This is a genomic window from Reyranella soli, from assembly GCF_007992495.1.
In the GTDB taxonomy this organism is placed as follows: Bacteria; Pseudomonadota; Alphaproteobacteria; order Reyranellales; family Reyranellaceae; genus Reyranella; species Reyranella soli.
In genome coordinates, this window is sequence record NZ_BKAJ01000075.1 from 1 (window position 1) to 82,476 (window position 82,476).

Here is an 82,476-nt window from a genome sequence, read left to right on the forward strand (position 1 = left end):
CCGGCCCCTGGGCCTGGGCCTGCGAGGCCAGGAGCAGGGCGGCGCTGAGCGCGGCAGCGATGGTCAGTGTGGATTTCATGATGACGTCTCCTGAAGTGAGTGTCCCTTTCGGGTGCAGGCACACTGCCGGGAGACCGCCCAGGACTGAAATATCGACTGCCTATTGGATCGATGCGCCGTTTCTATGCTCGTGACGTGTTCAGGCGCTCGTCGTGAACAGCTCGGCCAGCGTCCTCACCGCCTGCTCGGCCTCGGCCCGGTCGGGCGCCTCGTTGGTGTCCCCGTAGCCCTGCCGCTCACCACCGGCGAATGACTGCACGACCAGCCCGTCACGCCGCGGCACGGTCAGCACATGGCGGTAGACCAGGCCATAGCGCACCTCGGGCTGCGGGATCAGCCGCGCGATCTGCCCGCGCACCGGCACCAGGGTTTCGTCCTTCCACAGCGCCCGCGCGCCGTAGCCCGTGCAGTTGATCACCACTCTCTTGCCCAGGGCGGCGATCTGCGAGGGTGATCGGAAGTCGGCCCGCCGGAACTGGCCGCCGGCGATGAAGAAGTCGTTCATCAAGGTGTGGCCATAGTCGGCGATGTTGAACACCATGATCTCGCCGCGCGCGACCGACGTCCCCTTGAACGGCGTCGCATCGGCCGGCACGGAGCGCCATCGCGGTGTCAGGTCGCGGATCGAACGCGCGTAGCTGGCGAACGCCAGCGCCGGTTCGATCGCATTGCTGCTGGCTGCGTCAGTGCTCTGGGTGATGCGCGGTGTGCCGCCGGAAACGGCGTACTGGTCGATCCATTCCACCGGCGTGCCCGGCAGGCCGAGATAGTCGCGATGCCTCTTGAAGGAGGCGCGCGCCATCTCTTCCCACACGGCGGCGAAGCCGGGTGCTGCGGCATTGACCAGGGCAATGCGCGAATCGGGCGTCCATTCGCCGGTCGCCCGAGCCGACGTCGTCTCCGGCAATTGATCGCGGGCGTAGATGGTGACGCGCGCACCGGCGCGCTGCGCCAGGGTCGCCGAGGTGAGTCCGAGCGCGCCGCAGCCGATCACCGCCACCTCTGTGGGGCTCGCCTGCATGGCGAGCTGCACCGCCCGCGTGCTCGATCCCCAGGACAGCGACCAGCCGCTCCCGCCATGGCCGTAATTGTGCACCACCAGCACGTCGCCCAGCCGCTCGGTCTCCACGCGCGGCCCGGCTGGACGGAAGGGACGCAGGCAGACGGCGATATCGAAGATGCGGTCGGTGCGCGCACGGATGGGCGCCAGTGCTGGCGCGGGCTCGAAGGACGTTGTCGAGCAGCCTGCCAGCGCAGCGGCCAACGACGTCTGCATCAATCCACGGCGGCCTACGCGCCATCTATCGTCCAACGCTGTACCTCCACTCCGCTCGACCTGCCCGAGATTGGCCTGCACCGGAATGCAGTTCAAATACGATTCAAGCCAGGTTGGCTTGCTCGATCAGCCACTTGTGCGCGTTGACCGTCGCCTGCCGGGCGCCCTTGCGAAGAGGGACCAGCCAGTAGGAGGTCGACGGCGACTTCGCCTCGCGCAACGGGGCGACGAGCCTGCCCGCGCGCACATGCTCCTCGGTGAGAACGCTGCTTTCGAGGATGACGCCGACGCCTTTCACTGCCGCTTCGATCGCGACATAGGACGGATCGAGCTGAAGCGGGCGCACGTCGGACATGTCGTAGGCGACTCCCCGTTGACCGAACCACGACTCCCACGACAGGGCATTCTCCCGGCTCTGGATCAGCGGCTGGGCCAGGAGCTGGGTCGCGGTAAGAGATCTTCGGCCCCGGATGCGCTTGGGTGCGCAATAGGGCTGTATGATCTCCTTCAACAGCGGCCTGGCTTGTCCTTTCCATCGTGCGGCGTCGCCATAGCGGATCGTGATGTCGAAGTCCTCGGCATTGCCGTCTGCGGTCCGTACCGCGAATACGCGCAAGTCGACGCCGGGATGTGCCTCGATGAACGCCGGCAGCCGCGGCGTCAGCCAGTGCGTTGCAAGCGACGGCGGCGTCATGATGCGGACGATGTTGGTCGACGGCGTGCTCCAACCGGGAGCCGCCACGTCGGCCGTTGCGCGGCGCATCCGCTCGAACAGCTTGTCCAGGACTTCGGCATACCTGGCGGCGTCCGGCGTGAGCCTGATGCCGCGGCTCACGCGCCTGAAGAGCTCGACGCCGAGCTCCTCTTCCAGCGCCCGGATCTGGTGGCTGACCGCCGAGGGCGACAGGTTGAGCTCGTTTGCCGCCGCCTTGAAGCTGCCAAGGCGGGCGACTGCCGCGAAGACGGCAATACCTCGGAGCGGCAATCTCGACCGCGTCATCCGGCCCTCACGAGTGAATGCTGGCCTAAGATGCAAAAATTTCACCTGACTGACAAATTCTTTGCGGTCGACCGGCCGGTCGCCCTGAAAGAAGCTTGCCACTGTCATCAACAGAGGTGTGCCGTGGCCGATATCAACGATGCGGGCAGCAGTTTCCAGTCACGCGCCGATCGGCATCTCCTTCGCTTTGGCTGCGACTTCGCGCGCTTCGTGCCGGTTCGGGCGAGCGGCTGCTATCTCTACGACGCGAGCGGCGCGCGGATGCTCGACTTCACGTCCGGCCAGATGAGCGCCATTCTCGGCCACTCCCATCCGGAAATCGTCGCCACCATCCGGCATGCATCCGGAACTCTCGACCATCTTTATTCCGCGATGATCTCCGAGCCCGTCGTCGGGTTGGCGACGGAACTCGCCAAGCAGGCGCCGGACCTGTCGAAAGTCATGCTGCTGTCGACCGGCGGGGAGGCCAACGAAGCGGCCATCAAGCTCGCCAAGACCGTCACGGGAAAATGGGAGATCGTGACGTTCACGCGCTCCTACCACGGCGTGACGGCGGGATCAGCGGCCGCCACGTTCAAGGTCGGCCGAACCGGGGTCGGGCCGATGGCGCCAGGGTACTTCGCCATTCCCGCGCCCAACGCCTACCGGCCGCGCTTCGCCGGCGTCGACTGGCGGCGCGAGCTCGACGACGCTTTCGACCAGGTCGACGCACAGTGCACCGGCAACCTGGCGGCCTTCATCGCCGAGCCGATCCTGAGCAGCGGCGGCGTCATCGATCTTCCCCTGGGCTACCTCGCCGCCCTCAAGGCGCACTGCGAGGCGCGCGGGATGCTGCTCATCCTCGACGAGGCGCAGACCGGACTTGGCCGCACGGGCACGATGTTCGCCTTCCAGAGGGACGGCGTCTCGCCGGACATCCTTACCCTCTCGAAGACCCTCGGCGCGGGCATGGCGCTGTCGGCCGTCATGACGACCGAGAAAGTCTCGGCCGTCGCCGACGACCGCAAGTTCTTCTTCTACACCACGCATGTGAACGATCCCCTTCCTGCCGCGGTCGGCCTGAAAGTGCTCGAGATCGTGCAGCGCGACAGGCTGGCCGAGCGCGCCGTCGTGGCCGGCGAGCGTCTTGCGGCAGGGCTGCTGCGCCTCAAGCAGCGTCACGCCAGCATCGGCGACGTCCGCGGCCGCGGCCTGCTGCGCGGCATCGAATTCACCAATGTCGGTTCGCGCGATGCGACCAGCATCTCCAATGCGGTCACGGAGGCGGCGATGGACATTGGCCTCGCCGCCAATCTCGTGCGGTCGGGCACATCCGGCGGGACCATGCGGATTGCGCCGCCGCTCACCGTGACCGACGGCGAGCTCGACGAAGGCCTCGATCTTCTCGACCGCGCCATCGGCAGCGTCGTCGGCGCCTGAAGACGATGGACGCGGACTACAGGCGAACGCTCGACCGCGCCGTCCGCCATCTCTGCAACGGTGCCGACGCGGTATGCGACGGCATGAAGGCCGGCGATCGCATCCCGCGCCTCAACTACATGACCGGCGGATACACCTGGGACGGCGACTACGTCTGGAACAGCTGGGCGGACTTCCAATGGGTCGGATTCCTGGCCGGCCGCCTCTGGCTGCTGCATCTGCTGACGCGTGAACAGCGCTACGCCGACGCCGCCCTGCAGCTCTGCCGGCGGATCGGTCCCGATCTCGCGCAGCATCCGACGGTGTTCTCGTCGACCGGCATCGACATGTACTACGCCCTGACGCTGGGCCATCAGATCACCGGGGACAGCGACCTGAAGAACTGGGCGTTGGCCGGTGGCGACAACTTCGCCAACATTTTCGATCGCAAGGCCCGCGCGTTCCTTCAGATCGCCGGGGCCGACCGCATCGTCATTGACACGGGCCTCAACCTTCCGTCGATGCTGTGGGCTTCCCAATGGGAGCCCGAGCGCGCCACCCTCGCCTATCGCCATCTCGATACGGTGCTGGAGATCGGGCTGATCCGCCCGGACGGCTCGAGCTGCCACGCGGCAGCGCTCGATCCCGAGACCCGTGCCGTGACCGGGCTGTTCAGCCTGCAGGGCTGGTCCAACGACAGCGTTTGGGCGCGCGGGCAAGCCTGGGCCATGTTGGGGTATGCCCACGCTTACGAGGCCAGCCGAAAGCCGCACTATCTGGAGGCGGCTCGTTCGGCGGCGGACTGGTACGTCGCCCACGCGCCGAAAGGGTGGGTTCCACGTTACGACTACGACGATCCCGACCGCGACAAGCTTCCCTACGATTCCTGCGCCGCCTGCATTGCCACCGCCGTCCTGATGCGCCTGGTGCGCTGGCTGCCCGACCGGGCGCAGCAGTACCGGGATGTCGCGCGCCAAACCCTCAAGGCACTCCTTGCCGACTTCCTGACACCGGGCGGCGTCGTGCTGCACGGCACGTGGGGCCGCATGAGACATGTCGAAGCCGGCAAGCCGCGGCTCGGCAGGTTTCCGCAGGAGGACGTGATGCCGTACGGCAACTACTGGATCGCCGAGTGCCTCTATCGCGAGCTATCGACGGACTGGTCGGCTCTCTCACTCGATGGGAAAGCCTGACGCTGGTTTTCCACGCCCGCTTCCATCAAGATTTCAGGATGCGTCGCTCTGACAAGCGCCTTGGGCCGACTTCAGCGTCCAGACTAATGCAAGGCTGGGCAACCGGGGATCCGCGCAAGCTACGGCTGCTACCGAAGCGCAAGCCGCTTCAGGCTGCCCACCAAGGCGATGAAGCTGTCGAAGCCATCTGCGACGTGATCCGCCGCATCCCTCGGGGCTGGGTGGCGACCTATGGCCAGGTCGCCACGATGGCCGGCATGCCGAGGCGTGCCCGCCTTGTCGGTCGCGTGCTTCAGCGCCTCGACCCGGCGATCAAGATCCCATGGCACCGTGTCGTCAACGCCAAAGGCGAGGTGTCCTACAGCCTGTCCCGCAACGGCGGCGACACCCTCCAGCGGCGCTTGCTGGAAAAGGAAGGGCTCAAATTCGACGCCAACGACCGCCTGGACTTGGATCGATGCCGGTGGCTCGACTAGTCTGGCCGAATGAAAAGAGCAGGTCTTGTGTTGCTGTCGATGGTCCTCGCGGGACAGGCGCACGGTCAGGCGGCCGGCACGCCGGCGCCGGCTTCGTTGACCTGCGGTGCCTTGAAGGGCGAGTCCTCGCGCACGGCCTCGACGTCACAGTGGACGATCTCCGGGCCTTCAGGGAAGACCACGGAGACCGGCGCCCTGCGCAGCGGGCCACGCTTCGAATGCATCGACGGCGCGATCCTGGTGATGGAGTTCACCTCGTCGGCAGGTCACTCCGTCTTCGAGGCTTATTTTCCGGATGGCAGCAACATCACCTATGGACGCCAGCAGATCGACCGGCGCGGCGGCCGCATCGTCCTGCCCATCCAGGCCAAGGCGCGAATCGCGGCGCCCTATCGAGCCGCCTTCGACTATCACTGCAAGCTCAATATGCCGGCAGATCCCATTCAGCCGGCCGCTCGCGCCGACTGCATCTTCTAATAGAGGACCGACGGCATGTAGGCGCCTTCGGGCTCGTTGTAGAGACCGGTGGTCATCAACGTCATCTGGTACACCAGCTTCAGGCCCATCCCCAGGCACCAGCTGAAGACCTCGTGATTGCGTGTCGGCACGAGGAAGCCGGGTCCGCCAAATTCAGGTGACGCGGCAATCAAGGCCATGAGGCCCCGGTTGGTTTCCGCGACGCTATGGCCAACGAAGGCGACGGCTGTCGTGTAGCCGACGACCTGCCCGAGATGCTCGACGACAGATGCCGTCCCTTCGGCGATCGCGTCGCGCAATTCGGCGTTGCGATCGAAACCATGAACCTGGCGGCAAAGCCGGTTGCAGGCGGCCACATCGCCTGCGGTCGCGCGACGCACCTCATAGCCCGCGAACTTCCGCCCGACCGGCTTGCCCTGAAGGATCGACACGGGCTCGCGGGTATGGAAGCCGAGCTTGGTATAAAGACAAAGGGAGCGGTTATGGAAGCCAGCCTGCAGCAGGCGCACGCCTGCTGCCCGCCGCTCAGCCGCACGATCGAGGACATCCTGCATCAGGCGTCCACCGACCCCATGGTTCTGCCCCGTCGGATCGACGGTAATCGGCCCGACGCCCGCGATACATGCCCGCTCGTCAAGAAAGTTGCTGCCGACGATACGTCCATCCGCCTCGGCAACGACGGAATAGAATCCCGGATGCGAAAGCAGCATCGACATCAGCCCGCTCGCCGCATCAGGCGACGGGAAGTCGGGTGGGAAGTGGTGCGCCGTGCAGACCGACTTGAAGGCCTCGTAGCAGATGGCGCCGCAGGGGGCGGCATCTGCCGGAGTTCCTCGGCGAAGAACGATGCTCATGCGAACCAATCCAGGCCCACTCGGACGTCACACCACCCGGAAGTTCTTGAACTGCCAAGGATCGTTGGTGTCGAGATCCTCGGGGAACAGCCCGCCGCGGTCCTTGAGCGGCGTCCAGTCGCTGTACTTGCCGACCACGGGTCCGAGATAGGGCATGCAGATCTCGAGATTGCGGTCGAAATCCATCTCGTCTGCCTCGACGATGCCGCGCTCGGGGTTCTCGAGCGCCCAGATGATGCCCGACAGCACCGGCGCGCAGACCTGGATCGAGGTCGCGTTGTTGTAGGGCGTGAGCTCGCGCGCCTCGTGGATGTCGAGCTGCGAGCCATACCAGTAGGCGCCCTTGGCATGGCCCATCAGCAGCACGCCGAGCTCGTCGCGGCCCTCGGTGATCTCGTCGACGATCAGGCGCTGGGTCTTCTGCTGGTGCAGATTCTTGCCCGCGCATTCGTGCATGGACATGATCGCCTGGTCGCACGGGTGATACGCGTAGTGCACGGTCGGCCGGTAGGTCGCGTTCTCACCCTGGCGCAGCGTGAAATAGTCCGCCATCGAGATCGATTCGTTGTGGGTGATGATGAAACCGTGGAACGGTCCCTCGAGCGGCGTCCAGGTGCGCACACGGGTGATCAGCCCCGGCCGGTTCAGGTAGATCGCCGCACCGCAGCCGAACTCGTGGCGTGCGCCGTCCGCCGGCAGGCCCTTCTCGTGCGTGCCCCAACCCATCTCGGCGGGCTGGCTGCCCTCCGACACGAAGCCGTCGATCGACCAGGTGTTGACGAACTCGCCGACCTTCTTGGGCTTCTTGGAGACCTGGGTATCGCGCTCGGCGATGTGGATCACCCTCACGCCGAGGTCGCGTGCCAGCTCGGCCCAGCCCTCGCGGGTGGTCGGCTTCACCGCGCCCATGCCGGTGTCCTTGGCGATGTTGACCAGCGCCTTCTTGACGAAGTGCGAGACCAGGCCCGGGTTGGCGCCATGGGCGATCACCGCCGTCGGCCCGCCGCGGTACTTGGGCGCGAGCTTCAGCATGTTCTCGCGCAGCGCGTAGTTGGAGCGCAGCGAGACCGACAGGTTGGGATCGGTATAGCCGCCGGGCCACGGCTCGATGCAGGTGTCGATGTAGAGCGCGCCCTTCTCCTGGCAGAACTCGACCAGGGCCGTCGAGGCGACCTCGACCGACAGGTTGACCACGAAGTCGCCCTTGCCCACGCGCCTGTCGAGGGTCTGGCGCAGGTTGTCCTGGGTGATGCGCTTCCGGATGAAGGTGACGCCGAACTTCTTCAGCTCCTTCAGGCCGCCGCGGTCCTCGGCCGAGATGACCGTGATCTGCTCCGGCTTGATGTCGATGTGCCGGAAGATCAGCGGCATCACGCCCTGGCCGATCGAGCCGAAGCCGATCATGACCATGCGGCCGGAGAACGAGACGTACTTCTTAGAGAGCTTCTTCTTGCCCTTGCGCGCGACTTTCTTCGCCATTTCAGCGTCCCTGTCTGGCCTTCTGGCCTTGTCCAAGAGTGGTCGATAAACGTCAACGGGGCCTTTCTCAAGGCCCCGTTAAAGTCGTTCTGTTACAGAACGTAGGGCTAGATGCAGATCGCCTTGAGCGGCGCGAAGCCGTTGAAGGCGACCGACGAGTACGTGGTCGTATAGGCGCCGGTGGCCAGGATCTCGACCTTGTCGCCAGGCTTCAGCGACAGCGGCAACTTGTACTCGGTCTTTTCATAGAGGATGTCGGCCGAGTCGCAGGTCGGGCCGGCCAGCACCACCGGTCCCACGCGCGTGCCGTCACGGCCGGTGCGCAGGCGGTACTTGATGCTCTCGCCCATGGTCTCGGCCAGGCCCGAGAACTTGCCGATGTCGAGATAGACCCAGCGCTTGCGGTCGTTGGCCGCCTTGCGCGAGACCAGCACCACTTCGCTCTGGATCACGCCCGCGTCGCCCACCATGGAGCGGCCCGGCTCGATGATCACCTCGGGCATGCGGTTGCCGAAGTGACGCACCAGCGCGCGGGTCACCGCCTCGCAGTAGGCCTCGATCGGGTTGACCTCGGCGCGATAGCGCGCCGGGAAGCCGCCGCCCAGGTTGACCATGCGCAGGTCGACGCCCTCTTCGGCGAGGGCGAAGAACATCTGCGAGACCTGGGCCAGCGCCTTGTCCCACTGCTCGAGGTCGGTCTGCTGGCTGCCGACATGGAAGGAGATGCCATAGGGGTCGAGGCCCCAGTCCTTGGCCTTGCGCAGCAGGTCCTTGGCCATCTCCGGCGCACAGCCGAACTTCTTGCTGAGCGGCCACTCGGCGCCACCGCAATCGACCAGCACGCGGCAGAACACGCGCGCGCCCGGCGCGACGCGGACGAGCTTCTGCAACTCGGCCTCGCTGTCGAAGGCGAACAGGCGCACGCCCTGCTGGTAGGCCCAGGCGATGTCCTTCTCCTTCTTGATGGTGTTGCCGAAGGAGACGCGGTCCATCGACACGCCGGTCGCCTGCACGAGCTCGATCTCGCCGCGGCTCGCGGTGTCGAACTTGGAGCCGAGGTTGGACAGGCGCGACAGGATCTGCGCAGCCGGGTTGGCCTTCACGGCGTAGAAGATGTGAGCCGCAGGCAGCAGCTCACGCATGCGCCGGAAGTTGTTCTCGACCACGTCGAGGTCGACCACCAAGCACGGCGTCTCGGGCTGCTGCTCTCGGAGATAACGAAAAATACGCTCGGTCATCGCTGGGGGGTTCCCCGTCAATTCAGGTCAAAGCTGGGTTCGGTGGAGAGTCGAACGGGACGTACGGCGCCAAACAGGCGGCGTGCGTCAGCCGATACTCGACGGGGTCTCGGTCCGCTGCTGGAGCGGAAGATCGAACGAAGCAGCCCAGTCGGAGATCACCGGGCAAATGACGGAATAGCGGGGAGCACGCCCCGCGCGGTAAGCAAACATATCAGAAGCTCCTTCCCGGACCCGGCTCGAAGCCGGCGCTGCCAAAAAGAACACTTTCCGTCGTTGCGTAACCACTATGGGCCAGCGGCACGTGCGTTGGGCGTCTTGAATCCGTAAATACAACTAATCGACGCGGTTACAAGAAGATTCTGCCCCCGCTGGCAAATTTTTGTGTGTCTTGTGTTGGGAAGACCACACGAGGACTCGCATCAGGTGCGCGGCAACGTCGAGCGCGGCAGACGGATCCACGCGGCGAGCACGGTGAAGGGCACGAGCAAGGCGGCCGAGAGGATCAGCGCGGCCTGCGTGCCGATCAGCGTGGCGATCTTGCCCCACATGAGAGAGCCCACGACCATCGAGCCGAAAAACACCATCTGGTGTACCGCCATGCCTCGCGCCCGCATGAAGTTGGGCAGGATCATCTGCACTGAGGTTCCGTTGTTGGCGATGACGGTGATCCAGCAGGCGCCCGAGAGCGCCACGCAGGCGCCGACGACGTAGGGCGTCATGACCAGTGCAGCGACCAATGTGGCGGCGGCGTGCACGCCCATTGCCCAGATGTTGGCACGATCGGGCCCGAGCAGGCGGTTGATCAGCGGCATCGCCATGGCGGCCGCCACGGCGCCGACGCCGAACACGCCGTAGAGGATGCCGAAGGCGAACTCGTCGAGGCCGAGCTCGAAGCGGCCGATCACCGGCAGCAGCGTGCCGATGGCGATGCCGGGCGTGAAGAAGCAGAGGCCACGGGCGAAAACGGCCTTGAGCTCGCCCGAGTTGCGCACGAAGGCGATGCCCGAGCGGGCGGCCTCCACGAAGCCCTCGCGACGCTGGCTGGCCCGCGCCTCGGCCGAGCGCTTCCAGCTCGACATGGCGAAGATGACGCCGATGTAGGTGGTGGCGTTGATGGCGAAAAGAAGGAAGACGCCGACCAGGCTCAGCAGGATCTGGCCGATCACCGGGCCGACGGTGCGGGCGAGGTTGAAGCCCGCGCTGTTGAGCGCGATGGCCGGCCGCAGCATCGGCCCCGACACGATCTCGGGCACCACGGCGTGCCACGCCGGGGCGTTCATGGCGTTGCCGAGCCCCATGCAGAAGACGAGACCGAGCAGGGTCCAGTGGTCGAGCAGGCCCAGGAAGGCCAGGACGGCCAGCGCCGCCGCCACGCCCATCATCCAGAACTGGCAGACGATGATGTAGAGCCGGCGGTCGAAGCGGTCGGCCAGCACGCCGGCCGGAAAGCAGAACAGGAACATCGGCAGCATGTTGGCGGACGCCAGCAGGGCCACGAAGATCGGCTCCGGCGTCAGGCTGGTCATTTCCCAGGCGGCGCCCGTGGTCGCCATCCAGCCGCCGGTGTTCGACAGGAGATTGGCAGTCCACAGGGCGAGGAAGGCGCGGTTGGCGAGCGGCGCGAACGCCGTGGGATGGCTCACAAGAGCTTCTCGTAGATCCGATGCGTCTTGTAGTGCACCCCGCCGACCGAGCGGATGATGTTGTTGGTCGCCTTGTTGTCCTCGAGTATCCAGCCCAGCTCGGCGCTGGTCTTGCCTATCCGCTTGCCGTTGGCCCTGAGGTGGTCGATCGCCATCATGGCGAGCCCCGCCCCCATCAGCGGATGATTGCGGAACTTCTTCTTCACACCCATCAGCGGCACGCGCGTGCTGCCGACGCCGGCGATCTTGAGCCGCCACAGGAGCTTCACGAGGTTGATCGGGTTCAGGCTGCCGTTGAACTCCGCGATCGCCTCGTTGAGGTTGGTCAGGGCCACGATGAAGGCCACCGCCTCGTCGTCGACCTCCACGAACACCGCGAGATCAGGGACGATGACCGGGCCGAACGCCTTTGAGGCGTGGTCGATCTCGGCCTGGGTGAAGGGCACGAAGCCCCAGTTGTCGCTCCAGGCGTCGTTGAAGATGCCGACCAGCGTCCTGACCTCGGCATCGAACATCTTCATGTTGGCGGTGCGCACCTTGACCCGGCCGGCCATGCCGGCGCGCGCCATCAGCTTGGCGCCGATCGTCTCGGGCGCGTTCTGGACGTCGTAGTCGTAGGAGAACAGATCCTTGATCTTGGCGTAGCCTTGGGCTTCGACGCGCGCGCCGGCGTACGGCGGGTCGTAGGGCACCAGCAGGACCGGGCGGCTGTCGAAGCCCCAGACCAGCAGCCCGACCTCCTCGTTGACCGAGAGGCTGAACGGCCCGGTCGCGCGCTTCAGCCCCTTGCCGCGCAGCCAGTTCTCGGCTGCCGCGAACAGGGCGGCGAAGATCGCGGGATCGTCCTCGGCGGCGAGGCAGCCGAAGTGGCCGGTGTCGTCGGCGTAGCGCTCGAGATAGGCGCGGTCGATCTGGGCGGCGATGCGGCCGACGACGCGGCGGCCGCGGCGGGCCAGGAAGAACTGCACCTCGACGTGGCCGAACAGCGGGTTCTTGCCAGGCGTGAAGGCCTCGCGCCGCTCGGAGTCGAGATGCGGGATGTAGCCCTTGTGGCCGGCATAGAGGCGCTTGGGCAGGTCGATGAAGGCTTTGAGGTCGGATTTGCCGGCGACCGGCGTCACGACGATATCGGAAGAGACCATTGCTGCTCAGGCTACCATGGCCAGCGGCTGCCCACTGTGGAATGACAGCTTTCCGTCAGCTTCACAGCCCGTGCCGTCCTTGCTGAGGGCGCGCAACTCGACATCGAGCTGCCAGCCTGCCGCTTCACGCTCGATGCGAATGAGGTGATAGCGCGCGCGGCCGTATTTGCTGTCGGGCGCCGCCGAGGCCGAGGTGACGCCGATCACAGGGATCGGCCCCGCCGGCCCTACGATCCGTGCGACTTCGCTGCGATGATTGTGACCGTGCAGGACGAGCTCGCAGCCGACGCGGCGGATCATCGCCTGGAAGGCGGCGGCGTCGGTCAGGCGCTTGAAGCGGCTCTCGGTGGTGAGCGGCGGATGGTGGATCAGCACGACGCGGCACAGGCCCTCGCGACCGAGGTCGGCCAGCAGTTTCTCCGTCTTGGTGATCTGCGCCCCGCCCAGCGTGCCGGTGGCGAAGAAGGGAGGCTTGGGCACCCCGCTCGACAGGCCGACCAGCGCCACCCCCTCGCTGCCGTGGCCGCGTCGGCGCACGGTCGGGAAGATGTCGAAGGCGGTCGCCGGCGGCTGGCCGTCGCCCGCCATGTAGGCGCCCCACAGGCCGAGGCTCTTGGGCCAGGCGGTGGCGACATAGACGTCGTGGTTGCCGGGGATGACGGTGACGTCCTGCGGCCCGCCGAGCTCCTTCAGCCAATCGGCGGCGCGGCTGAACTCGCTGGGCAGCGAGATGTTTACAAGATCGCCGGTCAGCGCGATGTGGTCGGGCTTCTGCCGCTTGATGTCGGCGACGATGCCGGCTAGCGCCTGCGGTACATGGAGACGCGCGCGACGGCGCCACCAGTTCACGTAGCCCGTCGCCCGCTTGCCCAAGAGCTCGACGGCGCGCGCGGGCGGCATCGGCAGATGCGGATCGGAGAGATGCGCCAGCGTGAACACGATCGTACCGTGACTGGCGCAATGACCTAGCGCGCGCCGGCGGCGCGCAGCTGCTTGTCGGGGAGGACGCCGAACTGGCGGCCGATGCCGGTCATCACCTCGACCATGTGGTCGAGCTGCTCCTTGGTGTGCACGGCGCAGAGCGAGCAGCGCAGCAGCGACACGCCGTTGGGCGTGGCCGGCGGCACGGCGACGTTCACATAGATGCCGGCATCGAGCATGGCGCGCCAGAAGCCGATGGCGGTCATGCGGTCGGGCAGGTGCACGCCCACGACGGGGCCATGCTCGGGGCCAAGCGTGAAGCCCTGCGCCTTCAGCCCGTCATAGAGGGTGGCGACGTTGTCCCAGAGCTGGGTACGCAGCTCGGGCCTGGCCTTCACCACGCGCAGCGCCTGGCGCACGGAGGCCACGATCGAAGGCGGCAGCGAGGCCGTGAACATGTAGGCCCGCACGGTGACGCGCAGGATGTCGAAGTCGGGATCGTCGGAGACGCAGTAGCCGCCGATCGCGCCCAGGGTCTTGGAGAAGGTACCGACGATGAAGTGGCAGTCGTCGATCACACCCGCCACCTCGCAGAGGCCGCGACCATGATCGCCCAGCGCGCCTAGCGAATGAGCCTCGTCGATCAGCACGTAGGCGCCATACTTCTTGCAGACATTGACGAAGTCGCCGAGCGGCGCCCTGTCGCCCAACATGGAATAGATGCCTTCGAGCACGACCACGCGGTTGCCGGGCTTGTCGCCCAGCCGGCGCAGGCGGGCCTCCAGGCTCGACGGGTCGTTGTGCTTGAAGCGCACGACCTCGGCCTGGGTCATCTTGCAGGCATCGTAGATCGAGGCGTGGCTGTCGGCGTCGATCAGCAGGAAGTCGTCCGGCCCGGCCAGAGTCGAGATCACGCCGAGATTGGCCTGGTAGCCGGTCGTGAAGACCATGCAGTGCTTCTTGCCGTAGAACTCGGCGATCTCGCGCTCGAGGGCCACGTGCTCGGTGTAGCTGCCGTTGGCGATGCGCGAGCCGGTCGTGCCGGTACCCTCGGCTTCGATCGCCTCGATGGCGGCGTCCATGCACGAGCGATCGAAGGTCAGGCCGAAGTAGTTGTTGGTGCCGACCAGCAGGGTCTCGCGGCCGTTGATGATCGCCTTGGTCGGCGACAGCACCCGCTCCATGCGGATCTGGAACGGGTCGTAGCCGGTCGTGCGGACGTCGCGATACGCGTCGAGCAGGCCGGCGTGGCGGTCGAAAAGGCCCATGCTATCCAGGCCTCCCTGTAGTTGAGATTACGCGCCTAAATCCTACGATTGGGCCCGCAGGTCCCGGATCGTGTCGGCGAGCTGGTCGACCGTATGGATCTCGGCGACGACGCTCATCGGAATCGAGACGTCGAAGCGGTCCTCCAGCTCCATGACCATGTCCATGATCGCGAGCGAATCGATGGTGAGGTCCTTGGCGATCACGGTGTCGCCGGCGATCGGCTTCTCACCGGTCTGGTAGGGTTCGAGATGGACGCAGATCTCCCGAATCACCTCGGCGCGCGAAACGCCGCGCGTCAGGGTAAGGGTATCGGCGATGCCGTCGTTTTCGACGGTCAGTTCGTGGGCGGTGCGCAAAAGCGGCTCCAAAGGTCTCGGGGAAAGACAACGCATGAGTGCCAGAAAGGGCGATTCCTTGTGAAATGACAATTTGTTACGCCGTATTTCACAAGCTCTAGAGCCATCCCTGCCGCCGGTACCACAAGATCGTCTCGCGAAAGCCCCCTGCCAGGTCATGCCCGGGATGGAACCCCAGGACCCCGGCCAGGCGCCGGTCGTGCACCGTCCAATCGGCGTGGAAGATTTCCTTCACCTTGTCGGGGGTCAGGATCTGCACGGAGCCGCCCAGCGAATTGTTCAGGGCGTTCACCCGCGCCAGCAGCGCCATCACCGGCCGTGGAATGGCAAGCGACAGAGCCCGTCGCCCGACCGCCTCGCCCGCCAGCCGCGCCATGTCGCGATAGGAGTAGCCGCCCTCCTTGCCGTCATCGATTTCGTAGATCGAGGGCGGCGGCGGCTGGTTGAGGGCGAGCGCCAGCGCTTCGGCGAGGTCGGCGACGTGGATCAGCGACAGCCGGGCATCGGCCCCCTTGGGCCGCGGCGCCAATCCGCCGGCCACGCTGCGGAAGTAGGCCAGGGTCTCGCGGTCGCCGGGTCCGTAGACCGCCGGTGCACGCACCGTGAGCCAAGGTCCCGATCGGCCGGCAACGACCTCCTCCGCCGCGCGCTTGCTGGCGGCGTAGGGTGAGAGCTGCGGCTCGCGCGCCGCCAGCGATGACAGAAGAAGGAATCGGGCGTCGGGCGCCAGCGCCGACAGCAGCGCCGTGCCGTCGCGGTTCACAGTCAGGAAGTCGGCGGGCCGCCGCGCCTTTATAAGGCCGGCGGCGTGGACGACGGCGTCGGCACCCGCGACCAGCCGCTTCAGCGCAGCCTCGTCTGAAAGATCACCCAGGACCATGTCGGCGGCGATGCCCTCGAGCGACGGCAAGGGCGACCAGCGGCGCACCAGCAACCGGAGACGAAAACCGCGACGGGCAAGAGCGGCAACGAGATGAGGGCCGACGAAACCGGTAACCCCGGTAACTGCGACCAGTGTTGTCACGCCGCGGCGGTCTTGTCCGCGCCAGTAGAGGGCGCGTAGAGGCCGGCCAGGTAGTTGGCCTTGGCGCGCGCGCGAGACAGCTTGCCCGACGAGGTGGTCGGCAGGCCCATGGTCGGCGGCACCAGCACGACGTCGCAATCGACCGCAATCGCCTCGCGCACCGCCTGCGCCACGTCGCTGGCCAGCGTCTTGCGGCCTTCCTCGCCGGAGACGCGCGCCAGCACGGCGACAACGACGCGCTCGCCCCCTCCCTCGCCATCACCGCCGTCGACCGAGAAGGCCACCGAATCACCGTTCTTCACGACGCGGCGTGTCTCGATCGCCCATTCGATGTCCTGCGGCCAGATGTTGCGGCCGTTGACGATGATCAGGTCCTTGGCGCGGCCGGTAACGACGACTTCGCCGGCGAGCGTGTAGCCAAGGTCGCCGGTGTCGAGCCAACCGTCCAAAAGCACCTCTTGCGAGGCCTCGGGCTCGCCGAAGTAGCCCGGCATGATGCTGGGCCCGGCGACGAAAATCCGCCCGACCTCGCGGTCGCCCAACACCTTGCCGGCTTCGTCGCGCACCTCCAGGCGATGGCCCGGCAGCACCTTGCCGCACAGCACGAAGCGGCGCGTGCGGCGGCCGTCGTCGGTCGCCATCGTGTCGGTGCGCACGCCGGCGCCGTGCGGGCTGAAGGTGATGGCGAGGCACACCTCGGCCATGCCGTAGCTCGGGATGAAGGCCTTGCGGTTGAAGCCGTTCTTGTCGAAGGCCTCGGCGAAGCGGTCGAGCACGTCGGGGCGGATCATGTCGCCGCCGATGCCGGCATGGCGCCACGACGAGAGATCGAGATCCGCCGGCACCTGGCTGGCGGCACGGCGCGTGGCGAGGTCGTAGCCGAAGCTCGGGCTGTAGGCGATGGTGCCGCGATTCCGGGAGATCAGGTTCAGCCACTGCATCGGCCGGCGCGCGAAGTCGCGCGGCGTCAGATAGTCGAGCGAGATCTGGGTGCTGAGCGGCGCCATCAGGAAGCCGATCAGGCCCATGTCGTGATAGAGCGGCAGCCAGCTCACAGCGCGATCACCCGGCACGACTCCCAATCCGGCCGGCCCGGTGATGCCGCCGAGGTTGGCCATCAGCGCCGCCTGGGTGATCTGAACGCCATGCGGATGGCGCGTGCTGCCCGAGGAGAACTGGATGTAGCAAAGGTCGGACGGACCGAGCGGCCGAAGATCGACCGGCTTCTCCGGCAGCGCATCGATGACCGACATCCCGCCATGGAGCCGCACGGCCGGGAACTCAGCGGACGCATCGGCCAGGAACCCCGCGAGGTCCTCGATGCCGACGGCCGCCACCGCACCCGAGGCCGCGAGCTGGCGGCGCAGCTGGTCGAGGTAGGCATCCTTGCCGCCGATGCCGACCGGGACCGAGACGGGCACCGGCAGCAGCCCGGCATACTGGGCGCCAAAGAAGGCATCGAAGAAGCCCGGCCAGGTGTCCGCCGTAATAAGTATGCGCTCGCCGCGCGCGAACCCGGCGCCGATCAGACGGCGGGCGGTGACGTGGGCGCGGTCACGGATCTCGCGCCAGCTCGAGGCCGAGAGAATCTCGCCCCGGACACTATAAAAGGTGACCCCGGTCTCGCCCTGGGCCGCATAGTCGAGCATCTCCGGCACCGAGCCGAAGCCGGCGCGGCGCAAGACAAGCTGGGAATTGCGGGTGGGCAGAGGGTTCATGGAGAGGCGGGGTCTCCTAGCAGAGGGGTGGGGCACCCTCAAGACACGTACCGCAACCTGTGGGCCAAGTTGACACACCCCGACCCGGATAAGATAGTGCCCGACCCCGCTCAACCCCGGTAAATCCGTCCCGGAGCCGAGGTCGATGAGCGGGCTATTTATTTCATGGAGAAGCTCGTGATTACGGCTGTGATGCCGACGTACGGTCGCAAGGACGTCGTGTTCGAACGCGGAGAGGGCAACTATCTCTACGCGACGGACGGCCGACGTTACTTGGACTTTACCTCGGGTATCGCCGTGAACGCGCTGGGCCACTGCCACCCTGCCCTGGTCAAGGCTCTGACCGAGCAGGGCCAGAAGCTGTGGCACACCTCCAACCTGTTCCGCATCGGCAATGGCGAGAAGCTGGCCAAGCGGCTCACCGAGGTGTCGTTCGCCGACACGATGTTCTTCTGCAACTCGGGCGCGGAGGCGATCGAGGGCGGCATCAAGCTGATACGCAAGTACCAGTTCATGAACGGCCAGCCCAAGCGCTACAAGATCATCTGCTTCCAGGCGGCGTTCCACGGCCGCCTCCTGAACGCGCTCGCCGCCACCGGCAACGAGAAGTACCTCGAAGGCTTCGGCCCGCCGGCGCCCGGCTACAAGCATGCGCCGCTCAACAACACCAACGTCGTGCGCGACATGGTCGATGACGAGACCGCCGGCATCCTGGTCGAACCGATCCAGGGTGAAGGCGGCATCCGCGCCACGACCACGCAGTTCCTCAAGGATCTGCGCGCGATCTGCGACGAGTTCGGCCTGCTCTTGTTCTACGACGAGATCCACACGGGTTTCGGCCGTACCGGCAAGATGTGGGGCTATGACTGGTCGGGCGTGAAGCCCGATGTCGCGGCGATCGCCAAGGGCATGGGTGGCGGCTTCCCGATCGGCGCCTTCATGGCAACCGAGAAGGCGGCGGTCGGCATGGTGCCGGGCACGCACGGCTCGACCTACGGCGGCAATCCGCTGGCGACGGGCGTGGCCAACGCCGTGCTCGACGAGCTGCTCAAGCCCGGTTTCATCGATGCCGTGCGTGAGAAAGGCGAGTACCTCAAGGGCCAGCTCGAAGGCCTCGTGAAGAAGCATCCCAAGGTCTATGTCGAGCAGCGCGGCATGGGCTTCCTGCAGGGCATCCAGTGCACCCCGGCCGTGCCGGCGGGCGACATGGTGAACCGCCTGCAGTCGCTCGGAATGCTGGTGCCGCCGGCGGGTGAGAACGTGGTCCGCATCTTCCCCGCCCTGATCGCCGACAAGGCGGCGATCGACGAGGGCATCGACATCCTGAGCAAGGCCGCGCAGTCGTTTGAGGCCGCCAAGGCCGCAGAGTAGGCCATGGCAGCTCCCAAACATTTCCTCGACCTCGACCAGGTCGATCCGAAGACGCTTCGCCAGATCCTCGATCACGGCAAGGCGATGAAAAAGGCGCGCTCCAACGGCGGCCACGACAAGCCGTTGGGCGGCAAGACGCTCGCCATGATCTTCGAGAAGCCCTCGACACGCACCCGCGTGTCGTTCGAGGTCGGCATGCGCGAGCTCGGCGGCCAGACGATCATGCTGGGCCGCGGCGACACGCAGCTCGGCCGTGGCGAGACCATCGCCGACACCGCGCGCGTGCTCTCCCGCTACGTCGACATCATCATGATGCGCACCACCGTCGAGGAGAAACTCCTCGAGATGGCGAAGTACGCGACCGTGCCGGTGATCAACGGCCTCACCGACAAGACGCATCCTTGCCAGCTCATGGCCGACGTCATGACCTTCGAGGAGCATCGCGGCAACATCCAGGGCAAGGCGATCGCCTGGTCGGGTGACGGCAACAACATGGCGACGAGCTGGATCCATGCCGCCGTGCAGTTCGACTTCGAGCTGCGCGTCGCCTGCCCGCCCGAGCTCAAGCCGCCGGCCGACGTGCTGGCGTGGGCCGAGCAGTCGAAGGGCCAGATCACCATCGGCCACGACCCTGAGGCGATCGTGCGCGGCGCGGACTGCGTCGTCACCGACACCTGGGTGTCGATGGGCGATGAGGATCCCGACAGCCCGGGCGCGGCGCGACGACACAACCTGCTGCGCGGCTACCAGGTCGACAAGCACCTGATGGCGCAGGCCAAGAAGGACGCCATCTTCATGCACTGCCTGCCGGCGCATCGCGGCGAGGAGGTCACGGTCGACGTGATCGACGGGCCGCAGTCGGTGGTGTTCGACGAGGCGGAGAACCGCCTGCACGCGCAGAAATCCATCCTCGCCTGGTGTCTTTCCTGATGGCCTCGTCGGAAGACCCTTCCTCTTCCGACGAACGGCCCGCGCAAGATGGGGCCCTGCCCTTCCAGCTCGATGCGCTGGGCGTGCGCGGCCGGCTGGTTCGGCTCGGACCGTCATTGGACGCAGTGATCGAGCGCCACGGCTATCCCTTGGCCGTGGCGCGGCCGCTCGCCGAGGCGATGGTGCTGTGCGCGGCGCTGGCGACGTCGCTGAAATACGACGGCATCTTCACCTTGCAGATCTCGGGCGACGGACCGATCCGGCTCCTCGTCACCGACCTCACCACCGATGGCGCGCTGCGCGGCTATGCGCAGTTCGATTCCTGGAAGCTCGCCGTGGCCTTGGGCGCCGGCCCCAATGGCATACCGCAGGGGGGCGACGCGCCCGAGGGCTATGTGCCGAAACTGTTCGGGCGCGGGCGGCTCGCCTTCACCGTCGACCAGGGGCAGCATACCCAGCGCTACCAGGGCGTGGTGCCGCTCGAGGGCGCGACCCTGGCCGACTGCGCCCACACCTATTTCCGCCAGTCCGAGCAGTTGCCGACCGGCATCAAGATCGAGGCGCGGCGCACGACGGACAACGGCACGCACCACTGGCGCGCCGCGGCGCTGATGGTGCAGCAGATGCCGGAGTTCGACGCCGGCCGCATCGACGTCGACCGCGAGCAGCGCGAGGATGATTGGCGCAAGGCGGTGATCCTGATGGCCTCGGCGACCGAGGCCGAAATGCTCGATCCGAAGCTGCCGGCGATGACCCTGCTGCACCGGCTGTTCCACGCCGAGCAGCCGCGCCTGTTTGCCCGCCGGCCGTTCGTCGCGCGCTGCCGCTGCAGCCGCGAGCGCATCGACCGCGTGCTGCGCTCGATCAGGCGCGAGGAGCTCGACGACCTGCGCGACAAGAGCGGCCGCGTCGCCGTGAAGTGCGAGTTCTGCTCGACCGAATACACCTACGACGACCGCGATCTCGACCGGATCTACGCCTCCGCTGCCTGAAGAGGGCCGGCGTGAGGCGCTGCCCGGCGAGGGATTTCCGCATTTCCCGCATTTTGCGCTACCCCCTCCACGCCTCGCCGCGGACGATGATCCGTCGCCGACCAGGTGAATATCATTGGTGCCGTGAGGCGGTGACGCCGCGTGCATTCGTATTGGGAGCCTTTGTGGCGTCTCAGTGCTGGGCAATCGCAGCGCTGCGAGCGTTGCCGACACTATGTGGGTGGCGCCAATGACTGTCAATAACTAAAGTGCTTTTCAAACACCTAAGTTTTGATCGAATATTACATTATTGCGCGCCATATGGGCGCAGTATCCAATGCTGGCATTGCCAGCAACTCACTGCGACCGCGGCAGACTGGTCTATTCGACGGTGATACCCGCCGTGCCGATCACCTTCTGCCACTTGGCGTGGTCGCGTTTGATGAATGCGGCGAATTCCGCCGGCGTATCGGTGACGATCACGGCGCCGATGTCCAACATGCTCTTCACGAAGGCGGGATCGCTCGAGACTTTGCGAATGTCGTCTGCGATTCGCGCGACGATGACGTCGGGTGTGCCGGCCGGCGCCACTATGCCTTCCCATGAGGTCACCTCGAACTCGGGCAACCCCTTCGACAAGGCCGGCAGCTCGGGCGCGGCAGGCGTGGGCTCGGCGCTCACCACCCCCAAGGCGCGGAGCTTGCCTGCCTGAACGGCGCTCCAGATCGAGGGCATGGTGTCGAAGCTCATATCGACATGACCGCCCAGCAGCGCCGCCACTGCCGGCGCGCTGCCCGTGAAGGGCACGTGCAGGATGTCGGTGCCGGTGGCGATCCTGAACAGTTCGCCGGCGAGATGAAGCGGACTGCCATAGCCCGAACTCGCAAACGTATACTTGCCCAGGTTGGCCTTCAGGAGCGTCACCAGCTCGGCGAAATTTGCCGCCGGCAGGTCGGCCCGAACGACTAGAACGTTCGGGAAGGTGGCGACCAGCGATACCGGCGCGATGCTCTCGACCGGGTCGAACGGAAGCTTGGGCTTCAGCACCTTGAGGATCGACGTGTTGGTGCCGACGCCCGCCATCAGCGTGTAGCCATCCTTCGGCGCACGGGCGAGCTCGGCGGCGGCGATCGCGCCACTGGCGCCCGGCTTGTTGTCGACCACGACCGGCTGCTTCCATTGCTCGCTGAGCCGCGCCGCCAGGGCACGCGCCACGACGTCGACGGCGCCGCCGGCAGGGAACGGCACCAGCAGCCGAACGATCTTGTCGGGATACGACGCTGCGCCGTCGTTGGCCGAGGCCGGCTGCAGCACGGAAAGCAGGAGACCGAACACGGCGACCAGCCCGGACAGCTTTCTCATGGCCTTCGTCCTCATGCCGCCGTCGCGACAGCGCGATGGTTCGGCAGCAATGTCCGCCAGTGCGCACCTTGCGGCGCCGGCGCATCGATCGACGAGATCAGGCTTGTGTCGACATGCGCCCCGACCGGCGGCTCGCCGCGCTCGATGCGCGCCGCCGAGTCGAGCAACCGGCGGCGCAGCCGGGCGACAGCCAGGTCGGAGGCGATCAGATGCTCCTTCGTGCGATCCTGGATCGGCCCCATCGACGTGGCGATCACCGTGTCCTCGAAGGCGATGCCGTTCAGGCCGGACCAGTTGCGGTCCATGATGTCGCGACGCTGGCGATTGTAGTTGGCGCGCGTCAGCAGCAGTCGTTGCTGCTCCTGCGAGTAGACTTCGGGATCATCGAAGCCGGTTTCCCGCAGCCGGCTCTCCCGGCTGATCGGCGCGCCGCCGTAGCGCACCGTGTAAGTCGCCGTATGCTCGTCGTCGATCGGGATCTCGAAGGCGATGGTGTGGTTGCTGGCGCCCTGCAATGCGCCGCCCGGAATGATGCGGCCGCTTGGCATGATGAATGGGACGATGCGCACGTTGGACGGCTGGCCGGGACCGCCCTGGCGAAAGGCGGCGTAGTGATACCCGAACTCGGTATCCTCGACCTCGAGCACCGGACCGGTATCCTCGAAGGCGCCGACCTTCACCTCTGACGGGCCGTTCCAGCCCGGCCGCGCGGCATTCGAATGCAGGATGCCGACATGCGAGCTGTCGAGGCCACCCTCCAGCGACTGCACCCAGTTGTAGTTGCCATCGACGCGCAGCAGCACACGCTGGTTCTCGGGCAGGTTCATGAAGGCGAAATGCGGCGCCGGCGGCTGATGTTCCTTCGGGCCAAGATAGGTCCAGACGATGCCGCCCGCCTCGACGACCGGAAAGGACGGCGCCCGCACATTGGGCGGCCGCCTGTTCGCCGGAATGTTCATGACCTCGAGCAGCGCGCCGTCATTGCCGAACTTCCAGCCGTGATAGATGCAGCGGATGCCGCAGTCCTCGACGCGGCCCAGGCTGAGCGATGCGCCGCGATGCGGGCAGAGCTCGTCGAGGACGCCGACCCGGCCCTCGCCATTGCGGAAGACGACGAAGTTCTCGCCCAGCAGCCGCTCGAAACGCGGCGCCCCGCCCGGCACCGGCACGCGGTCGGAAGTGCAGATCGGCAGCCAGAAACGCCGGAACACCGCCCCCATGGGGGTTCCAGGCCCACATCCGGCAGAGGCGGTCGTTGTCCGCTCGGCTCATCATGGCACTTGCTCCCTCAGCAAATACGTCTTACCGGGAAGACGAATGGCCTATTCGTCTTCCCGGTAAGGCGTATTGTCAATCCTTTTGTGTCGCGTATAGTCCGACCACGTCCGAGAGCCCGAGCGTCAGCGTCCATGGCAAGAACAGGCAAGACCATCACCAGCAGCCCCGCGCAGGACATCGCTGCCAGCTGGGCACGCGAACGGCCGGACCTCGACCCGCTCGACTACCTTCTGCCGATCTACCTGATCCGCATCGGCCGCATCGTCGATCGCGTGGGCGACCGGAAATGGCAGCGGCTGTTCGGCTTGAGCGCCTCGGAGATCCGCATGCTGTTCGCCCTACGCCGGTCCGGCGGCGACTATGCGCTGCGACCGACCGATCTCTTCCGGGCGCTGCTGATAACGTCGGGAGCGATCACCAAGAAAGTCGACCACCTGGCGGCTGCCGGCCTCGTCAAGCGTCGGCCCGACCCCGCGGACAAGGGCGGCTTCCTCATACACCTCACGGCGAAGGGAAAGCAGGTCGCCGATCGGGCACTCGAGAGTCTGGCGGACGATTCGATCCTGGCGAAAAGCCAGACCTCGCTGACCCGTCAGGAGCGCAAGCTGATGACCAAACTCTGCGCGCGGCTTCTGCTCGACTTCGAGGCGAACCCCGAAATGGACGGATCGTTCGAGTAGCCAACAAGCGGTTCTGGGCGCCGACTTGGCATAAGGCTTGCTGAAAGCGTTTTCAGACCTATAGTACGCCGTCTGAAAGCGTTTTCAGGCCGTGCTAATGCGGTGAACCTGGGGATCGCAATGCAACGTCGGCTGATCGCAATTGCTTTTGCTGCAACCTTGCTCGGTTTCTCTGCGGCGCAAGCCCAGCCGCTGAAGAAAGTCACGATCAGCGTTGGCACTTCGGTGCTCACGGTGGCCTATCCCATGGCCACCCTCCCGCTGAGCCTCGGCTACTGGAAGGACGAGGGTTATGACGTCGACGTCCAGCCCGTCGGTGCCTCGCTCCAGGCCGTCCAGCAAATGGTCAGCGGCAACTCAGATTTTGCGCAAATCGGCGCCGCAGCGGTCATTCAGTCGAACGTCATGAACAAACTGCCCGTCCGCATCGTGCTGGCAAACGGTGTCACGGACTGGTCCATCTCGGTTCTGTCGACATCGCCGATCAAGGGGCCTGAGGATCTGCGGGGCAAGACGATCGGCGTCTTCACGATCGCCACGAATGGCGTTCCCCTGCTCAAGAGCTACCTTCGCACCAAGGGGATGGATGTCGACCGCGATCGCATCAGCTTTCTGCCGCTGGGGATGGGAGCACCGCCGGTGGAAGCCCTGCGCACCGGCAAGGTCGATGCGCTCATCTATTGGGCAGGCGCCACCGCGGGCTTTCGCAATGCCGGCCTTGATCTGAGGGAGATCATTCCACCCGACTGGCGTTCGTACCCCGACTACTCGCTGACCACGATGCAGAAAACGATCGACAAGGCCTCCGACATGGTCGTGGCGATCGCGCGAGGCTCAGTGAAGGCGACCATCTACGCGATCGAGAATCCCGAGTGTGCCGTCCGGCTGCATTGGAAACGGTATCCCGATGCCAAGCCCAAGGGTGTCGACGAAGCGACCGCGCTGCGCTGGGACTTGAACGCCATCAGCCAGCAGCTGCTGACGTTGCAGGACGGATTCAAGCTCAACGGCGGCAAGCAGTGGGGCTATGCCCAAGCCGACAACTTCGCGCGCCTGCAGAGCTTCCTTCAGGAGGCCGATCTCATCAAGGGTGGCATGCCGGCCAACACCTTTCTCACGAACCTTCCAGGCTTCTACGACCGTGTGAATGACTTCGACGCTGCCAAGGTCCGCGAAGCCGCCCGCAAGTGTGAGACGAACTGATGCACGCGATCCAGCGTTCCGCTGTTGTGGCGCCGGTCGCGCGAGAAAAGAAGGCGCTCGTTACCATCTCAAGCCTCGAGAAGCGTTATCGCTCGCGCGATCGCGCCGACGTCCATGCGCTCTGCGACATCAACCTCGCGATCGAAGATGGGTCCTTCGTCACGATCGTGGGACCCAGCGGATGCGGCAAGAGCACACTCTTGCGCATCCTGGCCGGCATCCTCGCGCGTTCCTCCGGCAGCGTTCGCATGGGCCAGACCGAGATAGACGGCCCCAGTCGCCAGGTCGGGGTCGTCTTCCAGTCGCCCGTGCTCCTGCCGTGGCGAACCGTCGTCGACAACGTGATGGTGCCCTCAGAAGTTCAGCGCCTCGACCTCGGTGCCGCCCGCAAGCGCGCCCGCGAGCTGCTGGCGCTGGTTGGCCTGGCGGACTTCGAAGATCGCTATCCCGGCGAACTTTCCGGAGGCATGCAGCAGCGCGTCGGCATCTGCCGGGCCCTGGTTCACCAACCCTCGGTGCTCCTCATGGATGAGCCATTCGGCGCGCTCGATGCCATGACGCGCGAGACGATGAACGTCGAGTTGCTGCGCATTTGGCGCGAGCAGAACATCACGATCATCCTGGTGACCCACAGTATCCCCGAGGCCATCTTTCTGGCCGACCGTGTGGTGGTGATGACACCGCGGCCAGGCCGCGTTGCCGAGGTGGTCGACGTGCATCTGCCACGCCCGCGCACTCTCGCGATGTTCAATACGCCGGACTTCGGCCGATATGTGACGACGATCCGCAGACATTTTGGCAGCGTGGGGACCGAGTGATGAGCGTCCTTTCTTCTGTATCCGTAAGACGACCCAGTCGGCTGGATCGCGCCAAGGCCCAGGTCGGGTGGCTTTCCGCTCTCCTGCTCCTCGTCATCCTGGTCGTTTGGGAAGCGGCCGTCCGGATGCTTGATATTCCCGCCATCGTTCTGCCCACGCCAATTGCCGTCTTTGAGGCATTGGGCGAAGGATTGGGAACGGGAAGCTACCTGCCTCACATCGCCGTCACGTTCACGGAAATCATCTGCGGTTTCCTCGCGGGCGCGGGCCTCGGCATCGCGCTCGGGATCCTCATTGGCCAATCGCTGTTCCTGGAGCGCCTGCTCTATCCGTACGTTGTCGCCTTCCAGACGGTGCCAAAAGTCGCTATCGCGCCGATCATCGTCATCTGGTTCGGCTACGGCCTGTCTTCGAAGGTCATCATCACGGCGGCAATCGCATTCTTCCCCCTGCTCGCCAACACGATCGTCGGTTTGCGCTCGGCGCCGACGGAGCAGATAGACATGCTGCGCGCGCACACTGCGACTGAGTGGCAGATCTTTCGGATGTCGCGACTGCCCCAGGCTCTTCCCTTCATTTTCGTCGGTCTTGACGTGGCGATCGTGCTGTCGGTGATCGGCGCCATCGTCGGCGAGTTCGTTGGCGCGAAGGAAGGACTCGGCTTCCTGATCCTTCAGAAGAACTTCAACTTCGACATGGCAGGAGTTTTTGCGATTCTGCTGGTTCTTTCGCTGATTGGCGTCGGGCTGCACCTGCTGATGACGACCATCCAGCGCCGGGTGCTGTTCTGGGCGAACAGCAACCAGATACACGTAACCGGTCTCTAGTCAGAGCTCGTCTTCAGGGAGGACATTCCATGACCCAACACGTCCGCGTCGCCAGCCACGATGAAGTGCCGATCCTCGACCTGTCACCCTTGCGCACGGACGGCCAGATCGATCCGCTTGCCGCGGAGCTCGATCGTGCCTGCAGGGAGACAGGCTTCTTCTACATCGCCAATCACGGCGTCAGCGAGACCGCCCTGAACGCGGTCTTTGGCGCCACGCGACGTTACTTCGCCATGCCGGAGGAGATCAGGCGTGGCCACGCCATGCATCCGTTCTACCGCCGCGGCTTCATGGCTCAAGGCGTCACGCGTCAGCCCGGGTACGCCGCCGATCTGAAGGAGAGCTATGAGGTCGGCGTCGATCTTCCTGCCGACGATCCGGCAGTCCTTTCCGGCCTGCCGCTGCACGCGCCGAACCAGTGGCCGGCCGAGATGCCGTGGCTTCGCGAAGCAGCCGAGACCTACTTCGAGCAAGTGAAGTCCCTGGGCCTCGATCTGCTGCGCTTGATCGCCCGGGCGCTCGGGCTGCCGGATGGGTTCTTCATCCAGTACACCCGCAAGCCCATGCTGCAGATGCGTCTGTTCCACTATCCACCCCAGACGCCCGACACCTCACTGAACGCCCACGGTGCCGCTCCCCACACCGATTTCGGCATGATCACGATACTGGCGCAAGATCCGATCGGCGGTCTCGAACTGCGCAAGCGGGATGGCGAATGGATCGCGGCGCCATACATCGACGGAACGTTCGTGGTGAATATCGGCGACCTCTTCCAGCGATGGACCAATGACGTCTACGTCTCGAACTTTCATCGTGTGACGAATCGCACTGGGCGGGAACGCTACTCCATCCCGATGTTCTTCAACCTCGACTACGACGCCCCGGTCGTCTGCCTGCCGACGTGCTGCAGTGCCGAGTCGCCCCCAAAGCACGAGCCGATCAAATTCGGCGACTACATCGTCAGCCGGTTCAAGGCGGTGCAGAAGTTCGATCCCAACAGCCGAGTCGCCTGAGCCGGGTCTTCCAGAATGACCAAACCACGCACTCGAGCGCCCGAGCCTGACGCCGGCAGCCGGCCGGGCATCAACGACATCTCGCTTGTCGACGTCGCCAGGATGGCCGGCGTGTCGCCGGCGACGGTGTCGCGCGTCCTCAATCATCCGAAGCTGGTCCGCGAAAGCAAACGGCAGGCCGTGGAAGATGTGCTCGCCCGAGTTTCCTACATACGGAACAACGCCGCGCGCGCTCTGATCAGCCGCAAATCCCTGACGGTCGGGCTCATCGTTCCAACTCTTGCCAACCCGTTGTTCGCCTCGGGCATCGAGGCGATCGAGCAGACCCTGCAGGCAGCCGGCTACGGGCTCCTTGTGGCTTGTTCCTACCGCGATCTAGACCGTGAGTTCGAACAGACCAAGGTGATGCTGGAGCGTGGTGTGGATGGGATGATCCTGACCGGCCCCGTTCACAAGGAGGAACTGTTCCAGCTCACCCACTCGCGTGGAGTCGCCGTCAGCCTCCAGGACTGCAATGCCGATATCCTCGATCGCAGTGCCGTCGCCATGCGCGATGCCGATGCGATGGCGCTGGCAATCGACACTCTTGTGCAGCGCGGTCATCGCGACATCGCGATCCTGACCGGACCCACCGGCAACACGCCCCCTGTCGCGGACCGCCTGCGCGGGGCGCGGGAGCGGATGACGCACCATTTCGGGCAATGCGCCGACGACGACGTGGAAGAGACCGCCGACTACGACGCCGAAAGTGCCCGACTCGCGGTAAAGCGCCTGTTCGGTCGGAAACCCAGCTACACGGCGATCGCCTGCACGGGCGACATTCTGGCGCTCGGCGCCGTCATGGAGCTCCGCCGCCGAAATCTGTCGGTGCCCGACGACGTTTCCATCATCGGCTGCGGCGACCAGGTCATGACCCAGTACGTCGACCCGCCATTGACCACGGTCCATCTCCCCTTTCGTCAAATGGGCGAGAGAGCCGCCAGGCGCCTGCTCGATCAGCTGGCCGGCGCCCCGCCCTCCGGCCTCGAATACATGGACTTCCATCTGATCGAGCGCGTCTCCGTTCGGACGCTTTGATCGATGCCTCGAAAGGACAGTGACATGGATCGTATGGAAGACTTCATCCGCGGCATTCCCAAGACGGAGCTGCACATGCATCTCGAGGGCAGCCTCGAGCCCGAATTGCTGATGCGCCTTGGTGAACGCAACAAGTGCCAGCTTCGCTGGAAGACCGCGGAAGAGCTCAGGAATGCCTATGAATTTTCGGACCTGCAGTCGTTCCTCGATCTCTACTACGAGGGCTGCCAGGTCCTGGTCGAAGAAGCCGACTTCTACGAGCTCGCGCGCGCCTATCTCCGCAAGGCGCACGCCGAGAATGTCGTTCGTGCCGAAGTGTTTCTCGGCCCCCAGAGCTTCACGAGCAAGGGCGTGGATATCGCGTCAGTGCTCAACGGCACGCTCAAGGCAATCGACGATGCCGAGCAGGAAGATGGCATCAGTTGCGGGCTGATCGTTACGGCACAGCGTCATCGTACGGAGCAGGACGCGCTCGATCTTCTCGAACAGGTGCGTCCGTGGTTCAGCCGGATCCTGGGAATCGGAATGGGCGGCGCCGAGAAAGGCAATCCCCCGTCCAAGTTCCGGCACTTCTTCCGGGCCTGCCGGCGCGAGGGAATTCGGATCACGGCTCACGCGGGCGAAGAAGGTCCCGCTTCCTATGTTCGCGAAGCCGTCGAGCTGCTGGGTGTCGATCGCGTCGATCATGGCGTCTCATGCCTTGACGACCCGGCACTCGTGCGCGAGATGGCCGACATCAAGATCCCTTTGACGGTCTGTCCGATTTCCAATCTGCGCCTGAAGGGCGTCCCGTCGCTGGAGGCTCATCCGCTCAAGAAGCTCATGGATGCGGGCCTTCACGTCACGGTCAACTCTGACGACCCGTCCTACTTTCGCGGCTATGTCAGCGAAAACCTCGTCGAATGTCAGCGTGCGCTCGGCCTGACCGTCGAGGAGATCGTCTCGCTGGTGCGCAATGGCTTCACCGCCGCTTTCATCTCCCCGGCCGAGCGCGCGGCAGCGTTGGCAAGGGTCGACAAGTACGTGAGCGAGTTCAACTGGAGCCACTAGCCGGCCTCGGTGGCTTGGCACGATTTCATGGAGTGCCCGGCGTGGCCGGCCTCCGGAAGCGGGCTTGCTTTTAACGACCGATTGGTCCATATATCTAAAATGGCACGACAGAGCCTACTGCGGATGCCGCGCGGCCGCCCCCGTGAGTTCGACACGGACGCAGCCATAGAGCGTGCCATGGGTGTCTTCTGGTCGTCCGGCTACAACGGCACATCGCTGCCCGATCTGCTCGAGGCGACGAAACTCTCGCGCGGAAGCCTCTATGCAGCCTTTGGCGATAAGCATGGCCTCTTTTTGCGCGCCTTGGACCGTTATATCGACGATTCGTTGACGCGCCTCGATACCGAGCTCGATCCGCGAAAGAATGCCTTGGCGGGCATACGGGTCTGTCTTGCCGGGTATGTCGAGCGGGCGAGTGGGGTTGGCGCCAGGCGCGGATGCCTTGTGGTGGCAACTGCCATGGAACTGGCCGGCCATGACACCGAGGTCGAACAGCGTATCCGGCGCTTCTTCAAGGCGATGGAGACCCGGTTGACCTCGGCACTGACGCGCGCACGGGCCGAGGGCGAATTGGTCGATGGCGTCGAACCCGCGACCGTCGCCCGTTTGCTTGTCTGTCTGGTCGAAGGCATGCGCGTCGTCAGCAAGACAAGCTCGGACCGGAGCGCATCCCAAGCCGTCGTTCAGACCCTTATCGACCGCTTCGCCAAATAGACCATTTCATGTCCACATCGCCGCGTCGCACGTCGATATATAGACCGCCCGGTCGTAAAAGGAAATCAACGGCGGCCGCGTCACCTCGTTCGATCGATCAGGAAGTTCCGTAATGCGCCAAATCTCCCCGACCACCAGCCTATTCGAAGGTTTCTCGGTGCTGGACTGCACGACCTCACGCGTGCGCTTCGCCGGCGTGACAGGAGGAGATGGGCCGCCCGTGCTCTTGCTGCATGGCTATCCGCAAACTCATGCCACCTGGCACGCGGTCGCCCCAGCCTTGGCGGCGCGCTACTCCGTCGTCATTCCCGATCTGCCCGGCTATGGCAGAAGCCGCGTGCGTGATGCCGGGCCCTGGGACAAGCGGGCTGTCGCCGCCGAGCTTGTGGCCATGATGCAGGCCCTGGGACATGAACGCTTTGCCGTTGTCGGGCACGACCGTGGTGCCCGCGCCGGTTATCGGCTCGCTCTGGATCATCCGGACCGGGTGAGCGCCTATTGCTCTCTTGCCGTGGTGCCAACGCTCGACGTATGGCCCGCGGTGGACCGCGAATTCGCAAAATCGGCCTTCCACTGGTTTCTGTTCCTCCAGCCCAGTGATCTTCCCGAACGTCTGTTGGCAGCCGATCCCGATGCTTTCCTCGACACCACGCTGAACCACATGGCCGGCGGGATCGAGAAGCTCCATCCTGCCGCCGTGGCCGACTATCGCGACGCGTTCCGCAAGGACTCGGTGCGCGATGCGATTATCAAAGACTACCGAGCCGCCTATGGTCCAGACGCCGATCATGATGCGGCTGATCGCGCCAGCGGACGAAAGATCGGCTGCCCGCTTCTGGTACTTTGGCCCAAACAGCGGCTGGTTGCCGCTGGGATGGAATCCGGCACGCTGACCGCCACCGATGTGTGGCGTCGCTGGGCCGATGACGTGCGCGGCTTCGACATTTCCTGCGGCCATCTGGTGCCTGAACAAGCCCCTGGAGCCGTCATTGACGTGCTTGTCCCGTTTCTCGACGCGACGTCGAGAGGGGGAACCTGATGGCCCAACAGCCCGAATACGAATCGCTGCGGGCCGCTGATATTCGGTTTGCCTACCACCGTGCAGGCCATGGCGGATTCCCCATCGTCTTGCTCCATGGTTGGCCACAAACATCGCATGCGTGGCGTCGAGTGACGCCGCTTCTGAGCTCCCAATGCGATGTCGTGATTCCTGATTTGCCAGGCTTTGGCTACACGTCGAAACCAGACGGTGGCTTCGACAAGAAAACAATCTCTCGTCGCCTCCGGGATTTTGTCCGGGCGCTCGGCTTGTCGCGCATCGTCTTGGCCGGTCACGACCTCGGTGGGCACGTCGCCTATGCCTACGCAGCACAATGGCCAGAAGAGGTCAGCCACCTGATCTTCATCGAGAGCAGCCTTCCGGGCTTCGGCCAGGAAGAGTCAATGGATGTGTCGAAAGGGGGAAGCTGGCACTTCGGCTTCAATATGGCCGGCGACATCTCCGAAGAGCTGGTCCGCGGACGGGAGAAGCTGTTCGTCGACCATTTCATGCGGCGCGAGAAGGTCGGGCTCTTCGATCCGAATTCAGTGAGCGACGCCGACATTGAGCACTACGCCCGCGCGCTTCAGCGACCCGGCGCGTTGAGGTCCTCCTTCAGCTATTACCGCACGCTGCCCATCGACCGCAGCGATAATTCGGTCTGGGGACAGACACCCCTAACAATGCCCGTCCTGGCGATTGGGACTGAGTGGGGATACGGACCCGCTTCCGAACGCACGATTCGTCGGGTCGCGAAAGATGTCCAGGCGACGATCATCGAGCGCTGCGGACATTACCCGGCGGAGGAACGCCCGAGCGAGTTGGCTCGCGCGATCACTGACTTTCTGGCGATGACACCATCAGGCATTCACCGAAAGGACCGACAATGAGCTCCAAGCTGGACGACTTCCGTCACCAGATGCTGCGCGCCGGCGACGTCAAGATCCATGCTGTCGTCGGTGGCGACGGGCCGCCACTCGTTCTGCTGCATGGCTTTCCGCAAACCTGGTGGGAATGGCACAAGATCATGCCGGCGCTCGCCGAACGGCATACCGTGGTCGCCCTCGATTTGCGCGGAGCGGGTCATTCCGACTGCCCTCAGGGCGGCTACGACAAAGCAAGCCTTGCCGAAGACGTGCACGGCGCGATGGCAGCGCTGGGTTTCGAGCGTTACGCCGTGTGCGGCCACGATATCGGAGCGATGGTCGCCCTGGCCTTGGCCTTCACGCACCGCGAGGCCGTGACGCGCGTTGCGATCCTGGATGCGCCGATGCCGGGCTGGAGCCAGTGGGAGGCCAATTTCATCGACCCGATGGTCTGGCATTTCGCGTTCCACATGAAGCGCGATCTGCCGGAGCGCCTCATCCAAGGTCGCGAGTATGACTACGTCTCGGCTTTCTTCTTCGATCGCACGTTCAACCATGGCGCGTTCCCGATCGAAGAAGTGGAAGTCTATGCGCGCGCCTTCGCTCAACCCGGGAACACCCGCGGCGGACTCGAGTGGTATCGCGCCTTCCCGGTGGACCACACAAACGCTCTCGGCTGGAAGCGCGATCCCTTGACGATACCCGTCCTCGCGTTGGGAGGAGAACACAGATGGGGCGCGAGGATCGTCGCCATGCTGGAAGAATTCGCCACCAACGTCTCAGGTGGCAGCATTCCGGATTGCGGCCATTGGCTGGCAGAGGAGCGGCCGGCGGAGACGACTGAGGCCCTCCTCAAGTTTTTCGCGCCATAGTGCTATGGGGAGCAGGTCATGCCGCATGCTGCCGCAACGGCTCGATCAGCTCCGCCATCGTCTGCCACTCTTCGCAGCGATCAACCGCCGCTTCGATCGCATCCATCCCCGCCGGCGTCAGATGCCCCGCCGCCAGTTCGCGAAACTTCGCGCGAACCTGCGGCTCGGGATCCGGCTTCAGCGTGTCGCGCACGGAATTCTCCCGCGCTGCCGTGGCGCTGCGCCCGTCCTTCAGCGTCAGCGTGACACGGGCGGGCCGGAGCGTCGGCGTGCTGCGCGCCGTCATGGCCGGATCCGCCGCGATCCGCACCAGCGGTCGCAGCGTGGCGATGACCGGATCCTCGAGCGCGCTGTCGTCGATATCGGCAAAGCTGAGGCCGCCGCGCGTGATCAGGACCGCCGCCGCATGCGGCAGCGAATATTTCGACGCGAAGTAGTTGGTTGGCGCCGGATTGCGCATGACCGAGGCGAAGTCGAAGGTCTGCACGTCGACCAGCGCGACCTCCTCCGGCTTGGGCTTCAGCACGGCCAGCGTCTCGGCCAGGCTGTCCAGCGCGGCATGGATCGGATTGCAGCAGGCGTAGAAGCGGAAATAGTTCTCCAAAATCTCCCACCGCCGCCCCATGTCGTCGGGCAGCTTCGCGGAGTCGAAGCCCGCGCCCACCATGACGCCGAGCGCCTCCTCGATCGCACCCTCCTGCGCCGCGAAGCCGCTCGCCGCCATCTCCGGCGCCAGCGTTCCCGCCACGGCGCCCAGCCCCGCCGGCAGGTTGAGCGTGGTGCCGCCGGCGACGGTGTTGTTGTAGCTCGGCGTCATCAGCATGGTGGTGGCGACGCGCATCGCCAGGCTGACGCCCGCCCCGTCCAGCCCGTGGAGCCGTGCGCCGGCCGCCGCCGCGCCAAGCAGCGAGAGCTGTCCATTGGGATGCGAGAAAGCGCGCGGCGTGTAACCGCGGTTCAACCGCCCCGCCACTTCGTAGCCCAGGACGAAGGCGCCCAGCATGGCGCGCCCGCCCAGGCCGCGCTGCTCGGCGATCGCCAGCACGCCCGGCAGGATGTGCGGCGACGGCTGAAGGCCGCGCGAGCCCTCGCACAGTTCCACCGCCCGCGCGGCGATGCCGTTCAGCAGCGCGGCGGTGCGGGTGTCGGCCTGGGGCAATCCGGCTGCGAGGACCGTCGCGCCGCCACCCGCACCCGCCAGCAGCCGCTCGCTTAAGCCCATCACCTCGGGGCGCGCGGCGCCGGCCAACGTCACGCCGATCGTGTCCAGCAGGACGAGCTTGGCGCGGCGGTGTACCGCCTCCGGCATGTCGTCCCAGCCGGTGCGCGCGACGAACCGCGCGAGCTCTTCGATCTGTTCGCCCACGGTCAGGCCTTTCAGCTTGGTTTGAGATCAGCTCGGCTTGAGATTGAGGCGCGCGACGATCGGCGTCCACCGCGCGATCTCCGAGCGCAGCAGCGTCTCGGCCGCGGCGGGTGAAGCGTCGGGCCAGGTCTCGAAGCCCGCGGCCGCGAGACGCTCGCGCACGGCGGGATCGGCCACGGCGCGCGCCGCGGCGGCACGCAACGAAGCCAGCGCCGGCTCGGGCGTGCCGGGACGGACGAAGATCATCGTCCAGGCGGCATTGTCGTAGTCCGGGACGCCCGCCTCCTGCAGCCCCGGCAGTCCGGGCAACAGGGTGGAACCGCCGGCCATCGTCACCGCGAGCGCGCGCAGCTTGCCCTGGCGGACCAGCGGCATCAGCAGGCTCGGGCTGTCGATGCTGAAGTCGAGCCGCCCCTCGCCCAGATCCTGCGCCGAAGCGGCGGCGGCGCGGTAGGGAACGATGGTGAAGTCCACGCCGGCGCGCAGGCGAAACAGCTCGGCCGCCATGTAGTTGACCGCCCCCGGCGCGGCGGTGCCGCAATTGGCCGCCGTGCCGCGCTGGCGCAGCCAGGCGACGAACTCCGGCACGGTTTGCGCCGGCACCGAGGTGTGCACGGCAAGCACGAAGGGCTGACGCGAGACGAGCGCGACGGCCACGAAATCCGCCGCCGGGTCGTAGGCGAACTGCGGATAGATCAGCTTCATCAGCGCGTGGTTGTTGGTGGGGACGTAGATCGTCTGCCCATCCGGAGGCGTCTGCTGGAAGGCGTTGGCGCCCAGCGTGCTGCCAGCGCCCGCGATGTTCTCCGCGACGATTGGACGGCCCAGCAGCGGCGTCATCGCATCCGCCATGATGCGGGCCACGATGTCGGACGCGCCGGCGGCGGCGACGGGCACGATCATGCGGATCGGCCGGTCGCCGAACAGCGACTGCGCCCCCGCCGCGAATGGTGCAGCGAGGAGCGGTGCGGCAAGCAGGCGGCGACGGTACATGGTGCGGGTCCTGGCGGTTCAGCGACAAGACAATGCAAGCAAAAAGCCCACCGATCAAAGACTGAGCCTTTGATCCGGCGAGCTCCCGTTTGTTGCGCGGCCAGCAGCCACTGGCCACCCACGGCCATGCCGCGGTATGCCGATGTCATGAGCACGCCGACCGATGACCAGCTTGCCAGCCTCGGCGCTGCGTTCGACGCTTTCGCACGCCGGTACAAGCTGCCGGATGAGCTTGGCTCGGAAACGCAGCTGAATGAGCTCGACAAGCAGACACTCATTTACGTGGCGGATCACCCGGGATGCGGGCCCACCGACATCGCGCGCTTCCTGGCCGTGCCGAACACCACGATCTCCTCGGCGACCGACCGTCTCGCCAAGCGCGGCCTTCTGGAGCGGCACCGCCCAGAGGGAGATCGCCGGGCCGTGGCGCTGCAGCTGTCAGCGGACGGCAAGGCGCGCGCCGACGCCATTGTGGCGGCATATCGCGACATTTGCCGACGGATGCTCGAACCGCTCTCCCCTGCCGAGCGCAAGAATTTTATCCGCATGATCACGAAAATCGTACATCACGAGGATTGAATAGTACGAACTTCGTTTTAACTTCTGGATGAGCGCGGTTGACGCGTTTTTGGCCTGCTCTCGGAGGACGACGATGGCGATCAGGATCAACGGCACCGATGTTGCTGTGCCCGACGATGCGCGCGTTTCCCTGCTCGATCTGCTGCGCGAGCGGCTTCATCTGACGGGTAGCAAGGTCGGCTGCAATCAAGGCGCCTGCGGCGCATGCACCATCCTTGTCGACGGGGAGCGGGCGCTGTCCTGCCTGACGCTGGCCGTTCAGATGGACGGACGATCGGTGACGACCATCGAAGGATTGGGCAGTGCCGAAGACCCGCATGCGCTGCAAACCGCCTTCATCGAGCATGACGGCTTCCAGTGCGGTTACTGCACGCCGGGCCAAATCTGCGCCGCGGCGGCGATGCTGCGCGAGATCGAAGCGGGTGTGCCGAGCTACGTCACGCCCGACCTGACGGCGCCTGTCCTTGTTTCGCGAGAGGAGGTGCGCGAGCGGATGAGCGGCAATCTGTGCCGGTGCGGCGCGCACAACGGCATCGTCGATGCGATCCTTCAGGTCGCGGCGGAGCGCGCGGCATGAATCCGGTCAGTTACCAACGCGCTTCCTCGATCGATCAGGCGATCCAAATGGCGGCTGGCGGCCGGGGCCGCCTGCTCGGCGGCGGTACCAACCTCGTCGATCTGATGCGGAAGGGCGTGGAGCGGCCATCCAGTCTGGTGGACGTGACGACCTTGTCGGACGCGATCGAGGAGACGAGCGAGGGAGGCCTCCTGATCGGCGCGGCCGCACGCAACAGCGCCGTCGCCGCGCATCTGCAGATTCGCTCGCGCTACCCGATGCTGGCTCGGTCCATTCTGGCGGGCGCGTCGGCGCAGATCCGCAACATGGCGACCGTCGGCGGGAACCTGATGCAACGAACCCGCTGCCTCTACTTCCAGGATGTTGCTGGCGCCCGTTGCAACAGGCGCGCGCCGGGGAGCGGCTGCGACGCCGCAGGCGGGTTCAACCGCTATCACGCGATCATCGGCGCCTCGCCCGCTTGCATCGCCACGCACCCCTCGGACATGTGTGTGGCCCTGGCGGCGCTCGATGCCCGCATCCAGGTTGCCGGGACGCGCGGCGCGCGAACCATCCCCATCGTCGACTTCCACCGGCTGCCCGGCGAGCGGCCCGATCTGGAGACCGAGATCGAGCCTGGCGAGCTGATCGTCGCCGTCGAGATTCCGCCGCCCCGCTTCGCCCGATCGACATATCGGAAGGTGCGCGATCGGGCGAGCTATGCCTTTGCGCTGGTTTCGGTCGCGGCCGGGCTGACGGTGCGCGCAGGCAGGATCGAGGAGATCGGCATCGCGTTCGGCGGCGTTGCCCCGAAACCCTGGCGTGCGTTCAAGGCTGAGACGGCGCTGCGCGGCGGCCCGGCTACCTCGCAGGCATTCGAGGCTGCACTGGCGGACGAACTGGCCGACGCCACGCCGCTACCCGGCAATGCCTTCAAGATCGAGCTGGCGCAGCGCACGCTGAGCGCCGTCCTCACCGAATTGAGCGGGAGCGACCGATGAGCAGGATGCAGAATGCCGTCGTCGAATCGGTCAAGACCGTGCTGGGATGGGTTCCGGCGCAATGGCTGCCGGGCGGCACGCCCGATCCGTTGATACTGCGTCGTGCGGCGATCGGACGGCAGGCTTCCCGGTTGGACGGTCCCGAGAAGGTCAGGGGACAGGCGCGCTTCGCCGCTGAGGTTGCGATGGATCGGCTATGCTACGCCAGCCTGGTCCATAGCACCGTGACGCTCGGGCGGATCACGCGCCTCGATACCGCCAATGCGGAGGCGGCGCCGGGAGTGATCCTGGTGATGACGCACCGAAACATGCCCAGGATCGGAACCCTTGCGCTCATCGGCTTGACCGACCTGTCGGCCGTGGGCAACAGCAGCCTGCCCATCATGCAGGAACCGGCGGTGCGGTATAACGGCCAGGTGGTTGCGGCCGTTGTCGCCGAGACGCAGGAAGAGGCGGATCATGCCGCCTCGCTCATCGAGATCGACTATGCGGTCGATACCGCCAAGACCCGCTTCGACGACGCCAAGGACAAAGCGCGCACCCCGGCGTCGATCCTGATCGAGAAGAACCACGTCTCCGTCGGCAACGCCGAACGAGAGCTGGGGCGCGCGCCGCATCGCGTCGACAACATCTATCGGACGCCGGGCCACAACCACAACGCCATCGAGCTCCATGGCGTCACGGTCGCGTGGCAAGGCGGGTCGCTGGTGGTGCACGACGCAACACAGATGATCGCGCCAAGCGCCAACGCCCTCGCCAAGCTCTTCGGCCTCAAGAAGGAACAGGTTCGCGTCCTTTCACCATTCGTCGGCGGCGGATTCGGAGGCAAGGGCCTGTGGGACCATCAGGTCGTGGCAGTTGCCGCGGCCAGGCTCGTCGACCGTCCCGTGCGCCTGATGCTGAGCCGCGACAGCGTCTACCGCATGATAGGCGGGCGCAGCCCGACGGAGCAGCGTGTGGCGATCGGCGCGGACGCTGATGGCCAGTTCACCGCGCTGGTGCATACCGGTTACTCGATCATGCCGCCCTACGGCGCCTGTCCCGAGCAATATACGCTGGGCACACGCGCGCTCTATCGCTCGAAGAGCTTCGAGATCGTCCAGCGCCATGTCGATCTCGACGTCGTGCCGAACACCTTCATGCGCGCGCCCGGCGAGGCGATCGGCACTTTCGCGGTCGAATGCGCCATCGACGAGCTCGCCCATGCGATCGGTATCGATCCGATCGAGTTGCGCCGGCGCAATGAGCCCGACCGGCACCCGATCAGCGACGCTCCTTTCTCGCAGCGCGCGCTGACGCAGGCCTATGCAGACGGCGCGAAGCGCTTCGGCTGGGAGCGCCGCCTCGCAGAGCCGGGCGCACGGCACGACGGCGAGTGGCGCATCGGCATGGGCTGCGCGAGCGGCAGCTTCCCCTATGCCCGGATGCCGGGCGCCAATGTCCGCATCACGCTTCGTCGCGACGGCTCTGCGACCGTCTCGTGCTCGGCCCAGGAGATGGGCATGGGAACCGCGACGGTGCAGGTCCAGCACGCGGCGGATCGCCTGGGCCTGCCGGTCGAGGCGATCACGTTCGAGATGGGCGATTCCGCCTTGCCGGCCGGGCCGATGGCCGGCGGGTCGTCACAAACCGTGTCGGTCGCGGGAGCGATCATGGCGGCTACGGAAAAGCTGACAGGCGAACTACTGCGCCTCGCCGGCAACGACAGTCCGATCGCCGGCCTGCGCGCCGGCGACGTCCGTCTTGTCGATGGAGGCATCGCCGGCATCAACGATCCGTCGCGGCGTGAGAGCTACCGGTCGATCCTGGCGCGTGCGGCGCGTGACGAGGTCACGGTCAGCGCAGCGGGAAGCGCGCCGCTCGAGATGCTGAAATTCGCGATGCACAGCTCTTCGGCCATCTTCTGCGAGCTGCGCGTGAGCAAGGTGACGGGCGAGGTCCGCGTGGACCGGTTGCTGGGCTCCTTCGATTGCGGGACGATCCTCAATCCGAAGACTGCGGCCAGCCAGTTCAAGGGGGGGATGATCATGGGCCTGGGGCTGGCGCTCACCGAGGAGACGTTGTTCGATGAGCGAAGCGGGCGGATCATGAACGCGACGCTTGCCGACTATCACATTCCTTCCCATCTCGACGTGCCCGAGATAGACGTGATGTGGACCGGCATCGCCGATCCACGGTCGCCGTTGGGCGCGCGCGGGATCGGCGAGATCGGTATCACGGGCGTCGCGGCAGCCGTGGCCAACGCGGTCTTCAACGCAACCGGCAAGCGGATCCGCGACTTGCCCGTCACCTTGGACAAGCTGCTCTAGCGGATCGCGGTAAAGTCCTGCTCGACCGAGTACACCTACGAAGGATTATCCTGTGCAAGTTGCCATTCTTGGAGCGGGCGCGATCGCCTATGGAAACGCCGCCCTCCTGTGCCGTGATGGGCACGACGTCGCCCTGTGGTCCCCCTCCGGTCGGCGCACCGCGACGCTCGCCGCGGGAGCGCCGCTGGTTGCGACCGGTGCCGTCGTCGGCCGCTTTCAGCCGCGCGTAGCGGCAAGCTGCGCCGACGCGTTAGCGGGCGCAGAGGCTGTGGTGGTGGCGGTGCCGGGCTACGGACATCGTCCCGTGCTCGACGCCGCGGCGCCGTTCCTGCGCAGCGAGCAGGTGGTGGTGTTCAGCTCGCATATGTCGCTGGCGGCCCTCTATCTGGCGAGCCTGCTGCACAAGCGAGGCGTCGCCACGCCGATCGCGGCCCTCGGCACGACCGTCACCACCGGACGGCAGACCGCACCCGATGCGGTGACCGTCAGCTCCGTCCGTGCCCGCCTCGACGTCGCCGTCCTGCCGGACTCCGCGGCCAAGAGGGGCATCGAGGTCTGCCGCGCGCTGTTCGGCGACCGCTTCGTGGCGCGTGACGGGCTGCTGGCGATCGCTCTCAGCAATCTCAACCCGCAGAACCACCTGGCGATTGCGCTGTGCAACCTCACCCGCATGGAGCTGGGCGAGGCCTGGGGGCAGAACCGCCACATCACGCCGGCGGTCGCGCGGCTGATCGAGACACTCGACGCCGAGCGCCTGGCAATCGCTGCCGCGTTTGGCCTCACGGTGCGCACCATCCACGAGCATTTCCATCTGTCGTTCGACGTACCGATGGGCCCGCTCGCCGAGATGACCCACGCGCTGGCGCAGCGCCCCACGGACGTGAACGGCCCGACCACGCTCGACAGCCGCTACGTCACCGAAGACGTGCCGTTCGGCCTGGTGCCGACGATCCGGCTCGCGGCACTCGCCGGCGTGCCGGTGCCGCTGCACGAAAGCGGCGTGCGGCTGATGTCGGCGCTCTATGGCCGCGACTTCGCCGCCGAGAACGACATCCTGCCGCGCCTCGGGCCGCTGTCGCGCGAGATGCTGGGCGCGCCGGGCTGATTTAGGTCGATCCGTCGTCCCGACCGGAGCGCGAAGCGCGGAGTGGAGGGACCTTCTCTCGACGATAAGCGGATTGTCGTGGAGAGAAGGTCCCTCCGCTGCGCGTCGCTGCGCTCGGCTCCGGTCGGGACGACGGAGTTCTAATCGCTCGCAAGCGCCGTGCGCTGGCGACCCGCGGTGTGGCGGTTGACGTACTCCGGCAGGCCGAGATTGCCACGCAGCGTGGTGCTCTCGTATTCGCTGCGGAAGCGGCCGCGCCGGCGCAGTTCGGGCACGACCAGCTCGACGAAATCCTCCGCGCCGTGCGGCAGGTGGGTCGGCGTGAGGTTGAAGCCGTCGGCCGCCTCCTCGTCGATCCACTGCTCCATCACGTCGGCGACGTCCTCGGCCGTGCCTTTCAGCAGGAGGCCGCCGCTGCCGGCCGACTTCTTCTGATAGAACTGGCGGATGGTGAGGTTCTCGCGCTGGGCGAGGTTCCACATGTTGTAGGCGATGCTGCGCACCTTGGCGTTGACCGGTTCCGGCACCGGCCCGTCCAGCGGATGGCCGGAAAGATCGCCGAATGCATTGAACAGGCTGGCGAGACCGACCAGCGGATCGATCAGCTCCTGCAGCTGGTCGAACTTGGCCTGCGCCTCCGCCCGCGTGCGGCCGACGATGGTGGTGACGGCGGGCATCACCTTCAGGAGATCCGGTGCGCGGCCGTACTTGGCCATGCGCGCCTTCAAGCCGGCGTAGTAGGCCTTGGCGCCGGCGAGATCGACCTGGGCGGCGTAGACGACATCGGCATTGGCCGCGGCGATCTCCTGGCCCTGCTCGGCCGCGCCCGCCTGCACCAGGATCGGCCGTCCTTGCGGAGTCGGCGGCGCATTGAGCGGGCCGCGCACGGAGAAATGCTTGCCGCGGTGATTGAGCACGTGGAGCTTGGCGGGGTCGTAGAACTGGCCCGACGCCTTGTCGTGGACGAAGGCGTCCGCTTCCCACGAATCCCACAGGCCGGTGACGACGTCGACGAACTCCTTCGCGCGGTCGTAGCGCGTGTCGTAGTCGAGATGCGCGTCGCGGCTGAAGTTCCAGGCTTCCTGCTCCGACCACGAGGTGACGATGTTCCAGCCCGCCCGGCCGCCGCTGATATTGTCGAGCGAGGCGAACTTGCGGGCGATGTGGAACGGCTCGTTGTAGGTGGTCGAGGCGGTCGAGACGAGCCCGATATGGCTGGTCGAGGCCGCCAGCGCCGACAACAGCGTCAGCGGCTCGAGCTCGGCATTGCGGTTGCTGCGCGCCAGCGATCCCGGCGGATTGTCGTCGGCGCGGATGCCGATGCCGTCGGCGAAGAACACCATGTCGAACTTGCCGCGCTCGGCGATGCGGGCGCTGTTGAGGAAATACTTGAAGTCGGTCGCGCCGCCGGGCGGCACCTCGGGATGACGCCAGGCGGCGTCGTGGTAGCCGAGGTAACGCATCGAGAGTCCGAGCTTCATTTGCGTCTTACGCATCGAACGCACTCCTTCAGTAAACGTAGCCGGCCTTTTCCATGTACTTGCGCGCCAGATCGAGGTCGTAGGCGATCGGCTTCAGGAGATCGTGGTCGTATTCCGGCGCCGACCAGGCCATCGGCACGGTGCCGGGATTGCCGTAGCCGCCGGCGATTTCCTTGACGATCTGCTCGCGCGGCATGGCGTGGCTGATGGCCTGGCGGATGTAGGCGGCGGCTTCCGCCGCCCGCGACGGGTCGCTCTTGCCGAGCGGGGTCTCGATGCCCAGGCCGAACACCGGATGCTTGAGGTTGTAGCAAATGTGCTGCCACTTGTAGGAATCGAAGGTCAGGACCTTGCCCCACTTGGGATCGATCGTGCTGACGACGGGGCCGATGTCGTACATCGGGTCGTGCGCGTCGATCTCGCCGGCCTTCAGCGCGCTCAGCACCGAATCGGTGCCGTTGATGTTGACGACATAGAACGTCTTGACGTTGCCGGTATGCGGCTTCCAGTAGGCCTCGTTGCGCTTGAAGCCATAGGCCTTGCGTGCCGGGTCGAAGCCCATCGGGATCCACGGCCCGGTACCGACGGCGCCGCGGGCCGTGAAGCTCTTGCCATCCGAGGTCTTGACCGTGTAGCTGCCGAGCCAGGTGCTGGCGACGTGGCTGCGCAGTGCCTCGGGCTTGATGTCCTTGTAGGCGTGCGCCGGCATGATGGCGAAGGCGCCCATCAGCGTGTTGAGGAAGTCGATACTGTAAGTTGGCAGGTCGACGGTGATCTCGTGCTTGCCGGTGACCTTGTAGGCGCTGGTGTCGCCGAAGACGCGGGCGCAGACCGCCTGCAGCTGCGAGCCGTACGCCTTGTTCATCATGGTGTCCCAGGTGAACTTCACGTCTTCCGCCGTGAACTCCTCGCCGGAATGCCACTTCACGCCCTGACGCAGCGTCACCACCCAATGCTTGCCGTCGGCGGACATGGTGTGGCCGGTGGCGAGCGCGGGAACGAGCGTCTTGTCTTCCCAGCTCTTGTATTCGTAGAGGCGGTTGTAGGCCGGGCCGAAGACGTTCGAATCGCTGTAGCCGATGGAGTACATCGGGATGAGCGAGCTCGGCGGCTGCCAGGAGGCGAAGGCCGCCGTGGCATCGGCCCCGGCGCCTTCGATCGTCCAGCGCTCGGGCTGCGGATAGAAGGTCGGCGTGTAGGTGGTGGCGTCGAAGCCCTTGAGCTTCGGGTTCACCGCGACCACGTCCTGCGGGTAGAACAGGATCGTCATCGGCTGGATGTCGTACCAGCGCTTCTCGAAGTCGTGGTAGGCCTTCAGCCGGTCGGCTTCGTTCAGGCTGCTGTCGACGGCGCGCAGCGAGCGGTCGATCTCCTTGTCATCGACGTAGTAGAAATTCTGGCCGTTGGGCGGCATCTCGGTGCTGCCGAACAAGGCGTAGGGCGACGGCTTGATCGACGAATAAAGGTATCGCTCGAGATAGCAGTCCCAGCCGCCATCGACGTGGGTCTTGCCGTCGCCCTTCGCGCGCCGCGGCCCGATCACCGTGAACGGCGCGAAGCTCGACACCACGTCGATGCCGATGCGCGACATCTGCGCCGCCGCCAGCGTGCCCCACACCATGCGGGCCGGCTGGTTGTTGGGGATCATCATGTAGAGCTTGAAGAACGGCGTCGCTGCCCTGCCCGGCCCCGCCACCGCGGTGAGCGCGCTGGCGAGCGAGGCCTGCAGGACGGTGCGACGGCTCGGCGTGACGTTCGAGGAAGACCTGGTGCTCATGGGCAAACTCCAATCGATCATGCAGGGTTGTGGCAGGCGGCCTGGGTATTCGGTCCCATCGGCTGCAGCACAGGGACCTGCTCGCGACAGATCGGCAGGGCGGCGGCACAGCGGGGATGGAAGGGGCATCCGGCGGGGCGGTTCATGGCGCTCGGCACCTCGCCGCGCAGATGCACGCGCTGGTCGACGGCGCCGGGACTCGGCACCGGAATGGCGCTGATGAGGGCCGCGGTATAGTGATGGCGCGGCCGCGCGAAGATCTCGTCGACGGCGCCGATCTCGACGATGCGGCCGAGATACATCACCGCCACATGGGTCGAGATGAAGCGCACCGAGCTCAGGTCGTGCGAGATGTACAGGTAGGCGACGCTGAGCTGGTCCTGCAGGGCCGCCAGCAGGTTCAGGATCTGCGACCGCACGGAGATGTCGAGCGACGACACCGGCTCGTCCAGCAGCACCACGTCCGGCTCCACCGCGAGCGCGCGGGCGATGCCGACGCGCTGGCGCTGGCCACCACTGAATTCGTGCGGGTAGCGCACGCCGTTGCGCGGCTCGAGCCCCACCCTCTCCAGCAGGGTGGCGATGCGGTCGCCCCAGTCGCGCTGGTGCTGCGGCGCGTGCACCCGAAGCGGCTCGCGCAGCGCCTCGTTGATCGTCCAGCGCGGATTGAGCGAGAGGTACGGATCCTGGAACACGTACTGCATGCGCCGGCGCACAGCGAGCATGGCGGCGCGGTCGGTTCCCGCCAGGACCGGCCGGACATCCTGCCCATCGAGGCGGACTTCGCCGGCGTCGGCGCGCACGAGATCGAGAATGCTGCGGGCGGTCGTCGTCTTGCCGCAGCCGCTCTCGCCCACCAGGCCGAGCGTCTGGCCCGCCTGCAGCACGAAGGAGACGTCGTCCACCGCGCGCACGGTGCCGGTCTGCTGCCGCGCGAACAGGCGCCTGAGGCCGCGTCTGACAGCACGGTAATGCTTGCGCAGTCCACGAACCTCGAGCAGCGCCGTCATGGCGTTTCCTCGCCCGGCGAGCCGCGGCGCAGGCAGCTGACACTGTGGCCCGGCGCTACGAGATGCTCGCGCGGCATGGTGCGGCGGCATTCGGGTGCGGCTTCCGGGCAGCGGTCGTGGAAGCGGCAGCCCGGCGGCGCATGCAGCAGGTCCGGCGGCCGCCCGGCGATGCTCGGCAGCACGCGCCGCGCGCCGCTGTAGCTGTGGTCGATGCGCGGCACGCTCTCCAGCAGGGCCCGCGTGTAGGGATGCTGGGGCGCGTTGAAGATCGTGTCGGCGTCTGCGGTCTCGCAGACGCGGCCGGCGTACATCACCGTGATACGGTCGGCCATGCGCGCGACCACGCCCATGTCGTGCGTCACCAGCACCATCGACATCGAGAGCCGCTGGCGCAGATCGGCCAGCAGGTCGAGGATCTGCGCCTGGATGGTGACGTCGAGCGCCGTCGTCGGCTCGTCCGCCAGCAGCAGTGCCGGCTCGCACAGGAGCGCACGGGCGATGCCGACGCGCTGCTTCATGCCGCCGCTGAGCTCATGCGGATACTGCCGCAGCCGCGCTGCCGGATCGCTGATGCCCACCAGCGTCAGGAGCTCGGCCGCGCGATCGAGCGCGGCCTGGCGCGACACGCCGGTGTGCCAGCGCAGGATCTCTGTCAGCTGCTGGCCGACGCTGAGGATGGGATTGAGCGAGGTCGCCGGGTTCTGGAAGATCATCGCCATCCGCCGTCCACGGATCTCTGCCAGCCGCTTGTCGGGCTGCAGCAGCAGGTTCTCGCCCTCGAACACGACGCGGCCGGCGACGATGCGCGCCGGCGGCGGCGCCAGCCGCAGCAGCGTCAGGCTGGCGACGGTCTTGCCGCTGCCGGATTCACCGACGATACCCAGCGTCTGCCCGGTGCCGACCTGGAAATCGACGCCGTCGACCGCCCGCACCACGCCGTCGCGCGTGTGGAAGTGCACCTTCAGGCCTTCGACCGCCAGCAGCGGCCCAGGCTGGCCCGCCTTCGCGGGCGACGGGTCAGGCGCGGACACGGGGATTGAACGCATCGGTCAGGCCATCGGCCAGGAGGTTGAAACCAAGGACGGTCACGAAGATCGCGGTGCCGGGCGCCAGGCAGGCCCAAGGCGCCACCTTCAGGGACTGGTAGTTGAAGAACAGGATCTGGCCCCAGGAGATCGACTTCGGATCGCCGAAGCCCAGGAAGCTCACCATCGCCTCGGCCAGGATGGCGCCGCCGATCCCCAGCGCCACCAGCACGATCAACGGCGGCAGCGCGTTGGGCAGGATGTGGCGGAACAGGATCTCGCGCGGCGTGGTGCCGATGCAGCGCGCCGCCTCGACGAACTCGGCGTGGCGCAGCCGCAGGAATTCGGCGCGCGTCATGCGCGCGATCTGGGGCCACGAAAACAGGCCCAGCAGCAGGATGATGGTCATCAGGTTGAAGTTGGGAATGCGCTCCAGCGGCGTTCCCACCACGATGATGCCGAACAGCCGCACCACCGCCAGGATCACCACGAACACCGGCACGACCATGAAGAACTCGGCGCCGCGCATCAGCGCCTCGTCGGTGAAGCCGCCGACGTAGCCGGCGACGCCGCCGACCAGCACTCCAATGAGCGAGGCGATCAGCATCGCGCCCAGCCCGACCGCCAGCGCCGTCGGGGCGCCGTAGATGGTGCGGCTGAGCACGTCGTAGCCGTTGCGGTCGGTGCCGAGCCAGTTGCGCGCGCTGGGAGCGGCGTTGGAGGCGCCGCGCAGCATGGCGGCGTTATCGTTGGGATCGTAGGGCGCGACGAACGGCCCGATGATCGCTGTCAGCACCACCAGGGTCACGAGCACCAGGCCGATCATGCCGGCGCGGTTGCGACGAAAGCGGTGCCAGGCTTGCCGCCAGACACCAGCGGGCGGGCGCTGCAGCGTGGCGAGGACGCTGACCGGGGAGGAGGCGAAGTCGGCGTCCATGTCAGCCCAACCGGATGCGCGGATCGATCACGACATAGGCGATGTCGGTGAGCAGGGTGGCCACCACGAGCATGACCGTGATGACCATGGTCACTCCCATGATCACGGGATAATCCAGCTGGTGGATCGCGGTGATGTAGAGCGCGCCGAGGCCGGGCCAGGTGAACACCGTCTCGGTCACCGGGGCGGTGCCGAGCATCAGCCCGAACAGCGTGCCGAGATAGGTCAGCTGCGGGATGAAGGCGTTGCGCAGCGCATGGTGCAGGACCACGCGGCGGGCCGGCAGGCCGGACGCCCAGGCGGCGGTGATGTAGTCCTGGCGCAAGACGTCGACCAGCGAGGACCGCATCAGGAGCGTGAGCGTGGCGGTGTTGAACACCGTCAGCATCGCCACTGGCAGCACCATGTGCCACAGCCCGTCGATGACCATGCTGCCCATCATCAGGTTGCGCGTGGAATAGGCGCCGTAGGAGGGCAGCACGCCCAGCCAGTAGGAAAAGATCAGGATCAGCACGATGCCGACCAGGAAGCCGGGCAGCGAATGGCCGAGCATGGCCGACGAGACGATGCTGAAATCCGCCCAGCCGTGCTGCCGCATCGCCGCGATCACGCCCGCAGCCGTCGCGATCAGGGTCGACAGCAGGATCGCGGGCAGCTGGAGCTTCAGCGTTTCCAGCCCGTACACTTCGAGCAGCTCGCCGACCGGCTGGTTGTAGATGATGCTGGTGCCGAAATCGAAGTGCACGATCGACCACAGCCATGCGCCGTAGCGGTCGATGAAGTTGCCGTCGAGGCCGTAGTACCGGCTGAGGGTGGCGATCATCTCCTCGGATACGCCGGGCGTTTCCGACAGCAGGATCTGGATCGGGTTGCCGATGGCGTTGATCAGGGCGAAGAGAATGAAGCTGACGCCGAGGATGAGGGCGGCGGAGAAGGCCAGGCGGCGCAGGAGGAAGCGCAACGCGCCCAATTACGGCGTCCTGTGAAACGGGGCGATCCGGCTCATTCCGGCAGCATGGGTGCCCGAAAAGAGCTAGGGAAATGCTTTATATTTCACATACCATAACATTCTATTATAGGATGTTTTCCTGTGAAAATACGCCAGCTAGAGGCTTTTCGGGCGGTCATGCTCTGCCAGACCGTCACGCTCGCCAGCGAGATGCTGCATATCTCGCAGCCGGCGACGACGCGGCTTCTCGCTGACCTCGAGAGGTCGCTCCGGTTCAAGCTGTTCGATCGGGTCAAGGGCCGGCTTTATCCGACAGTGGAAGCGCGTGCGCTCTATGAGGAGGTCCAGCGCTCGCTGGTCGGCGTCGATCGCATCTCCCGGGCCGCGGACGAGATCAGGGATCTACGCCGCGGCACCTTGCTGATCGCGGCGGCGCCGGCGATCGCCCTCTCCTTCCTGCCGCACGCGATCGCGGATTACCTGAAGACGCGGCCCGAAGCGCATGTGTCGCTCGCCATGCATTCGTCCCGCACTGTCGTGGACATGGTGCTGGGCCAGCGCTGCGACGTCGGCTTCTCGATGCTGTCGATCAACCACGCCGGCGCGCATGGCGAGCGCCTGATCTCGACGCGGATGGTCTGTGCCTTGCCGGCGGGACATCGGCTCTGCGCGCGCGATACGGTCAAGCCGACCGACCTTGCCGGAGAGCGTTTCGTCGCCCACCCGCACAGCGTCGAGTCGCGCCTGCGGATCGACGCGTTGTTTGCCGCTCATGGCGTCGAGCTGAAACTGCAGATGGAAAGCCAAGTGTCCCACGCGGTCTGCTCGTTCGTCGAGGCGGGAGCCGGTGTCTCCTTGATCGATGCGATCAGCGCCTGGGGCTATCGGGGAACGGGTGTCGTCTTCAAGCCTTTCGAACCATTGCTCACCGCCGACTTCGCCTTGCTGACGCCCACCCAACGGCCGACGCCGTTGTTGCTGAAGTCATTCGTCTCTCACGTGCGGGAGTTCGCTGTGGCGGAGCTCGGCCCGAGTGTCGTAGCCTCCTGAAAGGGGGTGAGGCGCCCATGCCCGATATCCCGAAGCGACTGAAACGGCTGCTGCGCGAATACGCCGCGCGGGCTCATGAGGCCGAGCTTCATCAAGCCCTGGTTCCGCTGGCCGAGGCCTTCAAGCGATGGGAGCGTGGCGAACTCGACAGCTTCGAGCTCAACGACCTCATCCATCGATTTCACCAGGGCGACTCGCGCGAGGTCTATGTCCGGTACATCAGCCGAGATCATGAACCCGCGTTGGCCCACGCCATCGCGACCGGACTGATCGACCGGACGGCCATGCCGGGCGGACTGTTGGACCACCTCGCCCGTCTGATCGAACTTTTCGAGCAGACCGAGAGATCTTAAGCCGCTTCCAACACGGCACTTCCGGCGGACGCAGCGCGTCTATATCGTCTCCTGGTTGCTGCCCCGCCACTCGATCGCCAGAGGCCGTGATGTCACTCACCAACGCACCCGATCCCGCCATCCGCGAAGCCGTCGTGCAGCAGGACCTGAAGAACGTCCTGCATCCCATCGTCCAGCACAAGGCGCTGGAGGCCAAGCAGATCGTGGTGACGGGCGCCGAAGGCTCGACGATCTACGATGCCGACGGAACCGCCTATCTCGACGCCATGGCCGGACTGTGGTGCGTCAACATCGGCTACGGCCGCGCCGAACTGGCCGGAGTGGCGGCGGAGCAGCTGCGGCAGCTTGCGTATTTCCCGCATACCGCGATGAACGTGCCGGCCGCGGCGCTGGCCGAGAAGATCAACGAGCTGATGGGCGGCGGCTATCACACCTACTTCGTCAACTCGGGCTCCGAGGCCAACGAGGCCGGCTTCAAGATCGCCCGCCAGTACATGAAGCACGAGCATCCCGGGCACTATCGCTTCAAGACCATCAGCCGCTACTTCTCCTATCACGGCACCACTCTTGCGACCCTGGACGCCGGCGGCATGGGCGAGCGCAAGGCGAAGTTCGAACCGTACTCGGGCGACTTCGTGCATGTCGCCCATCCCCATTGCTATCGCTGCCCGTTCGGCCTCGAGTATCCGAGCTGCGGCTTGGCCTGCGTCAAGAACATGGAGACCGCCATCCTGGGCGAAGGCCCCGAGTCGGTCGCCGAAGTGCTGGTCGAGCCGATCATGAGCGGCGTCGGCGTCGCCGTGCCGCCCGACGAATACCTGCCCGAGGTCGAGAAGCTTTGCCGCAAGTACGGCATCCTTCTGCACGTCGACGAGGTGATCAACGGCTTCGGCCGCACCGGCAGAATGTTCGCCCACCAGCACTATGACGTCGCGCCCGACATCGTCGCGATCGCCAAGGGCATCTCGAGCGCCTACCTGCCGATCGCCGCGACCGTGGTGAAGAACAGCGTGTTCGACAGCTTCTACGGCGAGGCCTCGGAAAACCGGCAGGTCGGGCAGGTCAACACCTACGGCGGGCACCCGGTCTCGGCCGCGGTCGCCGTGCGCAACATCGAGATCCTGGAGGCCGAGAAACTCGCCGAACGCGCCGCCGACGTGGGCGCCTATCTGCAGGACGGGCTGCGCACCTTGATGAAGAAGCACAAGGTCGTCGGCGACGTCCGCGGCAAGGGCCTGCTGATCGGCGTCGAGCTGGTCAAGGACCGCACCAGCAAGGAGCCGGTCAGCCCGCAGTCCATCACCGCCGTTCACGAGTTCTGCCGCGACAACGGCCTTCTGATCGGCCGGTCGGTCGGCGGGCGGCGCTACGGCAATACGATCACCATGTCGCCGCCGCTGGTGATCACCCGTGCCGAGTGCGACCGGATCGTCGAAACGCTGGATCGCGCGTTGTCGACCGTGGACTTCAGCTGAAAGCGGTCAACCGAAATACGCGCCGCGCTTCTTGGCAATCATCCTGGACAGCCGGCTATCCATCCTCGCGGCCGACAAGAACGGACCCGCGCGACGATGGCCGAGGATGTCAGCCAACGCGGCACGCTCCCGAAGAACCTCGATGGACTCGGTCAGATCGCGTATACTTTACGGTGATACCCAGTCGTACTCCCCGTCAAGAATTAAGAGCCGTATCCGTCGTCAACGACAGATGAGTTCTGAGCTTGCTGCACCGAGTGTTTGGCTCTTTGACCCGACCCAACTTCACATCGTAATCGACGCGTTCATGCCCGCGGGAGCGGACATAGGTGGGCATGACGTCGTCCTTTCAATGCCTTGTCGGTTCACGGCCCTTGAGCGCGCGGTAGCGTCGCGTGAGGCCCGACCGGAAGCGATACTTGGAATCGGGCGCCGCCGTCGGGATGGTTCGACGCGGCGATGATGCCGACTGGGTGACAGGACAGGTACTCGCCGTCGATGGCGGGCTCAGCGTCACGTGAGGGCGACCAATACCTTGGCACAGGGTGCCTTCGGCCTTCAGCCAGTCGATCCGATCAGCGTGGCGGGCCTAGTTTCAGCCGATGGACGAATCCCTAATTCCTGTCCTATCCGCGCTGGCCGGATCGGCGATCGGTGCCCTGGCGTCGTTCGTCTCGACCTGGATCACCCAGATCTCGCAGGCGCGGGCGGCGCGACGCATGCACGACCGCGCTCGCCGCGAGGAACTCTATGGCGAGTTCATCAGCGAAGCCTCGCGGCTGTTCGTCGATGCCTTCGAGCATGAGCTGGAGGACCCGGCGAAGCTCGTCCATCTCTATGCCATCGTCAGCACGATCCGCCTGTTCGGAAGTCCCGCGACCCTGCTCGAGGCGGAAAAGGTCATGACCCAGATCGGCGCGACCTACTTTGCGCCCAACAAGGACGTCCGGCTGTTCGCGGAAATCGCCCCCGCCGGCGACCTCGATCCGCTGTTCGCCTTCAGCAAGGCCTGCCGCGACGAGCTCAAGATCGCGCGGTCCTAGGCCGAAAGGCCCGCCCAGCGGTATTTTGGGCCCTCCCGGCCGGCCATTTTGACCGGTTGCAGGTCCAGGCCGGCTGGCGCATTTTCCCGCCCCGACCTCAGCCTCACCATGCCAAGGGCCTTTGCCATGACCTCGCGCACCGTCCTCATCGACCGCCATCCCGGCCGCAGCTCGCAGTCGATCGGCGTCGCGCGCGCGCTGGGCACCGATATCGACCTGATCCACGAGCCGTCGGTCGGCGTCGTCGGCACCAAGGGCGACAGCCAGTGCTACCTCGGGGTCATGTCGAAGGTCGACGCCATCCATAACGAGCTCAAGGGCCGCGTCGGCACCGGACAGGGCCAGCTCAAGCTCCGGCTGGTCCAGCCCGAATACACGATCGCCACCTCCGACGGCATCCGCAACGGCACGCGCGAGATGCGCTACTCGCTGATCGGCCGCGAGGTCACCAACGACGCGCTGTGCGAGCATCTCAGCGCCACCGGCCTCGCCGGCACCATCGCCGTCGTCGCCTGCGACAAGCCGCCGGTCGGCACGCTGGCCGCGTTGCTCGAGCACAACCGGCCGGCCATCATCATGTCGGACGGCTCGATCCACCCCGGCACCGACCCCAAGACGGGCGAGCCGATCGACCTCGTGACCGCCTATCAGGTCGCGGGCCATCCCGACGCCGAGTTTCGCCATCACATCGCCTGCCATGCCTGCCCCGGCATCGGCAGCTGCGGCGGCATCTTCACCTACAACACCATGCAGACCTTCATCGGCGTGGTCGGCATGCAGCCTCTGCACATGGTGGCGCCGCCGTCCGACGATCCGCGCCGGGTGAACGAGTTCCCCAAGGAGCTGGTCGGCCATCTCGAGAACCTGATGGCCAAGGACCTCAAGCCGCGCGACATCGTCGTGCGCGACTCGCTGCGCAACGCCACGATCGTGGCGATGGCGATCGGCGGCTCGACCAACGTGACCTTGCACGCGCCGGAGATCGCGCGCGCCGCGGGCTATGCCGACTTCTGGAAGGACATCATCACGCCGGAGGAGTTCAACTACCTCTCCCAGCACGTCGTGCCCGTGCTGACCGACGCGCGCCCCTACGGCAAGTATTCGATGGTCGACATCGACAATGTGGGCGGCATCCAGGTGATCGTGCGCGAGTTCCTGGACGCCGGCCTGCTCAACGGCGACGTGATGACCTGCACCGGCGAGACGCTGGCGGCCCAGGTCAAGCGGCTGGGCGCCAAGCATGCCGACGGCAAGGTGATCTACACCGTCGACAAGCCTTACAAGCCGACGGGCGGCTTGCGCGTGCTGGGCGGCAACCTGTCGCCGGACTTCTCCGCCATCCTGAAGCTCGCGGGCGTCGAGGGCGGCCTGGAGAACAACACCTTCCGCGGCAAGGCCCGCGTCTTCGAGGGCGAGCAGGACCTGCTCGACGCCCTCGACCAGGCGCCCGGGCAGTTCCAGAACCACGACATGGTCATCGTGCGCTACGAGGGGCCGAGCGGCGCGCCGGGCATGCCGGAGATGCTCGACCCGACGTCGCGCATCACGACGCTCTGCCGCGAGCGCGGCATCGTCGTCGGCCTGATGACGGATGCCCGCTTCTCGGGCGGCTCGGTCGGCCTGGTGATCGGCCATGTCGGCCCCGAAGCCGCGCTGGGCGGCCCGATCGCCTTCATCGAGAACGGCGACGAGATCGTCGTCGATCTCAACACCAACGAGCTGAACTGCCCGGCGCTCGCCGACCCGACCACCCTCGCCAAGCGCAAGGCGGCCTGGGAGAAGATCGTCGCCGGCAACGGCGGCATCCATCCCAACTGCGGCGCGGCCGACACCCGCCTGCTCCACCGCGCGCGCAGCACCGCCGTGCCCGCCACGCGCGGCGGCGGGTTGCATCCCAACCGCGAGATCTGGGTGCGCGATCCGCGCAAGGCGGAGCGCTCGGGCTTCAAGCTCAGCAACAGGCACCGGCCGCAGGCAAACAAGGTGTTCTAGTCTAGTGACCGACCGGAGCTGAGATCACCGGTCGGTTCACTCAGTCCTGCAGCACATAGATCCCTGGCGCATCACAGAGCGGTGCAAGGCCGCGTGACGGGCTGCCCATCGGCGGAGGATGGACCAAGCCGTCGGAATGCGCCTTGATCCAGGCACCGTAAGTCGGCCACCACGATCCATCGTGCCGCGGCGCGATGGCCAGCCAAGTTTCGGGATCGACGTAGCGATCTTCAGCCTTCTTGGTCATGACCTGATAGTGGCGCCCGGCATGGCCGACTTCCGATACGATGCCGGCATTATGGCCGCCGTTGGTCAGCAGGTAGGTGACCTCGGTATCGGCCAATAGATGGATCTTGTAGGTCGAGCGCCAGGGCGCCACGTGATCCCAGGCCGTGCCGACGGCAAATACCGGCGCTCTGATGTCGGTCAGCGCAACAGGACGCCCATCGACCATGTACCTGCCTTCGGCGAGATCGTTGTCGAGGAACAAGCGGCGCAGGTACTCGGAATGCATGCGATAGGGCAGGCGCGTGGCGTCGGCGTTCCAGGCCATGAGGTCGCTGAGAGGCTCGCGTTCGCCCATCAGGTAGCGCCGCAATGCCAGCGACCATAGAAGGTCGTTGGAGCGCAACATCTGAAAAGCTCCTGCCATTTGCTTGGCGTCCAGGAAACCCTGCTCCCACATCATGTCCTCGAGGAAGGCGATCTGGCTTTCGTCGATGAACAACATCAGTTCCCCGGCTTCGCTGAAGTCGGTCTGCGCCGCGAGCAGGGTCATGGTCCTGAGTCGAGTATCGCCGTCGCGCGCCATTGCGGCCGCCGCGATCGCAAGCAGCGTCCCGCCCAGGCAGTAGCCCATGGCGTGCACCTGTCGCTCGGGAGCGATCGATGCAATGGCGTTGAGCGCCGCCATCACCCCGAGGCGACGATAGTCCTCCATGCTGAGATCGCGGTCTTCGGCATCGGGGTTCTTCCAGGAGATCATGAACACCGTGAAACCCTGGCCGGTGAGATATCGCACCAGGGAATTCTGCGCCGACAGGTCGAGAATGTAGTACTTCATGATCCAAGCCGGTACGATCAGCACCGGCTCGGCATGGACCTGCTCGGTTGCCGGCTCGTACTGGATGAGCTCGATCAGCCTATTGCGAAAGACGACCTTGCCCGGAGTCGCGGCGATGCTGCGGCCGATCTCGTAGGCTTGGCTGCCGACCGGCTTCTTACCGCTGATCGCCCTTTCCCAATCCTCGAACAGGTGCTGCCAGCCGAGAAGGAAGTTCTGGCCGCCGCTCTGCAAGGTCCGCTGCAGAAGCTCGGGATTTGTCGGCAAGAAGTTCGAGGGTGAGAACATGTCGAGGAGCTGGCGACCGCCGAAGTTGACGATATCCTCATGATGGCGCGTCACACCGCGTATGTCCGAAGTGGCGTTGTGCCACCATTGCTGCTGCAGCAGGAAGCCCTGATAGAAGAGGTTGAACGGCGGGTGCTGCCAGACGTCGGCCGCGAAGCGACGATCCTGAGGCAACGGCTCGATGACGGCTGCGGCCTTGCCCGGCTGCAGCGCCTGCTGCGCGGCGAAGGCGGCAAAGCGCATCGACTTGCGCGCCATCTTGTCGGCCAATTGAAGGCGTTTCCCGGGTGCTGCGATCAGATGGACCAGCCAATCGAGATAGGCTGCGGAGATGGCTGCCGGCGACAGGCCCAGGGTGAACCGTGCCAGCGCGGCATGTAGCGATCGGTCGGTGATGTCCGACAGGGCGGTGACGACGTCGGAGTCTCGGGCGGCGGGCACCGGAGCGGCCGACGGGGGATCGTGCGGGATATTCTGACGCAAGCTGTGGTCGCTCATAGCTGCCTCTCCTCTATCGCGCAAAACTCGCGCGGATACGGCCGCTGGAGCATGATCTGGCACAACACTTCTCCCGAGTTCTGGCATATTCAGCCGGCAACGTTGCAATTCCGCTAACTCTGGACGGCGACGCTGCGGAAGCGCAGCAGTGCCAGGCCGAGAAACAGGCAGCCCATTGCAGCAACCGCCAGGTACTCCGGCCAGATCACATCGAACCCGGCCCCGCGATAGAGAATGGCCTGGGCAAACGACACGAAGTGGGTCGAGGGTGAGGTCTGCATGATCGCGCGCAGGAAGGGCGGCATGCTTTCAAGCGGCGTGTTGCTGCCCGACAGCATGTTCAAGGGGATCGCCACCAGCAGGAACAACAAGCCCAGTTGCGGCATGGTGCGGGCGATGGTCGCCAGGAATATTCCGACGGCCGTGGCGAAGAACAGGTAGAGCACAACACCGGCCATGAACAGTGGCACGGATCCGGCGAGGGGAACGGCCAGCAGCCGGCTGACGACGAGGTAGAGCGACAGGCCCACCGCGACGGTGATGACCAGGCCGTTGGCGAGGATTTTCGACATGGCGATTTCGAAGGGGCTGACCGGCATGGCCAGCAAGTGATCCATGGTGCCGTGCTCGCGCTCGCGCACCACGGCCGCTCCCGCCAGGATGATCGCCAGCATCGTCACGCTGTTGAGAATGCCCATGACGCTGGCGAACCAGGCGGTGGCGACATTGGGATTGAAGGCGATGCGCGTCGCGAGGTTGACGGGCGGTGGCCGCGAGTCGACGCTGCGGGAGACGAAATCGTCGATTTCCGTTTGGATGATCCGCTGCATATAGCCTGCGCCGATGCCCGCCTGCATCACGGCCGTCGCATCGACGGCGACCTGCAGCGCGGGCCTGCGGCCGCTCAGTACATCGCGTTCGAAGTGTGCCGGAATGTCGACGATGAAGGTGAAGCGACCGTTGTTCATCAGGTGATCGACTTCTGCGAGCTCGACCGGCTGTGCCGTCTTGAAGTACGGCGGCATGAACACCCGCGTGATACGGCGTGAGAGCTCGGAACGATCCTCGTCGACGATGCCGATCGAGGCATGGTGCAGCTCCTGCGTATTGCCCTGGGCCTGGGCGATGATGGCCAGGGAGAACGAGTAGATGACCAGCCCGAATAGGACCCAGTCACGAAAGAAGCTGCGCAGCTCCTTGGTGGCCAGCCAGAAGATCGTGGACAGGGTGCGCACGGCGATCACTTCTCCTGGCCGCGCAGCAGCACGAGACTGAGCAGCGTGAACGCCGGCACGAACGCCGCGAGAGCGAGCAGCTGGCCGGAAAGGTCGACGAAGCCCAGCCCCTTGGTGAAGGTCCCGACGCTCAGAGGCAGGAAATAGGTCATCGGGAACAGGTGTCCGAGGACGGCGCCGAAGCCGGTGATGGAAGAGACCGGGACCAGCATGCCGGCGAACATCGTCGCCGGCAGCACGGTGAGGATCGCAGTGCCGAACAGCGCCGCGATCTGGGTGCCAGTGAAAGCCGAGATCACCTGCCCGTAGGCGGTCGTCGTTGTGACATAGACCAGCGCGCCCAGTGCGAGCAGCAGGAAGCTGCCCTTCAGCGGCACGTCGAAGACGAAGAGTGCCATCAGGAAGAGCATCGCGAAACTGATCATCGCGACCGCAATGTAGGGAAGCTGCTTGCCCACCAGGAATTCGAGGCGGGTAACCGGCGTGACGTAGAGATTGACGATCGATCCCAGCTCCTTCTCCCGAACGACGGCGAGCGCCATGAGAATGGCGGGAATGAACGCGAGCTGAAAAGCGATCATCGCAGGCACCATGGCGTAGACGCTGTCGAAGTCCTGGTTGTAGCGGAACCTGACTTCGATGCTGGCCGCCGAGGTGCCTTTGGCATTCGCCGCATGACCCCGGATCGCACGGTCGGCGAGATACTGCTGATGAAGACCCTGGACGTATCCCCGGATGGTCTCGGCGCGAAACGGCATGGCCCCGTCGATCCAGACACCGACCTCGGTCTGTCGCAGCCGCTTCACGTCACGGCCGAAGCCCGGCGGGATCTCGACGGTGGCGGTGACCTCGCCTCTCTTGAGGCGATCCTGCAGATCGGCCGCGTCCTTGAGCGGCGGTTGTTCCCGGAAATAGGCCGATCCGCGCAGCTCTTCGACATAGGCGCGGCTTTCGTAGGTGTTGTCGCGATCGAGCACAGCAAAGGTGAGCGAGTCGACATCCGTGGTGATGCCGAATCCGAACACCAGCATGAGAAAGGCCGTGCCGCCGAGCGCGAACGCCAGTCGGATCGGGTCACGGAGGAGCTCCAGGGATTCGCGAACCGTGAAGGCCAGCATCCGGCGCACGCTGAACAGCCGTGACGGGTTCGCGGCAGATGGCGCCGCGAGGCGCGGCCGCTCGACCAAGGGAGATTCGCCCGGTGTCGTCGCCCGCGCTTGCGCCGCCTCCTCGAGATAGCCCACGAACGCGTCCTCGAGGTCCTCGGCGTCGCGCTGCCGCACCAGGGTCGCCGGGGCGCCGGTGGCCAGCACACGGCCCGCATCCATCAGCGAGATCCTGTCGCAACGCGACGCCTCGTTCATGAAATGTGTGGACACGAAGATCGTGACGCCCTGGTTGCGCGACAGATCGATCAGGAGCTCCCAGAAGGCATCGCGGGCGATCGGGTCGACACCCGACGTCGGCTCGTCGAGGATCAGCAGATCCGGTTGATGAACGATCGCTACGGCGAGCGATAGGCGCTGGCGGATTCCCAGCGGCAGGGTCGAGGTAAGCTGCCCGACATACTCGCCAAGCCCGAAGCGCCGGATCAGCTCTTCAATGCGACGCCGCGCCGGCTTCGCCGGCAGATGGAAAAGACGGGCGTGCAGGTCGAGGTTCTGCTGGACCGTGAGCTCGGTGTAGAGCGAGAAGGACTGCGACATGTAGCCGACGCGAGCCCGCAAGCCCAGGTCGGTTGCATCGATGGATCGTCCGAACAGCGCCGCGGTGCCGTCGCTTGCCGGCAAGAGACCGGTCAGCATCTTCATGGTCGTGGTCTTGCCGCAACCGTTGGAGCCCAGGAAGCCGAAGATCTCGCCGCGCTCGATGTCGAAATCGACATGGTCGACGGCGACGAAGTCGCCGAAGCGGCGCGTCAAACCATGCGCGACGATGACGCGTTCATGATCGAAGGCGCCCCGCGGTGGAATCTTCAATTCGCGATGGGCGTCCCTTAGCCCGTCGGGCAGCAGGCGAATGAAGGCCTCCTCGATCGTGGCCGCACCGGTTTCTGCCTTGAGCTGTGTAGGCGCGCCGCTCGCCAACACGCGGCCGGCATTCATGGCGATGAGCCAATCGAAGCTTTCCGCTTCCTCCATGTAGGCCGTCGCCACGAGAATGGTCATGCCGGGCCGGCGCGCGCGCATGCGCTGGACCAGTTGCCAGAACTGCCGGCGCGACAACGGATCGACACCCGTGGTGGGCTCGTCGAGGATAAGCAGGTCGGGATCGTGCATCAGGGCGCAGCACAGGCCGAGCTTCTGGCGCATGCCCCCCGAGAGCTGCCGTGCTAGGCGGTCTCGGAAATCGGCCAGCCCCGTGGCGCCCAGCAGCTCGTCGATCCGTGCAGCGCGCTCGTGACGATCCTGGCCAAACAGGCGACCGAAGAAGTCGATGTTCTCGCGCACGCTGAGCTCGGGATAGAGGTTTTTGCCCAGGCCTTGCGGCATGTAGGCAATGCGCGGGCAAATCGCGCGGCGATGGCGGACGCTCGCCATATCGCCGCCCAGCACCTCGACGCGGCCCTGCTGGATGCGCTTGGCGCCGGCGACGAGGCCCAGCAGCGACGACTTGCCCACGCCGTCCGGCCCGATCAGCCCGGTGACGAGCCCGGCGGGGATGTCGAGCGTGACGCCGTCGAGTGCCGCCACGCTGTTGTAATGGTGGCTGACGCCGTCGATGCGGACGGTGAAGGCGCCGGGGGCGGACATCCCTACGGCCTCCCTTGCAGGCGCTCCGGCCACTCCACCTTGTCGTCGAACCTGACATAGGCCACGCCCGGCAACCCGCTGTGCACGGCGTCGGCGTGGGCGCGCGACAGGCTCTGGTCGATGCGCACCCGCACGCGGAACATCAGTTTGTCGCGTTCGGTCTTGGTCTCAACCATCTTGGGTGTGAACTGCGCCTGCGAGGCGATGAAGCTCACTTTCGCCGGGATGGGCCGGTCGGCCCGGGCGTCGAGCACGATGCGCGCGTCGTTGCCGACATGGACTTGGCCGACCATCGCGGTCGGCAGGTAGATGTCCATGTAGACGTAGCCGACATCGAGCATCGTGAAGACCTTGCCGCCGGCGGGCAGGACTTCGCCGACATTGGCGATGCGATATTCGATGCGCCCATTCTTGGGGGCCATCAGCGTATTATCGGCGATGTTGACCTTGTAGAGCTCGACGTCGTGTTGGGCGGCATTGAGCACGGCTTCGGCGGCGAGCACCCGGGCATTGGCTGCCAGCTCGGCCGCCCGCGCGCCTTCGAGCTGCTGACGGCGCTGGTCGAACAGCTCGCGGGTGATCCAACCGTTCTTCAGCAGGGTCTCGGCGCGCTCCATTTGCTGCTGGGCCAGCACCACCTGCGTATGCATCTGGGCGACGTTTGCATTGGCTTCGGCGATCGCTTTGTTGGCCTGTTCGACCTGCGCCTCGGCCTTCTTGAGCGAGGCGTCGAGGTCTCTGGTATCCATGATGGCGAGGACTTGGCCCGCCTTCGCCATGTCCCCTTCCTCGACGCGCAGCTCCAGGATGCGACCGGCGAACTTGGTGGCAATATCGATCGGATCGGCTTCCAGCCGGCCATTGCCGTAGGCGATTCCGGCCGGCAGCGGGGGCGCCCGGTGCAGCCACCAGTAGGTTCCTCCGACCGCCGCGAGGGCCGCGACGAGCAGACCGAGGAGCAACCGTCGCAACCAACGCCCGACGTCCGCAGCGGCGGGCCTGGCGATCGCACGCTGCGGCGTCGGCGCGAGAACCAATGCTGCACCTGGCACTTGATCCTGACGGACGGGTTGCGCGACCGACGCCGCGCCGATGTCGCGGAGATCGTTCATGAGGCCACACCGCGATGGAACTACGGACGAAGACGCAACGACGCTACTTCACATAACGCAAGTCGACTTCGCCGATGCCGGCCGCGACGTTGAGGCCGATGCTGCCCTCCACGCTCACGGGCTGCAGGGAGATCTGCTTGTTGCTGCCGCCTACCAGCACATTGGCGCCGGCGCCCACTCCCACCGTGGCCGACGCAGTTCCGCCGGCATAGGAGCCGGTCAGGGCGCCGGTCCCGACATTGCCGGGAGCCAAGACGAGCCAGACCATCTGCGCTTCCTTGGTGAAGCCGATGTCGACGCCGAACTTCTTGATCGTACCGACGTAGCGCTCGGCAACGCCATTGCTTCGACTGAACAGGCAGGTGAGCTCCTTGGAGGAGCCGAATACGAAGCCGACGCCGCCTGCAACGGTACAAGTGAGGGAGCCGAGATTCACCCCCGACTTTGATTGCGCGGAGGCCGACGTTGCCGCGGCCGCCAACAGCACCAATCCCGCAGAGCCCCTGAGAATACGCTTAAACATGGTCCAAACTCCTATCTGGGGGAACGGATATCCATCACCCGTCTCTACTGTGCCTGAAGCGCAGAGCCGGCGTTTGAGGCAGGTCAAGCGCCGCTGGTGGTCTTCTCAGTTGCCTCCGCATGCCGCTGCCGGCGACATTCCGGCGGTGCTGCGCCAGCGCTCGACCTCGGCCAATTCTTCCGGCGGCCGAGAGACGATGTTGCGCTTGCCCAACACGACGGTGCCGACGTCGCCATCGAGCGACAGCCAATCCCCTTCGCGAAGGGGCGTACCAGCGATCGTCGCTTCGGCGCGCGTCTCGTCGATGGCCAGCGCCCGGCAGCCGACCAGGCAGACCTTGCCGAGCTGACGCGCCACCACGGCGGCATGAGCGGTACGTCCGCCCACCGTCGTCAGGATGCCGCTGGCGACGGCGAAGCCCGCGACATCTTCGGTCGAGGTGTCGGGACGCACCAGGATCACGGGAGCGCCATCCTGGGCCAGCTCCTTGGCTCGCGCCGAACTGAAGGCGACGCGGCCGCTTGCCACGCCGGGCGCCGCCGAAATCGCCTCGGCGGCTGGCGCCGCGTTGTCAGCGAAGCGCGACACGGCGAGCGCCGACAGGTCGAACGCGGCCAGCCGCGCCAATGCCGTGGGCCGGTCGATCAGGCCCTCGTGTACCATCGCGACCGCCAGGCTCAGCGCCGCAAGCGGCGTACGCTTGGCGCTGCGCGTCTGCAGGAAATAGAGATGTCCCTCCTCGACAGTGAACTCGACATCCTGTGCGTCGTGGCGCGTGCGTTCGATCAGCTTCACGCCGTCGATAAGCCGGCGTGCGACTTCAGGCAGGCGGGCCTGCAGGCGGCTCGCATCGACCGGCGTGCGCCGGCCCGAGACCACATCCTCACCTTGCGCGTCGAACAGGAAGTCGAGATAGGGCTCGTCCGCGCCGGTAGCAGGGTTGCGGCTGAAGATCACACCGGCGCCCGATCTCGGTCCGGAATTCCCGAACACCATGGCCTGCACCGTGATCGCGGTACCGCCGTCGTCGGAGATCCGGTTGAGCCGGCGATACTCGACGGCACGCGGCGACTGCCAGGACTGGAAGACGGCGCGCGCCGCCTGGGCGAGCTGCCGGCGGGGATCGTCGGGCACGGCGTGGCCCGCGCGCAGGGCAAGGTCGCGATAGGCCGTGGCGAGCCGCTCCAAGGCCTCGGAATCGAGCTCGGCCTCGCCCTCAACCTGCTCGCCCTTGACCATCTCAGCCAGCGCCTGGTCAAAGCGCGCGGCAGGCAGGCCGCCCACCACCTCGGCATGGGACTGGATCAGACGGCGCCAGGAATCGAAGGCGAGTCGTGGATTGCCGTTCAACCGAATGAGACCGTGCACGCTCTCTTCGTTGAGGCCAATGTCGAGCACTGTCTGCAGCATGCCGGGCATGGAGACGGCCGCCCCTGAGCGCGCGGAGACCAGAAGCGGCGCACGGCTGTCGCCGAAACGCCGCCCGGTGCGCTCCTCCAGCCAGGCGATGCCCTTGGCGAGGGCATTTTCCACGGCCGCGAGCGCTGCGCCCTCCCCCGCATTCGCACCGGCGCAGAGGGTGGTGGGCAGCACGAAGGCCGGCGGCACGTCGAGTCCGAGCTTCGCCATGTGCCAAAGCTCGGTGGCCTTGGAGCCGGCCAGCTCAGGCGTGACGGCCGGAGATGAAAAACCACTGGCGATAAAAAGGGGTTCTCGGGTCATCGCGACAGCTCCTCGAGCACACGGTCACGCAAAGAAAGAGCGGCGTGCGCAAGATGATCCGTTGCGCCCTCGAGCGCGCGCGCAAGCTCGAGGCCCAGCACCAGCGACCGGGCGTCGGCCGCGGGCATGCTCATCAGAGCGCCGATCGCGGTGCGCTCCGCCGCATCGGCGCGTCGTTCGGCCAGCGTAACGGCATCGATCGCCTGCAACGACGCCGCCGCGTCGAGGCGCTCGCCCTGAGGCAGGCGCGAAGCGGCCTCGGCGGCGCGGACGAGCTGACTGACACTGTCCACGACGATGTCCGCCAGATCGGCGAGCGCCGCGTAACTCGCCTTGGGATCGCCGGGCGGGGCGAGGCTCCACAGAAAGGCTGCTTCATCGAGCGCATCGGTCGCGTTCTCGACCTCGTCGACGGCGAGGCGCAGCATCTCGCCGCCCTGGATACGCGCGCATACCTCGCGGGCCTGCACGGTGAGACGGTCGGCCTTCTCCTCCATCTGCTTGGCGCGGCCCGCGAGCCAGGCGCGCTCGGCGGCCGAGGCGTCGCCTGCGCCGCCAACCCGTCCGGCAATGGCCGATGCGAGCGTCCGCGTGACGCCGAGGTGGCGCACCAGCAGCGTCAGCACGGCCGCCTCCGCCGTGTCGAACAACTGTGCCAGCTCGGCCTGGATCTCGTCGCGGATCAAACGCAGCGAGCGGCCGGCGCGCAAACCTTCGCTGGTCTGGCGCAGCACCCGCCTCAGGAACTTTGCGCACTCCGCCGAGCCCAGCGTTGCATCGAGGCGGGCACCGTAGGGAATGCGGCCGACGGCGGTGCGTCGGACGGCCTCGTAGACGAGATCGGCGCCTCCAAGCTCGAGGAAAGCGCGGTGGCCATGGTCGTGCGCCGCAGCCCAGCTCAGGATGTCGACGACCTCGTGCTTGCCGGCGAAGGTCTGCAGCGACTTGCGTGCCTTGTTCCAGTCGATCAGGAACACCAGGCGCGACCCAAGGTACTCCAGGAAGCCCAGCATCGCCGCCTCGTCGGTGAAAGCGCGACGGCCGGTGATCAGGTAGAAGACATCGTCTTCCATGCCGTGCGCGGCCTTCTCGGCGAGGGGACTCCAATCGACACCGTCGAACATCGCCATGAAGAACCGGGCGCGCCCGCGATGCACGTCGGTGTACGTGATGGTGACGGTGTCGTCTGAGACATGCACGACCAGCACATGCGCCTCTGTCTCACCGATGTCGTTTTGTATGATGAGCCGTCCGTTGGACCGCACGGCACTGGTGCCGAGCCCCGGATGGCCGAAGGCCAGGACGGCTGTGCGCTGCAAGCCGGCCATGAAGGCCTTTATGCGAGGCCGGTCGGCGGGATCGACGTGATGGACGTGCGCACCGTCGATCTCCTCCAGAGCCGACTCGGCCGCCAAGGCGTTGATCGCCTTGTGGGTGTCCATGACAACAAGATGCAGGCTGTCGGGGCCGTCGCGGCGGGCTGAGGCCATCGCCTGAATGTCACGCGGCGCCAGCTCGTCGCGCTCCGCCTTGGGCAAGGCATCGAGCACCGTGGTGCAACGGCGATCGAGTTCTGCGAAGGAAGGCGAGCTCGCGGCGCGCAGGGGGGCAAGCATGCTGTCGAGGTCGCATGCCAAACCGGTCACCAAGGTCCGGGCACCCGGGATGTGCAGGCGATCGGGCGCCAGCGCTTGCGCTCCCACAACGGTCGCATCGAACTGCGGGTCGCCAAGGCCCGCCGCGCGGCGCTCGGTTGCCAACGAATTCACCGCGCGGGCGGGGTTGGCCGCGTGCGCCGCTGCCTCTTGTAACAAGGTGAGGCCGAGTTTCAGCCTATCGTTCGCGGCCAAGGCGTCGGCCAGTAACGTTGGCACCAGCAAGGAACTGTCGCCGAGCTCTTGGACAATCTGGACTTTCTTGGTCATCCGTTCACCTGTTCTCTGGATGATCGATAGATCAATGCCGCGGCACGTCCCTTGATGCAGGTCAGAATAATTCCTCGCCCAATGTGAACATTGCGTGATGCCGCCAGCGGGATGTGCCGCGAATGGGGGCACATGAGACATCGGGCGACAGGTCTCTTACAGGCATGTTTGCGTGCCGTGACAGTGCACATCTTATAGTTGCTCTGCCTCAAGGTGATCAGGGCGCCTTTCCCATAAATCCATCGCCGCTTGGGCGTGGCCGAAACGCGCGACAGCTGTCCCGGCGAAAGTCTCGGGTTTCTTCCAATATGCCAGAAAGCGCGATGTAACGCTTCTTTCATGGAGTCTGACATGGTGTTCAAGATCGCCAAGTGTTCAGCAATTGCAGGGCTTTCGACGGCGATGTCCGGCGGAGTCGTTCCGCGGAACGTGCTATCTATAGTTGCATATGCCACCATCACCATCGACTGACATCGATGGGACTGCTGGCCGCGATGCTGGCGGCAGGTGTCGCGAGCGACGCCTCCGCCCAACCTGTCGCCGCACTGGTCGACCCGCAAACCCCGATGCAGGCGCCAGCCAAGCCGATGACGCCGGAGCGGGCGGCATGGCTGAAGAAGCGCTGTTCCCAGCTTGTAGCCTTCTTCGACTACTATGGCGTCAGCCGCGGCGAGAACTCCGACGGTGCGCGCAACCACACACGCATTGGCGCCGTCATCGAATGCGAGCGCACCCAGTATCGCACGGGTATCGACACCATGGCCGGTTTGTTGAATCGCAAGGCGTTCACCATTCCGAAGCCCGGCACGCCGGCCGTCGAGCCGGAGGATGTCGAAGCGCCGGACATCACCAATCCAACCCGGACATTCGTGTTGACCTTGGAACGCTAGGGTTCATCGACGTCAGACAGCCCGGAGGACGCCTGGCGTCGAACCCTTCGGCCATTTCCCCCGACTATGCCTTGAAGCAGGAGCGCACGATGTCCCCCACGATCACGCCAAGTGTCAAAAGGGATTCACTGCCACCAGACTCGTTGTCGCCGCGTGAGAAGATCAGCGTGCACAAGCTGAACTTCTACTACGAGAACGGCCATCGTGCGCTCAAGGACGTCTCGGTGCCGATCCATGAACACCGCGTGACAGCCTTCATCGGGCCATCAGGCTGCGGCAAATCGACTTTGCTGCGCGTATTGAACCGCATGCACGACCTTCATCCCGGCCAACGCGTGGACGGAGAGGTCCTGCTCGATGGCGAGGATATCCTGGGCAGGCATCAGAACGTCGAAGGGCTGCGGCTGCGCATCGGCATGGTGTTCCAGAAGCCGTCGCCGTTTCCGATGTCGGTCTACCAGAACGTCGCCTTCGGTGTCGCATTGCATCGGCGCTTGGCAAAGGCCGATCTGGAGGTCGCAGTGGAGTCGGCGCTGCGCCGCGCGGCTCTATGGGAGGAAGTGAAGGACAGGCTCGGCAAACACGGCACCGAGCTTTCGGGCGGCCAGCAGCAGCGCCTGTGCATCGCTCGCGCCATCGCCCTGCAGCCCGATGTGCTGCTGCTCGATGAGCCGTGTTCCGCGATCGACCCGATCTCAGCCGCCAAGATCGAGCAGACGATCCTCGATCTTGGAGCAGACCATACGGTCGCCATCGTGACCCACAACTTGCAACAGGCGGCTCGGGTGTCCGACTATGTCGCCTTCACGTACTTGGGCGAGCTCGTCGAATTTGACATGGCCGGGCAGGTTTTCACGGCGCCCAAGGATACGCGCACACGGAATTTCGTCACCGGGCGGTTCGGTTGACCACCCAAGCACGCCTGCTGCCTCCTTGACCTGCGTCAAGTCTGACGTCGCTCTGCTTACTATGGTGCCGATACACGTGAACCTCTCTGCGCCCTTCTGGACAGTCGACAAGGAGACGCTTTGCCGTCGGCTTGATTGCAGCGGCAGCGGGCTTGACGGCGCCGAGGCTGCCGCCCGGCTTGCCCGCTACGGCGCCAACACCGACACCGCCCCTCCCCGCCTTGGCGTTGTGCGCGCAATCCTACGCCGTTTGCTGGAGCCCCTTTGCCTGATCCTGATGGCCGCTGCCGCGGTATCGGTAGCCACCGGCGACCAGATCGGCGGGATCATCATTGCGACGATCCTGGCGATGTCGATCGGCCTCGATACGCTCCAGGAAGGTCGTGCGGCCAAGGCCGCTGAAATGCTGCGGCAGTCGGTGGCATTGAAGGCCGAAGTCAGACGCGACGGCGCCTTCGTCGAGATTCCCACTGACAGGGTCGTGCCAGGCGACGTGGTGCGCATCCGCGCTGGCGACATCGTGCCGGCGGATGGTCTGTTGCTGCAAGCAAGTGCCTTCACCACGGGCGAGGCGGCACTGACCGGAGAGCCCTACCCCGTCGAAAAGCGCAGCGGACTGGTCAGTTCGCACAATGCGGCCGAAGCCACCAACGCAGTGTTCCGAGGATCCGTAGCCCAGACCGGCGAGGCTTTGGCATTGGTCGTCGGTACGGGGCCTTCAACTCTCTTCGGCACCGCCGCCGCTGCTCTTGCCGAGGACCAGGCACCGTCCCCATTCCAGCGGGACCTTCATTCCCTCGGCTTGCTGATCGCCCGACTGTCCATCGCCCTGATTGTGGTCGTGTTCGCCGCGAACGTCCTCTTTGGCCGACCGATATTGCAGTCGCTGATGTTCTCGGTGGCACTCGCCGTCGGGCTTACTCCCGAGCTTCTGCCGATGATCACCACCGTCACCTTGACACGCGGCGCGCTGCGCATGGCCGCGCGCAAGGTCATCGTGAAGCGCCTCGCGGCGATCCACGACCTGGGGTCCATGACCGTGCTGTGCACGGACAAGACCGGAACCCTTACGTCCGCGCAAATCACCTTGGCCCAGAGCCTCGATGCCGACGGCCAACAGAGCGATCGCCCCGCGACCCTCGGTGCGATGGCCGCGCGGCTCGGTGGCGATCGCGGCACGCTCGACGCCGCGCTGATTGCGGGCACAGGGCACACGGAACCGGCGTGGATGCTCCTGTACCGTCGTGCCTTCGATTTCCACCGGCGTCTCGGATCGGTTCTCGCCGAAGGGCCGGACGGCAAGCTCCTGGTCGTCAAAGGGGCACCGGAGGCGGTGCTGGCCTTGTGTGCGGCAGTGCGTCGCCCGACCGGCATCCTGCCGATGACCGAGGTTCAACGTGCCGGAATCCAACAGCAGGTGCGGGCGCTTGCCGAGCAAGGCCTTCGATCGGTGGCCGTGGCCTCGCGCGCGTGGTCCGCCGATTCGCGCGAGCTGGAAGCCGACGACGAAACCAACCTGGTCTACGAAGGCATCTGCACTTTTGCCGACCCGCCGAAACCCACCTGCACCGCCGCCGTCACCCGGCTGGCGGCCGCCGGCGTCCGGGTGAAGATACTGTCCGGCGATGACCCCATCGTGGTCAGACGGCTGGCCGCGTTGGTCGGTCTCAATGCGTCGACCGTCCTCTCGGGCTCCGACATTGCGCGGCTGAGCGATGAAGCACTCGCGGTCCAAATCCGCACGGCCGACGCGTTCGGGCGTTTGGCACCGGATCAGAAGTCGCGGCTGGTCAAGGCGTTGCAGGCAAATGGCGAAACGGTGGGCTTTCTCGGCGACGGGATTAACGACGCACCTGCCCTGAAAGCGGCCGACATCGGTCTCTCCGTCGACGGGGCAACCGGCGTGGCTCAGGCGGCCGCGGACATGATCCTGCTCGCGCCCGATCTGGAGGTAGTCGCCGACGGCATCCAGGAAGGCCGGCGGACCTTCGCCAACATCCTGAAGTACGTTCGCATGGGCGCCAGTTCAAACTTCGGCAACATGTTGTCGATGGCCGCGGCTTCGGTCTTCCTGCCGTTCCTGCCGATGCTGCCCATCCAGATCCTGCTGAACAATCTTCTCTACGATTTTTCCGAGATCGGCATTCCCTTCGACACGGTGCGGCCCGAGGCGACGGCAAAGCCGCAGGTCTGGGATCTGCGTAGGTTGATGCGCTTTGCCGGTGTCATGGGCCCTGTGTCGTCAATCTTCGATCTGCTGACCTTCACAGGCCTGTTGCTGATCTTCCAGGTCACGCCGGAGCAATTCCGCACCGCCTGGTTCGTCGAATCGATGGCAACCCAGATCCTGGTCATCTTCATCATTCGCACGGCGGGTCGCCCGTGGAGCAACCCGCCTCATCCGACATTGACGGCCTCGTCGCTCATTGCTCTGGGGGTGGCGCTGATCCTGCCCTTCTCTCCGGTGGCCGAGTGGTTCGAGTTCACGACGCTTCCTGCGGGAGTCTTGGTCGCCATCGGACTGCTGGTTTGCTTCTATCTGATCGCCGCTGAGCTACTGAAGCGAATCGCCATTCTCGAGCGAGATCGATGATCTCCGATCGTTCTTGCAACGTGGCGGCACCTACCAGTGGCCTTTGCGCCGGTTCCAGGCGTAGAGGACGTCGGCGAAGCGGTCATAGACAAAACGGGCGATCTGGCGCGCGATCGGCAGGCCTGTCAGCCGACCGAGCCATGCGTCTCCCGGTGTGCGCAGCCAGGCCTCGATGGCGCAGTCGGCACCGACGAACAGCCGCCCTTCAGCGTCGACCGCGTGCAGCCGGCGGCGCACGTCCTCGATCCCGGCCCCGAAGCGGGCGAGAGCGGCCGGCTCGAGATTGATGTCGCGGAACTCGATGGCGCCGGCGCGGGCGGCGCGCACCAGCCGATTGCGTTGCCAGTTGATGCCGCCGTCGCAGACCGGGCATTTGGTGTTGTACCAAACGACGAGTCTTGAACGCATCGACGGGTCCTTTCCGACTTCAGCCCCAGGCCTGAAGAGCCAGACCGAAGCGCCGCGGCCCCTTGCGTATCTCGGGCCAGCGGCCGCGCAGCATGATCGTCACTGTGTCGATGGCCGGCAAGCCTGCCTGCGTCAGCCAGGCCGCGAGACGCCCGGCATCTGCGTCGATGTCCACGCGCAGCACGCCGCTTGGCGCTGCCTTGGCGGCAGCGGCCACGAGGGCGATGGCCTCGTCTTCGCCTGGCGCCACGACCGGGCCGATGATCGCGCCGCGGCCGAAGGCTCGCAGCACGGCGAAACCCGACGGCAGTCCGGCGCGCTCGACCAGCCAAGCCTCGCCGTTCACCAGGAGCCGGCTGATGAGCGCAGACCGATCGGCACCGAAGGCCGCGGCGTCGAGGGCGCACAGCGCCGCATGATCCGCCGGTAGGGCGCGACGCACGGCAACGTTCGGCGCGGACGGCAGGACCGGTGCGTCGTCGAACCACGCCTGATGCTGGCGGACGAAGCCGGTCGAGACGAAACCCAGCTTCTTATAGAGCTCCAGCCCTTCGGCCGTCGCATTCAGCATCAGCGCGCGCGGGCTCAAGTCGTCGATCAGCGCCGTCATCAGGGCGCGGCCGATGCCCCTGCCCTGGCAGTCAGGCGCGACCAGCACCAAGCCGATGGTGCCGACATCGCCGAAGCTCCAGCGCAGGCCGACGCCGACGGTGAGCCCCGCCGCGTCGACGGCAACGCTGCCGGCGCTCAGCGCGAAGAGTTGCGCGCAATCCTCCAACCGATGAGGCCACGACATCTGCCGGGACAGCCGATGCATTGCCACGACATCGCCGGCCTGCATCGGCCGCAGCGTCGTCCTGGCGCCGGCGGGGCGCACGCGAAGATCGTTGTTCATGAGTGCCGACTATCACAGGGTCATGCAGAGCCGCAGGGCGTCGTAAATCGCCGCATGGACGCTGCGGCTGCTGACGGCATCGCCGATGCGGTGCAGCTCGAAGGCGCCGTCGCCGGGAGGTGTCGGAAGCTGCGGCTCGCCGTCGAGCAGGGCGTCGATGTCGGTGATCCCGTCGTTGATCGAGCCGGCGCGCAGGGCCTCGAAGGTCTCGACGATCGGCGTGGTGCCATTCTCGATCACGATCTGCGGCGCCCGCATCTCCACCAGCTCGCCCGTCAGCTCGTGCCGGAAGGTCGCGACCAGGCCGTTGCCCGACGGCCGCACGCGCTCTAGCTGATGGTCGATGGTGATGCGCACGCCATGCTCGGCGAAGCGCTTTCGGTAGACGACGCGGGCGTTGTACTCCATCTCCGCGCCCATGCTGTCGTCGAGCGTGACGAACTGGACGTCACGGCCCTGCTCGGCAAGATGCAGCGCACACGACACCGCCTGATGTCGGCCGGTTCCGTCGTAGACGAGGACTTCGTCCTTGGCGGTGGCGTCGCCGGAGAGAATGTCCCACACCGTGGTGCAATGTTCCCAGCCGTCGAGCCAGCCGGCATCGGGCACGCCGCCGGTGGCGATGATCACGGCATCGGGCTTTTCGGCTAAAACGTCGTCGGCCATGGCGTAGGTGTTGAGGCGGACGTCGACGCCCAGTCGCGCCAGCTCGGCGGCGCGCCAGTCGACGATGGCGACAAGGTCGCGACGCCAGGTCGCGCGCACCGCCAGCAGCAGCTGTCCACCGAGCCGATTGGCGGCCTCGAACAACACGACCTTGTGGCCGCGCTCGGCGACGACGCGCGCCGCCTCGAGCCCGGCCGGCCCGCCACCCACGACCACGACCTTGCGGCCGGGCCGCGGCGAGGGCTGCACGATCTGCGGCAGGATCTGCTCGCGCCCGGTCGCCGGATTGTGGATGCAGGCGAGCTTTTTATACATGCAGTGCGAGGCGCCGACGCAGGGCCGGATGCGCTCCTCCTCGCCGCGCATCAGCTTGTTGACGATCTGCGGATCGGCCATGTGGGCCCGCGTCATCGCCACCATGTCCAGAAGACCCTCGGCGATGGCATGGCGCGCGGTGGCGATATCGGGGATGCGCGCGGCATGAAAGACCGGCAAGCCAACCTCGCGCTTGAAAGCGCCGACCGAGGACAGGAACGGCGCCAAGGGCTGCGACATGCCGGGCATGTTGTGCTCGGCCAGCGCCAGGTCGGTATCCATGCGGCCGAAGATGGCGTTGAAGAAGTCGATATGGCCCTCGCGCTCGAACAGCCGGGCGAGCGCCACGCATTCCGCGAAGCCGATGCCTTCCTCGATGTCCTCGTCGACCACGAAGCGGATGCCGACGATGTAGTCGTCGCCGACCCGTTTGCGAATGGCCTCGTGCACCATCAGGCCAAAGCGCGCGCGGTTCTCCAGCGAACCGCCGAAGCCGTCGGTGCGCCGATTGGTGCGCGGCGACAGGAACTGGCCGATCAGATGGCCGCCGGTCACGGTCTCGCAGCCATCGAGCCCGCCCTCCTTGCAGCGCACGGCCGCCGCGGCGTAGTCGGCGATGATGCGATCGATGTCGCTGCGGTCCATCTCGCGCGGGAAGTCGCGATGGCGGCGCTCGCGGATCGGGCTCGGCGCCAGGGTCGGCAGCCAGTTCATGGCGGCCGAGGTGGCGCGCCGGCCGAGGTGGGAGATCTGGCACATGATCGCGGCGCCATGACCGTGGATGCGCGACGAGAAGGCCTGCAGGTCGGGGATGATGGCGTCGCTCGACATGTCGATCTGGCCGCCGCCCCAGCTCGAATCGCGCGCCACCATCGAGGAGCCGCCGAACATGGTGAGGGCGATGCCACCCTTGGCCTTCTCCTCGTGATAGCGCTGGTAGCGCTCCTTGGGCATCCCGCCTTCGTCGATCGTGGCGGCGTGGCTGGTGCTCATGATGCGGTTGCGCAGGCTGAGCCCCTTCAGGCGAAAGGGCTGCAGCAACGGGTCGCGCAGGCGCGGCGGCGCCTTCTCCAGGAGATCCGATGTATGGGTGTTCGGCATGGCTACGCTCTCTCTGGTTAAGCTCAGTGGTTCAGCCGGCGGAGGGGCACGACAACGGCATCATCCGAGCGGACAGACTGCTGCGCCAAAAGCTCCTGTTCGGTGCGATGGCATCGCACAGTGGAGCCCTTTGCGAAGTGGCGGATCGGCGGCGCCTCGCTTGCGCACGGCCCGACGCGGACGGGACAGCGCGCCACGAACGCACAACGGTCGGATTGGCTGGGACGTGCGGCCTCGCCGCGCGCTTCGGCCAGGCGTACGGCGTCGATGCCGTCGAGCCAGCCCGGCCTCAGCTCCGGCATCGAGGCGGCCAGCAGATCGGCATACGGATGCTGCGGCGCCTGCATCACCGCGCGTCCGGGGCCACGCTCCATGACCTGGCCGGCATAGAGGATCATCACCTCGTCGCAGACCGCGCGCACGGTCGCGAGATCGTGGCTGATGAACATCAGCGCGAGACCCAGCTCGCGACGCAGCTCCGCCAGCAATTCGAGGATCGCGGCGCCGACAACGGTGTCGAGCGACGACGTGACCTCGTCGCACAGCACCAGAGCCGGCTCAGCGGCCAGCGCCCGGGCGAGATTGACGCGCTGCTTCTGGCCGCCCGACAGCTCGCCGGGCCGGCGATCGAGCAGCGCCATCGGCAGCTTCACCAGGTCGAGCAGGCGCCGTACCCGTCGCCGCTGCTCACCGCGCGACAGCCGGTGATAGAAGGCGAGCGGCCGGCTCAGGATACGCTCGATGCTGTGTGACGGGTTGAGCGCGGTGTCGGCCGCCTGGAAGACGATCTGGATGCGCCTGAGCTCTTCCAGGCCGCGGGACTCCAGCGACGGCGCCAAGGGCACGCCGTCCAGGCTGAGCGTGCCGGCAGCGGCCGGCAGCAAGCCGGCGATGACGCGCGCCAGCGTGCTCTTGCCGGAACCCGATTCGCCGATGACCCCGAGCGCCGAACCGGCGCGGATTTCCAGGCCGACGTCGAGCAGCACGGGCGTCGCCATCCGGCCCTGCCGGTCCATCGGGCCATAGCCCGCCGTCAGGCCACGGACTTCCAGCAAGGGCACGGCTGTCGCCGGCGCCTTCTCCAGCGGTCGCTGCGGCTTGGGCGCGGCGGCGGCGAGAAGGCTCCTGGTATAGGCGTCGGCGGGCTCCGACAGGATCTGCGGCGTCGGCCCGACCTCGCGCATCGTGCCGTCGCGCAGCACGATGATGCGGTCGGCGATCTGGGCCACCACGGCGAGGTCGTGCGAGACGTAGACGGCGGTCGTGTGGCGCTCGCGCACGGCCTCGCGGAAGGCACGCAGCACCTCGACCTGGGTGGTGACGTCGAGCGCGGTGGTCGGCTCGTCGAAGATCACCAGCTCGGGATCGGTCATCAGCGCCATCGCCGCCATCAGCCGCTGCAGCTGGCCACCCGAGACCTGGTGCGGGTAGCGCGAGCCAATGCGATCGGGATCGGGCAGCGCCAGGGCACGGAACAGGTCGCGCGCCTTTGCCTCGGCCACGGCGCGCGGCATCAGCCCGCGCATGCGCACCCCTTCCGTCACCTGGTCCATCAGGCGCAGCGAGGGATTGAAGGCGGCGGCCGCACTCTGCGCCACGTAGGCGACGCGACGGCCACGCAGCTCCGACAGCTCGGCGGGCGACATCGCCGTCACCTCCTCAGCCTCGATGCGCACGCTGCCGCCGGCGATACGGCAGCCGCGCCTTGCATAGCCCAGCAAGGTGAGCGCGATCGTGGTCTTGCCCGAGCCTGATTCGCCTATGAGGGCCAAAACCTCGCCGCGGTCGATGGAGAAGCCGATGTCGCGCACGATGTCGCTCGGCTCGCCACTTTCGCCGGTGGCGGTCACATGCAGGCCGGAGACTTCGACCAGGGCCATCTAGCGCACCATCGCGCGAGCGCGGCCCGAGAAGCCGTCGATCAGCAGGGTGACGCTGATGGTCAGCACCGCGATGGCGACGGCGGGCACCAGCACCGCGGGGGCGGCCTCGTAGATGCCGGTGATGTTCTCGCGCACCAGCGCGCCCCAGTCGGCATTGGGCGGCTGGATGCCGAGGCCGAGGAAGCTCAAGCCACTCAGCAGCAGCACGACGAACACGAAGCGCAGGCCGAAGTCGGTCAGGAGCGGCGCGATCATGTTGGGCAGGATCTCCGCCCACACGACATAGGCGCTCCGCTCGCCGCGGGCGCGCGCGACCTCGATGAAGTCCATGGCGTTGATGTCGAGCGCCAGCGCCCGCGCGAAACGGTAGGAACCGGGCACGTAGCTGATCGCCGCCATCAGGATCAGCACCGGCAGCGACGTGCCGAAGGCGGCGACGACGACCAGGGCGAACATGAGGTGCGGGATCGAGATCAGCGCGTCGGCGGCGCGGCCCAGCACCGAATCGGTCCAGCCGCGCCTGACGGCAGACAGGATGCCGAGCGCGATGCCGCCCATGCAGGCCAGCACCGTCGCCACCATGGCCACGCCCACGGTGTAGCGGGCGCCGTAGAGGATGCGGCTCAGCATGTCGCGGCCGAGATAGTCGGTGCCGAACGGATGGGCCGCACTCATCGGCGCGAACACACCGGCATTGACCACGTCGCCGGCGCGATAGGGTGCGAGATACGGGCCGAACACGGCCAAGGCCACCCAGGCCAGCACCAGGGCGATGCCCGCCTGGCCGGCGGCAGAAACGCGCCGCCGACGCGGTGCGGAGATGGCGCTGTCGCTCATCGGGTCCTGAGCCGGGGATTGGAGAGGATCGAGCAGACGTCGGCGACCAGCACCAGGAGCATGAAGGTCGCACAGAAGATCATGGCGCAGGCCTGCACCAGCGGCATGTCGCGCGTCTCGACCGCGTCGACCGCGAGCTTGGCGAGACCCGGATAACTGAAGATCACTTCGACGATGATCACGCCGCCCAGCAGCGACGACAGGTTGAGCGCCACGGCGTTGGCGATCGGCCCCGCCGCATTGCGCAACGCATGGTGCAGCACCAGCCGCGCCGGCCGCACGCCCTTCAGCCGCGCCATCTCGATATAGGAGGAATCGAGCACGCCAAGCAGCGCGGCGCGGGTCATGCGCGCCATCTGCGCCGTCACGGCAAAGCAGAGCGTCAGCACGGGCAGGGTGAAATTCTGCAAGGCCTCGGTGAACGAGCCGATCGATGGCTTGGCCAATGCCGAGACCCAGTGCAGTTGCACGGCGAAGAGCATCACGCCGACCGTCGCCAGCAGGAACTCCGGCACGGCCACCAGCGACACGGCGGTGACGTTGGCGACGCGGTCGTAGAGCGTGCCGCGCCAGATCGCCGTGGTGATGCCGATCAGCAGCGCCAAGGGCACGGCGACCGCAGCGGTGAGCGCCGTCAGCAGCAACGAGTTGGCGAAGCGCGGCCCGATCAGCTGGGCGACTGGCAGGCGGTTGATCAGCGACACCCCCGGATCGCCCGACAGCAGGCCGGCGAGCCAGCGCAGGTAGCGTTCGTGCGCCGGCAGGTCGAGGCCGAGCGCCTTGCGCAGGCCTGCGACCGCTTCGGGCGACACCGACTGGCCCAGGATCGCCTCGGTCGCATCGCCCGGCAGGATGTTGGTGCCGACGAAGACGACGACCGAGACGAGCAGCAGGGTCAAAAGGCCGCCCAGCACGCGCCGGACGATCATTCCCAGCATCAGCATGGTGGGCGCCCCCTCATGTCAGGACGACAGAGCTCGGCATGTGCTCAGCCCTCGAGCCAGACGTTCTCGGCGTAGGCGTAGCCCATCAGGCCGCCGGTCGGGATCGGCTTCAGGCCCTTCAGCTTGGACGTATGGGCGTCGAGGATGCTGATGAAGACCGGCAGGCCGATGCCGCAATTCTCATGCACGATGGTCTGCATCTCGCCGTACATCTGCTTGCGCTTGGTCTCGTCGCGCTCGCCGCGCGCGGCGACCAGGAGCTGGTCGAACTTCTCGTTCTTCCAGGCGCTCTCGTTCCAGGTCGAATCCGACTTGAAGAACAGGGTGAACAGCACGTCGGCGCTGGGCCTGGGATTGATGCTGCCCATGGTGAGCGGCATCTTCATCCAGACGTTCGACCAGTAGCCGTCGGCCGGCATGCGCTTCACATCGACGTTGAGGCCGATCTGCTGGGCCGCCTGCTGGATCAGCACCGCCTGGTCGAGCATGGTGCTGCTCGCCATGGCGTGCAGCGGCACCGCGGTGTTGCCGATGCCCGAGCGCTGCAGATGGAACTTCGCCTTCTCCGGATCGAACGGCCGCTGCTTCAGGCCCGGGAAATAGAAGCGGTTGGTCGGGTCGATCGGCTGGTCGTTGGCGAGGACGGCGTAGCCCTGGAAGACCGAGCTCTTCATCTGCTCGCGGTTCAGCAGGTATTTCAGCGCCAGCACCAGGTCCTGGTTCTTGCCGGGATCGGAATCCTGGCGGATGACCAGATCGTTGTAGCCGCCGGCCTTGGTCTCGAAGACGGCGTAGCCCGGGCTCGCCTGCACGCGCTTGGCGAGCTGCGGGCTGATGGCGGCGGCGATCTGCACGTCACCCGACAGCAATGCATTGAGCCGCGCGGTCTGGTCGGGAATGCCGAACAGCTCGATCTCGTCGAGATAGGGCTGGCCTGGCTTGAAGTACTCGGTGTTGCGCACGCCGATCGACTTGACGCCGGGCTGGAACTCCTGGCAGCGATAAGGGCCTGTGCCGATCGCCGTCGTGAAGCTCGTTGTGCCGTTCTTGATGATCAGGAAATGCGGCGTGCCCAGCACGACCGGCAGGTCGGCGTTGGGCGATTCAAGGGTGATCTTCACCTCGTTCTTGCCGCTGGCCACGATCTCCTTCATCGGCGCGGCGAGCGCCTTGGCGGCCGAGCCCGTCGCCGGATCCTTGTGGCGCGCCAGCGAGAAGACGACGTCGTCGGCCGTGAGCGGCGCGCCGTCGTGGAACTTGACGTCGCTGCGCAGCTTGATCGTCCACACCGTAGCGCTGGCGTCGCTGTCGATCTCCTCGGCGAGCTCGAGCTGCGGCGCCAGGCTGGCGTCGAGCCGCGTCAGGCCGTTGTAGAAGGTGAAGCAGCGCGTGTAGTCGGTCTGGTTGTTCTGCTTGGCCGGGTCGACGGTGTCGGCCGTCGACGAGGTCTGCGAAGCGACCTTGATGCGGCCGCCGCGCTTGGGTGTCTGCGCGAGCGCGCGGCCGGCATCGCCAATGATGAGACCTGCGGTTGCCGCCGACATTCCAGCAGCGCCCAACCAGCGCATCAGGTCGCGCCTGCTCGCGCCCTGACGCAAGGCCGCCTCGATGACCGCACTGTCCGATGTACCGATTGCCGGGTGACGCTTGATGGCCATTGCCTGCTCCTGTTTCGTCCCGTCGCTGCACCATCGTACGCAGTGCTTGATGCGTGCCATGATCGCGGCGGGGCCGGAAAAATCACGGTCGCAATTCCTAGACAGGCCATACGCCCAGCGTATGGGCCGCCTAATGGTGCGTACGGACCGACCCCCGGCACCATTGTTGCAAGTCGTCTCTTGCGAGTCGTCGGCAGCTATCATTTCCCGCGAAAGGGCTATACGGTGCGCGTATGGTCGCGCTGGCCAGACTTGTGCCCTCGCTGCGCAGCCTCCTGATCTTCGAATCGGTCGCTCGGTCAGGCAGCTGCAGCGCGGCGGCGCGCGAATTCAACCTCACCCAGCCCTCGGCCAGCCGCAACATCGCCCAGCTGGAAACCCATCTCGGCGTGCCGCTGTTCATCCGCAGCGCCGCCGGCATGGAGCTGACGCGCGAGGGCCAGATCCTCTACCAGGCGCTGGGCGACGGCTTCCAGCGGGTGGAAGTGGCGCTCAACGACCTGCTGGCCTTGCGCCATCGCAAGGACGTGGTCGAGCTGTCGCTGTCGACGGCTTTCGTCACGCACTGGTTGGTGCCGCGCCTGCCGCTCTTCCACGAGGCCTTCCCTTCGGTCGATCTGCGCTTCCAGTTGATCTCCAGCAACCTGCGCGGCGGGCCAGGCACGGTCGACCTCGCCATGCGCATGAAGAGCGAGCACGACGCCGACTATCTCAGCTGGCATTTCGCGCCTGAGCTGATCATCCCGGTGTGCAGCCCGAGCTACCTCGCGCAGCACAAGCCGCTTCTAGGGGTGCGGGGCGAATCGGGTCATACGCTGCTGCACCTGTCGGACGCGCATTTCGATCCCAAGACGCTGTGGGGCGCCACGAGCGCACCGGTTGCCCGCCATGCGCTGCTGGAGTTCAGCGACTATGCGGTCGTGGTGCAGGCGGCGATGAGCGGCGCCGGCGTGGCGCCGGGCTGGATCTCGGTCGTGTCACGGCCATTGATCGACGGCACCCTGGTCCCGGCCTCGCCCTTGCGCGTACGCACGGGCAAGCATTTTCACCTGCTCGCCGCCCGCGGCAAGCCGATGCGCGACATCGTGGTCGCGATCCGCGACTGGCTGCTCGATCAGATGCGCCAGGACATGGAACGCGTGGCGCCGTTGATTGGCTAAGCCCGTCATCCCGAGCGAAGCCGCCCAGAGGGCGGCGTAGTCGAGGGACCTCATCTTGCCGACACAGCAACAAAACAGGTCCCTCCGCTACGCCTCGCTGCGCTCGGCTCCGGTCGGGATGACGAGTTTGACTGTTTTGCCGGACCTCGGCAGTGAATCTCACTATGCGCCGGCGCCAATTCGGTGCCCGATCTCGCGTCACTGCGATTAGTTTGGCAGATACCGCAGCTGGAGAGCCACTCATGCCCGACGTCACCAAGTTCAACACGCTGACCTTCGACTGTTACGGCACGCTGATCGACTGGGAGCGCGGGATTCATGCCGAGCTGCGCCCGTGGGTGGACCGCCATGGCCGCCGAGACCTCGACGACAACACCCTGCTGGAGACCTTTGGCACGATCGAAGCGGCGTGCGAGGCCGAGACTCCGACCAAGCTGTACCCTGAGATCCTGGCCGAGGTGCATCGCCGGCTGGCCGACAAGTGGGGCATCAAGGCGGGTGCCGGCGAGGCCGCCGAGTTCGGCCAGTCGGTCGGCCGCTGGCCTGCCTTCGCCGACAGCGCGACCTCGCTGCAGTACCTCGAGCGCTACTACAAGCTGGTGATCCTCTCCAACGTCGACCGCGCCTCGTTCGCGCGCAGCAACCAGAAGCTCGGCGTCGAGTTCGACCGCATCCTGACCGCCCAGGACATCGGCTCCTACAAGCCCAGCCTGCGCAATTTCGAGTATGCGCTTGGCGATCTCGAGCGCACCTTCGGCACCAGGAAGGGCGACATCCTGCACACCGCCCAGAGCATCTTCCATGACGTGGTGCCGGCGCGCAGCGTCGGCCTGGCCACGATGTGGATCAACCGGCGCAAATCGATCGGCGGCTGGGGGGCCACCCCGGCGCCCAAGGCGCCGGGCGAACTGACAACGCCCGATATCGAGGTCGCCAGCATGGCCGATTTCGTGGTCTTGCATCAGGCCCACCTTCGTGGCGAATCTGCGTGAGGCGCGGCCCTCGGCCTGCGCCACCCAACGGGGGCAGGCAGTATGAAACATCGTGGCGGCACGATCCGTCTCGACAGGCTCGATCTGAAAATCCTGGCGACGCTGCAGACCGCCGGCCGGATCAGCAACCTCGACCTGGCGGACACGGTCGGCCTGTCGGCCACGCCCTGCATGCAGCGGGTGCGGCGGATGGAGGCGGCGGGTTACATCGGCGGCTATGGCGCGCAACTTGCTATCGACCGCATATGCCGCAACATCGTCGTGTTCACCGAAATCACCCTGCGCAACCACCGGCGCGAGGACTTTTTGAAGTTCGAGCGCGGCATCGAAGCGATCCCGCAGATCCTCAACTGCTTCCTGGTGACCGGCGGCTACGACTACTTGGCGCAGTTCATTGCCCAGGACATCCACGACTACCAGACCACCGTCGAGAGCCTGCTCGACCGCGACTTGGGCGTCGACAAGTACTTCAGCTACGTCACCATCAAGCAGGTGAAGCGCAGCACGGGCTATCCGCTGGGCGAGCTGATCGAGCAACCCGAATCGTAAGTTCCCCCAAGCGATGATGCGCGGCCTGTTGCTGGTGAAGTCAGGCGGCGCGGCCGCGCTGCCCGAGTGGCAGGCGTGCTTTGCCGGGGTCGCGCCGGGACTGGAAGTGCGCTGGTGGGACGATCCCACGGTCGATCCCGACGCCGTCACCCATGTGCTGGTCTGGGAACCAACGCCGGGTCGGTTGGCGCGCTATCCCAACCTCCGCGTGATCTTCAGCAGCGCCGCCGGCGTCGATCACATCACCTGCGATCCCGACCTGCCGCGCGGCGTGCCGATCGTGCGCATGGCGACCGAAGAAACGGCGCAGACCATGGGCGAATATGTCTGCCTGGCCGCGCTATCGATCCTGCGCGACGGCAATCGACTCGCCGCCGCGCAGGCCAGCCGACGCTGGGACTCGTTCGAGCAGCCGCACACCGCGCTCGACAAGCGGGTCGGCGTCATGGGGCTGGGCAACATCGGGCAGGTCGTGGCGCGCATGCTACGCGGCCTGGGATTCACGGTCTCGGGCTGGGCGCGTACGCCACGCAAGCTGGACGGCATAGAGGTCCATTCAAGCCTCGACAGCTTGTTGGCAGAGAGCGACATCCTCGTGGGTCTGCTGCCGGAGACGCCGCAGACGCGCGGCTTGATCGATCGCGAGCGCATCCGCCGGCTGCCGCGCGGCGCTGGGATCGTCAATGCCGGGCGTGGCTCGCTCATTGTCATGCCCGACCTGATCGCGGCCCTCGACGAGGGCCATCTCGGCGCGGCCTATCTCGACGTCTTCGATCCCGAGCCATTGCCGGCCGATCATCCGGCGTGGCGGCATCCGCGCATCACCGTCACCTCTCATGTCGCGGGCTTCGCGTCGCGCCGTGCCCGAGCGCGCGCGGTAGTCGCGGCCCTCGAAGCCCAGGAGCGCGGCGAGATGTTGCCCAATCTTTATCAAGCCGACCGCGGCTACTAGTTTTGAC

General features: G+C 66.1%; 71 protein-coding genes. 35 read left to right on the forward strand and 36 right to left on the reverse strand.

What is annotated here, in order from left to right; genetic code table 11:
- Window positions 1-199: 199 nt before the first annotated feature.
- Together RSO01_RS21470 and RSO01_RS21475 are read right to left on the reverse strand one after the other, a co-directional pair.
- On the reverse strand, window positions 200-1,336 hold the full coding sequence (locus RSO01_RS21470) for an FAD-dependent oxidoreductase (protein WP_147151506.1): 1,137 nt from the start codon (window positions 1,334-1,336) through the stop codon (window positions 200-202).
- A gap of 103 nt (window positions 1,337-1,439) precedes the next feature.
- On the reverse strand, window positions 1,440-2,336 hold the full coding sequence (locus tag RSO01_RS21475) for a LysR substrate-binding domain-containing protein (RefSeq protein WP_170303246.1): 897 nt from the start codon (window positions 2,334-2,336) through the stop codon (window positions 1,440-1,442).
- A 123-nt stretch (window positions 2,337-2,459) separates the two neighbouring features.
- Here RSO01_RS21475 and RSO01_RS21480 point away from each other — a divergent pair, with 123 nt between their 5' ends.
- The 4 genes from RSO01_RS21480 (at window position 2,460) to RSO01_RS21495 (ending at window position 5,880) form a co-directional block, all read left to right on the forward strand.
- Entirely contained in the window at window positions 2,460-3,755 is a 1,296-nt protein-coding gene (locus tag RSO01_RS21480; protein ID WP_246158654.1) for an aspartate aminotransferase family protein, read from the forward strand.
- A 5-nt stretch (window positions 3,756-3,760) separates the two neighbouring features.
- Window positions 3,761-4,927 carry a glycoside hydrolase family 88 protein gene (locus RSO01_RS21485; RefSeq protein ID WP_147151509.1) on the forward strand — a complete coding sequence of 389 codons (1,167 nt, stop codon included), beginning with the start codon at window positions 3,761-3,763 and terminating at the stop codon, window positions 4,925-4,927.
- Window positions 4,928-5,013: 86 nt separating this feature from the next.
- Window positions 5,014-5,403, forward strand: a complete 390-nt coding sequence (locus RSO01_RS21490) for an MGMT family protein (RefSeq protein ID WP_147151510.1) — start codon at window positions 5,014-5,016, stop codon at window positions 5,401-5,403.
- Window positions 5,404-5,412: 9 nt separating this feature from the next.
- The gene (locus RSO01_RS21495; RefSeq protein ID WP_170303247.1) at window positions 5,413-5,880 is read left to right on the forward strand and encodes a hypothetical protein; all 468 of its coding nucleotides are present in this window, start codon (window positions 5,413-5,415) and stop codon (window positions 5,878-5,880) included.
- Here the strand turns inward: RSO01_RS21495 and RSO01_RS21500 are convergent.
- From RSO01_RS21500 to RSO01_RS21545, 10 genes are all read right to left on the reverse strand, one after another.
- Window positions 5,877-6,734, reverse strand: a complete 858-nt coding sequence (locus RSO01_RS21500) for a GNAT family N-acetyltransferase (RefSeq protein WP_147151512.1) — start codon at window positions 6,732-6,734, stop codon at window positions 5,877-5,879. The two genes, RSO01_RS21495 and RSO01_RS21500, sit on opposite strands and share 4 nt — an antisense overlap.
- A 27-nt stretch (window positions 6,735-6,761) precedes the next feature.
- Complete coding sequence (locus RSO01_RS21505; protein WP_147151513.1) at window positions 6,762-8,213, reverse strand: homospermidine synthase; 1,452 nt, start codon at window positions 8,211-8,213, stop codon at window positions 6,762-6,764.
- Between the two features lie 107 nt (window positions 8,214-8,320).
- Window positions 8,321-9,451 carry a type III PLP-dependent enzyme gene (locus RSO01_RS21510; RefSeq protein WP_147151514.1) on the reverse strand — a complete coding sequence of 377 codons (1,131 nt, stop codon included), beginning with the start codon at window positions 9,449-9,451 and terminating at the stop codon, window positions 8,321-8,323.
- A gap of 422 nt (window positions 9,452-9,873) precedes the next feature.
- Complete coding sequence (locus RSO01_RS21515; protein ID WP_170303248.1) at window positions 9,874-11,097, reverse strand: MFS transporter; 1,224 nt, start codon at window positions 11,095-11,097, stop codon at window positions 9,874-9,876.
- Window positions 11,094-12,239: a dATP pyrophosphohydrolase gene (locus tag RSO01_RS21520; protein WP_147151516.1), complete on the reverse strand. Its 1,146-nt coding sequence runs from the start codon at window positions 12,237-12,239 to the stop codon at window positions 11,094-11,096. Before RSO01_RS21520 ends, RSO01_RS21515 begins: the two co-directional genes overlap by 4 nt.
- 6 nt (window positions 12,240-12,245) lie before the next feature.
- Complete coding sequence (locus RSO01_RS21525; protein ID WP_147151517.1) at window positions 12,246-13,178, reverse strand: metallophosphoesterase family protein; 933 nt, start codon at window positions 13,176-13,178, stop codon at window positions 12,246-12,248.
- A 26-nt stretch (window positions 13,179-13,204) separates the two neighbouring features.
- Entirely contained in the window at window positions 13,205-14,428 is a 1,224-nt protein-coding gene (gene spt, locus RSO01_RS21530; RefSeq protein WP_147151518.1) for a serine palmitoyltransferase, read from the reverse strand.
- Between the two features lie 42 nt (window positions 14,429-14,470).
- A complete protein-coding gene (locus RSO01_RS21535; protein WP_170303249.1) occupies window positions 14,471-14,785 on the reverse strand; it encodes an acyl carrier protein in 315 nt (104 codons plus the stop codon).
- A gap of 97 nt (window positions 14,786-14,882) precedes the next feature.
- Window positions 14,883-15,809 (reverse strand): NAD-dependent epimerase/dehydratase family protein, encoded by a 927-nt coding sequence (locus RSO01_RS21540; RefSeq protein WP_147151520.1) that lies wholly within the window; start codon window positions 15,807-15,809, stop codon window positions 14,883-14,885.
- Entirely contained in the window at window positions 15,806-17,527 is a 1,722-nt protein-coding gene (locus RSO01_RS21545) for a fatty acyl-AMP ligase (RefSeq protein WP_147151521.1), read from the reverse strand. The genes RSO01_RS21540 and RSO01_RS21545 overlap by 4 nt, the downstream gene beginning before the upstream one ends.
- A gap of 165 nt (window positions 17,528-17,692) precedes the next feature.
- On the opposite strand from RSO01_RS21545, the gene RSO01_RS21550 reads away from it, so the two are divergent.
- From RSO01_RS21550 to hslO, 3 genes are read left to right on the forward strand one after another with little or no spacing between them, the layout of a single operon-like run.
- Window positions 17,693-18,898 (forward strand): aspartate aminotransferase family protein, encoded by a 1,206-nt coding sequence (locus RSO01_RS21550; protein WP_373867933.1) that lies wholly within the window; start codon window positions 17,693-17,695, stop codon window positions 18,896-18,898.
- A 3-nt stretch (window positions 18,899-18,901) separates the two neighbouring features.
- Window positions 18,902-19,828 carry an ornithine carbamoyltransferase gene (argF, locus tag RSO01_RS21555; protein WP_147151522.1) on the forward strand — a complete coding sequence of 309 codons (927 nt, stop codon included), beginning with the start codon at window positions 18,902-18,904 and terminating at the stop codon, window positions 19,826-19,828.
- Window positions 19,816-20,820, forward strand: a complete 1,005-nt coding sequence (hslO, locus tag RSO01_RS21560) for an Hsp33 family molecular chaperone HslO (RefSeq protein ID WP_218037418.1) — start codon at window positions 19,816-19,818, stop codon at window positions 20,818-20,820. Before argF ends, hslO begins: the two co-directional genes overlap by 13 nt.
- Before the next feature lie 360 nt (window positions 20,821-21,180).
- Here hslO and RSO01_RS21565 read toward each other — a convergent pair whose 3' ends face one another.
- Both RSO01_RS21565 and RSO01_RS21570 read right to left on the reverse strand, forming a co-directional pair.
- Window positions 21,181-22,161 (reverse strand): Bug family tripartite tricarboxylate transporter substrate binding protein, encoded by a 981-nt coding sequence (locus RSO01_RS21565; protein WP_170303250.1) that lies wholly within the window; start codon window positions 22,159-22,161, stop codon window positions 21,181-21,183.
- 11 nt (window positions 22,162-22,172) lie between these two features.
- Window positions 22,173-23,381, reverse strand: a complete 1,209-nt coding sequence (locus tag RSO01_RS21570; protein ID WP_147151525.1) for a Rieske 2Fe-2S domain-containing protein — start codon at window positions 23,379-23,381, stop codon at window positions 22,173-22,175.
- A 189-nt stretch (window positions 23,382-23,570) separates the two neighbouring features.
- Between RSO01_RS21570 and RSO01_RS21575 the strand changes: the two genes are divergently transcribed.
- From RSO01_RS21575 to RSO01_RS21625, 11 genes are all read left to right on the forward strand, one after another.
- Window positions 23,571-24,119 (forward strand): MarR family winged helix-turn-helix transcriptional regulator, encoded by a 549-nt coding sequence (locus RSO01_RS21575; RefSeq protein WP_147151526.1) that lies wholly within the window; start codon window positions 23,571-23,573, stop codon window positions 24,117-24,119.
- A 120-nt stretch (window positions 24,120-24,239) separates the two neighbouring features.
- On the forward strand, window positions 24,240-25,322 hold the full coding sequence (locus RSO01_RS21580; RefSeq protein WP_147151527.1) for an ABC transporter substrate-binding protein: 1,083 nt from the start codon (window positions 24,240-24,242) through the stop codon (window positions 25,320-25,322).
- The gene (locus RSO01_RS21585) at window positions 25,322-26,140 is read left to right on the forward strand and encodes an ABC transporter ATP-binding protein (RefSeq protein ID WP_147151528.1); all 819 of its coding nucleotides are present in this window, start codon (window positions 25,322-25,324) and stop codon (window positions 26,138-26,140) included. The genes RSO01_RS21580 and RSO01_RS21585 overlap by 1 nt, the downstream gene beginning before the upstream one ends.
- Window positions 26,140-26,967 carry an ABC transporter permease gene (locus RSO01_RS21590; RefSeq protein ID WP_147151529.1) on the forward strand — a complete coding sequence of 276 codons (828 nt, stop codon included), beginning with the start codon at window positions 26,140-26,142 and terminating at the stop codon, window positions 26,965-26,967. The genes RSO01_RS21585 and RSO01_RS21590 overlap by 1 nt, the downstream gene beginning before the upstream one ends.
- Window positions 26,968-26,996: 29 nt before the next feature.
- Window positions 26,997-27,980 carry an isopenicillin N synthase family dioxygenase gene (locus RSO01_RS21595; RefSeq protein ID WP_147151530.1) on the forward strand — a complete coding sequence of 328 codons (984 nt, stop codon included), beginning with the start codon at window positions 26,997-26,999 and terminating at the stop codon, window positions 27,978-27,980.
- Window positions 27,981-27,995: 15 nt separating this feature from the next.
- Window positions 27,996-29,057 (forward strand): LacI family DNA-binding transcriptional regulator, encoded by a 1,062-nt coding sequence (locus RSO01_RS21600; RefSeq protein ID WP_147151531.1) that lies wholly within the window; start codon window positions 27,996-27,998, stop codon window positions 29,055-29,057.
- A gap of 24 nt (window positions 29,058-29,081) precedes the next feature.
- Window positions 29,082-30,107 carry an adenosine deaminase gene (locus RSO01_RS21605; protein WP_147151532.1) on the forward strand — a complete coding sequence of 342 codons (1,026 nt, stop codon included), beginning with the start codon at window positions 29,082-29,084 and terminating at the stop codon, window positions 30,105-30,107.
- A 177-nt stretch (window positions 30,108-30,284) separates the two neighbouring features.
- Entirely contained in the window at window positions 30,285-30,821 is a 537-nt protein-coding gene (locus tag RSO01_RS21610; protein WP_246158657.1) for a TetR/AcrR family transcriptional regulator, read from the forward strand.
- 112 nt (window positions 30,822-30,933) lie between these two features.
- Entirely contained in the window at window positions 30,934-31,860 is a 927-nt protein-coding gene (locus RSO01_RS21615; protein WP_147151533.1) for an alpha/beta fold hydrolase, read from the forward strand.
- Complete coding sequence (locus RSO01_RS21620) at window positions 31,860-32,750, forward strand: alpha/beta fold hydrolase (protein ID WP_147151534.1); 891 nt, start codon at window positions 31,860-31,862, stop codon at window positions 32,748-32,750. Before RSO01_RS21615 ends, RSO01_RS21620 begins: the two co-directional genes overlap by 1 nt.
- On the forward strand, window positions 32,747-33,598 hold the full coding sequence (locus RSO01_RS21625) for an alpha/beta fold hydrolase (protein WP_147151535.1): 852 nt from the start codon (window positions 32,747-32,749) through the stop codon (window positions 33,596-33,598). Before RSO01_RS21620 ends, RSO01_RS21625 begins: the two co-directional genes overlap by 4 nt.
- 16 nt (window positions 33,599-33,614) lie before the next feature.
- On the opposite strand, the gene RSO01_RS21630 is transcribed toward RSO01_RS21625, so the two are convergent.
- Complete coding sequence (locus tag RSO01_RS21630; RefSeq protein ID WP_147151536.1) at window positions 33,615-34,964, reverse strand: MmgE/PrpD family protein; 1,350 nt, start codon at window positions 34,962-34,964, stop codon at window positions 33,615-33,617.
- Between the two features lie 27 nt (window positions 34,965-34,991).
- The gene (locus tag RSO01_RS21635) at window positions 34,992-35,957 is read right to left on the reverse strand and encodes a Bug family tripartite tricarboxylate transporter substrate binding protein (protein ID WP_147151537.1); all 966 of its coding nucleotides are present in this window, start codon (window positions 35,955-35,957) and stop codon (window positions 34,992-34,994) included.
- 147 nt (window positions 35,958-36,104) lie between these two features.
- Between RSO01_RS21635 and RSO01_RS21640 the strand changes: the two genes are divergently transcribed.
- From RSO01_RS21640 to RSO01_RS21660, 5 genes are all read left to right on the forward strand, one after another.
- Window positions 36,105-36,536 carry a MarR family winged helix-turn-helix transcriptional regulator gene (locus tag RSO01_RS21640; protein ID WP_147151538.1) on the forward strand — a complete coding sequence of 144 codons (432 nt, stop codon included), beginning with the start codon at window positions 36,105-36,107 and terminating at the stop codon, window positions 36,534-36,536.
- 73 nt (window positions 36,537-36,609) lie between these two features.
- Complete coding sequence (locus RSO01_RS21645) at window positions 36,610-37,113, forward strand: 2Fe-2S iron-sulfur cluster-binding protein (protein ID WP_147151539.1); 504 nt, start codon at window positions 36,610-36,612, stop codon at window positions 37,111-37,113.
- Window positions 37,110-38,093: an FAD binding domain-containing protein gene (locus tag RSO01_RS21650; protein ID WP_147151540.1), complete on the forward strand. Its 984-nt coding sequence runs from the start codon at window positions 37,110-37,112 to the stop codon at window positions 38,091-38,093. Before RSO01_RS21645 ends, RSO01_RS21650 begins: the two co-directional genes overlap by 4 nt.
- Before the next feature lie 5 nt (window positions 38,094-38,098).
- Window positions 38,099-40,402 carry a xanthine dehydrogenase family protein molybdopterin-binding subunit gene (locus RSO01_RS21655; protein WP_218037421.1) on the forward strand — a complete coding sequence of 768 codons (2,304 nt, stop codon included), beginning with the start codon at window positions 38,099-38,101 and terminating at the stop codon, window positions 40,400-40,402.
- A gap of 52 nt (window positions 40,403-40,454) precedes the next feature.
- Entirely contained in the window at window positions 40,455-41,507 is a 1,053-nt protein-coding gene (locus tag RSO01_RS21660; RefSeq protein ID WP_147151542.1) for an NAD/NADP octopine/nopaline dehydrogenase family protein, read from the forward strand.
- Between the two features lie 140 nt (window positions 41,508-41,647).
- On the opposite strand, the gene RSO01_RS21665 is transcribed toward RSO01_RS21660, so the two are convergent.
- From RSO01_RS21665 to RSO01_RS21690, 6 genes are read right to left on the reverse strand one after another with little or no spacing between them, the layout of a single operon-like run.
- A complete protein-coding gene (locus RSO01_RS21665) occupies window positions 41,648-43,003 on the reverse strand; it encodes an LLM class flavin-dependent oxidoreductase (protein ID WP_147151543.1) in 1,356 nt (451 codons plus the stop codon).
- Window positions 43,004-43,016: 13 nt separating this feature from the next.
- Window positions 43,017-44,765 (reverse strand): ABC transporter substrate-binding protein, encoded by a 1,749-nt coding sequence (locus tag RSO01_RS21670; protein WP_147151544.1) that lies wholly within the window; start codon window positions 44,763-44,765, stop codon window positions 43,017-43,019.
- Between the two features lie 17 nt (window positions 44,766-44,782).
- Window positions 44,783-45,775, reverse strand: coding sequence for an ABC transporter ATP-binding protein (locus tag RSO01_RS21675; RefSeq protein WP_147151545.1), 993 nt, complete (start codon window positions 45,773-45,775; stop codon window positions 44,783-44,785).
- Window positions 45,772-46,821 carry an ABC transporter ATP-binding protein gene (locus RSO01_RS21680; protein WP_147151546.1) on the reverse strand — a complete coding sequence of 350 codons (1,050 nt, stop codon included), beginning with the start codon at window positions 46,819-46,821 and terminating at the stop codon, window positions 45,772-45,774. The genes RSO01_RS21675 and RSO01_RS21680 overlap by 4 nt, the downstream gene beginning before the upstream one ends.
- Complete coding sequence (locus tag RSO01_RS21685) at window positions 46,793-47,737, reverse strand: ABC transporter permease (RefSeq protein WP_147151547.1); 945 nt, start codon at window positions 47,735-47,737, stop codon at window positions 46,793-46,795. Before RSO01_RS21685 ends, RSO01_RS21680 begins: the two co-directional genes overlap by 29 nt.
- 1 nt (window position 47,738) lies before the next feature.
- Complete coding sequence (locus RSO01_RS21690; RefSeq protein WP_147151548.1) at window positions 47,739-48,707, reverse strand: ABC transporter permease; 969 nt, start codon at window positions 48,705-48,707, stop codon at window positions 47,739-47,741.
- Between the two features lie 120 nt (window positions 48,708-48,827).
- Here RSO01_RS21690 and RSO01_RS21695 point away from each other — a divergent pair, with 120 nt between their 5' ends.
- From RSO01_RS21695 to RSO01_RS21715, 5 genes are all read left to right on the forward strand, one after another.
- Window positions 48,828-49,736 carry a LysR substrate-binding domain-containing protein gene (locus RSO01_RS21695; protein WP_147151549.1) on the forward strand — a complete coding sequence of 303 codons (909 nt, stop codon included), beginning with the start codon at window positions 48,828-48,830 and terminating at the stop codon, window positions 49,734-49,736.
- A gap of 17 nt (window positions 49,737-49,753) precedes the next feature.
- Window positions 49,754-50,089 (forward strand): hypothetical protein, encoded by a 336-nt coding sequence (locus tag RSO01_RS21700; RefSeq protein WP_147151550.1) that lies wholly within the window; start codon window positions 49,754-49,756, stop codon window positions 50,087-50,089.
- An 89-nt stretch (window positions 50,090-50,178) separates the two neighbouring features.
- Window positions 50,179-51,564, forward strand: coding sequence for an aminotransferase (locus RSO01_RS21705; protein ID WP_147151551.1), 1,386 nt, complete (start codon window positions 50,179-50,181; stop codon window positions 51,562-51,564).
- 602 nt (window positions 51,565-52,166) lie between these two features.
- Window positions 52,167-52,607: a hypothetical protein gene (locus RSO01_RS21710; protein WP_147151552.1), complete on the forward strand. Its 441-nt coding sequence runs from the start codon at window positions 52,167-52,169 to the stop codon at window positions 52,605-52,607.
- Window positions 52,608-52,733: 126 nt separating this feature from the next.
- Window positions 52,734-54,599, forward strand: coding sequence for a dihydroxy-acid dehydratase domain-containing protein (locus RSO01_RS21715; protein WP_147151553.1), 1,866 nt, complete (start codon window positions 52,734-52,736; stop codon window positions 54,597-54,599).
- A 40-nt stretch (window positions 54,600-54,639) separates the two neighbouring features.
- Here the strand turns inward: RSO01_RS21715 and RSO01_RS21720 are convergent, their stop codons facing one another.
- The 7 genes from RSO01_RS21720 to RSO01_RS21750 all read right to left on the reverse strand — a co-directional run bounded on the left by RSO01_RS21720 (window position 54,640) and on the right by RSO01_RS21750 (window position 65,718).
- Window positions 54,640-56,448 carry a PHA/PHB synthase family protein gene (locus tag RSO01_RS21720; protein ID WP_147151554.1) on the reverse strand — a complete coding sequence of 603 codons (1,809 nt, stop codon included), beginning with the start codon at window positions 56,446-56,448 and terminating at the stop codon, window positions 54,640-54,642.
- Between the two features lie 113 nt (window positions 56,449-56,561).
- The gene (locus RSO01_RS21725) at window positions 56,562-57,683 is read right to left on the reverse strand and encodes an ABC transporter permease (RefSeq protein WP_147151555.1); all 1,122 of its coding nucleotides are present in this window, start codon (window positions 57,681-57,683) and stop codon (window positions 56,562-56,564) included.
- A gap of 5 nt (window positions 57,684-57,688) precedes the next feature.
- A complete protein-coding gene (gene rbbA / locus RSO01_RS21730; RefSeq protein ID WP_147151556.1) occupies window positions 57,689-60,436 on the reverse strand; it encodes a ribosome-associated ATPase/putative transporter RbbA in 2,748 nt (915 codons plus the stop codon).
- A gap of 2 nt (window positions 60,437-60,438) precedes the next feature.
- Complete coding sequence (locus tag RSO01_RS21735) at window positions 60,439-61,548, reverse strand: HlyD family secretion protein (protein WP_147151557.1); 1,110 nt, start codon at window positions 61,546-61,548, stop codon at window positions 60,439-60,441.
- A 43-nt stretch (window positions 61,549-61,591) separates the two neighbouring features.
- Window positions 61,592-62,071, reverse strand: a complete 480-nt coding sequence (locus RSO01_RS21740; RefSeq protein ID WP_147151558.1) for a DUF992 domain-containing protein — start codon at window positions 62,069-62,071, stop codon at window positions 61,592-61,594.
- Window positions 62,072-62,176: 105 nt separating this feature from the next.
- Window positions 62,177-63,793, reverse strand: a complete 1,617-nt coding sequence (locus RSO01_RS21745) for a pyruvate, phosphate dikinase (RefSeq protein ID WP_147151559.1) — start codon at window positions 63,791-63,793, stop codon at window positions 62,177-62,179.
- Window positions 63,790-65,718, reverse strand: coding sequence for a hypothetical protein (locus RSO01_RS21750; protein WP_147151560.1), 1,929 nt, complete (start codon window positions 65,716-65,718; stop codon window positions 63,790-63,792). The genes RSO01_RS21745 and RSO01_RS21750 overlap by 4 nt, the downstream gene beginning before the upstream one ends.
- 476 nt (window positions 65,719-66,194) lie before the next feature.
- On the opposite strand from RSO01_RS21750, the gene RSO01_RS21755 reads away from it, so the two are divergent.
- The 3 genes from RSO01_RS21755 (at window position 66,195) to mgtA (ending at window position 70,109) form a co-directional block, all read left to right on the forward strand.
- The gene (locus RSO01_RS21755; protein WP_147151561.1) at window positions 66,195-66,608 is read left to right on the forward strand and encodes a hypothetical protein; all 414 of its coding nucleotides are present in this window, start codon (window positions 66,195-66,197) and stop codon (window positions 66,606-66,608) included.
- Window positions 66,609-66,697: 89 nt separating this feature from the next.
- Window positions 66,698-67,516, forward strand: coding sequence for a phosphate ABC transporter ATP-binding protein PstB (pstB, locus tag RSO01_RS21760; RefSeq protein WP_147151562.1), 819 nt, complete (start codon window positions 66,698-66,700; stop codon window positions 67,514-67,516).
- Window positions 67,517-67,577: 61 nt separating this feature from the next.
- Window positions 67,578-70,109, forward strand: a complete 2,532-nt coding sequence (mgtA, locus tag RSO01_RS21765; RefSeq protein WP_147151575.1) for a magnesium-translocating P-type ATPase — start codon at window positions 67,578-67,580, stop codon at window positions 70,107-70,109.
- A gap of 30 nt (window positions 70,110-70,139) precedes the next feature.
- Here mgtA and RSO01_RS21770 read toward each other — a convergent pair whose 3' ends face one another.
- Genes RSO01_RS21770 through RSO01_RS21800 form a run of 7 tightly spaced genes read right to left on the reverse strand, consistent with a single transcriptional unit; the run spans window position 70,140 to window position 78,816 of the window.
- The gene (locus RSO01_RS21770; protein WP_147151563.1) at window positions 70,140-70,517 is read right to left on the reverse strand and encodes a thiol-disulfide oxidoreductase DCC family protein; all 378 of its coding nucleotides are present in this window, start codon (window positions 70,515-70,517) and stop codon (window positions 70,140-70,142) included.
- 19 nt (window positions 70,518-70,536) lie between these two features.
- Window positions 70,537-71,412 (reverse strand): GNAT family N-acetyltransferase, encoded by an 876-nt coding sequence (locus RSO01_RS21775; protein WP_147151564.1) that lies wholly within the window; start codon window positions 71,410-71,412, stop codon window positions 70,537-70,539.
- A gap of 12 nt (window positions 71,413-71,424) precedes the next feature.
- Window positions 71,425-73,494 carry an NADH:flavin oxidoreductase gene (locus RSO01_RS21780; RefSeq protein WP_147151565.1) on the reverse strand — a complete coding sequence of 690 codons (2,070 nt, stop codon included), beginning with the start codon at window positions 73,492-73,494 and terminating at the stop codon, window positions 71,425-71,427.
- Window positions 73,495-73,517: 23 nt separating this feature from the next.
- Entirely contained in the window at window positions 73,518-75,374 is a 1,857-nt protein-coding gene (locus RSO01_RS21785) for an ABC transporter ATP-binding protein (RefSeq protein WP_147151566.1), read from the reverse strand.
- Window positions 75,375-76,214 carry an ABC transporter permease gene (locus tag RSO01_RS21790; protein ID WP_147151567.1) on the reverse strand — a complete coding sequence of 280 codons (840 nt, stop codon included), beginning with the start codon at window positions 76,212-76,214 and terminating at the stop codon, window positions 75,375-75,377. It lies immediately after the preceding gene.
- A complete protein-coding gene (locus tag RSO01_RS21795; protein ID WP_218037420.1) occupies window positions 76,211-77,158 on the reverse strand; it encodes an ABC transporter permease in 948 nt (315 codons plus the stop codon). The genes RSO01_RS21790 and RSO01_RS21795 overlap by 4 nt, the downstream gene beginning before the upstream one ends.
- A 44-nt stretch (window positions 77,159-77,202) precedes the next feature.
- Window positions 77,203-78,816 carry an ABC transporter substrate-binding protein gene (locus RSO01_RS21800; RefSeq protein ID WP_147151568.1) on the reverse strand — a complete coding sequence of 538 codons (1,614 nt, stop codon included), beginning with the start codon at window positions 78,814-78,816 and terminating at the stop codon, window positions 77,203-77,205.
- Between the two features lie 233 nt (window positions 78,817-79,049).
- Between RSO01_RS21800 and RSO01_RS21805 the strand changes: the two genes are divergently transcribed.
- The 4 genes from RSO01_RS21805 (at window position 79,050) to RSO01_RS21820 (ending at window position 82,469) form a co-directional block, all read left to right on the forward strand.
- Complete coding sequence (locus tag RSO01_RS21805) at window positions 79,050-79,976, forward strand: LysR family transcriptional regulator (RefSeq protein ID WP_147151569.1); 927 nt, start codon at window positions 79,050-79,052, stop codon at window positions 79,974-79,976.
- Window positions 79,977-80,218: 242 nt separating this feature from the next.
- Window positions 80,219-80,968, forward strand: a complete 750-nt coding sequence (locus RSO01_RS21810; protein WP_147151570.1) for a haloacid dehalogenase type II — start codon at window positions 80,219-80,221, stop codon at window positions 80,966-80,968.
- Window positions 80,969-81,010: 42 nt separating this feature from the next.
- Window positions 81,011-81,517 (forward strand): Lrp/AsnC family transcriptional regulator, encoded by a 507-nt coding sequence (locus RSO01_RS21815; RefSeq protein WP_147151571.1) that lies wholly within the window; start codon window positions 81,011-81,013, stop codon window positions 81,515-81,517.
- Between the two features lie 13 nt (window positions 81,518-81,530).
- The gene (locus RSO01_RS21820; protein ID WP_147151572.1) at window positions 81,531-82,469 is read left to right on the forward strand and encodes a 2-hydroxyacid dehydrogenase; all 939 of its coding nucleotides are present in this window, start codon (window positions 81,531-81,533) and stop codon (window positions 82,467-82,469) included.
- Window positions 82,470-82,476: the final 7 nt, after the last annotated feature.

Bases quoted from the DNA above. Each gene is read 5' to 3' on its own strand.
- RSO01_RS21720 (WP_147151554.1), bottom strand. From the start codon at position 56,448: ATGAGCGACCACAGCTTGCGTCAGAATATCCCGCACGATCCCCCGTCG.
- RSO01_RS21595 (WP_147151530.1), top strand. From the start codon at position 26,997: ATGACCCAACACGTCCGCGTCGCCAGCCACGATGAAGTGCCGATCCTC.
- RSO01_RS21800 (WP_147151568.1), bottom strand. From the start codon at position 78,816: ATGGCCATCAAGCGTCACCCGGCAATCGGTACATCGGACAGTGCGGTC.
- RSO01_RS21570 (WP_147151525.1), bottom strand. From the start codon at position 23,381: ATGGGGGCGGTGTTCCGGCGTTTCTGGCTGCCGATCTGCACTTCCGAC.
- RSO01_RS21665 (WP_147151543.1), bottom strand. From the start codon at position 43,003: ATGCGTAAGACGCAAATGAAGCTCGGACTCTCGATGCGTTACCTCGGC.
- RSO01_RS21610 (WP_246158657.1), top strand. From the start codon at position 30,285: ATGGGTGTCTTCTGGTCGTCCGGCTACAACGGCACATCGCTGCCCGAT.
- RSO01_RS21820 (WP_147151572.1), top strand. From the start codon at position 81,531: ATGATGCGCGGCCTGTTGCTGGTGAAGTCAGGCGGCGCGGCCGCGCTG.
- RSO01_RS21780 (WP_147151565.1), bottom strand. From the start codon at position 73,494: ATGCCGAACACCCATACATCGGATCTCCTGGAGAAGGCGCCGCCGCGC.
- mgtA (WP_147151575.1), top strand. From the start codon at position 67,578: ATGGTGCCGATACACGTGAACCTCTCTGCGCCCTTCTGGACAGTCGAC.
- rbbA (WP_147151556.1), bottom strand. From the start codon at position 60,436: ATGTCCGCCCCCGGCGCCTTCACCGTCCGCATCGACGGCGTCAGCCAC.
- RSO01_RS21605 (WP_147151532.1), top strand. From the start codon at position 29,082: ATGGATCGTATGGAAGACTTCATCCGCGGCATTCCCAAGACGGAGCTG.
- RSO01_RS21670 (WP_147151544.1), bottom strand. From the start codon at position 44,765: ATGAGCACCAGGTCTTCCTCGAACGTCACGCCGAGCCGTCGCACCGTC.
- RSO01_RS21625 (WP_147151535.1), top strand. From the start codon at position 32,747: ATGAGCTCCAAGCTGGACGACTTCCGTCACCAGATGCTGCGCGCCGGC.
- RSO01_RS21775 (WP_147151564.1), bottom strand. From the start codon at position 71,412: ATGAACAACGATCTTCGCGTGCGCCCCGCCGGCGCCAGGACGACGCTG.
- RSO01_RS21475 (WP_170303246.1), bottom strand. From the start codon at position 2,336: ATGACGCGGTCGAGATTGCCGCTCCGAGGTATTGCCGTCTTCGCGGCA.
- RSO01_RS21620 (WP_147151534.1), top strand. From the start codon at position 31,860: ATGGCCCAACAGCCCGAATACGAATCGCTGCGGGCCGCTGATATTCGG.
- RSO01_RS21505 (WP_147151513.1), bottom strand. From the start codon at position 8,213: ATGGCGAAGAAAGTCGCGCGCAAGGGCAAGAAGAAGCTCTCTAAGAAG.
- RSO01_RS21600 (WP_147151531.1), top strand. From the start codon at position 27,996: ATGACCAAACCACGCACTCGAGCGCCCGAGCCTGACGCCGGCAGCCGG.
- RSO01_RS21770 (WP_147151563.1), bottom strand. From the start codon at position 70,517: ATGCGTTCAAGACTCGTCGTTTGGTACAACACCAAATGCCCGGTCTGC.
- RSO01_RS21470 (WP_147151506.1), bottom strand. From the start codon at position 1,336: ATGCAGACGTCGTTGGCCGCTGCGCTGGCAGGCTGCTCGACAACGTCC.
- RSO01_RS21740 (WP_147151558.1), bottom strand. From the start codon at position 62,071: ATGTTTAAGCGTATTCTCAGGGGCTCTGCGGGATTGGTGCTGTTGGCG.
- RSO01_RS21680 (WP_147151546.1), bottom strand. From the start codon at position 46,821: ATGCGTTCAATCCCCGTGTCCGCGCCTGACCCGTCGCCCGCGAAGGCG.
- pstB (WP_147151562.1), top strand. From the start codon at position 66,698: ATGTCCCCCACGATCACGCCAAGTGTCAAAAGGGATTCACTGCCACCA.
- RSO01_RS21750 (WP_147151560.1), bottom strand. From the start codon at position 65,718: ATGACCAAGAAAGTCCAGATTGTCCAAGAGCTCGGCGACAGTTCCTTG.
- RSO01_RS21710 (WP_147151552.1), top strand. From the start codon at position 52,167: ATGGACGAATCCCTAATTCCTGTCCTATCCGCGCTGGCCGGATCGGCG.
- RSO01_RS21565 (WP_170303250.1), bottom strand. From the start codon at position 22,161: ATGAGAAAGCTGTCCGGGCTGGTCGCCGTGTTCGGTCTCCTGCTTTCC.
- RSO01_RS21655 (WP_218037421.1), top strand. From the start codon at position 38,099: ATGCAGAATGCCGTCGTCGAATCGGTCAAGACCGTGCTGGGATGGGTT.
- RSO01_RS21485 (WP_147151509.1), top strand. From the start codon at position 3,761: ATGGACGCGGACTACAGGCGAACGCTCGACCGCGCCGTCCGCCATCTC.
- argF (WP_147151522.1), top strand. From the start codon at position 18,902: ATGGCAGCTCCCAAACATTTCCTCGACCTCGACCAGGTCGATCCGAAG.
- spt (WP_147151518.1), bottom strand. From the start codon at position 14,428: ATGGGCCTTTTCGACCGCCACGCCGGCCTGCTCGACGCGTATCGCGAC.
- RSO01_RS21805 (WP_147151569.1), top strand. From the start codon at position 79,050: ATGGTCGCGCTGGCCAGACTTGTGCCCTCGCTGCGCAGCCTCCTGATC.
- RSO01_RS21545 (WP_147151521.1), bottom strand. From the start codon at position 17,527: ATGAACCCTCTGCCCACCCGCAATTCCCAGCTTGTCTTGCGCCGCGCC.
- RSO01_RS21715 (WP_147151553.1), top strand. From the start codon at position 52,734: ATGACCTCGCGCACCGTCCTCATCGACCGCCATCCCGGCCGCAGCTCG.
- RSO01_RS21550 (WP_373867933.1), top strand. From the start codon at position 17,693: ATGGAGAAGCTCGTGATTACGGCTGTGATGCCGACGTACGGTCGCAAG.
- RSO01_RS21495 (WP_170303247.1), top strand. From the start codon at position 5,413: ATGAAAAGAGCAGGTCTTGTGTTGCTGTCGATGGTCCTCGCGGGACAG.
- RSO01_RS21755 (WP_147151561.1), top strand. From the start codon at position 66,195: ATGGGACTGCTGGCCGCGATGCTGGCGGCAGGTGTCGCGAGCGACGCC.
- RSO01_RS21650 (WP_147151540.1), top strand. From the start codon at position 37,110: ATGAATCCGGTCAGTTACCAACGCGCTTCCTCGATCGATCAGGCGATC.
- RSO01_RS21815 (WP_147151571.1), top strand. From the start codon at position 81,011: ATGAAACATCGTGGCGGCACGATCCGTCTCGACAGGCTCGATCTGAAA.
- RSO01_RS21645 (WP_147151539.1), top strand. From the start codon at position 36,610: ATGGCGATCAGGATCAACGGCACCGATGTTGCTGTGCCCGACGATGCG.
- RSO01_RS21795 (WP_218037420.1), bottom strand. From the start codon at position 77,158: ATGCTGATGCTGGGAATGATCGTCCGGCGCGTGCTGGGCGGCCTTTTG.
- RSO01_RS21705 (WP_147151551.1), top strand. From the start codon at position 50,179: ATGTCACTCACCAACGCACCCGATCCCGCCATCCGCGAAGCCGTCGTG.
- RSO01_RS21575 (WP_147151526.1), top strand. From the start codon at position 23,571: ATGGCAAGAACAGGCAAGACCATCACCAGCAGCCCCGCGCAGGACATC.
- RSO01_RS21735 (WP_147151557.1), bottom strand. From the start codon at position 61,548: ATGAACGATCTCCGCGACATCGGCGCGGCGTCGGTCGCGCAACCCGTC.
- RSO01_RS21520 (WP_147151516.1), bottom strand. From the start codon at position 12,239: ATGGTCTCTTCCGATATCGTCGTGACGCCGGTCGCCGGCAAATCCGAC.
- RSO01_RS21785 (WP_147151566.1), bottom strand. From the start codon at position 75,374: ATGGCCCTGGTCGAAGTCTCCGGCCTGCATGTGACCGCCACCGGCGAA.
- RSO01_RS21700 (WP_147151550.1), top strand. From the start codon at position 49,754: ATGCCCGATATCCCGAAGCGACTGAAACGGCTGCTGCGCGAATACGCC.
- RSO01_RS21640 (WP_147151538.1), top strand. From the start codon at position 36,105: ATGAGCACGCCGACCGATGACCAGCTTGCCAGCCTCGGCGCTGCGTTC.
- RSO01_RS21810 (WP_147151570.1), top strand. From the start codon at position 80,219: ATGCCCGACGTCACCAAGTTCAACACGCTGACCTTCGACTGTTACGGC.
- RSO01_RS21635 (WP_147151537.1), bottom strand. From the start codon at position 35,957: ATGTACCGTCGCCGCCTGCTTGCCGCACCGCTCCTCGCTGCACCATTC.
- RSO01_RS21490 (WP_147151510.1), top strand. From the start codon at position 5,014: ATGCAAGGCTGGGCAACCGGGGATCCGCGCAAGCTACGGCTGCTACCG.
- RSO01_RS21790 (WP_147151567.1), bottom strand. From the start codon at position 76,214: ATGAGCGACAGCGCCATCTCCGCACCGCGTCGGCGGCGCGTTTCTGCC.
- RSO01_RS21580 (WP_147151527.1), top strand. From the start codon at position 24,240: ATGCAACGTCGGCTGATCGCAATTGCTTTTGCTGCAACCTTGCTCGGT.
- RSO01_RS21685 (WP_147151547.1), bottom strand. From the start codon at position 47,737: ATGGACGCCGACTTCGCCTCCTCCCCGGTCAGCGTCCTCGCCACGCTG.
- RSO01_RS21590 (WP_147151529.1), top strand. From the start codon at position 26,140: ATGAGCGTCCTTTCTTCTGTATCCGTAAGACGACCCAGTCGGCTGGAT.
- RSO01_RS21585 (WP_147151528.1), top strand. From the start codon at position 25,322: ATGCACGCGATCCAGCGTTCCGCTGTTGTGGCGCCGGTCGCGCGAGAA.
- RSO01_RS21500 (WP_147151512.1), bottom strand. From the start codon at position 6,734: ATGAGCATCGTTCTTCGCCGAGGAACTCCGGCAGATGCCGCCCCCTGC.
- RSO01_RS21675 (WP_147151545.1), bottom strand. From the start codon at position 45,775: ATGACGGCGCTGCTCGAGGTTCGTGGACTGCGCAAGCATTACCGTGCT.
- RSO01_RS21745 (WP_147151559.1), bottom strand. From the start codon at position 63,793: ATGACCCGAGAACCCCTTTTTATCGCCAGTGGTTTTTCATCTCCGGCC.
- RSO01_RS21615 (WP_147151533.1), top strand. From the start codon at position 30,934: ATGCGCCAAATCTCCCCGACCACCAGCCTATTCGAAGGTTTCTCGGTG.
- RSO01_RS21510 (WP_147151514.1), bottom strand. From the start codon at position 9,451: ATGACCGAGCGTATTTTTCGTTATCTCCGAGAGCAGCAGCCCGAGACG.